General features: G+C 54.1%; 100 protein-coding genes and 10 pseudogenes (1 of these 110 running past the window's edge). 56 read left to right on the plus strand and 54 right to left on the minus strand.

The features are described from left to right. Positions 1-199: 199 nt before the first annotated feature. The 3 genes and pseudogenes from ACLHDD_RS18610 to ACLHDD_RS18620 all read right to left on the minus strand — a co-directional run bounded on the left by ACLHDD_RS18610 (position 200) and on the right by ACLHDD_RS18620 (position 3,442). Positions 200-1,290, minus strand: a pseudogene (locus ACLHDD_RS18610) (IS3 family transposase). Between the two features lie 407 nt (positions 1,291-1,697). Continuing rightward, complete coding sequence (locus ACLHDD_RS18615; protein ID WP_427105330.1) at positions 1,698-2,873, minus strand: MFS transporter; 1,176 nt, start codon at positions 2,871-2,873, stop codon at positions 1,698-1,700. 41 nt (positions 2,874-2,914) lie between these two features. Beyond that, entirely contained in the window at positions 2,915-3,442 is a 528-nt protein-coding gene (locus ACLHDD_RS18620) for an N-acetyltransferase family protein (RefSeq protein WP_427105331.1), read from the minus strand. A 98-nt stretch (positions 3,443-3,540) separates the two neighbouring features. Here ACLHDD_RS18620 and ACLHDD_RS18625 point away from each other — a divergent pair, with 98 nt between their 5' ends. Continuing rightward, positions 3,541-4,446, plus strand: coding sequence for a LysR family transcriptional regulator (locus tag ACLHDD_RS18625; protein ID WP_427105332.1), 906 nt, complete (start codon positions 3,541-3,543; stop codon positions 4,444-4,446). Positions 4,447-5,618: 1,172 nt separating this feature from the next. On the opposite strand, the gene ACLHDD_RS18630 is transcribed toward ACLHDD_RS18625, so the two are convergent. The 4 genes from ACLHDD_RS18630 to ACLHDD_RS18645 are packed head-to-tail and all read right to left on the minus strand — an operon-like array spanning position 5,619 to position 9,004. Next, the gene (locus ACLHDD_RS18630) at positions 5,619-6,458 is read right to left on the minus strand and encodes a metal ABC transporter permease (protein WP_427105333.1); all 840 of its coding nucleotides are present in this window, start codon (positions 6,456-6,458) and stop codon (positions 5,619-5,621) included. Continuing rightward, positions 6,445-7,317 carry an iron/manganese ABC transporter permease subunit SitC gene (gene sitC, locus ACLHDD_RS18635; RefSeq protein WP_427105645.1) on the minus strand — a complete coding sequence of 291 codons (873 nt, stop codon included), beginning with the start codon at positions 7,315-7,317 and terminating at the stop codon, positions 6,445-6,447. The genes ACLHDD_RS18630 and sitC overlap by 14 nt, the downstream gene beginning before the upstream one ends. Next, positions 7,317-8,123 carry a manganese/iron ABC transporter ATP-binding protein gene (locus ACLHDD_RS18640; RefSeq protein ID WP_427105334.1) on the minus strand — a complete coding sequence of 269 codons (807 nt, stop codon included), beginning with the start codon at positions 8,121-8,123 and terminating at the stop codon, positions 7,317-7,319. The genes sitC and ACLHDD_RS18640 overlap by 1 nt, the downstream gene beginning before the upstream one ends. After that, positions 8,120-9,004 (minus strand): metal ABC transporter substrate-binding protein, encoded by an 885-nt coding sequence (locus ACLHDD_RS18645; protein ID WP_427105646.1) that lies wholly within the window; start codon positions 9,002-9,004, stop codon positions 8,120-8,122. The genes ACLHDD_RS18640 and ACLHDD_RS18645 overlap by 4 nt, the downstream gene beginning before the upstream one ends. A gap of 443 nt (positions 9,005-9,447) precedes the next feature. On the opposite strand from ACLHDD_RS18645, the gene ACLHDD_RS18650 reads away from it, so the two are divergent. The 4 genes from ACLHDD_RS18650 (at position 9,448) to ACLHDD_RS18665 (ending at position 11,190) form a co-directional block, all read left to right on the plus strand. Continuing rightward, positions 9,448-9,786, plus strand: a complete 339-nt coding sequence (locus ACLHDD_RS18650) for a hypothetical protein (RefSeq protein WP_427105335.1) — start codon at positions 9,448-9,450, stop codon at positions 9,784-9,786. 267 nt (positions 9,787-10,053) lie between these two features. Next, positions 10,054-10,299 carry a regulatory protein YcgZ gene (ycgZ, locus tag ACLHDD_RS18655; RefSeq protein WP_427105336.1) on the plus strand — a complete coding sequence of 82 codons (246 nt, stop codon included), beginning with the start codon at positions 10,054-10,056 and terminating at the stop codon, positions 10,297-10,299. Between the two features lie 171 nt (positions 10,300-10,470). Continuing rightward, positions 10,471-10,764 (plus strand): hypothetical protein, encoded by a 294-nt coding sequence (locus ACLHDD_RS18660; RefSeq protein ID WP_427105337.1) that lies wholly within the window; start codon positions 10,471-10,473, stop codon positions 10,762-10,764. Between the two features lie 171 nt (positions 10,765-10,935). Next, positions 10,936-11,190 carry a biofilm/acid-resistance regulator YmgB/AriR gene (locus tag ACLHDD_RS18665; RefSeq protein ID WP_427105338.1) on the plus strand — a complete coding sequence of 85 codons (255 nt, stop codon included), beginning with the start codon at positions 10,936-10,938 and terminating at the stop codon, positions 11,188-11,190. Between the two features lie 399 nt (positions 11,191-11,589). Here the strand turns inward: ACLHDD_RS18665 and ACLHDD_RS18670 are convergent, their stop codons facing one another. Beyond that, positions 11,590-11,784 (minus strand): hypothetical protein, encoded by a 195-nt coding sequence (locus ACLHDD_RS18670; protein ID WP_427105339.1) that lies wholly within the window; start codon positions 11,782-11,784, stop codon positions 11,590-11,592. Between the two features lie 406 nt (positions 11,785-12,190). Here ACLHDD_RS18670 and ACLHDD_RS18675 point away from each other — a divergent pair, with 406 nt between their 5' ends. Further along, complete coding sequence (locus ACLHDD_RS18675; RefSeq protein ID WP_427105340.1) at positions 12,191-13,207, plus strand: substrate-binding domain-containing protein; 1,017 nt, start codon at positions 12,191-12,193, stop codon at positions 13,205-13,207. A gap of 109 nt (positions 13,208-13,316) precedes the next feature. Next, positions 13,317-13,687, plus strand: a pseudogene (locus ACLHDD_RS18680) ((R)-mandelonitrile lyase). A 43-nt stretch (positions 13,688-13,730) separates the two neighbouring features. Here the strand turns inward: ACLHDD_RS18680 and ACLHDD_RS18685 are convergent. Next, positions 13,731-14,618, minus strand: a complete 888-nt coding sequence (locus ACLHDD_RS18685) for a LysR family transcriptional regulator (RefSeq protein WP_427105341.1) — start codon at positions 14,616-14,618, stop codon at positions 13,731-13,733. Between the two features lie 99 nt (positions 14,619-14,717). Here ACLHDD_RS18685 and ACLHDD_RS18690 point away from each other — a divergent pair, with 99 nt between their 5' ends. Continuing rightward, positions 14,718-15,440 carry an SDR family oxidoreductase gene (locus ACLHDD_RS18690; protein ID WP_427105342.1) on the plus strand — a complete coding sequence of 241 codons (723 nt, stop codon included), beginning with the start codon at positions 14,718-14,720 and terminating at the stop codon, positions 15,438-15,440. 40 nt (positions 15,441-15,480) lie between these two features. On the opposite strand, the gene ACLHDD_RS18695 is transcribed toward ACLHDD_RS18690, so the two are convergent. The 3 genes from ACLHDD_RS18695 to ACLHDD_RS18705 all read right to left on the minus strand — a co-directional run bounded on the left by ACLHDD_RS18695 (position 15,481) and on the right by ACLHDD_RS18705 (position 17,487). Continuing rightward, complete coding sequence (locus tag ACLHDD_RS18695) at positions 15,481-16,221, minus strand: YoaK family protein (protein WP_427105343.1); 741 nt, start codon at positions 16,219-16,221, stop codon at positions 15,481-15,483. 210 nt (positions 16,222-16,431) lie between these two features. Continuing rightward, positions 16,432-16,761 (minus strand): DHCW motif cupin fold protein, encoded by a 330-nt coding sequence (locus ACLHDD_RS18700; RefSeq protein WP_427105344.1) that lies wholly within the window; start codon positions 16,759-16,761, stop codon positions 16,432-16,434. 33 nt (positions 16,762-16,794) lie between these two features. After that, the gene (locus tag ACLHDD_RS18705) at positions 16,795-17,487 is read right to left on the minus strand and encodes an aspartate/glutamate racemase family protein (protein ID WP_427105345.1); all 693 of its coding nucleotides are present in this window, start codon (positions 17,485-17,487) and stop codon (positions 16,795-16,797) included. Between the two features lie 360 nt (positions 17,488-17,847). Here ACLHDD_RS18705 and ACLHDD_RS18710 point away from each other — a divergent pair, with 360 nt between their 5' ends. Together ACLHDD_RS18710 and ACLHDD_RS18715 are read left to right on the plus strand one after the other, a co-directional pair. Further along, positions 17,848-18,168 carry a hypothetical protein gene (locus ACLHDD_RS18710; RefSeq protein ID WP_427105346.1) on the plus strand — a complete coding sequence of 107 codons (321 nt, stop codon included), beginning with the start codon at positions 17,848-17,850 and terminating at the stop codon, positions 18,166-18,168. Between the two features lie 212 nt (positions 18,169-18,380). Beyond that, a complete protein-coding gene (locus tag ACLHDD_RS18715; protein ID WP_427105347.1) occupies positions 18,381-19,268 on the plus strand; it encodes a benzoate transporter in 888 nt (295 codons plus the stop codon). 90 nt (positions 19,269-19,358) lie between these two features. Here ACLHDD_RS18715 and ACLHDD_RS18720 read toward each other — a convergent pair whose 3' ends face one another. Genes ACLHDD_RS18720 through ACLHDD_RS18730 form a run of 3 tightly spaced genes read right to left on the minus strand, consistent with a single transcriptional unit; the run spans position 19,359 to position 20,574 of the window. After that, on the minus strand, positions 19,359-19,886 hold the full coding sequence (locus ACLHDD_RS18720; RefSeq protein WP_427105348.1) for a DUF4865 family protein: 528 nt from the start codon (positions 19,884-19,886) through the stop codon (positions 19,359-19,361). After that, positions 19,883-20,272, minus strand: a complete 390-nt coding sequence (locus tag ACLHDD_RS18725; RefSeq protein ID WP_427105349.1) for a tautomerase family protein — start codon at positions 20,270-20,272, stop codon at positions 19,883-19,885. Before ACLHDD_RS18725 ends, ACLHDD_RS18720 begins: the two co-directional genes overlap by 4 nt. Continuing rightward, positions 20,254-20,574, minus strand: coding sequence for a carboxymuconolactone decarboxylase family protein (locus ACLHDD_RS18730; RefSeq protein ID WP_427105350.1), 321 nt, complete (start codon positions 20,572-20,574; stop codon positions 20,254-20,256). The genes ACLHDD_RS18725 and ACLHDD_RS18730 overlap by 19 nt, the downstream gene beginning before the upstream one ends. Before the next feature lie 96 nt (positions 20,575-20,670). Between ACLHDD_RS18730 and ACLHDD_RS18735 the strand changes: the two genes are divergently transcribed. Further along, positions 20,671-21,552 carry a LysR substrate-binding domain-containing protein gene (locus ACLHDD_RS18735; protein ID WP_427105351.1) on the plus strand — a complete coding sequence of 294 codons (882 nt, stop codon included), beginning with the start codon at positions 20,671-20,673 and terminating at the stop codon, positions 21,550-21,552. 7 nt (positions 21,553-21,559) lie between these two features. On the opposite strand, the gene ACLHDD_RS18740 is transcribed toward ACLHDD_RS18735, so the two are convergent. Together ACLHDD_RS18740 and ACLHDD_RS18745 are read right to left on the minus strand one after the other, a co-directional pair. Then, positions 21,560-22,105, minus strand: a complete 546-nt coding sequence (locus ACLHDD_RS18740) for a TetR/AcrR family transcriptional regulator (protein ID WP_427105352.1) — start codon at positions 22,103-22,105, stop codon at positions 21,560-21,562. 135 nt (positions 22,106-22,240) lie between these two features. Then, positions 22,241-22,828 (minus strand): GNAT family N-acetyltransferase, encoded by a 588-nt coding sequence (locus ACLHDD_RS18745; protein WP_427105647.1) that lies wholly within the window; start codon positions 22,826-22,828, stop codon positions 22,241-22,243. A 300-nt stretch (positions 22,829-23,128) separates the two neighbouring features. Here ACLHDD_RS18745 and ACLHDD_RS18750 point away from each other — a divergent pair, with 300 nt between their 5' ends. After that, entirely contained in the window at positions 23,129-23,746 is a 618-nt protein-coding gene (locus tag ACLHDD_RS18750; protein ID WP_427105353.1) for a pyridoxamine 5'-phosphate oxidase family protein, read from the plus strand. A 114-nt stretch (positions 23,747-23,860) separates the two neighbouring features. Here ACLHDD_RS18750 and ACLHDD_RS18755 read toward each other — a convergent pair whose 3' ends face one another. Continuing rightward, the gene (locus tag ACLHDD_RS18755) at positions 23,861-24,253 is read right to left on the minus strand and encodes a VOC family protein (protein WP_427105354.1); all 393 of its coding nucleotides are present in this window, start codon (positions 24,251-24,253) and stop codon (positions 23,861-23,863) included. A 456-nt stretch (positions 24,254-24,709) separates the two neighbouring features. On the opposite strand from ACLHDD_RS18755, the gene ACLHDD_RS18760 reads away from it, so the two are divergent. The 3 genes from ACLHDD_RS18760 to ACLHDD_RS18770 all read left to right on the plus strand — a co-directional run bounded on the left by ACLHDD_RS18760 (position 24,710) and on the right by ACLHDD_RS18770 (position 31,583). After that, positions 24,710-25,903 carry an MFS transporter gene (locus ACLHDD_RS18760; RefSeq protein ID WP_427105355.1) on the plus strand — a complete coding sequence of 398 codons (1,194 nt, stop codon included), beginning with the start codon at positions 24,710-24,712 and terminating at the stop codon, positions 25,901-25,903. 108 nt (positions 25,904-26,011) lie between these two features. Further along, positions 26,012-30,541 (plus strand): ATP-dependent helicase, encoded by a 4,530-nt coding sequence (locus ACLHDD_RS18765; RefSeq protein WP_427105356.1) that lies wholly within the window; start codon positions 26,012-26,014, stop codon positions 30,539-30,541. 187 nt (positions 30,542-30,728) lie between these two features. After that, positions 30,729-31,583 (plus strand): oxidoreductase, encoded by an 855-nt coding sequence (locus tag ACLHDD_RS18770; RefSeq protein WP_427105357.1) that lies wholly within the window; start codon positions 30,729-30,731, stop codon positions 31,581-31,583. 339 nt (positions 31,584-31,922) lie between these two features. Here the strand turns inward: ACLHDD_RS18770 and ACLHDD_RS18775 are convergent, their stop codons facing one another. Together ACLHDD_RS18775 and ACLHDD_RS18780 are read right to left on the minus strand one after the other, a co-directional pair. Then, the gene (locus ACLHDD_RS18775) at positions 31,923-33,374 is read right to left on the minus strand and encodes a sugar porter family MFS transporter (protein ID WP_427105358.1); all 1,452 of its coding nucleotides are present in this window, start codon (positions 33,372-33,374) and stop codon (positions 31,923-31,925) included. A gap of 193 nt (positions 33,375-33,567) precedes the next feature. Next, positions 33,568-34,470: a LysR substrate-binding domain-containing protein gene (locus tag ACLHDD_RS18780; protein ID WP_427105359.1), complete on the minus strand. Its 903-nt coding sequence runs from the start codon at positions 34,468-34,470 to the stop codon at positions 33,568-33,570. A 197-nt stretch (positions 34,471-34,667) separates the two neighbouring features. On the opposite strand from ACLHDD_RS18780, the pseudogene ACLHDD_RS18785 reads away from it, so the two are divergent. From ACLHDD_RS18785 to ACLHDD_RS18800, 4 genes and pseudogenes are all read left to right on the plus strand, one after another. Then, a pseudogene (locus ACLHDD_RS18785) lies at positions 34,668-35,416 on the plus strand (SDR family NAD(P)-dependent oxidoreductase). Between the two features lie 54 nt (positions 35,417-35,470). Continuing rightward, complete coding sequence (locus tag ACLHDD_RS18790; protein ID WP_427105360.1) at positions 35,471-36,769, plus strand: MFS transporter; 1,299 nt, start codon at positions 35,471-35,473, stop codon at positions 36,767-36,769. Between the two features lie 12 nt (positions 36,770-36,781). Further along, positions 36,782-37,624 carry a transketolase gene (locus ACLHDD_RS18795; RefSeq protein ID WP_427105361.1) on the plus strand — a complete coding sequence of 281 codons (843 nt, stop codon included), beginning with the start codon at positions 36,782-36,784 and terminating at the stop codon, positions 37,622-37,624. A gap of 1 nt (position 37,625) precedes the next feature. Further along, complete coding sequence (locus ACLHDD_RS18800) at positions 37,626-38,636, plus strand: transketolase family protein (protein ID WP_427105362.1); 1,011 nt, start codon at positions 37,626-37,628, stop codon at positions 38,634-38,636. 1,078 nt (positions 38,637-39,714) lie between these two features. On the opposite strand, the gene ACLHDD_RS18805 is transcribed toward ACLHDD_RS18800, so the two are convergent. The 3 genes from ACLHDD_RS18805 to ACLHDD_RS18815 all read right to left on the minus strand — a co-directional run bounded on the left by ACLHDD_RS18805 (position 39,715) and on the right by ACLHDD_RS18815 (position 44,391). Continuing rightward, positions 39,715-40,686, minus strand: coding sequence for a ParB family protein (locus ACLHDD_RS18805; protein WP_427105363.1), 972 nt, complete (start codon positions 40,684-40,686; stop codon positions 39,715-39,717). 7 nt (positions 40,687-40,693) lie between these two features. Further along, the gene (locus ACLHDD_RS18810; RefSeq protein WP_427105364.1) at positions 40,694-41,893 is read right to left on the minus strand and encodes an AAA family ATPase; all 1,200 of its coding nucleotides are present in this window, start codon (positions 41,891-41,893) and stop codon (positions 40,694-40,696) included. Between the two features lie 1,568 nt (positions 41,894-43,461). Further along, a complete protein-coding gene (locus ACLHDD_RS18815; RefSeq protein WP_010246820.1) occupies positions 43,462-44,391 on the minus strand; it encodes a RepB family plasmid replication initiator protein in 930 nt (309 codons plus the stop codon). A 457-nt stretch (positions 44,392-44,848) separates the two neighbouring features. Here ACLHDD_RS18815 and ACLHDD_RS18820 point away from each other — a divergent pair, with 457 nt between their 5' ends. Then, positions 44,849-46,219, plus strand: coding sequence for an aldehyde dehydrogenase family protein (locus ACLHDD_RS18820; RefSeq protein WP_427105365.1), 1,371 nt, complete (start codon positions 44,849-44,851; stop codon positions 46,217-46,219). Positions 46,220-46,221: 2 nt separating this feature from the next. On the opposite strand, the gene ACLHDD_RS18825 is transcribed toward ACLHDD_RS18820, so the two are convergent. Together ACLHDD_RS18825 and zigA are read right to left on the minus strand one after the other, a co-directional pair. After that, entirely contained in the window at positions 46,222-47,400 is a 1,179-nt protein-coding gene (locus ACLHDD_RS18825; RefSeq protein ID WP_427105366.1) for an NAD(P)/FAD-dependent oxidoreductase, read from the minus strand. A gap of 93 nt (positions 47,401-47,493) precedes the next feature. Further along, the gene (gene zigA / locus ACLHDD_RS18830) at positions 47,494-48,723 is read right to left on the minus strand and encodes a zinc metallochaperone GTPase ZigA (protein ID WP_427105367.1); all 1,230 of its coding nucleotides are present in this window, start codon (positions 48,721-48,723) and stop codon (positions 47,494-47,496) included. 114 nt (positions 48,724-48,837) lie between these two features. On the opposite strand from zigA, the gene ACLHDD_RS18835 reads away from it, so the two are divergent. Further along, a complete protein-coding gene (locus ACLHDD_RS18835) occupies positions 48,838-49,176 on the plus strand; it encodes an ASCH domain-containing protein (protein ID WP_427105368.1) in 339 nt (112 codons plus the stop codon). Here the strand turns inward: ACLHDD_RS18835 and ACLHDD_RS18840 are convergent, their stop codons facing one another. Then, a complete protein-coding gene (locus ACLHDD_RS18840; protein ID WP_427105369.1) occupies positions 49,177-49,725 on the minus strand; it encodes a helix-turn-helix domain-containing protein in 549 nt (182 codons plus the stop codon). 111 nt (positions 49,726-49,836) lie between these two features. Between ACLHDD_RS18840 and ACLHDD_RS18845 the strand changes: the two genes are divergently transcribed. From ACLHDD_RS18845 to ACLHDD_RS18900, 12 genes and pseudogenes are all read left to right on the plus strand, one after another. Further along, complete coding sequence (locus tag ACLHDD_RS18845) at positions 49,837-50,505, plus strand: AzlC family ABC transporter permease (protein ID WP_427105648.1); 669 nt, start codon at positions 49,837-49,839, stop codon at positions 50,503-50,505. After that, positions 50,502-50,825 carry an AzlD domain-containing protein gene (locus tag ACLHDD_RS18850; protein WP_427105370.1) on the plus strand — a complete coding sequence of 108 codons (324 nt, stop codon included), beginning with the start codon at positions 50,502-50,504 and terminating at the stop codon, positions 50,823-50,825. Before ACLHDD_RS18845 ends, ACLHDD_RS18850 begins: the two co-directional genes overlap by 4 nt. A gap of 363 nt (positions 50,826-51,188) precedes the next feature. Beyond that, positions 51,189-51,416 (plus strand): alpha/beta fold hydrolase, encoded by a 228-nt coding sequence (locus ACLHDD_RS18855; RefSeq protein WP_427105371.1) that lies wholly within the window; start codon positions 51,189-51,191, stop codon positions 51,414-51,416. A 105-nt stretch (positions 51,417-51,521) separates the two neighbouring features. Continuing rightward, positions 51,522-52,242: pseudogene (locus ACLHDD_RS18860) on the plus strand (DJ-1/PfpI family protein). Between the two features lie 381 nt (positions 52,243-52,623). Continuing rightward, on the plus strand, positions 52,624-53,811 hold the full coding sequence (locus tag ACLHDD_RS18865) for a M20 metallopeptidase family protein (RefSeq protein WP_427105372.1): 1,188 nt from the start codon (positions 52,624-52,626) through the stop codon (positions 53,809-53,811). A gap of 19 nt (positions 53,812-53,830) precedes the next feature. Next, positions 53,831-54,679, plus strand: a complete 849-nt coding sequence (locus ACLHDD_RS18870; protein WP_427105373.1) for a transporter substrate-binding domain-containing protein — start codon at positions 53,831-53,833, stop codon at positions 54,677-54,679. A gap of 6 nt (positions 54,680-54,685) precedes the next feature. Continuing rightward, the gene (locus ACLHDD_RS18875; protein WP_427105374.1) at positions 54,686-55,411 is read left to right on the plus strand and encodes an ABC transporter permease; all 726 of its coding nucleotides are present in this window, start codon (positions 54,686-54,688) and stop codon (positions 55,409-55,411) included. A 9-nt stretch (positions 55,412-55,420) separates the two neighbouring features. Further along, positions 55,421-56,107, plus strand: coding sequence for an ABC transporter permease (locus ACLHDD_RS18880; RefSeq protein ID WP_427105375.1), 687 nt, complete (start codon positions 55,421-55,423; stop codon positions 56,105-56,107). Further along, complete coding sequence (locus ACLHDD_RS18885) at positions 56,104-56,883, plus strand: ATP-binding cassette domain-containing protein (protein WP_427105376.1); 780 nt, start codon at positions 56,104-56,106, stop codon at positions 56,881-56,883. The genes ACLHDD_RS18880 and ACLHDD_RS18885 overlap by 4 nt, the downstream gene beginning before the upstream one ends. A gap of 257 nt (positions 56,884-57,140) precedes the next feature. Further along, positions 57,141-57,701, plus strand: a complete 561-nt coding sequence (locus ACLHDD_RS18890) for a fasciclin domain-containing protein (RefSeq protein ID WP_199559976.1) — start codon at positions 57,141-57,143, stop codon at positions 57,699-57,701. 60 nt (positions 57,702-57,761) lie between these two features. Continuing rightward, positions 57,762-58,310, plus strand: coding sequence for a sigma-70 family RNA polymerase sigma factor (locus ACLHDD_RS18895; RefSeq protein WP_427105377.1), 549 nt, complete (start codon positions 57,762-57,764; stop codon positions 58,308-58,310). Next, positions 58,307-58,984: an anti-sigma factor gene (locus ACLHDD_RS18900; protein WP_427105378.1), complete on the plus strand. Its 678-nt coding sequence runs from the start codon at positions 58,307-58,309 to the stop codon at positions 58,982-58,984. The genes ACLHDD_RS18895 and ACLHDD_RS18900 overlap by 4 nt, the downstream gene beginning before the upstream one ends. A 65-nt stretch (positions 58,985-59,049) precedes the next feature. Here the strand turns inward: ACLHDD_RS18900 and eptA are convergent, their stop codons facing one another. The 3 genes from eptA to ACLHDD_RS18915 all read right to left on the minus strand — a co-directional run bounded on the left by eptA (position 59,050) and on the right by ACLHDD_RS18915 (position 62,996). After that, positions 59,050-60,690 (minus strand): phosphoethanolamine transferase EptA, encoded by a 1,641-nt coding sequence (gene eptA / locus ACLHDD_RS18905; RefSeq protein ID WP_427105379.1) that lies wholly within the window; start codon positions 60,688-60,690, stop codon positions 59,050-59,052. A 591-nt stretch (positions 60,691-61,281) separates the two neighbouring features. After that, a complete protein-coding gene (locus ACLHDD_RS18910; RefSeq protein WP_427105649.1) occupies positions 61,282-61,890 on the minus strand; it encodes a dTMP kinase in 609 nt (202 codons plus the stop codon). A gap of 332 nt (positions 61,891-62,222) precedes the next feature. Next, positions 62,223-62,996 carry a hypothetical protein gene (locus ACLHDD_RS18915; RefSeq protein WP_427105380.1) on the minus strand — a complete coding sequence of 258 codons (774 nt, stop codon included), beginning with the start codon at positions 62,994-62,996 and terminating at the stop codon, positions 62,223-62,225. Between the two features lie 720 nt (positions 62,997-63,716). Here ACLHDD_RS18915 and ACLHDD_RS18920 point away from each other — a divergent pair. Further along, entirely contained in the window at positions 63,717-64,976 is a 1,260-nt protein-coding gene (locus ACLHDD_RS18920) for a diguanylate cyclase domain-containing protein (RefSeq protein ID WP_427105381.1), read from the plus strand. 273 nt (positions 64,977-65,249) lie between these two features. Here the strand turns inward: ACLHDD_RS18920 and ACLHDD_RS18925 are convergent, their stop codons facing one another. Further along, complete coding sequence (locus ACLHDD_RS18925) at positions 65,250-65,630, minus strand: winged helix-turn-helix transcriptional regulator (RefSeq protein ID WP_427105382.1); 381 nt, start codon at positions 65,628-65,630, stop codon at positions 65,250-65,252. A gap of 98 nt (positions 65,631-65,728) precedes the next feature. On the opposite strand from ACLHDD_RS18925, the gene ACLHDD_RS18930 reads away from it, so the two are divergent. Continuing rightward, a complete protein-coding gene (locus ACLHDD_RS18930) occupies positions 65,729-66,457 on the plus strand; it encodes an SDR family NAD(P)-dependent oxidoreductase (protein WP_427105383.1) in 729 nt (242 codons plus the stop codon). Between the two features lie 214 nt (positions 66,458-66,671). Here the strand turns inward: ACLHDD_RS18930 and ACLHDD_RS18935 are convergent. Further along, positions 66,672-67,354: pseudogene (locus ACLHDD_RS18935) on the minus strand (hypothetical protein). A 126-nt stretch (positions 67,355-67,480) separates the two neighbouring features. Next, positions 67,481-68,614: an MFS transporter gene (locus tag ACLHDD_RS18940; RefSeq protein WP_427105384.1), complete on the minus strand. Its 1,134-nt coding sequence runs from the start codon at positions 68,612-68,614 to the stop codon at positions 67,481-67,483. An 824-nt stretch (positions 68,615-69,438) separates the two neighbouring features. Between ACLHDD_RS18940 and ACLHDD_RS18945 the strand changes: the two genes are divergently transcribed. Together ACLHDD_RS18945 and ACLHDD_RS18950 are read left to right on the plus strand one after the other, a co-directional pair. Then, positions 69,439-69,885, plus strand: a complete 447-nt coding sequence (locus ACLHDD_RS18945) for a GNAT family N-acetyltransferase (protein ID WP_427105385.1) — start codon at positions 69,439-69,441, stop codon at positions 69,883-69,885. Between the two features lie 492 nt (positions 69,886-70,377). After that, positions 70,378-71,601, plus strand: a complete 1,224-nt coding sequence (locus ACLHDD_RS18950) for a cupin domain-containing protein (RefSeq protein ID WP_427105650.1) — start codon at positions 70,378-70,380, stop codon at positions 71,599-71,601. A 164-nt stretch (positions 71,602-71,765) separates the two neighbouring features. On the opposite strand, the gene ACLHDD_RS18955 is transcribed toward ACLHDD_RS18950, so the two are convergent. Then, entirely contained in the window at positions 71,766-72,674 is a 909-nt protein-coding gene (locus ACLHDD_RS18955; RefSeq protein ID WP_427105386.1) for a LysR family transcriptional regulator, read from the minus strand. Positions 72,675-72,774: 100 nt separating this feature from the next. On the opposite strand from ACLHDD_RS18955, the gene ACLHDD_RS18960 reads away from it, so the two are divergent. The 4 genes and pseudogenes from ACLHDD_RS18960 to ACLHDD_RS18975 all read left to right on the plus strand — a co-directional run bounded on the left by ACLHDD_RS18960 (position 72,775) and on the right by ACLHDD_RS18975 (position 77,141). Further along, positions 72,775-73,890, plus strand: a complete 1,116-nt coding sequence (locus tag ACLHDD_RS18960; protein ID WP_427105387.1) for an FAD-dependent monooxygenase — start codon at positions 72,775-72,777, stop codon at positions 73,888-73,890. Positions 73,891-74,359: 469 nt separating this feature from the next. Then, a complete protein-coding gene (locus ACLHDD_RS18965; RefSeq protein ID WP_427105388.1) occupies positions 74,360-74,650 on the plus strand; it encodes a Bor/Iss family lipoprotein in 291 nt (96 codons plus the stop codon). Between the two features lie 284 nt (positions 74,651-74,934). Continuing rightward, positions 74,935-75,545 (plus strand): annotated as a pseudogene (locus tag ACLHDD_RS18970) (LysE family translocator). Positions 75,546-75,770: 225 nt separating this feature from the next. Next, positions 75,771-77,141: an EAL domain-containing protein gene (locus ACLHDD_RS18975; RefSeq protein ID WP_427105389.1), complete on the plus strand. Its 1,371-nt coding sequence runs from the start codon at positions 75,771-75,773 to the stop codon at positions 77,139-77,141. A gap of 406 nt (positions 77,142-77,547) precedes the next feature. Here ACLHDD_RS18975 and ACLHDD_RS18980 read toward each other — a convergent pair whose 3' ends face one another. The 5 genes and pseudogenes from ACLHDD_RS18980 to ACLHDD_RS19000 all read right to left on the minus strand — a co-directional run bounded on the left by ACLHDD_RS18980 (position 77,548) and on the right by ACLHDD_RS19000 (position 80,922). Then, positions 77,548-78,225: an O-methyltransferase gene (locus ACLHDD_RS18980; RefSeq protein WP_427105390.1), complete on the minus strand. Its 678-nt coding sequence runs from the start codon at positions 78,223-78,225 to the stop codon at positions 77,548-77,550. Between the two features lie 169 nt (positions 78,226-78,394). Next, complete coding sequence (locus ACLHDD_RS18985; protein ID WP_427105391.1) at positions 78,395-78,802, minus strand: GFA family protein; 408 nt, start codon at positions 78,800-78,802, stop codon at positions 78,395-78,397. Positions 78,803-79,514: 712 nt separating this feature from the next. Continuing rightward, positions 79,515-80,216, minus strand: coding sequence for an ArsR/SmtB family transcription factor (locus tag ACLHDD_RS18990; RefSeq protein ID WP_427105392.1), 702 nt, complete (start codon positions 80,214-80,216; stop codon positions 79,515-79,517). After that, positions 80,213-80,605: an amino acid-binding protein gene (locus ACLHDD_RS18995; protein WP_427105393.1), complete on the minus strand. Its 393-nt coding sequence runs from the start codon at positions 80,603-80,605 to the stop codon at positions 80,213-80,215. The genes ACLHDD_RS18990 and ACLHDD_RS18995 overlap by 4 nt, the downstream gene beginning before the upstream one ends. Next, positions 80,598-80,922, minus strand: a pseudogene (locus ACLHDD_RS19000) (antibiotic biosynthesis monooxygenase family protein). The gene ACLHDD_RS18995 and the pseudogene ACLHDD_RS19000 overlap by 8 nt, the downstream one beginning before the upstream one ends. Positions 80,923-81,393: 471 nt before the next feature. On the opposite strand from ACLHDD_RS19000, the pseudogene ACLHDD_RS19005 reads away from it, so the two are divergent. Next, a pseudogene (locus tag ACLHDD_RS19005) lies at positions 81,394-82,536 on the plus strand (IS3 family transposase); the annotation flags it as partial. Positions 82,537-82,836: 300 nt separating this feature from the next. Here ACLHDD_RS19005 and ACLHDD_RS19010 read toward each other — a convergent pair. Both ACLHDD_RS19010 and ACLHDD_RS19015 read right to left on the minus strand, forming a co-directional pair. Continuing rightward, on the minus strand, positions 82,837-84,219 hold the full coding sequence (locus ACLHDD_RS19010) for a sensor histidine kinase (protein ID WP_427105394.1): 1,383 nt from the start codon (positions 84,217-84,219) through the stop codon (positions 82,837-82,839). Then, positions 84,216-84,890: a response regulator transcription factor gene (locus ACLHDD_RS19015; RefSeq protein ID WP_427105395.1), complete on the minus strand. Its 675-nt coding sequence runs from the start codon at positions 84,888-84,890 to the stop codon at positions 84,216-84,218. The genes ACLHDD_RS19010 and ACLHDD_RS19015 overlap by 4 nt, the downstream gene beginning before the upstream one ends. Before the next feature lie 181 nt (positions 84,891-85,071). Here ACLHDD_RS19015 and ACLHDD_RS19020 point away from each other — a divergent pair, with 181 nt between their 5' ends. Beyond that, positions 85,072-85,398, plus strand: coding sequence for a hypothetical protein (locus ACLHDD_RS19020; RefSeq protein WP_248199614.1), 327 nt, complete (start codon positions 85,072-85,074; stop codon positions 85,396-85,398). Positions 85,399-85,627: 229 nt separating this feature from the next. On the opposite strand, the gene ACLHDD_RS19025 is transcribed toward ACLHDD_RS19020, so the two are convergent. Beyond that, a complete protein-coding gene (locus tag ACLHDD_RS19025) occupies positions 85,628-85,921 on the minus strand; it encodes a DUF1330 domain-containing protein (protein WP_427105396.1) in 294 nt (97 codons plus the stop codon). Positions 85,922-86,370: 449 nt separating this feature from the next. On the opposite strand from ACLHDD_RS19025, the gene ACLHDD_RS19030 reads away from it, so the two are divergent. From ACLHDD_RS19030 to ACLHDD_RS19040, 3 genes are all read left to right on the plus strand, one after another. Continuing rightward, positions 86,371-87,276: a LysR substrate-binding domain-containing protein gene (locus tag ACLHDD_RS19030; RefSeq protein WP_427105397.1), complete on the plus strand. Its 906-nt coding sequence runs from the start codon at positions 86,371-86,373 to the stop codon at positions 87,274-87,276. A 118-nt stretch (positions 87,277-87,394) separates the two neighbouring features. Beyond that, on the plus strand, positions 87,395-87,763 hold the full coding sequence (locus tag ACLHDD_RS19035) for a hypothetical protein (protein WP_427105398.1): 369 nt from the start codon (positions 87,395-87,397) through the stop codon (positions 87,761-87,763). 806 nt (positions 87,764-88,569) lie between these two features. Beyond that, positions 88,570-89,241 carry a winged helix-turn-helix domain-containing protein gene (locus ACLHDD_RS19040; RefSeq protein ID WP_427105399.1) on the plus strand — a complete coding sequence of 224 codons (672 nt, stop codon included), beginning with the start codon at positions 88,570-88,572 and terminating at the stop codon, positions 89,239-89,241. Positions 89,242-89,657: 416 nt separating this feature from the next. Here ACLHDD_RS19040 and ACLHDD_RS19045 read toward each other — a convergent pair whose 3' ends face one another. Continuing rightward, complete coding sequence (locus ACLHDD_RS19045; RefSeq protein ID WP_427105400.1) at positions 89,658-91,136, minus strand: SulP family inorganic anion transporter; 1,479 nt, start codon at positions 91,134-91,136, stop codon at positions 89,658-89,660. 637 nt (positions 91,137-91,773) lie between these two features. Between ACLHDD_RS19045 and ACLHDD_RS19050 the strand changes: the two genes are divergently transcribed. Together ACLHDD_RS19050 and ACLHDD_RS19055 are read left to right on the plus strand one after the other, a co-directional pair. Then, entirely contained in the window at positions 91,774-93,048 is a 1,275-nt protein-coding gene (locus ACLHDD_RS19050) for a DUF2254 domain-containing protein (RefSeq protein WP_427105401.1), read from the plus strand. 82 nt (positions 93,049-93,130) lie between these two features. Further along, positions 93,131-95,125 (plus strand): BCCT family transporter, encoded by a 1,995-nt coding sequence (locus tag ACLHDD_RS19055; protein ID WP_427105402.1) that lies wholly within the window; start codon positions 93,131-93,133, stop codon positions 95,123-95,125. A gap of 331 nt (positions 95,126-95,456) precedes the next feature. Here ACLHDD_RS19055 and ACLHDD_RS19060 read toward each other — a convergent pair whose 3' ends face one another. After that, the gene (locus ACLHDD_RS19060; RefSeq protein WP_427105403.1) at positions 95,457-96,077 is read right to left on the minus strand and encodes a protein phosphatase CheZ; all 621 of its coding nucleotides are present in this window, start codon (positions 96,075-96,077) and stop codon (positions 95,457-95,459) included. A 301-nt stretch (positions 96,078-96,378) separates the two neighbouring features. Between ACLHDD_RS19060 and ACLHDD_RS19065 the strand changes: the two genes are divergently transcribed. Further along, on the plus strand, positions 96,379-97,299 hold the full coding sequence (locus ACLHDD_RS19065; RefSeq protein WP_427105651.1) for a LysR family transcriptional regulator: 921 nt from the start codon (positions 96,379-96,381) through the stop codon (positions 97,297-97,299). A gap of 129 nt (positions 97,300-97,428) precedes the next feature. Then, the gene (locus ACLHDD_RS19070) at positions 97,429-97,938 is read left to right on the plus strand and encodes an SRPBCC domain-containing protein (protein WP_427105404.1); all 510 of its coding nucleotides are present in this window, start codon (positions 97,429-97,431) and stop codon (positions 97,936-97,938) included. A 75-nt stretch (positions 97,939-98,013) separates the two neighbouring features. Here ACLHDD_RS19070 and ACLHDD_RS19075 read toward each other — a convergent pair whose 3' ends face one another. The 3 genes from ACLHDD_RS19075 to ACLHDD_RS19085 all read right to left on the minus strand — a co-directional run bounded on the left by ACLHDD_RS19075 (position 98,014) and on the right by ACLHDD_RS19085 (position 101,207). After that, positions 98,014-99,258, minus strand: coding sequence for an aromatic amino acid transporter (locus ACLHDD_RS19075; RefSeq protein WP_427105405.1), 1,245 nt, complete (start codon positions 99,256-99,258; stop codon positions 98,014-98,016). 156 nt (positions 99,259-99,414) lie between these two features. Then, entirely contained in the window at positions 99,415-99,831 is a 417-nt protein-coding gene (locus ACLHDD_RS19080; RefSeq protein WP_427105406.1) for a DUF4440 domain-containing protein, read from the minus strand. Continuing rightward, positions 99,828-101,207 (minus strand): MFS transporter, encoded by a 1,380-nt coding sequence (locus ACLHDD_RS19085; RefSeq protein ID WP_427105407.1) that lies wholly within the window; start codon positions 101,205-101,207, stop codon positions 99,828-99,830. Before ACLHDD_RS19085 ends, ACLHDD_RS19080 begins: the two co-directional genes overlap by 4 nt. 124 nt (positions 101,208-101,331) lie before the next feature. Between ACLHDD_RS19085 and ACLHDD_RS19090 the strand changes: the two genes are divergently transcribed. Then, complete coding sequence (locus tag ACLHDD_RS19090; protein ID WP_427105408.1) at positions 101,332-102,243, plus strand: LysR substrate-binding domain-containing protein; 912 nt, start codon at positions 101,332-101,334, stop codon at positions 102,241-102,243. A 33-nt stretch (positions 102,244-102,276) separates the two neighbouring features. Here the strand turns inward: ACLHDD_RS19090 and ACLHDD_RS19095 are convergent, their stop codons facing one another. From ACLHDD_RS19095 to ACLHDD_RS19105, 3 genes are all read right to left on the minus strand, one after another. Beyond that, positions 102,277-102,753 carry a glutathione peroxidase gene (locus tag ACLHDD_RS19095; RefSeq protein ID WP_427105409.1) on the minus strand — a complete coding sequence of 159 codons (477 nt, stop codon included), beginning with the start codon at positions 102,751-102,753 and terminating at the stop codon, positions 102,277-102,279. A gap of 170 nt (positions 102,754-102,923) precedes the next feature. Further along, positions 102,924-103,724: an SDR family oxidoreductase gene (locus ACLHDD_RS19100; protein ID WP_427105410.1), complete on the minus strand. Its 801-nt coding sequence runs from the start codon at positions 103,722-103,724 to the stop codon at positions 102,924-102,926. 504 nt (positions 103,725-104,228) lie between these two features. Further along, entirely contained in the window at positions 104,229-104,945 is a 717-nt protein-coding gene (locus tag ACLHDD_RS19105; RefSeq protein WP_427105411.1) for a helix-turn-helix transcriptional regulator, read from the minus strand. A gap of 87 nt (positions 104,946-105,032) precedes the next feature. Here ACLHDD_RS19105 and ACLHDD_RS19110 point away from each other — a divergent pair, with 87 nt between their 5' ends. Beyond that, positions 105,033-105,368 (plus strand): VOC family protein, encoded by a 336-nt coding sequence (locus ACLHDD_RS19110; protein WP_427105412.1) that lies wholly within the window; start codon positions 105,033-105,035, stop codon positions 105,366-105,368. Positions 105,369-105,543: 175 nt separating this feature from the next. Here ACLHDD_RS19110 and ACLHDD_RS19115 read toward each other — a convergent pair. Beyond that, positions 105,544-105,690: pseudogene (locus tag ACLHDD_RS19115) on the minus strand (SDR family oxidoreductase); the annotation flags it as partial. 492 nt (positions 105,691-106,182) lie between these two features. Between ACLHDD_RS19115 and ACLHDD_RS19120 the strand changes: the two are divergent. Next, on the plus strand, positions 106,183-107,523 hold the full coding sequence (locus ACLHDD_RS19120; protein WP_427105413.1) for an MFS transporter: 1,341 nt from the start codon (positions 106,183-106,185) through the stop codon (positions 107,521-107,523). 162 nt (positions 107,524-107,685) lie between these two features. On the opposite strand, the gene ACLHDD_RS19125 is transcribed toward ACLHDD_RS19120, so the two are convergent. Next, the gene (locus ACLHDD_RS19125; protein ID WP_427105414.1) at positions 107,686-108,606 is read right to left on the minus strand and encodes an AraC family transcriptional regulator N-terminal domain-containing protein; all 921 of its coding nucleotides are present in this window, start codon (positions 108,604-108,606) and stop codon (positions 107,686-107,688) included. A gap of 102 nt (positions 108,607-108,708) precedes the next feature. Between ACLHDD_RS19125 and ACLHDD_RS19130 the strand changes: the two genes are divergently transcribed. Next, complete coding sequence (locus tag ACLHDD_RS19130) at positions 108,709-109,542, plus strand: oxidoreductase (RefSeq protein ID WP_427105415.1); 834 nt, start codon at positions 108,709-108,711, stop codon at positions 109,540-109,542. Positions 109,543-109,631: 89 nt separating this feature from the next. On the opposite strand, the gene ACLHDD_RS19135 is transcribed toward ACLHDD_RS19130, so the two are convergent. Continuing rightward, entirely contained in the window at positions 109,632-110,582 is a 951-nt protein-coding gene (locus ACLHDD_RS19135) for a hydroxyacid dehydrogenase (RefSeq protein WP_427105416.1), read from the minus strand. Further along, positions 110,582-111,274 carry an RraA family protein gene (locus ACLHDD_RS19140; protein ID WP_427105417.1) on the minus strand — a complete coding sequence of 231 codons (693 nt, stop codon included), beginning with the start codon at positions 111,272-111,274 and terminating at the stop codon, positions 110,582-110,584. Before ACLHDD_RS19140 ends, ACLHDD_RS19135 begins: the two co-directional genes overlap by 1 nt. A gap of 172 nt (positions 111,275-111,446) precedes the next feature. Here ACLHDD_RS19140 and ACLHDD_RS19145 point away from each other — a divergent pair, with 172 nt between their 5' ends. Further along, positions 111,447-112,157 (plus strand): IclR family transcriptional regulator, encoded by a 711-nt coding sequence (locus ACLHDD_RS19145; RefSeq protein ID WP_427105418.1) that lies wholly within the window; start codon positions 111,447-111,449, stop codon positions 112,155-112,157. Positions 112,158-112,757: 600 nt separating this feature from the next. Continuing rightward, a pseudogene (locus ACLHDD_RS19150) lies at positions 112,758-113,111 on the plus strand (transposase); the annotation flags it as partial. A gap of 454 nt (positions 113,112-113,565) precedes the next feature. Here ACLHDD_RS19150 and ACLHDD_RS19155 read toward each other — a convergent pair. Next, on the minus strand, positions 113,566-114,218 hold the 3' portion of the coding sequence (locus tag ACLHDD_RS19155; RefSeq protein ID WP_427105419.1) for a GntR family transcriptional regulator. It continues 58 nt past the right edge of the window; 653 of the gene's 711 nt are visible here — the last part of the coding sequence; the start codon falls outside the window, past its right edge; the stop codon is at positions 113,566-113,568.

Genomic DNA, 114,218 nt, shown 5'->3' on the forward strand with positions numbered 1-114,218 from the left:
AGTTTGTACAAAATTGCATCACATCTGCGAAATATCTGATTTTGTACTTTCTGATAAAGACGAAAAGCATGACGTGACTTAGCAGGTTAAAAATTGAAGACACTTCAGTTTTCCATAATTTTTTTATTTTTTTTCTGAATGCGGGATGTTTTTTTTCATCTGAAGAAAGGAAATGTCACGACCAGCCTTTACACTTGCTTCAATACCCGCTGGTTGAATGGTTAGCAAAACCGGCTACCACGTTAGAGTTTCTCTGGCATCGGTTTTAACGATTCTTTGAGTGGTAATGCACCATTATATTCATGCAGTCTGAATGCGCTGTAATATCAAGGGTTATAGTTTGTTGTGATGTGAGCTGCATCGCTGAGATTTACGTAACCCATTACTGACACACAGTTATTTTTCAGAGTCCGTAAGAAGCGCTCCGTTGGATTGCTATCCCGGCAGTTTCCACGCTGACTCATACTCTGTTTAATCCGGGATCGCTATAGTAACTGCCGGAACTGCCTGCTTGTATAATGACTGTCCTGAGCAAAATGGCATATCACTCTGGCGGCCTTATCACGCGTTTTCCATACATTTCAGCGCCTTCATAGTGAGTATGCTGTCCGGTAAGAACGACATTATCCAGCTCACTGGTTCAGCCAATAAGTTGAGAGCAATGGCAAGGTACGCCCGGCGTCTCCCTGTGCAGATATAGGCCACATGACTACCTTGCATAGCTCTGTTATTGTGAACTCCCGCTCAGAAGAGTTTGGGATAACGATATGCTTATATCCCCACGCTAATACCGATTTGTGGGATGCTGACAACAGGCCAAACCCAACTCTTTTATCAGCGCTTAATCTGGTGGCCTCTCTGAATTGCCTTTGTGGCGATGCTTCTGGCTCCGGGCGAGTCCTGTATGATGTCATCTGGCTCAAATAACTGACTGCGTAATACTGCTTTCTTCCGACTGATTTTTTCAGTCTTTATAGCGGTTTCGACGAACCCCGAACACGTGGCAGAGAGTGACCACAGGATCACGCGCTCTTAGCCTGGCGATTATTGAAAACCTTGCAGGTGGCTGACTAAAGAGACGCATTAGCCTCCTAAAATTTCTTAGAGCACTTCAATAGCTTGTAGCTTTTCTTCCGCTGATGCATTTCATTTTTTGGAGAGGCAGGGAAGGCCTTTGATGTTTTGCCCTGTCGTTCATCAGGCAGTTGTCTGACCGATATTATCATCGTGGAAAGGCCAGCATTAATAGCGTTAGCTGCATAAGGGGAGGTAATTCTGGTCGGCAATCAACTGAACTCATACGCGTTAAAACTCAGGACTAAATTTTCTTATTTCATTCGTGCATCTGTATTGTTCTGAGACGAGAACATATCCTCTTTTCAGGTGGCTAAATTCAGTGAGCCACTACATCAGAACACGGTGAAATACCTGAGAAATATTACAGCGCCGCAGTCACCTTTATCATACGCTGGAAAGATTTTATACGAAGGCAGTCCGTTATGTTGAAGCGAGACGAATTTATCATCGCTTGCAGTAAATCTTTGGGATTTCAGTTTATTGCCTGTTATGAATGGAAAGCTTATATAGGGTGCGTTCAGATTAATTTAATCCGTCTGCTTTATCTGTGCGGACATACCGTGAACAAATTGTCGCATGATAAGCCATTATCAGATGAAAGAGATGTTTTCGCGTCAGATTTATTTCGCCGGAATGGACGGCACATTGTTATTCCGGCTCTGTCCAGCAGGCGAGGAATGGCGACGCCAGATCACAAAGGAAGTCGCCGTAATGAACAGGGTAAGGATGGCAGATAAAAGCAGTGTGCCGGGTATGCCGTATTGCTCCAGCAGTACGGCATAAACTGACGGCGCGAGCGCCGCGAGCAAAAAAGCGGGTGACAGCAGTAAGCCTGTTTTACGGGCATAGTGCTGTCGATCAAACAGCACAAGAGGCAGGACGGCCTTAATGACCGTACTCAGTCCGTTTACAGCCCCATAACTCAGAATAAAGATGGCTGTAGCCACCGGGGTAACATTCCCTGCAAGGCCAACCAGAAAGCATAATGGCAGCATAATGCCGGTAAACAGGCTCAGACGGATCGCTGAAGTACGTGCACCGGAAGCCACGTCCAGCAGTCTGGCGCTCACCTGTCCCACCCCCCACAACATACCCGCTACGGCGGGCATACCATAAGCAGCCAGTATCTCAGGGAAATGAGCAGACACGCCGGTGGAAACAAAGCTTATCAGCGCTATCAGCGTGGCGTACCACAGGCCGCTGATGAAGGCTTTCCGGTCTTCTGCTGGTCCAGTCGCCGAAAGAGCGGTCTGCCCGGTAACGGAAGGTTGACGCCGATAACCTGCCGGAACGGTGGTCAAAAAAAGCAGGCTGACAATGCCCGCACAGCCGTAAACGATAATGGCATGCCGCCAGTCGGTTAAGTGCAGTAGCGCAGCACCAGCAGGCCAGAACGCGACTGACGCGAGACCACCCAGCAGTGTAACCAGGGTAATTGCCCGGCGGGCCTCTGCGCCTGCGGTTTCTACAAGCAGCGCAAATGCGGCATCATACAGGGCAAGTCTCATGCCAGCACCCATCAGGAGCCAGACGGCAACCCATGATGCTGTTGAATAAGTAAAAGCCATCAGAAAACAGCCGATGATGATGGCGCAGGTTCCCGTCATCATCATCGTACGTCCGCCGGTCCGGGCTATAAGGGCACCCGCAAGCGGCGAAAAAAAGCCCATCACAAGCATGGCAATAGTCAGGCCGGAGAATGTCACAACCGGCGACCAGCCGGTATCCATCATGATGGCGCTCCCGAAAACGCCCGGCATGTAGAATGTGATACCCCAGTTGATAAACTGCGTCATACCAACGCAGAAAATTGTGCGGCCTGTCAGACATCCGTCAGTCAACCTGAACCCTCCGGCAATGTGTTATCGCCCTGCCCGAGCGTACGCTGCATGATGACCGTATCAAGCCAGCGTCCATGCTTGAAGCCCACAGATTTGAGCGTTCCTGTCACGCTGAAGCCTGCCGCACTGTGCAGGGCAATGGAGGCGGTGTTTTCACTATTACCTACTACTGCCACGAGCTGACGAAAGCCATGGGCCTCTGCCCATGCGACCGCACTTAATAACAGATTTTTCCCGATCCCCTGCCCCTGAGCATCGGGAGCAATATAAATAGAGTCCTCCAGAGTGAATCTGTAGGCATACCGTTCCCGGTAAAGTGACAGATAGCTGTATCCGCGAACAGTGCCGTCCTCAACCGCCACAAACCACGGCAGTCCTGCTGCCCGCAACTTTTTGAGACGGGCCGTCATTTCAGCCGGATCAGGCGGTTCAGTTTCAAAAGTAGCGGTGCCGTGCAATACGTGATAAGCATAAATCTGCTGAATGGCAGGTATATGTCGTTCATCTGCTTCGGTTATTTCCATCTGTACGGCTCCTGCTGCGATTAGAAGCAAAGACTAACCCGTATGAAAAATTTCAGACAGGCAGCAGGACTTATCAGCGGCATAAGGAAAATTTTGGGATGGCAAACCTGAATCTCGATCATCTGGCTACTTTAAGACTGGTTATCAGCCGGGGCAGTTTCTCCGGCGCGGCTGAAGCACGGGGTCTGTCGCAGCCGGCAGTGAGTCTGCAGATAAGACAACTTGAGCAGGCGCTACAGGTCCGCCTCATCGAGCGAACCAGCCGGGGAGTCCGACCCACGCCAGCCGGGCTGACCCTGGCTGAGCACAGCCTGAAAATTGATACCGTGGTCAGTACAGCGGTTGAATCGGTATGCCGGCATTCCGATGAGATAACCGGTACGGTTACTGTCGGCACAGGCGCAACGGCCTGTATTCATCTGCTGCCCCCTTTACTGCAACAATTGCGACAGGCACATCCCCTGCTCAAGGTGGATGTACGCACAGGCAACACTTCCGATATTGTGCGAGGCGTGGAGGAAAATCGTATCGATATCGGGCTGGTGACTCTGCCAGCCGAAGGTAAAAACCTGAGCGTTACCCCGCTGGGTACGGATGAGTTTGTCGCCATCATGGAAAAGGACACATCAGAGCAGAGCGCGAAAATATGGACGCCGGACGCTTTGCTGCCGCTGCCTCTGATTATCTTCGAACCGGGAAGCGGGACACGCGCCCTGATCGACCAGTGGTTCCGGGAAACGGGCCATACTGCCTGCCCGGTCATGGAGCTGGGCAGTATTGAGGCTATTAAAAGAATGGTCCGGGCAGGCCTTGGCTACAGTATTGTTCCCCGGATGTCCGTTGCATGCATTGAGGAAAGATCGGGGCTCAATCTTTATTCTGTAACACCCCCTCTTCACCGGACGCTTGGGGCGGTTATGCGGGAGGACCGGATTATAAGCAGAGCAATGAATGAAGTGCTGAAAAGCCTTCACAACAGTTTTGCTAAAAACGAAAACAGATAGTTATTCGATGTCAGAACCAGACAGGTACAGCCTGCTCTGCCCGGGAAAGCGCAAAAACAGCGTTTACCCGCGATCCCTGTCCGTTTCTGGCACAGAGCGGACAAACTGACTGAGCTGAAGGGCCGCTTTAAGCGAAAAGCGAAAAGCGAAAAGCGAAAAGCGAAAAGCGAAATTATATTTATGAAAGAATTTTTATTGCCAGGGAAATTATTATTTTCCGTTTATTTCTGGTTAATCACGAACAGCATCATAATCATTTAGTATCTGCATCAACAGTATTCCTGGTGTGTCTTTTGTGAATATCCTGAAGCCGGTGCTAAGAAGCGAGGCAATCATAGCGGAAGTAACTTTATTGTCTTCGTAGGCGATGGTCACCTGCTTTCCGATGTTCTTTCGGGTCATTTCAGACAATCTTTTGCTACATTCATTGTAAAATCAAAAGGTTAAATTCTCTGCACCTATCTCATCTTTCTCTCTATAATCGATTGATTTTACACATTCAGAGGCAAAAGAAGTTTTCTCATTACCGACCGAAAAAAACAAAGTCCCTTATGCTGCAGTCGAAGTCAGTGGTACAAGCACTGCAAGTAACAATACCTCAAACATGATTTGCATTTTCTTCTCCTTTTGTTCGTTGACCTGCTCCTCATAAATTAACATATCTCAACGTTGCCGACGTCCGCTTCTGGCACAAAACAAACTGCGTATCCGTCAAATGTTTGCTATTAGCAGAGCGCAGATGACACCAACGACCGAAAATTTATGAATAAGAAGAATTTTTTTGGCAGAGCCAAATGCATAGCTGGATTCGCTGTTACAACAGGTAAATATCGGTGGCTCCCGGCATCTTGCAATGAAAGCAGGTGATCATAATTTTATTGCCTTTTCTGCCGTCTCACCTGCATCTGACGATCCGGCGTGCTCTCTGACCGGAAAGTTATGCGTGATGACAAATCCATCAGCGCAGAAACGCAGGGACAGAAAATCTCAAATCTCTCCCCGCTGTTAATACCTCGCTGATCAGGCTGGAAACCCGCTGTGTTAGAGAGCCGTCTGATCCAGGTACTCAACGAAGAGTGTGACACATATCCACTGCTAATTTGGCCGCCGATAGTACATCCGTGCCTTTGCGCTGAGGACTGAGGCAAAATGCTGTCGTGCTGTGATGACGATTAGCGGACCTCTGTTGTCTGAGTCGCAGGCTGACGAGCCTGACGTCCGGCTATGACCATAGCCACGATAAACACCAGCGCGAACAGCACGACGATGGTCGGTGCGGGTGCGCTGTCGATAAAGAATGAGAGATATACCCCGCTCAGTGATACCAGCACGGAAACAATGACGGCCACCAGCAACGCGTGGGAGAATCGGCGGGTGAGCAGCACCGCAATTGCGCCAGGCGCGATAAGCAGGGAGACCGACAGGATAATTCCGACCGCTTTCAGAGTTGCAACAATGGTCAGTGAAACCATGCAGAGCAGCCCGTAATGCAGCCAGCGCGTGGATAACCCTGAAACCTGCGCCTGCTGCGCATCAAAGCTAAACAGCATAAAGTCACGCCACTTCAGCGCCATCACAGTGACGATAATGACGGCAATGATCGCGGTCTGAATCATGTCCGCGCCGGAAATGCCCAGCATATTACCAAACAGGATGTGATCGAGATGGACATCTGGTTTAACCGCAATATAGAGGATCAGCCCTGCCGCAAACATGCCTGAAAAGAGGATACCGAGCACCGTATCCTGCTTGATGCGGCTGTTATCCTGCAAAAATCCACTCGCAACCGCGCAGAATAGACCCGCGACAAATGCGCCTGCCGCCAGCGGCAGCCCTGCCATCCAGGCGATCACAATGCCCGGGAATACCGCATGGCTCATGGCATCCCCCATCAGCGCCCAGCCTTTCAGCACCAGAAACACTGACAGGATCGCACAGGGGATCGCCACCATCAGCGCCGTCAGTAACGCGCTGTTCATAAACGCAAACCGGAAAGGTTCAAGGATCCACATGAGCCTGCTCCTTTTCATTCTGATAGCGGCCACGACGGCGCTGAGCCAGCAGGCCCTGTCGGGGTGCAAAGACAAACGCCAGCAGGAACAGTAACGTTTGCGCCATCACGATAATGCCGCCCGTTGCACCATCCAGGTAGTAGCTTGCCCAGGCCCCCAGAAAACTGGTTATGCTGCCGATAGCCACCGCAATGACCAGCAGACGCGGAAAGCGGTCGGTGAGCAGCCAGGCCGTAGCGCCTGGCGTGACCACCAGAGAGATCACCAGAAACGCCCCGACGGTCTGCAGTGCCGCTACCGTCGAAGCCGCCAGCAGCGTAAAGAACAGAATCTTCAGCCGCTCAGGGTGCAGCCCGACGGCGCGTGCATGATTCTCGTCAAAGAAGGTGACCATCAGATCTTTCCACTTAACCAGCAGAATCAGGGCCGACAGCCCGCCAATCAGGCCCAGCTGAAGAATGTCAGCGGGGTCGATAGCCAGAATATTGCCCAACACAATGGTCTGAATGTTCACCGCCATTGGATTAAGCGACACCATAAACAGGCCAAGACCAAAGAAGGAGGAGAAGATCAGGCCGATAATCACATCTTCCTTAAGACGGGTACGCTGGTTTAATAACAGCATGCTGCCCGCCGCCAGGCCACCAGAAAGAAAAGCGCCCAACGCAAAGGGCAGTCCCAGCATGTAAGCGCCTGCAACGCCAGGCACGATAGAGTGTGAAAGCGCATCTCCGATCAGCGACCAGCCTTTCAGCATCAGATAACATGAGAGAAAGGCGCAGAGTGCGCCCACCATCGCGGAAACCCACATCGCATTGAGCATGTAGTGATAACTAAAGGGTTCCAGAAGCCACGCCATCATCTGACCTCCCCCGCCTGCGAAGGCCTGGAAAAAGGCTGTCCGTCTGCGGCAGGCTTCACCCGTTCATTTCCCTGCGCATAACGCAGCGTTCCGCCGAAGGCGCGTTCAAGGTTGGCTGGCGTAAAGGTGGTCTGTGTCGGGCCACTGGCAAGAATCGTGCCTTTTACCATCACAGTGTAATCGCAGAATTGGGTCACTGAGTCCAGATTGTGTGTGGAAACCAGCAGGGTTTTACCTTCTTCGCGCAGCTCGCCCAGCAAGGTGATAATCCGCGCCTCGGTCTGTACGTCTACGCCGGTAAAGGGCTCGTCCAGCAAAATGACGCTGCCCTGCTGGGCGATGGCACGCGCCAGAAAAACTCTTTTCTTCTGCCCGCCAGAAAGTTCGCCGATCTGACGATGCCGGTAATCCAGCATATCGACCCGCGCCAGTGCCTCACTGACAATCTGGCGGTCGTTCGCTGTCGGTCGGCGCAGCAACCCCATGTGGCCATAACGTCCCATCATCACCACATCTTGCACCAGAACCGGAAAAGACCAGTCCACCTCCTCCGACTGTGGCACATAAGCGATCAAACTTTGACGCAGCGCCTGACGGGTCGGCATCTCCAGAACAGAGATTGTGCCGCTGGCGAGCCGCACAAACCCCATAAGTGCTTTGAACAGCGTCGATTTACCGGAACCATTAACGCCGACCAGTGCTGCAATCGATCCGCCCGGCACGCTGAAGCTGGCATCACACAGTGCAATATGGCCGTTGCGATAAATCACTGTGACGCCTGAAACCACAATAGCCTCACTCATTCTGGTTTTTCTCCTGCCATGACGCCGTCGACGAGCGTGCGGGTGGTGACATAGAGCAGATCGAGATAGGCTGGCACAGCGCCATCGGGCGTGGTTAAGGAGTCGACATAGAGCACACCACCATAATGCGCACCGGTTTCCCGCGCGACCTGACGGGCAGGTTTGTCAGAGACGGTACTTTCACTGAATACAGCCGGAATCTTCTGTTTTCTGATCAGGTCGATGACTTTTCTCACCTGCTGCGGTGTGCCCTGCTGATCGGCGTTGACTGGCCAGAGATAAAGTTCCTTCATGCCCAAATCGCGAGCAAGATAAGAGAACGCGCCTTCACTGGTTACTATCCAGCGTTTATTCTCCGGAATGCGGGCAATCTGCTGACGAAGCGGCGCCAGCGTCGCTGTGATTTTTTGTTTATAGTTCGCCGCGTTCTGGCGATAAATTTCGGCATGGGCCGGATCATACCGTATCAGCGCATTCCGGATGTTATCGACATAAATCAACGCATTGTCGGGTGACATCCAGGCATGAGGATTGGGCTTCCCGTTATAAGGACCCTCATTAATGCTAATCGGCTGAATGCCATCGGAAACCACCACTTCCGGCACGCCGTCAAGGTGTTGATAGAAACGTTCAAACCAGCGTTCAAGATTGAGCCCGTTTGCCATGATTAATTGTGCACCCTGAGCCCGCTTAATATCACCCGGCGTTAGCTGGTAGTCGTGTATCTCCGCGCCAGGTCGGGTAATGGAAACAACCTCTGCCGACTCCCCCGCTACATTCCTGACCATGTCAGCGACGACAGTAAATGTGGTCACGACCTTAAATTTTTCTGTTGCATAGCTGCTGGTGCTCATCAGCGCAGTCAGCAGCATGCCTGACATATACAGGGCGAGCTTTTTTGACAGGACCATAAGGCAACCTCCGGCAGTGATGAAATATCAGACAAAATTAGCCTGTGCTATTTTTTATAGCACAGACTATAAAAACCTGATAGCGCTGGAATGTGAAGTTTTTTAAGCGTAAGAGGATGAACGTGAAGATTTGTCAGAAAATCATATAAACCAATGATTATTAATGAATTTAAACATGCGACTTACTACGTGCAGATTGAATTTTCCGGCAGCGCTGGCCGGTTTCTATCTCCATACTCGTAGTGCTGTACAGCTGAACGTCTTATCGTTCCTATACCGGCATAGCAGGCGCAGAAGATCCGACCTTCATGCAGTCGTTTGTCAGCAGACATTTTGTTCACATCAAGCACAAAAAGCGGACAATTAAAATAATCTTATTGATAGGCTGAATTGATTAAATCTGGTAAATTTTTTTGCTACAGTTAAAGTTACTTACCGCAATCACCCAGGAGGATATTTTGTTTTTTTCCAGCGATGAAAAAGCGAATGTCATCATTGGCGAAGCCGCAATGAACCTGTTTAATGCTGGTCAGGAAGTGAACGTTGAACTGCTGATTAAAGAGTTGCTGATTATGGCAAACTCAGAAGTAAACGAGTACCGCCTTGAGCAGTTACAGGATGCACGTCAATGGTTATCAGGCTTTAAAACGATTGGTTCACGCCGTTCTGGTCCGGCAAACTGGCTGTCTACAAATTCTTCAGCAGAGTCTGCTGTTTCCGAATCTGCCGATGATATCTATTTCAGGTACTGACTTTTTGTACCTGAATTTCTCCCGACCTGTACAATAAATTTGAGCAGGCCGGGATTGAACCGATACAACTTCATGGTACAACTACCCTTCTGAAAAGCCCTCTCAACCTCCTGTTTTAAAAGAATAAGCACTTTTTGCACAAAATTACCCATTCCGAATACTCAAAATATTGTACAAGTTTTTATGAAATCGTATAACTTACGCGCTGAGTGATGTATAACTTGTATATCTCCCGTGCGATTGTTTTAAATCACCTGAGGAAAAAAAATGCGTCAGAACGGACAAGCCCAGGAAACACTCAGTGACATTGCCCGTTATTTCAATCAGGCCAGTTCTCCTTCTCAGCAGGAAACACTGGGCTCTGTCGTGGTTGAGATTTTGCGCGCCGGCAACAGCCTCAGCCGGAAAGCGATCTGTAGCAAGCTTCTGCGTCGCCTCGAACAGGCTTCTACGTCAGAAGAAGAGCAGCACCTGCACGAATTGATTTCGATGCTTTTCCGCCGCGAAGATTGATCGCCTTTACGGCAGCGTACATTATTCAGGATGCCCGTTTTCAGCCAGTCCAGGATGGTTAACGTAATAAAAAGCCCAGTACTGCTTTCCCGTATCAGGTGCGTCCGATCGCACCTGCTAACACATACGGACCCGCAGCATGGCCATTGATTCGTAATCAGAGAAGCCAGTATGTACAGAAGTGAAGATGAGAAACTGACAGATGTAATGATCGGCGAAGCCGTTCTTACATTACTGAAGTCAGACAAACCGGTATCCAGTAACGCCCTGATCGCGCAACTCGAACTGATGGCAGCTAACGCAGATAATGATGCAAAGGTGTCAGTTATCCGCAGAGCCATAACTGAGGTGCGTAATGGTATGGTTGCTGCTCGCAAGCGTGTTCAGAACGAGGGCGCGGAGCGCGACAAAACGGCCCATCGCATGTCCAGTGACGGGCCACCTGAGGGTTCGAAAAAGCACTGATTGAAGGTAGCGCTTACCTGTTGCGGGCGGCTGATGATAAGCGAAGCGGCAAAGCAGCAAAGCAGCAAAGAGATGTTTTTATGCAGGCTGGGCAAAACGAAAACAACGTCTACATTCGTTTTGGCTGTAACCATTGCGTCTGACCAATTTTCTTCAGAGAACGAAAAAATCATGCAACACTCTTCATCAGATTCTTCCATCATTGACTATTTTCGTGGCGAAGGCGATCTGCTGGCTCAGGAAACCGAACTGCTCGGCGCGCTGATCCGTGACATTGTGGCCGATCAGGGTAGCGTCACTAATAAAGCCATTATTCTTTATCTGATTGCAGAGCTGGAATGCACGTCGGATGTTGTGCGACTGGATGTACTGCGCAAAACGCTGGAAATAGTGGTCGGCCGCACGCCCGACGATACCGGTATCTGATTTTCTCTTCTGCGCTGTCTGCGGCAGCGCAGTTTCTCATCCCGTTGCAATCTCTATACATCACCCTTTTTCGGGTTGAACAAACCTGCTGCCTTGAGAAAAATCCTATATAACATTCTGAAATGACTGCGCTCACAAGCGTTTTGTCATGAATTACTTTCATAAGAAATTATTACTGGAATAGTTAATTTTTCTGGACAGCAACAGAAATAGCCCCGGTTAATCGGCTAATATCTGTGCAGAAAACGGCGATACGCTAAAAAACAGAGCCGTCCTCCGGATAATAAACCTTGTGATGCCGGGCATCTGATTATTGTGATTTATTATCGGCCCGGAAAAAAGCAAAAGGAGTTTGAGGAGGGTGTCTCAGAATGGTGCCTGTCGTTGACGCCACCGGCCTCAGTGCATCTTGCGGCTAAAAAAGCTTATCGCTTCCTGGCACAATGCCTTTAGCCTGCTGTCACGCGTCTCTTCGCCAAGGCGAAACAGCGCGTCCGTAATGTCGTGAAAATGAACGGGCTCTCCTGCCTTGATCAAGTCACTGACCACCGCGCCGACAAGCGCACGGATTTCATTATCATTATCGTACTTCACACGACCTCCCGACGGTGTATGAATATCCAGTTTAACATCAGCAGAAACTAAAACCAAAAAAGGCAGCACAGCTGGAATATAAGCGAAGCGGCAAATCGGTCATTATTTAACCACCCCTTGGTTATTATTCGACATTATTTATGCCTGTTTAACCTGTAGCTGATTAATACATAGAAGAGGGTTGGACTTCTCGCCAGATTAATTTTCTGTTTAAAAATGTTAACTGTCTGGATTTTAACCGTACGGATAAGACGCGAAGCCGTCATTTCATACAAGCCACTGCGCCTTTTTATTTATATGAGCGTGTGCAGCCAGCCATATTCTGGATAAAGTTCTTACTCCATCAGTAAAATCAGACCCGAGTTATGATAGAAAGGAGCATGTATTCCGCTACCCTGAGCAGCCAATGGCCCGATTCACCCACAAACAGATTTCAGCGCAGTCGGGACTCAGCCTGGCCACGATTGATCGTGCTCTGCATCAGCGAGGCAATGTTCATCCACGTACCCAGCATCGCATTCAGCAGGCGATAGCGGACCTGGAGCTGATGCAGAAAGCCGGACTGGCCAGGGGCAGAACTCTCTACTTTGACGTGATCATGCACATTCCGGATCGTTTTCAGCCGCTGATCCGTGAGGCGTTTACCCGTCAGATTGCCAGCTTTGCTGCTTTCAGGCTCCAGCTACGCTTCCACTTCAATGCACATCTCACGGCAGAGGCCATCAACCAGCTGCTGAACAGAAAAGCCTTTCACAGTCACGGCATTATCCTGAAAGCAGCCTGCTCGGACGAGTTAAACCCTACGCTTGAATCTCTTCTCCGTCAGCGCGTGCCGGTGGTCACCATGATGAGCGATCTGCCCGGCAGTGCGCGTTTGCGCTATATCGGCATGGATAACGTTGATGCCGGAAAGGTGGCAGCGTTTCTGATGTCGCGGTGGCTGCGCGTCAGCCGCTCACATATCATTGCGGTAACCGGCAGCCGCGATTTTATTGGCGAACAGGAACGAATCCAGGGGTTTCAGCGTGAGATGCGGCAGTTTGCGCCTCAGCATCAGGTCAGCGTGGTTGCAGGCGGTTATGGTATTGATGCACAGATGCATCAGTCGGTTACGCAGTTCCTGCGGCAGCATCCGGATGTGGATGCCGTCTATACGGTCGGCGGCGGCAATCCGGGCATACTGCGCGCCTTTGCGGAAGAGAAGCGTCAGATCAATGCCTTTATCGGGCACGACCTCGATCAGGAAAACTGCGCACTGCTGCAGGCAGGTAAAATTGATGCGCTGATCGAGCATAATTTACAGCTTGATGCGCTACACGCTTTCAGAACACTGCTTGAGTTTCATGCCTTCCTGCCAGCAACGGCCCCGGTAGCGCCCTACTCTAAAATTAATATTATTACCCGCTACAATATGACGGCCTGACTTACCGGACCCTCCATGAGCGCAGCGCATCATCGTTTACTGAATGGACAGTCGAATGGCTCTGCGGCCAGTTAATGATTCCATGCATTAACCTCCACAACAGGCGCGAATGACGAAAATAACGACCAGTGGTTCGCTGCCTCCCGAAACAGTCCTGCCGACTACTTTCCTGGCAGAGTACGGATTGATGCCCCCTTACGGGCGACTGAACCTGCCCGTGTGAGCGGCGCGACGGTGATTTTCGCACCGGGTGCGCGCACGGCATACTCATCCCCCCACCAGACCCTGAACGTCACGCACGGCCAGGGCTGGATTCAGCGTGAGGGAAAAGCCATTGAGGTTATAAACTGCGCATAAACCGTCCGGATACCGGAGAATGTGACGCACTGGCATGGTGCCACGCCGGATAACGCCATGACCCCTGGTGCCATGACCCCTGGTGCCATGACTCAGTCCCTGAAGGGTTTATCAGTGACGTAACCGGAGCAGGTCAGCGAGGTGCACTATCATCGCTGACCGCCGCTCACGCTATCCTGACGTGATCGATCAAAGCCCGCATCTTGGGAGCCAGGTTCTTGCGGCTGGGAAAGTAGAGATAGAAGCCGTCGAATGTGGGCAGCCACTCGTTGAGCAGTGTTATTAGTTCACCGCGCATAATCCAGGGCTGAAACGTTTCTTCCATGCCAAAGCTGATGCCGCCGCCTGCGCAGGCCGTGCGGATCATAATTCCCATATCGTTGGTGGTGAGTTGTGGATTGACGGCGACATCAAATTCACGCCCCTGCTCAGCAAACTCCCAGCGATAGGGCGCCAGCCCCGGCCCTTTTCGCCAGCCTATGCAGCGATGATGAACCAGATCCTGAGGGTGTGACGGCGTTCCCGCGCGCGCCAGATAGTCAGGTGAGGCGACCGCCACCTGTCGCTGCGGCCGCGATACCGGCACCGCGATCATATCCTGTGCTATTACCTCCCCCAGCCTCACTCCCGCGTCATAGCCCTGCCCGACAATGTCAAACTCCTCATCGGTGACAGTAATATCCAGCTCAATGCGCGGATAAGCCGTAATGAAGCCTGCCAGCAGTTCGCCTCCCAGCATTCGCTCTGCAATTGAGGAGATGGCCAGCCGCAACTGACCGCGTGGCTCAGCCGCCAGTTCAGCAATGTCTGTCACGGCGCGATTGAGCTGGTCAATCGCTGGTGCGACCTCGGCATAGAGTCGCTGCCCGGCTTCTGTCAGCCTGACCGAACGTGTGGTGCGCTGCATCAGGGTGATGTTAAGCCGATCTTCCAGTCGACGCAGACTCTGGCTGATCGCCGGGCGCGTGACGCCAAGCTGTTCTGCCGCCAGCCGGAAATTCTGTGTCTGCGCCACTCTCACAAAAATCTCTAAAGCATTTTTATCCGTCGTCATTGGTTAGCCTGAGTTACCGGTGTAGGAAGTAATAGGCGGATTATCTTTATAATCCAGCCGCCGTATGATCGCCAGTGTCAACTCAACGGGAGAATCACCATGTCTAAGAAAGTCATTTTAATCACTGGCGCCTCAAGCGGCATCGGCGCAGGCATTGCGCGTGAACTGGCCAAAACTCAGGTTATTCTGCTGCTGGGCGCACGACGGGAAGATCGTCTGGCGGCGCTGGCTGAAGAGCTGCGATTTAATGGAGCGGAGGTCGCAATCAAGGCAGTGGACGTTTCACGCCGTGATGAGGTGACACAGTTCGTAAATTTTGCGCTGGAAAAATGGGGGCGGGTCGATGTGATAATCAACAATGCGGGCATTATGCCACTTTCGCCGATGGCAGCGCTGCGGGTAGAAGAGTGGGAACAGATGATCGACGTCAATATTAAAGGCGTACTCTATGGTGTCGCAGCTGTTCTGCCCACTATGCTGGCCCGCCAGCGTGGGCACATCATTAATATTGCCTCGATAGGCGCGCTGGCTGTGTCGCCAACAGCGGCAGTCTACTGTGCGACCAAGTTTGCAGTACGCGCCATTTCCGACGGACTGCGACAGGAGAACAGCCAGCTGCGGGTGACCTGTGTGCATCCGGGCGTGGTCGAGAGCGAACTGGCATCCACCATCACCGATCCGACAGCCGCTGAGGCAATGCGGCATTACCGCGCCATTGCGTTGCAGCCGGACGCCATTGGCCGCGCCGTGCGATACGCTATCGAACAGCCCGATGAGGTCGATGTAAACGAAATCGTGGTGCGGCCAACCCGAACTCAATAGTAAAAAAACGGCCCGATGTGCAGTGCATCGGGCCGGGTGGTCAGTAAAGGATTTTTCGGGTTCGCTGTACGGTAATGGCAATCGCCGTCAGCGCCACCAGCATCAGGAAGATTCCCAGCCCCACCATCGCGTTAAAGCCATAAGCCCTGAACAGCAGCAATCCGGCAATACAGCCGCTCAGGAACGAAAATACCGTGGTCAGATGTGTATGTAACACCTTCTGAAAGAAGCGACGGTCGTCGGTTTCAAGATGCACGGCGTGTGACGTATGCGCAAAGATCCACGACCCCAGCGCGATACCGGCATCGGTCAGCGTGCCCGTGATATGCGTGGATCTGACGCGTCCGTTTGAGAGCTGCGTCGACGTGGCATTGTGGATCCCCATTAAGAAACCGAGTATCACCAGTACTTCGCCATTAAAGCTTGGCCGGTAGAACATCAGTTCGAAGATCGAAGCCGCCGTCAGCGCTGCCCCCTCTGCCAGAATAATCAGACAAAAGATGGTGCGTAGCTTGTATTTATGGCCCACTACCACTGCCAGCCGCGCAACCGTACACCCCATAACAAAAGCACCGATCAGCGCCATCAGAAACAGCATGGTATGAACATCGCTGGTGGTCACTTCCTCTGAGATCTGCGAGGTATTACCGCTCATGTGCGATGGAAAAAATCCAAAAGCACCCAGCGCCATGGCGTTAAGAATACCGGCCGTGGTGGCCAGCACCAGCGCCAGCAAACGGTCTTCAGTATGCGAACGAACTTTCTTCTTTTTTATCAGCACAGGTTTTCCCCATCAGATGAATGCATTACGTTCCTTAAAAACTTTAAGCATACAATCTGGTAGCGATAATTCCTGTCAGAACCAGAATACTCTGACGAAATAAGCCATTAATTTTGCTGATTTTTATAAAGCAGTTTCAGTTTACTTTTAATAATGTCAACGACGTGATGTTTCACTTACATAAGCGCAGCGGTCAGACGGGTTCTGACCTCAGTCAACCACAAAGAGGGTCGCGCCGGTGGCAGTCGATGAGCGATGCGGTTCGGCATTATCCGCCACCTGATAACTGACGCCCGGCGTCAGCACAAACTGCCGGCCATCAGCCAGTTCAGTGTGTAGTTCGCCCGCCATGCAGAGCAGAATATGGCCTTTAGTGCACCAGTGATCGGCGACATAGCCGGGTGAATAGTCGACCATCCGCACCCGGATATGATTAAACATGACCGTTCGCCAGGTCGCCTGCCCCTGATCGCCGGGATGAATGGTTACTTCAACCTGATCCCAGTGCGTCAGGCCAAAGGGCAGATTTTCAATTTTCATACTATGTCTCCGAAATAAGCGACAGAAAATCCGTTATGCCAGCGCCTGAATCACCGCATCTTCCGCGTGAATCAGAGTGGTATCAAACAGCGGTACCCTGGCATCCGTGGCATCCACCAGCAGGGTGATTTCAGTGCAGCCAAGGATGATAGCTTCAGCGCCCTGCGCCTCCAGCTTCTGCATGATCGCCCGGTAGCGCAGACGCGATTCAGGCTTGATCTCGCCCAGACAGAGCTCGTGATAGATCACCTCATGGACGAACTTTCGATCCGCTTCATCCGGGGTAATGACCTCAATTTCAAACTGGTCTTTGAGCCGCCCGCGATAAAATTCCTGCTCCATGGTAAATCGCGTTGCCAGCAACCCGACCTTACGCACGCCGGCCTGCCGGATACGGCGTCCGGTAGCGTCAGCGATATGCAACAGCGGAATCGTCGTTGCGGCACTGATTTGCCCGGCCACTTTGTGCATGGTGTTAGTACAGAGCACGATAAACTGCGCGCCCGCCCGTTCAAGATTGCGTGCCGCCTCCGCCAGGATTTCACCTGCCTGCAGCCATTCACCTGCAGCCTGAAGCTGTTCGATGCGCTGAAAATCCACGCTGTAGAGCACCAGCTCCGCCGAATGAAGACCGCCCAGTTGCTGTTTCACCTGCTGATTCAGAATGCGGTAATAGAGGGCGGTAGATTCCCATGACATACCACCTAACAGACCAATGACTTTCACATCTCACTCCGGATCAAGAGGTTTGAATCTCAGCATGCCAGATTGTCCTGAATCGGCAATGCCTTTATTCATTACGCTTTCCTGATTAGAGGCCGTGCATTACCTTGCGCCCAGCGCTCGCCTGCCGGGCTGGAAGCTTCAGCTGGCGAGAGCTCTGCATCAGGACAGATGCGAATGTCAGGCTGCCCTGAACGCACTGACGGATGCGTCATTCCATGGAATACCGATCGGAAGTGATCAATTGAACGTTGCCTCAACAGTGGCCATACGGTGTTAACGGCAGGCAGATTCTGTGGCAGGATATGCGCCCTGCGTCTGGCCAAACCCGGCTGACTTAATGACTGATAACCGGTGACTCAAATGGCTAAACTTAAAATCATCCTTCCTCTGCTACTGATCCTTGTCCTGGCCGCCTGGTCGTTTTTCCCCCATGACAGCGAAGAAGATAAGGCCTATTACGTGGCGGTGTTCTGCGCGGTTGATCATCATGATAACCAGACAGCTGACCAGCAGATGCGCAATGTCATTGAGGGCGGCAATTCCGACTATGCCCTGCAGAAAATTCATTACAAATCGTCGCTGGGTCGCCGCATCATTAGCCGCTGGCAGGATCTCACACCGGATGAGCAGCAGCGCGCCATGCAGGATAATTCAGCCTGCAGGCAGTTAATGAATCGCTAATCCGTGAGGCAGAGAGCGTCGTCAACAGGCATGCCGTAATCCTACAGATATAACAAGTGGGGCTTATGACTCGTCGACGCTTTTATTATCGTTGTTAGAGGAGATTTCCGGGTCTGGCTGTCCAACCATAAGGAAACTGTAAAACCGGGCTTACGTATGGGGTACAATTCCGGCATATCGATTTATATAATGCCAGGAAGGTATTCCCTCTGATGATTTACGATTGTTTCCTCTATTACGACGAAGACATGCTGTTAGAACTTCGCCTGAATACGCTTTATGAACACGTTGACCGGTTTGTTGTCGTGGAATCCCTGTATACCTTTACCGGCAGGCGCCGTGACAGACTTCACTTCGATATCGAAAAATTTGCCGCTTTTCGTGACAAGATTATTTATGTGGTCAATGACGCTGTGCCGACTATTTATCAGCATACGTTCGTGTCTGGCAGCTCCGTCGTAAAAGCGGGTGAAACTGATCCATGGGAAAACGAGACAATCGCCCGTAACGCGATTATGCGTGGCCTGAACTTCGCCCAGGATGACGACATCATTCTGGTTTCAGACGTTGACGAAATCCCCCGTCCGGAAGCCCTGAAACAGTTTAGCCCGCGCTACCTTTGCACAACGCTCTATCAGAATTTTTATAACTTTAAATTTAATGTTCAGGTGCTCAACGAGGATGGCTCCGCACGTCTGTGCCGTCTGCCAAAGATGACCACGATGAAGCACCTGAAGCACTTCTTCCGCAGCCAGCCAGAGCTGCTGCGAAATGTAAAACGTAAGGGGACGCCCATCAGGGATAGCTGGTGGCGCTGGAAACTGCTCAAGGTTCGCACCCGCACGATAAAGGATGCTGGCTGGCACTTTTCATGGGTCATGACTGATGCCCGAATCAGCGAGAAAATGGCGACAATTTCCCACACGGAAAACAATCTTCCGGAGTTTAATAATCCGGACCATATCCGTCGCTGTGTTGAGCAGAATGTTGATATCTGGAACCGGCCCCGGAAAATGGTGATCAGGCCAGTCACGCCGGAATATATGCCTGCCTGGCTGGTCGCTAATCAGGCCCGGTTTAATGACTTCATCAAACGTTAAGCACATTGTTTCAGCCCGCACTCAGCGGGCTGTTCTCTCCGGACCTGCGCATTGAGATTGAGGCCATACTTGCCCTCTGAGCGACGAGCGTCAGAGCTGCAGTGCTGACGCGGCCGCGCCGCGCGCCAGGTAGCCAATGCGATAAGCTTCCTGAAAACCGGCAGAACGCTGAGAGGACGCATGGAGAGTTATACCCTGCCAGCGGGTAACATCCCAGGCGCAGAAGCCGGATCTCTCCGGCAGCGCCATAAGATCGGTATGAGGCGGTATCGTCCAGCGATTGAGCATCATAAAGCAGGCTTCGGCCAAATCCGGGATGGGGGACTGATCCTCAGAAGCCAGCCAGCATTCAGGCGTCGGCCAGCCAAAATCGCGGACCAGCGCGGCGAAGCCGGGCGACTGCAGGAAACGCTGCATCGCCCCTGCCTCCTGCCAGAAATAGATCGGTGCATAACGATTTTCCTCAGGGCCCCCCTCCTCACGGCAGGCATAAAGATATGCCTTGGCTATCAGCCCAGGAAAGCCATCCAGCCTTGCGCCATTCTCTCTGATCCGATGTTCGATGATGCCCATGTCATAGTCGGCAGGCAAAGTAAAACGGTAGTGCATTACAATCATAACGCCTCCTGAGCCAGCATCCGGCCGCCGCTGAAGCTCCACTCTTCGGTGCTGTTAAACTGAATAACGATCATCACATCATCGGGATCGATTCCCATCTCCCTCTGCAGCGCGGAGCAGAGTGAATGGTAAAACTGCTGCTTCTGCCGTCGGGAGCGTGGCTTGCCTGCCGTGATCTGAAACAGCACAAAGTCGTCACTGCGGCCGCCGCTGAGATAGTTAGGGTCGAATACCCGCTGAACGGCAGGCAGCATCTCAATCATCTGAAAGCAGTCCTGCCCGGGAACATCAAATTCCGCCACCAGCGTCTGCTGCAGCAGCCGGGAGAGCTGACGCAGTGCCGCATCGCTGTAGCCCTGACGCAGGGTTATTCGGCTGATGGGCATACGTTGTCCTCCAGATAATTCAGCGCGGTAACCGCGGCAGGCCAGCCCGCATAAAACGCCAGATGCGTGAAACTTTCTACCAGCTCATCATGGGTCAGCCCGTTCTGGTGGGCAAAACGGATATGCCAGGGAATCTGCTCAACGCGTCCCAGCGCTGTCAGGGTTGCCAGCGTCAGCAGGCTGCGTTCACGCGCTGACAGCTGATCACGCTGCCAGATATCGTCAAACAGCACCTGCCGGGTCAGTTCAGCCAGTTTCGGCGCCCTGATCGCCAGTGTTTCTTTGTTCAGTGACTTTTTCATTGCACACTCCTCCGTGGTCAGACAGAGTGTCTCCCGGGATAACCATCCTGAAAATCAAATTAATCAGCACTCACCCTTCACTTTTGCAGGACGATGATGAACAGGCTACCTGAATCGCTGGATATGGATGCGTTGCGCAGTTTTGTCGCGGGAATGGATGCAGGCAGCTTCGCCCTGGCCGCACAGCGTCTCTGCCGATCCGCCTCCGCCGTCAGTGCGCAGCTGAAAAAGCTTGAACAGCAATGCGGCTCGGCGCTGGTGATGAAAAAAGGGCGGCATCTGCAACTGACCCGCAGCGGCGAACAACTGATGAGCTATGCCAGACGCCTGCTGGCGCTGAACGATGAGACACTGCGGGCGGTAAAAGGCGAAGCGCTACAGGGGGAAATCCGCATCGGCATGCAGGAGGATTTTGGCGAAGCCCTGATGCCCGACATTCTCGGTGCTTTTAACCGCCAGCATCCGGATGTCATGCTGACGGCTCGGGTTGACCGCAATCAGGCGCTGCTCACGGCGCTGGCGCGTAATGAACTGGACCTGGCGTTGCTCTGGCAGACTGAACGACAGCGTGGTACCCAGCTGATCGGTCACTGTCCGTTAGCCTGGATACAGCATCCGGCATTTGACCTGGCGGGCTATTTGCAGCGCGGGGAGCCGCTGCCGCTGGTGGTTTTCGATGCGCCCTGTGTAATGCGATCCCGCGCCACCGAGGCACTGGATCGGGCCGCTATTCCATGGCGTGTAGTGTTTACCAGCCACAGCCTGAGCGGCATCTGGGCTGCACTCCAGGCCGGGCTGGGGATGACGCTTCGCACCCGCGCCGGATTGCCGGAGACGCTTGTGGTGGAATCCCGGCATCTGCCTGCGCCCGGCTCGCTGGATATTGCGCTGGCCTGCACCGACCAGGAAAACGATCCGGCACGTGCACTGTTGCAGCATCTGATTGCAGACGCCGCCCTGCCCTTTGTGGCAGGCTGACGGCGATTCACAAAGCCCGCTGGATCAGCGACGAGCAATATTCCGCAGAGAGATCGCGGTCGCCGAAAAGGATATGAAACATAACGGGCGCGACGACGCCATCGACCACGCGATCAACGTTAAATCCCGTTTCTCCCCGCGCCAGCGCACGATTGTTAAGCGTTTCAAGATGCTGATAGGTGAAGCCACAGCATCGCTGGCTGGCCTGTTCTGCGTGACTGCCGATTATATCGGCCAGCATTTCACGGCCGACCTTTGACGACATCTCCTCCACATATTGCTGGATAAAGACGTTCAGATCGCCCGTCGTCGAGCCGGTATCCTCCGGTTCAGCGATCGGCCGCATTCGCGCCAGGGCTACATCTGCCAGCAGCTGGGCCAGATCGCCCCAGCGGCGATAAATCGTAGAGGGCGTGACACCAGCCTGTTCTGCAATCATCGGCACCGTAATGGCTGAACGATCGTGCGTTTCCAGCAACCGGTTTACCGTCGCGTGCACCTCAGCCTGGATACGTGCGCTGCGTCCACCCTGACGAATCATCTCCTTCGCCATCTCTTTCTCCTGCTTTAGCCATCCGGATCATTTTAAAGCAACGAAGTTGCATTAACAGATAGCGGCAGTGTACCGCATCTCAGGCTGAGCAGGCTGTAAAGAGTGCTAAACGGTGTCTGACGCAAAAATAACTTGTTACTGGCTCCGTCCAGGTTTTGCGGACAGAAATTGGTCTGACGTCGCTCTATCCTTGTTCGTCAACAGCCAGTCACGACGGCTCAGGGTATACATCAGGCTCGGCGGCAGGTCTTTAAGATCGTTTACCTTCTTCAGAAAAGTTAAGCCTGCTTTTTCCAGCACCCGGCGCGATGCCAGATGGTTTTCCCGCACGACTCCCGTAATGTTGCTCAGACCGGCCTCTTCAAATCCGTATCGAATGGCTCTGAGCGAAAGCTCGGTCGCGTAGCCTTTGCCCCAGGCTTCCGGTTCAAACCGGTAACCGAGATTATTGGTCGGATGACCCTCAAACCGGCTTCTGAACACGCCGCCAAAGCCAATGATTTTCTCCGGGCGTGCTTTCTCAAAAATGGTCCAGTCGCCGAATCCATCATCCTGGTAGCTCTGTAACCTCAGCGCCATTGAGTGAACGGCGTGAGACTTGTCAGTCCACGGCCCCATCGGGTTAAATCTGTGCGTCTCAGGGTCGCCAAAAATTCTGAAGAGATCGTCCAGATCGTCACGAAGGGTAAAACGGTAAAGCAAACGCTCTGACTCCCAATACATCGACTGCTCCTTGCGGGTACTGAAATTCATGCTGTCTCAGCGACCTTTTCTGCCGCCCGTCTGTGTAAAGTGGCCCATCAGTGAAGCGTGCGTCGGGCAACCGGTAAAACGGTCAATCCGGTAGTGGGCTGTTTGGAAGGGTTTTTGCCAGCCCCATACTGAACGACGATCACAAACCACAGTGCCACAGTTCCGGCGGTGATGCCATTAGTGTTAATGTTATGTTAAAGCCAGATGCCGCTTCTTCGTCTGTCATCTCTGGCGGCCCGAAGCATGGAATAATCAGCAGAGAGGATTCGAATGACTGAAGATAACAGCATCATCACTGAACTGACGGAACTCGAAAGTCTTTATGGCAGCGTCGCCCGCCCTTCTGTTGCAAAGGTCACCCCTTATATTCATCCCGCCTATCGCCCGTTCATTGAAGCTTCACCTTTTGTGGCGCTGGCGACCTCAGGGCCGGAAGGACTGGATGTTTCCCCGCGTGGCGATCCGGCCGGGTTCATTGAAATCCAGGATGAGAATACGCTGCTGTTACCCGATCGGCGGGGAAATAACCGTATCGACAGCCTGCGCAATATTCTGCATGACAATCGGGTTGCGCTGCTGTTTCTTATCCCCGGTATTGGTGAGACGTTGCGGGTAAACGGCACGGCGTCGATCAGCACCGATCCGGCACTGCTGGAGCGGTTTGCCGTCAACAATCAGCAGCCCGGAACTGTTCTGCGCATCAGCGTGGAGAGCGTGTTCTTCCAGTGCAGTCGCGCCATTATTCGCGCCGGACTCTGGAAGGCCGACACTCAGATAGCCCGCCAGGCCCTGCCCAGCACAGGTTCGATTCTGAAACAGATTGCAGAGATCGATGGGGATGCTTATGACAAAGCCCTGCCGGAAAGGCTGAAGAACTCTTTGTACTGAGTATCGTTCTGGTCTGGTAATCTCACGAGCGGCGAAGGTCTGGGGCTGACGTGGCGAGATGCCGGCACAAACCTGACGGGCAGCCAGGAAGGCGCCAATAGTTAGAATGGGGTTTTAAACGAAACTCACAAGCCGTTGCTTCGCATTAATGTAATCGTAGGTGGTGACTTCAATTTTGTTATCGCTGAGATCGCGGAAATAAACTGAGACTGAAACCTCATGATCACTGACGCTGAAGGGAATGTTATGCTGCCTCAGGGCCGGAATCAGTTCGCTTATAGACCGGGCCGCCACCCTGAAAGCCACCGTATGGCCCGGATGCTGAGATTTTCTGAGGAAAAGGGAGAGGGATGCCCCGTGATTACGGATCACCCGCGGCCCGCCCTGTTCAAACCAGAAAAAGAGGGACTCATCGCGAGAAAAACCCAGGATAGCCTTGTACCACTGTTCGGCCAGCTCAATGTTTTCAACATACACATGGATATGGTCAATCTTATCGATTTTCATTTTGCCGCACCCTGATTGTTTTAAATCATATTCGCCAGATTTTCCCTGCTTAACAACCCGATGCGCACACGACACCACAAAATTTTTCCTCATTACCCCGGCACAGGGAAAGGATTCTGCGGGTTTAATGTTTCATCAGCGCCCTGTCTGACACGTTTTCCTGGAAACCTCTTTCCGTTTTGCCATGAGAATGAGCAGCACATGTCGAAAGACTGAGTGGCCTTCATCATTAGCTTGCATGCGCTGCGTATAGATTCTTTCATCCGGCTTTCTGCATCTCTGCGATCGCAACACGCCTGACGCTGAACCAACCTGGTGCCCGGCCACATTGCGTATCATTTTTAGGATCTTCCATAACGTTATTTCCACAGCAGGATTTGTTAAAGCAAAGATATTGCATTAAGACACGGTTAGCCGTATACCTTAAAGCTAATATTTTGCATTAAGGTGATCGTTATGAACCCTGCCCTGACGCCTGCAGCCGCCACCCGCACCACACTTTTCAGCTTTACCGGCGCAGTACTGATTTCAGCGACCAGCAGTGCACCCACGCCGCTTTATCCGCTCTACCGCACGCTGTTCCATCTGTCGCCGCCCATGCTGACGCTGGTCTTTGGCGCCTACGCTTTTGCCCTGCTGGCTGCGCTGCTGACGATAGGGAAAGTATCGGACTTCACCGGGCGGCGACCACTGATGCTGCTGGCCCTGGCGATGAATGCGCTTGCGCTGGTAGTTTTCATGCTGGCCAGCTCGGCGACGACGCTGATTACTGCCCGGCTGGTGCAGGGTTTTGCGACCGGCATTGCCCTGCCAACCTTTGGTGCCAGCCTGATTGACGCCAGCAAAACCCGCGGGCCACTGCTGAACTCCTTTACAGCCTTTCTGGGAATGACGCTGGGCACGCTGGCAGGGGGATTTCTGGTGAGCTTCGCTCCCTATCCTACCGTGACGCTCTATGCGCTCTTACTGTTGACGATGCTGGCAGCCATGGCGCTCATCCCTCTGATACCGGAAACCATCACGCCTCAGCCGGGTGTTCTGGCCGCGCTGCGTCCTCAGGTCAGCATACCGCGCCGTGCGCTGGGCCCGCTGTTGAAGGTGACCCCGGTGAATATCGCCACCTGGATGCTGGGCGGCTTCTATCTTTCTCTGATGCCTGGCATGGTCGCCAGTGCCACCGGGCTGACCTCACCGCTTATCGGCGGATCGGTTGTCGCCACGCTGATGCTGAGCGCAACGGCTGCGGTGTTACTCTTCCGTCTGCTTCCGCCCGCACGCGCACTGGTTATCGGGACGCTGATGCTGATAACCGGCGTCACGGTTACCCTGAGCGGCCTCTCTCTGCACAGCGTGGCCTGGCTCTACGTCGGCACGGCGATTGCGGGCCAGGGATTCGGATCAATTTTTTCCAGCGTGCTGAAAATCATTTTGCCGCTGGCTGAAGGGCATGAGCGCGCCGGTCTGTTCGCGGCCTTTTTAGTGAAAAGTTATCTCGCCTTTGCCCTACCCGCTATTGCCGCCGGTATCGCTGCGCCCCATATCGGACTGAACCAGACCGCCTGGTATTACGGCATGACGCTGATTGTACTGGCACTGATGTCGCTGCTGGCCATCAGAGGGCGTGCATTCGCGGGCGCGCCTGGTTCCTGACATCGCCTGACAGATCCAATTACGGGGGCAGCGCCCCTGAAGCGGAATTTTCACATACACTCAACGGATTGATTTCAGGCGCAGTGGATGCACAATGCCATGAGTGTGATGCCAACATCCCGGTCAGAGGCGATCTTAGCCCGTTTTTCAGTTGCCACGCGGCAGTGGTTTTCTGCCGCCTTTGCCACCCCGACGCCGGTGCAGCTGGCGGCCTGGGAGGCCATCGCCCGCGGCGAACATGCTCTGGTCATCGCCCCTACCGGCTCCGGGAAAACGCTGGCGGCCTTTCTGACCGCCATTGACACCCTGTTCAGGGTCAGAACGGAAGATCCCGCTCCCGCGCGTGAAAAGACCACCCGAATTCTCTATATTTCACCGGTAAAGGCGCTGGCGGCTGACGTGCAGCGTAACCTGACGCTGCCACTGGCCGGGGTCAGCGCCCGTCGTGCAGCAATGAATGAGTCCGCCATTACCCTGAACGTCGGCATGCGTTCTGGTGATACACCCGGCGCAGAGCGTGCCAGGCTGCTGCGTCGCCCGCCCGATATTCTTATCACCACCCCGGAGTCGCTGTTTCTGATGCTGACCTCAAAAGCCCGGACAACGCTACAGGGGGTGACGACAATAATCATTGATGAGGTGCATGCGGTGGCGGGGTCAAAACGGGGATCGCAGCTGGCGCTGAGTCTGGAGCGGCTGGATGCGTTGCTACCTCAGCCCGCCCAGCGCATCGGGCTTTCCGCCACCGTGCAGCCGATTGAACGGGTCGCGGCCTTTCTGGGCGGTAATCAGCCTGTTCAGGTTGTCAATCCGGCCGCCAGCCGTACGCTGCAGCTGACGATCGAGGTGCCTGTCGACGATATGACCGACATCGCGGATGCGGAAGATCCAGTCGCTAAATCCGCCGCGTCTGGCGGTTCGATCTGGCCACACATCGAGACGCGCATCCTGCAGCAGGTCATGGCGCATCGCGCCACGCTTGTCTTTGTCAATTCGCGGGGGCTGGCGGAGAAACTGACAGCGCGGCTGAACGCTCGCTACCTTGCCAGGCGCGGGCCGTCTGACGATAGTGACAGCGATCACGACGCGAACGACATCCTGATCGCCCGCTCGCATCACGGATCCGTTTCCAGAGAGCAGCGAAGCGAAATTGAAGCTACGCTGAAACAGGGCAGCGTGCGCTGTGTGGTGGCGACCTCAAGCCTGGAGCTGGGCATTGATATGGGCCCGGTAGATCTGGTGATTCAGGTTGGCGCGCCACTGTCAGTCACCAGCGCGCTACAGCGGGTGGGACGGGCCGGGCATCAGGTTGGCGGTGTATCGGCCGGGATCCTGCTTCCCCGCACCCGACGCGATCTGCTGGATGCGGCCGTCACGCTCGAGCTGATGCAGACCGGTCAGCTGGAGGCGCTGACTCCACCACGTAATCCGCTGGATATTCTGGCACAGCAGACGCTGGCGGCGGTGGCCATGGACAGCCTGCAGGCCGACAGCTGGTTTGCACGGGTGCGCCAGGCCGATCCATTTCGCACGCTGCCACGCCGGTTGTTTGATGCGACGCTTGATATGCTGGCTGGAAAATTTCCGTCAGATGCGTTTGCTCAGCTCAGGCCGCAGCTGGTGTGGGATCGCGAAAGCGGTCTGCTGACACCACGTCCTGGTGCGCAGAAACTGGCTGTAACCAGCGGTGGCACCATTCCCGATCGGGGCACATTCAGTGTCATCCTGCCGGAAGGTGAAGAGCAGGCGGGTTCACGGCGCGTGGGCGAGCTGGATGAGGAAATGGTTTATGAGTCGCGAGTCAATGATGTCGTCACTCTGGGCGCAACATCCTGGCGGATTCAGCAGATCACCCATGATCAGGTGGTGGTGGTGCCTGCACCGGGCCGTCCCGCCCGCCTGCCGTTCTGGCGCGGTGAAGGAGCGGGCCGCAGCGCCGACTCGGGCGCCCGCTTCGGCATGTTTCTGCGTCAGCTGAACCGGCGGCCGCCTGAGGAGGCCGCAGCCCGGCTCAGCGCGCTGGGGCTGAACCCACAGGCCGTTAGTAATCTGCTGGCGCTGGTCGCCGAACAGCGTGCCGCTACCGGCGTCGTGCCGGATGATCAGACGCTGCTGATTGAACGCTGCCGGGACGACATCGGCGACTGGCGAGTGATCCTGCATTCACCGTGGGGAAAACGGGTCAATGCGCCCTGGGCGCTGGCGATCGGCGCCCGCATCCGGCAACGCTGGGGTGTCGATGCCTCTGTTGCCGCCAGCGATGACGGCATCGTCGCCCACTTTCCCGCCAGTGAACGCGATTTGCCTGGCGCTGACCTGTTTATCTTTGACGCGGATACGCTCTTGCGCTATGTGACGGAAAGCGTCGGCCAGTCGGCGCTGTTTGCCGCCCGTTTTCGGGAATGCGCCACAAGGGCGCTGCTGCTGCCGGGGCGTAATCCAGGTAAGCGGTCGCCGCTCTGGCAGCAGCGACTGCGTGCCGGTCAGCTGCTGGCCGTTGCTCAGCAGCATGACGATTTCCCCATTCTGATCGAAACCGCCCGCGAATGTCTGCAGGATGTCTATGACCTGCCTGCGCTGCATGCGCTAATGAACCAGGTGGCAGAGGAGCGCGTCAGCATGGTTGAGGTGATGACCACTCACCCCTCCCCTTTCGCCGCACCACTTTTATTTGGCTACGTCTCGGAGTTCATCTACGCCAGCGATGCCCCACAGGCGGAACGGCAGGCCTCATTGCTGACGCTCGACAATAGCCTGCTGGGTGAGCTGCTCGGCCAGACACCGAAACGCGACCTGCTCAACGCGGAGGCCGTTAAACAGGCGGAACAGGAACTGCAACGCCGCGATCCCCGCTATCAGGCCTCGCATACGGAAGGCATCATCGATCTGCTGCGCGACCTGGGCCCGCTCTCCGCTGCAGATATCGCGGCCCGCTTTTCCGGCAACCCTGAAGCGATGACCCCGGCCATCAAGCAGCTTGCGGCTGCCCGGCGGATTATTCCGGTCACTGTCGCCGGAGAAGCACGCTGGGCGGTGATCGAAGATGCCGGTCGCCTGCGCGATGCGCTGGCCTGCGCGCTGCCGGATGATCTGCCTGAAACCTTTCTGACATCGGTGGCCGATCCCCTGGGCGATCTGATCAACCGCTACGCCCGCACGCATGCGCTGTTCTCAACCCGACAGCTTGCGACACACTTCGGGCTGGGCACCGCCGTGGCAGACGAACGGCTGCGCGCCCTGCATTCACAGGGCCATCTGATGAATATCGGTGCGGCAGCAGAGGCGGCAGAAACAGAGTGGGTCACAGCGGAGAACTTCAGACGCCTCCGCTTACGTTCACTGCAATCAGCTCGCGAGGCAACCCGGCCAGTGCCGCCTTCCGCCTGGGTTCGCCTGCTGCTGGCGCAGCACGGTTTACATGACCAGCAGCGTGAAGAAAACCAGGGTGCCAGCGGGCTGCTGCGGGTGATCGAACAGCTGGCTGGCGTGCCGCTTCCGGCCTCGCTGTGGGAGTCGCAGATCCTGCCAGCCCGGATCGCCGACTACCAGCCGGCGATGCTCGACGAACTGTTAGCCCGTGGCGAGGTGATCTGGTACGGACATAAAGCGCTGGGCCACAATGATGGGCTGATCTCTTTTCACCTCTCTGAGTTTGCTGCAGAAACGCTGCCGCTGCAGGCTGTCCCGTCTCATCTGTCCCCGCTACAGCAGGCCCTTTCCGACGCACTCAGCCAGGGAGGTGCATGGTTTGCTCATGAGCTGATGGCGAAAATGGAAGCACGTGCGCCGGCACCTGCGGATATCAATGACGCACTATGGCAACTGGTCTGGCAGGGTTACGTCACCGCCGACAGCTGGATTGCCGTGCGCGGCCGTCTGAGCACACCAGGCGTGACACGTTCACGTCCGACGCGGACGCTGCGCAGCCGTTCTGGTCACCGCTTTACGGCAGGCGCACTACCCGCACGGCGGCCAATGATCAGCACGCTGCCCGGACGCTGGTCGCGGATAGTGCGACAGGCGGTTGCGCCTGCCCGGCAGGCCCTGTCGCTGGCGGAGAATCTGCTGGACCGCTATGGGGTCATCACCCGCGGCTGTGTCGTTTCAGAACAGGTCCCCGGCGGCTTTCCGGCCCTGCAGCCAGTATTGCGCGGCATGGAAGATGCCGGGCGGCTGCTGCGGGGCCGGTTTGTCGCCGGAGCAGGCGGCGCTCAGTTTGCCGATCATCAGACCATCGATCGGCTGCGGCAGCTGGCAGAAGAATACGGGGCTGCGACGGAGGCCGTCGTGCTGGCGGCCTCTGATCCGGCGAATCCGTTTGGTGCGATGCTCGGCTGGCCGTCACACGCCAGCGCTACCCGGCCTGCCCGCCGTCCGGGAGCGCGGGTGGTCATTGCGGACGGTGCGCTGATACTCTATCTGACGCCAGGCGGCAAAGAGTTACTGACGTTCAGTGACGATGTCACACAGCTGGAAGCCGCGGTTGCCGCGCTGGGCGCGTCGCTGAAACGGGAAAAACCTGCGAGCTTTACGCTGGAAACGGTGGCGGGTTATCCGGTATCACACTCGCCCCTGTTTAATGCGCTGCGCCACGCTGGTTTTTCCCGGGTGCCGCAAGGGTTCAGCTGGTACCGCTAGCGCAGATTACGGTATATCGGCGAACGCCTGCGCGGTCATCCAGGATCGGCCCGCAGGCTGAACGCTTCCGCCTCATGCACGATCTTTCACTCAAAAAACTCCGATTATTTCGCTCTCCTGACGACACCAGATAGTTGCCCTGCTGAATCACCATTACACTTGATCTACACCCACGCAGGAGGTTCTCATGTCAAACAGCACCATGACTTTTCAGTTAGGCGATCGTGACGTTAACCGTATTGGCTTTGGCGCAATGCAGCTCGCCGGACCGGGCGTGTTCGGGCCGGTAAAAGATGAAGCCCGTGCCATGCAGGTTCTGCGCGACGCGATTGAAGCAGGGGTCAATCATATCGATACCAGCGATTTTTATGGCCCGCACGAAACGAACCTGTTAATCAAGAAGAGCCTCTATCCCTATCCGCAGGATTTGTGCATTGTAACCAAAGTTGGCGCCCGGCGTGATGCCAAAGGGGGCTGGCATGCGGCCATGGAGCCGGAGGCGCTGACGCAGGCCGTAGAAGATAATCTGCGTCACCTGGGGCTGGACGTGATTGAAGTAGTGAATCTGCGCAGCATGCTTCATCCGGCCAGACCCAAAGAGGGCTCGCTTGCCCCGCAGCTGGAAGCGCTGCTGGCCTTAAAGGATCGGGGACTCATCCGGCACATTGGCCTGAGTAACGTCACGGCTACCCAGATCGCTGAAGCCCAAGCGATAACGCCCATTGTCTGCGTGCAGAATATGTATAACCTCGCACACCGTCAGGATGATGAACTGGTGGACAGCCTGGCACAGCAGGGTATTGCCTGGGTGCCATTTTTCCCGCTGGGCGGCTTTGCGCCGCTTAAGCTGGCACAGCTTAATGACGTTGCAGCCTCACTGGATGCCACGCCGATGCAGGTCGCGCTGGCGTGGCTGCTGCGCCGCTCACCCAACATCCTGCTGATTCCCGGCACCTCTTCACCGGAACATCTGCGCGAGAACCTGGCCAGCAGTGAACTGACGCTGTCGGATGAGGTGATGACGACGTTGAATGCTCTGTAATCTGTCATGGGGAAAGGTAACAAGGACGTGATGCCGTCACATCCCGAGCTGAAAGACAGCGGCCCTTTTCAGTTGGCAAACGTCTGGCGAAAGAAAATGGATTTCGCTGGGAGACTGGTGGAGAAGATGCCCGTTTCACGGGCCTTTCCAGGTGTAATCAGCCGCGATTTTACTGCCCGGCGCTGGCGATTTCAGCCTGAAATCGCCAGCGTTGAGCGCGCCCTGATCTGCCCTTTACAGTGAACATTGAAGGTTTGCAGGATGACAGAATGAAGGCAGGTGCGTCGGAGAGAGCCGATAAAAAACCGGATTCAGCGTTGGGCTAAATCCGGTAAGGGATTAAACGGCTTCAGCCTCTTTCGGTTTTTCACCAAACTTCTCTTTCATGTGCGTTTCAATCTCTTCCAGACTCTTGCCCCGCGTTTCAGGGACCATCGCCATGACAAAGATTAGTGAACCCACATTGATAGCGGCAAAGATAAAGAAGGTTGTGCTGCCGGCATATTCCATAACCGGTGGGAAGCCAAAGGCGACCACCGCATTAAATATCCACTGCAGCGAAACTGCTCCACCGGTCAGCACACCGCGCAGCTGCATCGGGAACAGCTCCGACATCATCAGCCAGTAGACTGGTGAAATACACATCTGCATGCAGAACAGGAACAGCAGAATACAGGCCAGAGCCAGATAGCTCTGCATCAGGCTGGAACTCATAAAAGTCAGTACACCACCCAGCAGAATCTGCGCGGTGATCACCAGACACAGGCCGGTAATCAGCATCGTACGACGCGGAAAGCGGCTGATGGCCCAGATACCAACAAAGGTCGCCAGCACGGACACCACCCCGTTGCCGATAGTGGCGGCAATCGAGGCGCTGGTGCCCAGACCAGTGGACTTAAGAATGATCGGCGTATAATACATAAAGCCATTAACCCCGGTGAACTGCGCGACAAAGCCCAGACCGACACCAATGATCATCAGACGAATCACCCATTTCTCACAGATCAGGGTTTTTGCATCCGGACCGCGTTCTGCTGCCCTGGCCTGCTTCTTCATCTGTGCCATTTCATGACGGACTTCGCGCGGCGTTTCACGTAGATATTTCAGGATTTTTTTCGCCTCGCGCAGACGCCCTTCCGCCACCAGCCAGTGCGGCGAAGCCGGTACGAAGAAGGTGCCGATAAACAGCAGCAGACCCGGCACCATTGCAATCGCCAGCATGTAACGCCACAGATGTTCATCGTGCAGCAGATAGCTTAGCAGCGTACTGGCGACATAGGCCACCAGCTGGCCGGTCACGATCATCAGTTCGTTGCGGCTGACCAGCGGCGCCCGCAGTCGCGGTCCGGCGATTTCAGCGATAAACACGGGCACGGTTGACGAGCCACCGCCCACTGCGATACCTAGCAGGAAGCGCATCGCCACCATAACGTTGACAGAGGGTGCCAGCGCCGTGCCCAGCGAACCCAGCACAAAGATCACCGCCAGGCTGCGCAGCGTAATACGGCGGCCAAAACGGTCAGAGAAGAAACCACTCAGGAAGGAGCCAATGGCGGCTCCGAACACCAGCGAAGAGGCGACGAGTCCTTCCGTAAAGGCGTTAAGTCCCAGCCCGCCCTGATCCGGCGGTGAGGTCATATAGGGCAGTGCGCCCGAAATAATCCCGGTGTCATAACCAAAGGCCAGCGCCCCCATTGTCGCCACCAGCACCACTAAGAAAATACGCTGGCGTACCGTATCCGCAGGCGCGTGATCACCTGCATCACCAGAATCTGGTGTATTTGCACTCATAATATCCCTGCCATTAATAAGTTAAACATCAGGATGGTTAAATTTCATACGGAATAGAAATGGAACATATTTGCCGATTGGGTAAAGAAGTGTAGACGCTATTTTTAAACTGGCATGAGCAATACGCAGTTAATATCCGGCAGGAAAAAAAGAAGAAATAAACCATAAAAACAGTAACTGAATGAAATTTATTTCAGGGCATCGCTTTCAGCTCATCCTGAATCCAGTCAAGAAAATAGGCAATGCGGGGAAACCGGGCAAATCCGCGCGGAAAAACCAGATGATGGGCGCTGACGGGCTGGCTCTCTTTTTCAGGAAATACCCTGACCAGCTTTCCGCTGCGCAGATACGCTTCTGCCAGCAGTTCACTCTCAAAAATCAGACCGTGGCCCAGCATTGCCGCTTCAAGGCTCATATAGGAGCGGTCAAAGCGAAACAACCACTCCTTATCCGGCTGAGGTAACTGCTGGGAGGCAAACCACTGCGGCCACTGAATCAGCGGCGATTCCGATAAGATCAGCGCATGGTGACGCAGATCTGACGGCTGCTGAACCGGATGCTGTGCCAGATAGGCCGGTGACGCCAGAACCGACATGCGCTCATGGCGAATCGTTTTGATCTCAAAAGCTTTCCAGTCCGGGAAACCGTGGCGTATCGCCAGGTCAATATTATCACGGCTGAAGGAGAGGTTTTCGTAAGAGCAGGAGAGGGTAAGCTGAAACTCCGGATAGCTCGCCTGGAACTTATGAATACGCGGCAACAGCCACAGGAGCCCGAAGCTGGGCGCACAGTGTATCCGCAGATTGCTACGGGCGCTCTCGTGGCTGATACGTGCCGTCGCCTGCGCCAGCCCCAGCAAAAGTGGACCGATCTCCCGCAGATAATGCTCACCCGAGAGCGTCAGCGTCACCCCTTTGGCCGAGCGATTAAACAGAATACAGCCCAGTTCCCGTTCCAGTTTAGCCAGCTGATGACTGGCCGCTGAGGGTGTAATATTGAGTTCCTCAGCCGCACGCGCCACATTACCGAAATGAGCAACCTGCTCAAAAACCTGCAGCGCTTTTATTGAAGGTAAGTGATCAGACTGCTTTTCCATCTGCCTCTCCACTCCGGAACTTTGTGACAGGTGCCTGTTTCTTTATTGCAAAACTGTTAACTGCATCAAACCAGCAAATTTATTCAGCATCAAATGAATTTTTTTGCATTGCCAATTTTCACCACGTTATCAATTCTGATTATGACCCTACCGGTAGCGATACCGAACCACTAATAATTATTCTTCTGGAGTGGATCATGTTACTTGAAAATAAAGTTGCGATTATTACCGGAGCCGCCTCCGAACGCGGTATTGGCCGGGCGACGGCGGCCTGCTTTGCTCAGCATGGTGCGCGTGTTGTGGTGCTTGATTTAGATCTGCAGGCCGCGCAGGCCAGCGCCCTGTTGTGCGGAGAGGGACATCTCGGTCTGGCGGCCGATGTGACCGACCCCCTCTCATCCGGCAGGCCGTTGATCAGATCCTTGCGCATTACGGGCGCATTGATGTGCTGGTCAACAACGCAGGCATCACGCAGCCGGTGAAGACGCTGGAGATTGGCCTGAGCGACTACAACCGGATCCTTGACGTAAATCTGCGTGGCACGCTGCTGATGTCCCAGGCGGTAATCCCAACCATGCAGCAGCAGCAAAACGGCAGCATTATCTGCCTTTCGTCCGTGTCGGCTCAGCGCGGCGGCGGAATTTTCGGTGGCCCGCACTACAGTGCAGCGAAGGCGGGCGTGCTCGGTCTGACCAAAGCGATGGCGCGCGAGTTTGGTCCGGACCAGATCCGCATCAACGCCCTGACGCCCGGTCTGATCCAGACGGACATTACGGGCGGCTTACTTCAGGATGAACGCCGACATGCCATCATCGACAGCATACCGCTTGGCCGTCTGGGTACGGCCAGCGACGTTGCCAGCGCGGCGCTGTTTCTTGCCAGCGATCTCTCAGTCTATCTCACCGGCATCACGCTGGATGTGAACGGCGGCATGCTAATTCATTAAGCAACGCCCTTCCCTGCCCGCACATCCGGTGGGCGCTCTTCGGGAGTGAACATCATGACCACGCTTAATCTGAGCGCAGCCTCGGCTGCGCGCGATATTACCTATCGCAAAATTGCCTGGCGGCTGATGCCCTGGCTGATGCTCTGTTATCTCTGTGCCTATCTCGACCGTGTCAATGTGGGTTTTGCGAAGCTGCAGATGATGGACGATCTGTCGCTGAGCGAAACAGTTTACGGACTGGGAGCCGGCATCTTTTTTATCGGCTACTTCTTCTTTGAAGTGCCCAGCAACCTGATCCTGCACCGGGTCGGCGCGCGTCGCTGGATTGCCCGCATCATGATTAGCTGGGGCCTGATCTCGGCGCTGTTCGCCTTTGTGGAAACGGCCTGGCAGTTCTACCTGCTGCGTTTTCTGCTGGGCGTTGCCGAGGCTGGTCTGGCGCCCGGCTTGCTGCTCTACCTTACCTACTGGTTTCCCGCGCATCGTCGCGCGCGTATGACGGTGCTCTGGTTTGTTGCCATTCCGCTTTCCGGAATGCTGGGCGGCCCGCTTTCCGGTTGGATAATGGCCACCTTTGCCGGCTTTCACGGCTGGGCGGGCTGGCAGTGGATGTTTTTGCTGGAAGCCATACCCACCATAGTAATGGGCTTAGTCGTGCTGCTGGTGCTTAAGGATCGTGTTGAGCAGGCGGAATGGCTGGACGACGACGAGAAGCGCCGGGTACGTGCCGACCTGGATGAGGATAATCAGCAAAAAGCCTGCCACGGCACGGTGAGGGCGTTCATCACCGACCGGCGTCTGTGGCTGCTGGCCCTGATCTATTTCTGTGTCGTGATGGGTCAGTATGCCCTGACGTTCTGGTTGCCGACACTGGTGAGGAACTCAGGCGTGAGCGAGCCGCTGCATATAGGTCTGCTGACCAGTCTGCCCTACCTCTGTGCCATCGTTTTTATGTTGCTCGCCGGTCGCAGCGGCGACCGCTGCCGTGAACGCCGCTGGCATCTCATCGTGCCGATGGTGACTGGTCTGATCGGTCTGACGCTGGCGACGCTGCTGAGTCACAGCACTGCCTTCTCTCTGCTCTGCCTCTGTCTCGCTGCGGCAGGCATTCTTTCCGCCTCATCACTGTTCTGGATGCTGCCGACCAATCTGTTGGGCGGCGTCTCTGCGGCTGCGGGCATCGCCGCAGTGAACTGTTTTGCCAATCTCGCCGGTTTTTTTTCGCCGTGGCTAATCGGTGCCATCACCACGGCAACCGGCACGCCCTCATCCGGCATGTACTTTATTGCTGCGGTCCTGCTGAGTGGTGCGCTCTGCGTGCTGCGCATCCGGGCGGCGGACGTTAATCGTTAATCAGGAGGTCACATGACAGATCCTCAAAGCAGAGCCGACGCGCTCTCCTTACAGCAACGCGCCACCCGCATCCGTCGCCATGCCTTACTGATGGGCCAGGTACAGGGCCAGGGATATATCGGGCAGGCATTAGGGGCAGCCGACCTTCTCGCGGTCAGCTATTTTCATGCCCTGAACTACCGGCCCGGTGAACCTGGATGGGAAGGGCGTGACCGCTTTTATCTTTCGATCGGCCACTATGCAATCGCGCTGTATGCCGCTCTGCTGGAAGCAGGCGTCATTCCCGAAGCGGAGCGGGAAACCTACGGCACCGATGAGAGCCGGTTGCCGATGTCCGGCATGGCGGCTTACACCCCCGGCATGGAGATCACCGGCGGTTCGCTGGGCCACGGGCTGGGGATCGCGGTAGGTGCCTGTCTGGGGCTGAAGCAGAAAGGCTCAACGGCGCGGGTCTATAACCTGCTTTCAGATGGGGAACTGAATGAGGGCTCAACCTGGGAAGCCGTGATGTCTGCGTCTCACTGGCAACTCAATAATCTGATCGCCATCGTGGACGTCAATAATCAGCAGGCTGACGGCCACAGCAGCGAGATTCTGGCTTTTGAGCCTATCGTGGAACGCTGGCAGGCATTTGGCTGGTTTACCCAGCGGGTCGACGGCAACGATATACCTGCGCTGCAGGCCGCGTTTGACGCCGCACGCAACCGGGAGGGGCCGCAACCGCGCGTCATTATCTGCGACACCCGGATGGGCAAAGGCGTGCCGTTTCTGGAAAGCCGTGAAAAGACCCACTTTATCCGCGTCGACGCCGATGAGTGGGACAAAGCACTGACCGCACTGGAGCAGGGAGTCTGAGATGAATAACCAACCGCAGAAAAAACGGCTGACCACCTCAGCCATGATTGCGTCTATCGCCGCAGAAGGCCAGCCTACAGTGTCAGCCCCCTTTGGTCATGCTCTGGTTTTGCTGGCGCAGCAGCGTTCTGATGTGGTCGGACTGACGGCGGATCTGAGCAAATACACCGATCTGCATCTGTTCGCAGAAGCCTTTCCTGCGCGCTTTTATCAGATGGGCATGGCGGAGCAGTTACTGATGAGTGCCGCAGCGGGCATGGCGCGGGAAGGATTTATGCCCTTTGTCACCACCTATGCCGTATTTGCTTCCCGTCGCGCCTATGACTTTATCTGCATGGCAATCGCCGAAGAGAACCTGAATGTCAGAATTGCCTGCGCGCTACCCGGTCTGACGACCGGTTACGGGCCGAGTCATCAGGCCACGGATGATCTTGCCATCTTCAGAGGAATGCCCAACCTGACCATTATCGATCCCTGCGATGCGCTTGAAATCAGTCAGGTCGTTCCGGCTATTGCCGAACATCAGGGGCCGGTATACCTTCGGCTGCTGCGTGGCAAGGTGCCGCTGGTGCTGGACAAATATGACTATCGCTATCAGCACGGAAAGGCTCAGCGCCTGCGCAGCGGTAAGCATGCCGTCATTATCAGCAGCGGGCTGATGACCATGCGTGCTCTGGAGGCGGCTGATGTGCTGGAAAAGCAGGGCATTCAGATTGGCGTCGTACATTCTCCCATGATCAAACCGCTGGATGAGGAGACGATCCTGCGTGAAGCCGGGGAAGCGCTGCACCACAACCAACTGGTAATTACCGCAGAAAACCATTCGATTACTGGCGGGCTGGGCGAAGCGATTGCGGGGCTGTTGATGCGACATTGCGTCACGCCACGCTTCAGACAGATCGCATTACCAGATGCATTTCTGGCTGCTGGCGCGTTACCCACGCTGCATGACCGCTATGGCCTTTCTACCGAAGCAGTAGTGAAGCAAATTACTGCCTGGCTGGAAGGCTAAGACTGACTTAACCGGGTCACCGGCCCGGTTTTTACCCTCCACGTCGCGCACAATTCAGGCGTCTGCTATCACTATTTCCCGCCCAGGTTTACTGATTGCAGTGGACAACGCATTACGCTGCCCTGACCCGGCCACCGAAGCCTGAAACCGGGGCAGGCGACCGGCTACAAAACCCGAAAACACCAGCCGATGCCGATTCACTGTAAACAGTTCGCTTCTCTACTGTCTTAAACAGACGGCAGGATATCTGGCGCCTGAGCGGTTCAGAAAATTCCCGATACGCTTCGCAGCCGATGCATAGCCACGGCGCAGGTCGATGCTGAAGAGAGTTTTATCTCAGAAGCTGTTCTATTTTTCAGTCAGCAGAGGTGTCATTCACAGGCCGCGAAAAAAATTTTAACCCATGGAAAAAGTTATCCACTTTTTCTGTGGATAACTGAGGGATATTTTCTGAGTATCTTTTTTCACGCCGGAATCAGGCGTTTGCTGTCAACCTGTGACACTGTTTTTAAGACGTTCTTTTTCAGGCTTACGGATAACAGACTTGACGCTTTCGCCAGCTCTTATGGCGATTTCAGCCTGAAATTTCTCTTTATTTATCTGTATAAACAGCAGGTTAATTGCGATTTTGTGCTGGCGGAAGGTTTCGCTGTGAAAGGGTTTTCCAGAGGACGAACCTGTCTCCGGAGGCAGTCAGATGTTCAGTACACTAAGGGGAAAGTGGTTGGTCACAAATGAATCAGCGCAGGGAATTCTTCTCTTGCATTATCGTAATGAACCGGCCTGCGCTCAGAGCGTGAAAGCCTGCCAGCCGACACCCTGGTGCAGATTCATAATGTGCTTTGATTAATTACGCTAAGATACAGAGCAGAATCTGACCTCACCTGAAAATACACAAAAGCATGGCGATTTCTGGCTGGCGATAAATAAAAAATAAGATTTATTTCAGTAAGTTAGCGATGGATAACACTGGTAAAGGGTGGCGATTTCAGCCTGAAATTGGCTTCATCTCAGATAAAACGGTGATGAGCAGGCAAAAAAACCGGCGCAGCGCACCGGTTTATTCAGGCTGAAACAATTATCGGTTCAGATATTTCTTCAGCGTCTCTGCGATCACTTTATCCAGCTCTTCCTGTAGCTCTTTCGACTGACGATTAAACTCATAGCTGAACATTCGTCCACGCACTTTTTTACGGGCGAAGCGATCTTTGTCCGCGAACGACCAGAGCGTTGTCGCCTGCATTTTATCTTTTTCCGGCTCTTTCACCAGCGTCTGGCTGCCATGACGGATCAAACGCAGAATATGGTTCTTCAGTTCATCCTCAGCCAGACCTTCGCGGGCACGGACAACATCAACCTCCCGCGAGATGGCATCGATCAACGTGTCAATGCTTTGCCCGGATTCGCTTAACCTGTCCGTGGCCTGCAGCAGCGCCTTGTAGTCAGGATACGTTAACTCGGCATGATTCGGAAAAAGCGTAATGAGATCGGCTGGCACGCTGGCTGCCTGCAGGGCCCGGGTAACTTTCGCCTGTGAGAGTCCCTGATTTTCAGCAATTTCTTTCTGCGACAGGCCGCCATCTTTCAGCGTCAGCAGACGCATACCCACTTCCCGCAGATTGTGTTCACGTGCTGTCTGAATATCCTGCGCAAGCCTGCGTGCTTCATCTGCGGTAATGGCGGCATCCGTAACCAGCACGTCGAGGCCTGTTTTACAATGCAGCGCGGCGGCACGGCGGCGCGAACCGTCGAGGATTTCGATACGGTCGTCTCGCATAACGCCAATGGCCGGGAAGAACTGCTGCAGCTTAATCGTGCGGATGATGTCACGCAGTGAATCGGGCGTCAGACCCGCCTGGTCGCGTCCGTTAGTTTCCATCGTCACAAAGGTTTTGCTCTCAACCTCTGCAGCGGCAACACGTTCAAAGCGAAACAGCGCGCGCTTGCCCGTGGCCAGCACGAAAGTCTGATTATGCTGGCTGTCAGGCGTCTCATTTTCCAGGGGAGTCTGGCTGAAGGTTCTGCCAATCGTAATTCTCTTTGCGCTCATACAAACCTCAGTTCAGGCGAATAAATTCGATACGGTCAAACACGGCTTTTGCAAAATCCTCAGCGGCTGAGCGCGCATTTTTCAGCGCTTCGCTGCTGCCAACGTAGGTGGAAGGATTAGCGGAAATGACTGTATCAAACGACTCTCCGCAGCGTTCGAAGCCATCCAGGCGCGGAAGGGCGGCATCAAGCATGTCGCCACCAAAAATCTCTTTTGCAAGGCTATGACAAAGCTTGTGATCGGCTTTATTGGACAGTTTGGACATAAAGCCGATATTGCCCTGCAGGCGACAAGTTGCACCCGAATCTTCGATAATCGCAATCAGCTCCGGCAGACGTGTCAGATATTTCAATGTCGAGTGGAAATCAACCTGAGCAGGCGGAACGGGTGTCATCAGCAGATCGGAAGCCGCAATCGCATTTTTCAAAAACGCATCCAGATGCGGACCACTGTCGATAAATATAAAGTCATAGTCTTTTTTAAGCCTGGCGACGACATTGTCGTACAGCACAGCATGAATGTTCTGCTGAGGCAGATGTTCCGCGCACAGCTCATCCCAGCGCGAGGCGATAAAAGCGTCATCAATTGACGCAGGCAGCACATCTACACCCGGAATGATTGACGGCACGATAAATTCGTTAATCAGTTCATCACGGGAAACGTTTTGCAGCATCGCCTGCGCGGCCGTCGCTTCTACCAGTCCGACTGAACGCTCATGATTCAGAAACATCGTTGCAGAGGATTGTGGATCGAGGTCAATGACCAGTATCCGCAGATCTTCATATAACAGGTGAGGATGAGCGCGCAGCGCATGCGCCAGGGAAACGGTGGATACCGTTTTAGAAACCCCCCCCTTCAGGTTGCCCACAAACAGGGTGTAGGCCTCATGGTGGCGATCCCGGTACTTCGGCACGCCACGATGATGGTAGATATCGATAATGTTCTGAATCGACATGGCATATTTAACGGAAGATCCGGCTGCACGTTTATCAAACTGATAGCCGCTCTCTTCCATCTCGTTGACAGCATAATCCACACTGGCCCGGGTCAGTTTAGGCAACTTCGCCAGTGCCGCTTTGGCATAGACCTGATAATAAGTGTTTTCGTGCAGTTCCTGCTTCTGTGCCTGGATTTGTTCAGTGAGACTCAGCAGCATGCGTTCTGAACGCTGTGCGACCTTCATCACCTGCTTATCATCATTAGCCATGGTTGCTCCAGATATGTAGGATTTACGACTTTATACATAAATCCTGCACATGAGGCAATAATTTATCTTCTCAACATCATCTGCGATTGTATGCAACTGCACGGGTTCTGGTGAGGTTCATCACACTATTGCAACTGCCCTGTCAGAATAACCGCGCCACCGGCCTGGAAGGATTCACTGTAATCAGTAAAACATTCACTGTATTCAGTCAGGGAGGGGGGCAATTATCGGGCAGGATAAAAAAACGGACAGTCTGTTGATTGAAAAGCGTTCAGAAAAAGTGAATGTTCACTGTAATCAGTAAAAGTAACCCGAAGCACTGAAAGGGCGGTTCATGCTGGGTGTCCTGATCTGTATGCAGAAAAAAGCAGACGTAGCGCATCAGACATTCACTGTAATCAGTGTTCCACTGCTTCTGATTTTTCTTTCTGACATACATTCACTGTAATCAGCAGTGCTACTGTTCAGTCAACGCACTCCTTTCTGCCAGACGTTCACTGTAATCAGTAGACCTTTAAAGTCTGTATCACTAACGGTGTAAAAACCGTCAGAAGTGGCGAGAAAATATTCAGAATTAACTGTGATCTTTATCGCAAAAATGAGCATTGCCTGATGTTCACTATAATCAGTAACCGCAGAACAGCAAAACGTTGACTATAGTCAATAAAGAATCAGGCCTGTGACAGAACATTCACTGTAATCAGTAAGGCGGAAATTTTTGCAGAGAAATGCAGGCGCATGCCTGAAAACATGATTAAACCTCGCAATAACCGCTAATGCATGAACTTGTACGGTCAGCTGCTGATATTGAACAGAGCCAAAGCGCCATACATCAGCATGAAGAGTCAGGGCTGGCAGAAGACACTGTTATGGCTTACATCAGGTTATGCGCTATCAGGCTTTGTGATTCGTCGTTCACTGTAATCAGTAAACAGTACAGCGGGATCAACCCTGATTTCTGAGGACATTCACTGTAATCAGTAAGTGTTCACTGTAATAAGTAGAAACGCAGTGATTCCCGGACTGACGCATATCAAATGCGGAGAATCGCCCCAGCTGTTAACGTTCACTGTAATCAGTAAGCAAACCCGGAACGCATTAACACAGGCTGTTTTTCTGCGGGTATTCACTGTAATCAGTAACAGTGTCACCCGTCCATCTCAGAAGGCTATCCAGCAGGCCGCCCGGCCTTAACTACAGCCTTAACAGCAGGGCGGGGCGCAATCATTCACTGTAATCAGTAACATTCACTGTAATCAGTAGCCTTGTTCAGTGGGCATCAGAGCATTCACTGTAATCAGCAGAGAACCAGTGAGATACCGCTTATATAAAGTATGTAAGTACACACTTACAGTCGAGGTCTTATGGAGTGGTGTGAGAAGAAAAAAGGAATAGCAGATATGCCTGCATCTGAGACGCTGAATACTGATTATAGTGAACGATGCTGATTACAGTGAACAGGGGATAAGAACTGATTACAGTGAATACTGAGTAGCTGACCTGTCATCATCGAAAGCCGAGAACGTGACACTGCCACAGGGTTAACTGTTTACAGTGAATGTACGCGCTCAGTCATCAAACTCAATTTCATCCAGCGAATCAATACTCTCCAGATTACTGATGCCATCGAGCTTGGGCGTGCGGCTGTGGATGATAAAGAAGACAGAGCGCCCGCGTTTTACTTCTGAGTAATCGAGATAGCCGATCTCTTTGAGCTGCTCCATGGCGCGCCGCACCACATGATTCTGCGTTGTGGTCTTGGAACCCAGGTTCAGGCGCATCCGCAGACGCGCAAGCGATATTGGCGCGGGATTGGTTGGCAGGCTCTCCAGGAAAGTGTAAAGCGCCTGAGCTGACTCTTTGCGTTTAAGACGGGAAATGGCACGAAGCTGAAGCAACACCTTATGGTCGAAATTATAGAGTTCAAACAGCTTGGGATCAGCCTGAATACGCACGATATCTTTTTCGCGATCGTAATACGCAGACTGAACGAGGTGAGTATGATACGCCTTTCCGTTACCTTCAAAGGAGAGGGTATTGGTCGCTATCCGGCGCAGAGAGGCATCCAGACGCTTTCGCAGCGCAGCGGAGGAGTTAGCCGAAGGAATACCACACATCTTCACAAAGTCGATGAACGGCAGCGTCACCGTATCGCCTTTAGTCGGATAGCGCGAGAAAGACTGAATAATACCAGCCCAGGTTTTGAAATCATTATCCATGTCCAGACGCGCGCCAGTAATGGTAATCTTTTCGTAGCCTTCGGCTTTCACCAGCGTCAAATTCTTCAGCTCTTTGGTGGCATCTGTCGAAGCCATCGCCCCGGATTTACCGCGCGCCGTCGATTTCAGCGTCGGCACAAACAGTCCAAGACGCATTAACGCCACCGGCTGGACCGTATTATTTTTGTTGGGATGAAGCTGAATAACTTCACCACTGTTTTTTGTCACTGACAGAAAAGGTTCAAGTAACGCTTTGTTTTCGTTGTCTTTATCTGCCATGGCTTAAGATCTTCATTCTGTGGATGAAAGGGATCGTTTTCTGACTACAGTGAACATTAGCACTGTTTATAGTGAACATTCTACCTGGTACAGTGAATAAAGTACTGATTACAGTGAACACTTTACTGATTACAGTGAACACGATCACCCTTTCAGCCCTTGGCAGGCGCGGCCTGCGGCGATCGGGGATCTCTTAGGATCTCTTTATGATCTGTTAAGGATCATTTTTTAGGATCTAATCACTGTATAAGTGGAAAACATCAGAATTCGTCGAACTTCAGCTGCCGGTTCGGGTAGCTAAAATAATTGCATCTGAAGGATCCTGCACAGTAACAGAGCGGACAGAACGCTGTTCGTTCATTTTTAGTAAACAACTTCCTCACTATTATTCATTTTTCATCACTAACCAAAGCGCGTATCGTTTTTTCATCACCGACAGAATGAGGAAAACGGCATCATGACTGACCATGTCCTATCACGTAACCCTGCAACGGGTGAAATTCTGGCACGCTGGCCTTTACAGTCTGCATCAGATCTGGAGCAGGCACTGACAGAGAGCGCTGCCGCGTACGCCCGATGGCAGCAGAGCGATATGGCGGACAGAGTGCGTGTATTACGCCAGCTGGGTGAACAGCTGCGTCAGCGCGAACCGGAATTGTCCCGCATGATCACACTGGAGATGGGAAAACCCATTGCACAGGCCCGCGCTGAAGTCCTGAAATGCGCGAATTTATGCGACTGGTATGCTGAACATGGCCCGGCAATGCTTGCCGACCAGCCGACTCAGGTTGCGGACGCATGGCAGCGATTTCGCCCAATTGGCGTCATTCTGGCCGTCATGCCGTGGAATTTCCCCCTGTGGCAAGTTCTGCGAGGCGCTGTCAGCATGCTGCTGGCAGGTAACACCTATCTGCTGAAACACGCACCTAACGTCATGGGAAGCGCCACATTGATGGCTGAGCTGTTCAGGGCAACCGATTTGCCCGCAGGCGGTTTTAATCTCATTAACGTCGATAACGACGGTGTTTCCATCGCGATTAAAGATGACCGGATCGCCGCAGTCGCCGTTACCGGCAGCGTCCGCGCAGGAGCCGCCATTGCTGCGCAGGCGGGTGCTGCCCTGAAAAAAACCGTGCTGGAACTGGGCGGATCGGATCCTTTCATCGTGCTGGCTGATGCCGATCTCGATGAAGCTGTTAAATCTGCCGTTATTGGACGCTTCCAGAACACCGGGCAGGTCTGTATGGCCGCCAAACGCTTTATTGTAGAAGCGCCAATCGCCGACGAGTTTGAAAAACGCTTTACAGCAGCTGTTCAGGCACTAACTATGGGCGATCCGCTGGACGAGCAGACATTTCTGGGCCCGATGGCGCGCGCCGATCTGCGTGACGAGCTCGACGGCCAGGTCAAGGCCACGCTGGCAGAAGGGGCACGTCTGGTACTGGGCGGCGAAAAGGTCGCCGGGCAGGGTAACTACTACGCACCAACGATCCTTGCGGATGTCACCAGCCGCATGACGGCGTTTCGTCAGGAGCTGTTTGGCCCGGTTGCCGCGATTGCGGTCGCACGGGATCCCCAGCATGCGCTTGAGATCGCCAACGACAGTGAGTTTGGCCTCAGCGCCACGGTCTGGAGTGGCAACGAAGAGACTGCCGATCGGCTGGCACTGCAGCTGGAAGTCGGAGCCGTATTTGTGAACGGTAACGGCGCTTCCGATCCGCGCGTCACCATTGGTGGTGTCAAGAAGAGCGGTTATGGTCGTGAACTGTCGCACTTTGGTGTGCACGAATTCTGTAACGTGCAGACCGTGTGGAAAAATCGCCGCTGATTTTACTGTGCTGCAGGCAGATAGGCGGGTGCGCTCTTTATACCCACACTGAGCGGAGCCAGTAGCCGATGCGGTGCAAAATCGCTCAGCATCGGTGAGGCAGCACCGCTCAGCATCTCCTCCGCCACCAGCCTGCCCAGCAGCGGAGCAAGAGTCATGCCGCTATGGGTGACCATCAGATAAATCTTCGACGATTCACTGAGATATCCCACCGCTGGCAGTCCGTCAGCCGGGCGCGACCGCTGCCCGGTTTCAATCTTCTCAATTATTGCTCCCTCACTGTGCATGAACAGCCGCTGCAGCCGTCGCAGCATCTCTTTGCCAATCAGCCCATCCGGTGATACCGGGCGGGCCGGATCGGCATGCTGATCCAGATCGAGCGCCTGCAGCATAAGGCGGCCTCCGCCTTCCGGCCGTACGTTAAGTTCCGGCGTGATCAGATTGCAGTTAAGCGGGATTGGCAGCGGCTGGGTGTAGGCCAGAAAACTGCAGGCGACCGGATCGGCGCGATTCGCATCGGTCATCGCCAGTTCGAGTCCGCACTGGCTGAGCAGTTCAGGTGCCCAGCGGCCGGTGGCCAGAACCAGCTGATCGCCGCGCCATTCTTCGCCGCTGGCCAGCGTCAGATGCACATTCCGGCCTGATTCCGCCAGCGTGATGACTTCACTTTGTGAAACGAGCTGACCCCCGCTGGCATGCAGATCGGCCAGCAGAGAGGCTATATAAAGGCTGGGAAAGAGCAGGCATTCCGAGGAAAAAAACCACGCCTGCTGAACGCGGGGATCAAGCCGGAGACCGGGCAGGGCGCTGAGCAGCGCATCCCGGTCGCGTGTTTCACAGGGATAACCCAGCGCCGTGAGTTTCGCGGCACGCCGGGTCAGCTGCTGATGGATAGCGGGATCTCCTGCCCATTCCAGCGTACCGGTTTCCATCAGCCAGCGGGGCGATGCCGGATGGCTGGCCTGCCAGCGCCGGTGCTCCTCTGTCGCACGCGCATTGAGTTCGTGATAGCTGGCGGGATCCTTGCCGTTGGCATTTACCCAGGCATAACTGATCTGGCTGGTACCGCCGCCAGGGTAGCCTTTGTCGAAAACGGTGACCTGCGCGCCCTGACGGGAAAGGGACTGTGCCACGGCTAAACCCAGCACACCTGCACCAATAACGGCAATACGTTGCGGCATCTGCGGCGACTCCTGAAAAAGGATCGGCGGGCGATCGTCGCCCGCGCGGTTATTTCACTATTACGGCGCCTGGCCATGCCGTCAACCGTTGCGTCAGGCCGTTACCTCATCGAACCAGGCGGGAACCGGATCCGCAAGCGTAACCCACTGTTCAGGGCCCGCCGCCATCTCCTGCGCTGTCAGCAGCGCGCTTTCCAGCGCCGCACGGATGCGCGGCTCATCCATCCCGATACCGATAAAGACCAGCTCCTGACGCGCATCCCCGGTGCCTTCCTGCCACTGCTCGGCGATGAAGTTAAGGGACTCTGCATCCTGCGGCCAGTCAGATCGCGGAACGCTGGCCCACCAGCGACCGGCATACCCCTGACGCGCCACCGCGCCCGCCTGCGACCAGAGTCCGGCATAGTCGGGGCGGCTGGCCAGCCAGAAGTAGCCTTTGGAACGAACGATCCCGTCAAACTCATGGTTCACCACCTGCCAGAAACGCTGCGGATGAAACGGCCGACGGGCGCGATAGACAAAGCTCCGGATGCCATACTCCTCCGATTCCGGCTGATGCTCTCCGCGCAGCGTCTGCAGCCAGCCGGGTGCCTGAGCCGCCCGATCAAAATCGAACCGGCCGGTATTCAGGAGCGCGTCCAGCGGTACCTGACCAAATTCGCTCTCCACAATACGGGCGTGCGGGTTGAGCGCGTGGAGCATGCCCTGCAGTTCGTGGCGTTCCGCCGGGCTGAGCAGATCTGTTTTGTTGAGTATAAGCAGATCGCAGAATTCAATCTGATCCACCAGCAGATCCACCACAGAGCGCTCATCCTGTTCGCCCAGCGACTCACCACGCGACCGAAGATCGTCGACCGAGCGGTAATCCCGCAGGAAGTTGAGGCCATCCACGACCGTGATCATGCTGTCCAGCCGGGCGTACGCCGACAGACTTTCCCCTTCTTCATCTTCGAAGGTAAACGTTTCCGCCACCGGCAGGGGTTCGGAAATGCCGGTGGATTCAATCACCAGGTGGTCGAACCGACCGGCCTGCGCCAGACGTTTCACCTCCAGCAGCAGGTCTTCACGCAGCGTGCAGCAGATGCAGCCGTTGCTCATCTCGACCAGTTTTTCATCGGTACGGGAGAGTTCTGCGCCGCCGTTGCGCACCAGTGCCGCATCGATATTGATCTCAGACATATCATTGACGATGACCGCGATCCGCCTCCCTTCGCGGTTGTTCAGGATATGGTTAAGCAGGGTGGTTTTGCCTGCGCCAAGAAAGCCGGAGAGCACCGCTACCGGCAGGCGGGGATCGAGGGGAGTGACTGAGGAGAGGGTCATAGCATTACCTTAATGTGCACATTAATTATTATGTTATAACATAACACTAAGGGTTTTGTTTTCAACCAGAATTTGTGTTCAGTTATCCGGATACATTGATGAGCAGGAGACAAAATGCAGCAACTCTCACTCGTTCCGCGCCTGATGCCGGCCGTCAGGCGCGGCGAAAAAACCTCGACGATACGCTGGCAGGAGGGAACGATCGTCCCTGGCCTGCTGAGACTGGAAAATCGGCACGATGCAGCCGACGCGGTCACTGTGTGGGTGACGCACGTTGAGACCCTGCGTTTAAGTGAGGTGGCTGCGCGGCTGGGAAAAGCGGCGGAATGGCCGGATGCGTGGCTCCTGGCGGGGATGCGCGAACACTATCCGGCTATCTGCCTGAGCAGCGAGGTGCAGCTCATCCATCACCTCACCCCCGCGCAGACAGAGGCGAAGCTCGCTATGCGATGATCAGGTGTGTTCGATCACCAGTAGCGCCAGCGTATCGGGTTCAAGCGCCCGGAACATGTGCAGCTCATCGCCCGGATAGGTGATGTAATCTCCCACGTCCAGATCGACCGCACTGTCGACCGGTCCCACCCGCGCACGCCCCCTGGCGATAATGATGTGCTCGATGGTATTGGGAATATGGGGCTGTGAAACGCGCTCGCTGCCGGGCTGAACCTCCAGCAGATAGATGTCACGCCGCGCACCGGGCGGGCAGGAGGCCAGCAGAACGGCCTGATAATCCGCCAGGTCAGCCGTCACCGTCAGGCCTTCCCCGCGCCGGATCACCTGCAGACGGCGGGCATCCGGCTCCAGCAGCCGCGAAAACGGAATATTCAGCGTTACGCAGAGCGACCACAGGGTTTCGATGCCCGGATTGCCGTTCCCTGCCTCCAGCTGGGAAAGCGTGGATTTTGCAATGCCAGCGCGCCGCGCCACTTCAGCCAGTGACAACCCTGATCGCTGACGTTCCCGGACGAGGGCATGGGCAATAATGCTGATAGGGGTATTCAAACGCACTCCTGATAACCTGAATGTTTTTTATATCGAACAATACGTTCATCTTGTAAAACGACGTCCGTCTGTTCATTATATCGGATTATACGTTCATTATGAGATGAGATGATGATTTTTCCGCAGTTGCAGTTACTGGATAAAGGGGTAATAAAGGCTATTTTCCTGGTCTGCCTGGCGGATGGAATTGTTGGCCTTTCTTACGGTTCGCTGGCCTCCGCCGACGGCTTTCCGCTCTGGGTGCCGCTGGCCTTATCAACACTGGTGCTGGCAGGGGCCTCGGAGTTCCTGTTTATCGGCATCGTAGCAGGCGGGGGGAGTCCGTTTACCGCTGCCGCTGCCGGTCTGCTGGTCAATGCGCGTCACCTGCCGTTTGGTATTGCGGTAAAGGATCTTGTGGGCAGGGGCCCGTCAGGCTGGTTTGGCTGTCACATCATGAACGATGAAAGCGTGGTGTTTGGCATCTCTCAGCCGCAACTGGCTCAGCGACGCAGCGCCTACTGGCTGTGCGGGATTGGGATTGGCCTGATCTGGCCGGTCAGCGTAATGACCGGCGCGGCAATAGGGCAGTTCATCCCGGATGTCTCCATGATTGGCCTGGATGCCGTCTTCCCGGCCATTCTGATCGCCCTGATCTTCCCGGCGCTGCGTCAGCGTCGCACCCGGATACCCGCTACCGTTGGCGCACTCCTCTCACTGCTGGCGACGCCACTGGTTCCGGCGGGCATGCCGGTGCTGTTTTCGTTACTGGGACTGCTGACATGGAGATCGCGTAAATGACGCATCCGGGATTGATCATCGCTGGCATCGCCCTGCTGGCTGCCGGAACCTATCTGATGCGCTTTGCAGGCGTCCGGCTGGGAAACCGGCTTCCCATCAGTGAGCGTACGCAGCAGATGCTCTCTGACGCGGCCACAATACTGCTGCTGGCAGTTGCAGCAACCACCACCCTGTTCGAAGGCCAGCATTTTGCCGGAGTGGCGCGGGTGGCAGGCGTAGGTTTTGCGCTGTTGCTGGCCTGGCGGCGGGCACCACTGATCATGATCATTCTGGGGGCCGCGATGATGACAGCGCTGCTGCGTTTTCTCGGCGTGGCCTGACGCTCTTCTTCCGCGCGTTCAGCCGGGCGGCCCGGTACAGCGAAAAAATCAGCCGCGTGGCGCTGCTGGATGCGGGTATCCCAGACATTACGCTTCCGGAGACGCTGCCGCTGGTGGGGGACGCGCCAGGAAGATCTGGCACTTTGCGTTTCACTGTGTGCACGACCTGCCGGAAGCCCTGATCGCAGGCAGAGAAGACCAGTACCTCGACTGGTTTTTTTAATCAGAAAGCCGCCAGCCCGCATCGCATCGATCCGGCGGCGCGCCGTTAATATCTGCGTGTCTTTCGCCAGCCAGGCGCACTGCGAGCCGGACTTGCGTTCTACCGCGCGGTTGAGCAGTCCGCAGTGCAGAATCGCCAGCGTGCGCGGCAGGGGAAAACTCTCTCTGCCGCTGCTGGCGGTGAGTGCCGACCGGGGCTCGATTCCTGATATGGCTGTGCCGTTACGTGCCGTTGCGCAGCAGGTCTATGGTGAAACAATTACTGACTGTGGCCACTTTATTCCGGATGAGCAACCCGAAAAGCTGGCGGATATTCTGACCCGTTTTTTTACCCGGCAGCGTGAGGCAATCGCAGAGGCACTGCCGTAATGCGCTGCGGCGCTCAGGAAATCCGCTCCCGGCCGCGGTGTGCGCATTGCTATCTGAACAGCGATACGGGCATGATGGACGCCACTGTATTCCCGAAATTAATGCATGAACCCTCTGATGAAGATAGGACTGTTGCTGTTTCCTGATGTCACCCAGCTCGATTTAACCGGCCCCTGGGAGGTATTCGCACGCACGCCGGGCGTCGAATGCTTCCTGATCTGGAAAGATTGTCATCCGGTGCGTTCCGATCGTGGCCTGTCGATTGTGCCGACCATGACGTTTGCGAACTGTCCACCGCTGGATGTGATCTGTGTACCCGGTGGGCCGGGGCAGATCGCCCTGATGTCAGATACGGTCACGCTGGATTTTTTGCGGCAGCAGGCAGAACGGGTGCAGTGGGTGACGTCCGTCTGTACGGGATCGCTGGTGCTGGGGGCGGCCGGACTGCTGCAGGGATATCGTGCCACCTGCCATTGGGGTTCCCTCGATCAGCTGGCTCTGCTGGGCGCTGAACCCGTCAGCCAGCGCGTGGTGCGCGACCGCAACCGTATCACCGGCGCGGGCGTGACCTCTGGCATCGATTTTGCGCTGACGCTGGTAGCGGAAATCGCGGACGAAGAAACCGCCAGAGCGGTGCAGTTGCAGATGGAATATGACCCTGCCCCTCCTTTCAGCAGTGGTTCACCCCGCTCCGCCACAGGAGGTGGCACAGGCGCAGGCTCAGATGGCACCCTTTATCGCCACACGTCGTGCGGCAACGGAAAAAGCCGCAGCCCGGCTGCAGGCTCAGCCGCGTGACCCCGGAGCCGGGACCGGAACAGGCTGACCTCATCCGGAAGCCAGGTCAGGTTGCGCCGTTTCGCCCGACGGTTTTCAATTCTTTATTCCGGATGCATACGCCGTAATGTCAGCAAAAATAGCGCTGACTTATTTTTGATGGCGGGATAAAAACAATTATCCCGTCGGGAAAGTAGGGAAAGTAATGTCACGAGGAAGATTATTAATATTATTGCTGATCCGCTGCTATCTCATACGACTTTCCAATAATTTATTCTATCTTATTGATTTATATTGATAGATTGCCGCTTATTCCGCGTTGCTTTCTGCAACGTGCTGTGAATAAATAAATGGTCATCATCATCCGCCATCAGGGTGAATAAAAAGAAGGTCGGCCTGAACGTGTCGATCGCATATTGCCGGGGCTGCTATGAATCAGGAAAAAGCACGACTGGCCGGGGAAATAAAAGCCAGAGTTAATGAACTCGAATCGCAGTTAGTCGCGATTCGACGGGATATCCACGCCCATCCGGAATTAGGTTTTGATACGGTGCGAACAGCCGCTCTGGTGACCGACTACCTGCAGGCGCTGGGGCTTCATCCCCGCAGTGGCGTTGGCCGCACCGGGGTTGTGGTCGATATCGAGGGCGCAGAGCCGGGTAAAACGCTGCTGCTGCGCGCCGATATGGACGCGCTGCCTATCCATGAGCAGACCGGTTTACCCTTTGCCAGCTGCTATCCCGGAAAAATGCATGCCTGCGGGCATGACATTCATACGGCAACCCTGCTGGGTGTGGCGACGATCCTGCCGCACTACCGTCAGCAGCTCAAAGGCCGGGTCCGTCTGATATTCCAGCCTGCGGAAGAGACGCCTGAAAGCGGCGCGGCCGCCATGATTGCGGATGGCGTTGCAGACGGCATCGACTGGGCCGTCACCCTGCATAACAAACCTGAGCTGACTGCGGGTGAGATCGCCCTGACGCGCGGAGCCAGCACAGCCTCCAGCGACGAATTTGATGTAACGGTGCACGGCGTCTCAACCCATGCGGCCCGCCCGCACATGGGCACCGACCCGATTATCGCTACCGTTCATCTTATCAGCCAGTTGCAGACCCTGATCTCGCGCGAACGCGATCCGGCACACTCCGCCGTATTGACGATTGGACACATCCAGGGCGGAACTACCCACAATATCATTCCTGACAGTTGCCTGTTTCAGGGCACGATTCGGACGAAATCGCCTGAGGTCCGCGCGGCCATGGAAGCCTCATTCAAACGGATGTGTGAAGGGGTCGCCCTGGCGCAGAATGTGCGCATCGACGTCAACTTCCAGCGTGGCGTGCCACCGCTGATGAACGACGATCGCCTGATCGATGCGCTGGAAACCATTCTGTCGCATCAGTTTGACCAGACGATCGTCGCACAGCCCAGCGCGAGCTTTGGAGCCGAAGATTTTTCACTGTTTACGGAACGCGCACCCGGCTGCCAGATCCATATTGGTTCTGCCACACCGGGCCGTGATGACCACCTGCATAACTCCGACTATCAGCCGGATGAACGCAGCATTGCCGCCGGGACGCAGGCGCTGACGCGCCTTGCAGTTGATTTACTCTCTTAATTATAACAATGAGGTTTTTATGATGATGCGTAATCGCCTGTTCATGGCGTCACTGACTGTGGCGCTGCTTGCCACCTCCGCGTTCAGCCAGGCGAAAGATTTTGGCACCCTGAAATTTGCGACCGAAGCGGCCTATCCTCCGTTTAATCAGATGACGCCAGGCGGCAAAATCGTCGGCTATGAGCCGGATATGGTGGCGGAGCTGGCGAAGCGTGCGGGCTTTAAATATGAAATCATCGCGCAGAAGTGGTCAGGCATGATCCCGGGACTGATCGACGGTAAATATGATGCCGTGGTCGATGCGGTGACCGTAACGCCAAAACGCGCCGAAGCGATTGACTTTACGCATCAGTACACCGTCAGCGTCTCCAGCTTTGTGACCGCGAAAAAAAGTCCGCTGGCGACCCTGCCGGGCAGCGGCACGGTCGTCGCCGCAGATGACGAAGCCGGAATGAAAAAAGCGATCGACGATCTGAAAACGACCTTCAAAGGGAAAACCATTGCGGTGCAGGTCGCCACCATCCAGGCAGATTTCCTGCAGAAGTACCTGGGCGATGTCGCTACGATCCGCACCTATCAGGCCGGTCCGGAAACCTACGCCGATCTGCTGAATGGCCGCGTTGATGCAGTGATGGCGTCACGCACCAACCTCAACGCCTTTGTGAAAAAACAGAGCGATGCGATCAGCAGCAGCGGCTATGGCTTCACCGGTGGCGTGCTGGGTGCCGGCTCGGCAATTGGCCTGCGCAAGGGTAACAGCGAACTGCAACAGGCGCTGAATCAGGCGCTGGAGTCGATGATCAAAGACGGAACGCTGAGCAAACTGTCGATCAAATGGTTCGGCGAAGATGTCGCGCCGAAAGCGTAGCGCCGGATGCTGATGAATATTGACTGGCAGATACTGGGCTTCGGGGATGAGGGATGGGGCGGCGTACTGCTTAACGCCGCCGCCGTCACCGTCAGTGTGTCACTCTGCGCCTGGCTGCTGGGAGCGGTGCTGGGCAGCGTGCTCAGCTGGATGCAGATTGCCGGTTCGCGCTGGCAGCAGCGGCTGGCGGCTGGCTATATCACGCTGTTCCGCGGCGTGCCGGAGTTGCTGGTTATCTATCTCTTCTATTTCGGCGGACGGCAGGTCGTCTCCGCCGTCGGCACCGCGCTGGGCTTTCAGGGGCCGTTTGATGTCAACGGCTTTGTGGCCGGCGCGATTGCTATCGGGCTGATCTCAGGGGCTTATCAGAGCGGCGTGTTCCGTGGCGCCTTCTATGCTATTCCGGGCGGCACGCTGGAAGCGGCCACCGTAACCGGCATGGGCCGGCTGATGATGTTTCGTCGCATTATTGTGCCACAGGCGTTAAGGACTGCCCTGCCGGGCATGGGCAATCAGTGGCAGTCGGTGATTAAAGAGTCGGCGCTGGTTTCCGTGACCGGGCTGGTGGAAACCATGAACCAGGTCTCCACCGCCGCAAACTCGACCCAGATGTCCTTTTTCTTCTACAGCGTCGGGGCGGTGATCTACCTGATTATCACCACCTGTTCCGATATGGTTTTCCGCTACGTGGAAAAGTTTTCAATGCGCGGTCAACAGCGCGTAAAGGGATAAGGAGTCCACGTGGATATCATGTTTTTACAGCAGACGCTGCTGGCACTGCTGAAAGGATTACCGCTGACGGTAAACCTGGCGCTGCTTTCCCTGCTGGGCGGCGGCGCGCTGGCGCTGCTGCTGAATCTGCTGCGCATGACGCGCGTCGGCAGCCTGTTCTGCCGGTTCTACGTCTGGCTGTTTCGCGGCACGCCGCTGCTAATCCAGATCTTCATGGTCTACTATGGGCTGGGCAGTTTACCGGCGGTGCGGGAGAGCCTCTTCTGGCCACTGCTGCGCGATCCTTACTGGTGCGGCTTGCTGGCACTCATCCTTAACGATGCGGCCTACACCTCGGAAATTCTGCGCGGCGGGCTGCGCGCTGTCAGTCAGCAGTCGCTGGAGGCGGCGAAAGTGTCGGGTATGTCATCGTATAAGATCTTCACCCGCATCACCTTACCGATTGCGGTCCGCCAGGCGTTACCCGCCTACAGCAATGAAATCATTTCCATGATCAAAGCGACATCTCTGGTCAGCACCATCAGCCTGATGGAGATGACCGGCATTGCCGACTCCATCGTCTCGTCTACGTTCCGGGCGCTGGAGGTGTTCCTGAGCGCGGCGTTGATCTACCTGCTACTGACCATCCTGGTCAGTAAAGGGGTATCTATGCTGGAACGACGCTTATCACCTTACTATTTCGGAGCACGCTCATGACCGCACCTACCATCATGCTGAGCCACCTCAGAAAGAGTTATGCGGGACACGAAGTGCTGCATGACATCAGTCTGACTGCGCAGGACGGCGACGTCATCTCACTGATCGGAGCCAGCGGGTCGGGAAAAAGTACGCTGTTACGCTGCATCCCGTTTCTGGAGGTGCCACAGGCGGGGGAGATCGCCGTCGGCGACGTCAGCGTCACGCTGGATAATGCCGATGAGAAACTGAGCCGCGAGCAGCGTCGTCGCATCAAGCTGATGCGGATGCAGCTCGGCTTTGTGTTTCAGAGCTTCAACCTGTGGCCGCATAAAACGGTGATGCAGAACATCATTGAAGCACCCGTCCATGTGCAGAAGCGTCCTCACAAAGAGGCACTCGAGGAAGCCGAAGCCTTGCTGCAGAAGGTGGGGCTCTATGCAAAACGGGATGCCTGGCCGTCACAGCTCTCAGGCGGACAGCAGCAGCGCGTGGCGATTGCCCGGGCGCTGGCGCAGCAGCCGAAAGCGATACTCTTTGATGAACCGACTTCTGCGCTGGATCCGGAGCTGGTGGGGGAGGTGTTGCGGGTTATTCGCGGCCTGGCGGAGGAGGGGCGCACTATGATCATCGTGACGCATGAGATGGGCTTTGCACGCGACGTGTCGAACAAGGCAGTATTTTTGCATCAGGGTATGATCGAAGAGTCCGGCTCACCGGAACAGGTGTTTCTGGATCCCATCTCCCCGCGCTGTCGCGCCTTTGTGAACAGCCATTTTGAGCGTAACGCAGGCTGACGCTGCAAAGCCTGAATTGCCCTGTGGTTCAGCCGCAGTGCTATGCCGTGCCATTCCGTCACCCGGATGACGCGGCTGGTTTCGTTTCTGCCCGCCACCGTTCGCGCAGATAAATCTTTTAAGAATCAGAATATTGATTGTTATCCGATCATTTCTCAAAAAAAATTAAAATTTTTTGCATCCGTTTTCCCTGCTCATTCGTATTAACAGATAAGGGCACATCGGCCCTGTCCGTAAACTCAATGAGGAAAGTGAAAATGAAACCATTCATGCCAGCTCTGCTTTTTTCTGCTTTAGTTTTCAGCGGTGCCTCTTATGCAGCGACCATGGACAGCGACACGGTGATGGTCGGTGGGGCAGCGATGTACCCGTCGAAAAATATTGTACAGAACGCCATTAACTCCAAAGATCACACCACGCTGGTGGCGGCCGTTAAAGCGGCGGGTCTGGTGCCGACGCTGGAAGGCAAAGGGCCGTTTACCGTTTTCGCGCCGACTAATGCCGCGTTCGAAAAACTGCCACAGGGTACCGTCGACTCCCTGCTGAAACCCGAAAACAAACAGAAACTCACCAGCGTGCTGACCTATCATGTCGTGGCCGGGAAACTGGATATGAAAGCGCTGCAGAAAAAAATTAAAGCGGGTGGCGGTAAAGCCGAACTGAAAACGGTGCAGGGTGGCGCGCTGTGGGTGATGGCGAACGGCCCGCACAACATCCAGCTGAAAGATGCCCAGGGCAACATTGCCAATATCACCACCTATGATGTGAACCAGAGTAATGGCGTCATTGACGTTATCGATACCGTGCTGATGCCATAAAAAGTGTCATCTATACTGTGTGTAGCCACTGATGTGGCTACACCTTTAACAGGGAAGACGATGACAAAAAACGTGCCTCACATTCAGGCTGAGTTAATGAATCAGATTGCCTGCGGCGACAAAGCCGCGCTGGCGCAGCTGTATCACAGCCTCTCTCCGAAGCTGTTCGGCATTATCCTGCGTATGGTCCGGCGCCGTGACTGGGCAGAAGAGATCCTCCACGACACCTTCCTTCAGATCTGGCAATCGGCAACCTATTACGACGACAGGCGCAGCGAACCGCAGATATGGCTCTGTCACATTGCCCGCAATCGGGCGATCGATTTTCTGCGAAAACATGAGAACCGGTGCTGTTCCATGGAGGAGATCACCGAAGCGGAAGCGGGCTTTGATACCCCGCTCTCTGCCGATGGCGGACATGCAGAGGCGCGCCGTCTTCAGCACTGTATGGCGCATCTGCCGCCAGAACAGCGTCAGACGCTTTCGCTCGCCTATTATCGTGGCCTGTCGCAGAGTGAAATTGCCCTCTCCCTGAGCCAGCCGGAAGGCACCATAAAAAGCTGGATCCGTCGCGCGTTAACCCATCTGCGGGAGTGCATAGGCCTATGAGTGCTCAGGAAAACGAAGACCTTGTCGCCGCGGAATATGTGCTTGGGCTGACCGATGACGCCACCCGTCAGTCGCTGGATAAACGGCTTAATGAGGACGTGGCTTTTGCTGCCGAGGTGCTGCACTGGCAGAAAGCCTTTAGCGGACTCGATCGCATCACTCCGGCGGTCGCGCCTGCGCCCGGCGTCTGGCAGCGGATTGAGCGGGATCTCAGCCGCGCCGCACCCGCAGCCTCTGCACCCCGCACATCCGTTCATCCCGGATTCTGGCTCGGCTGGGGGCTGGCGGCGGCGCTGGCGGGCTTCCTGATCGTCAGTTACGTGACCAGGCCCGATGTCACCCCTGCTCTGCAGCCGGTGGCGGTGCTCAGCGGGGCGCAGCCTGATGCGCAGTTTGTGGTGAGTCTGGATAAGTCCGCTTCGCTGATTGAGGTATCTGCCCTGAACATCACGCTACCTGCGGATAAAAACTTTGAACTATGGCTGATCAAAGGCAGTGCCGCACCACAGTCGCTGGGTCTGATCGCGCGTCGCGAGGGTAACGCCTTTAAACTGCCTGCCGGCGCGCTGGACAACCAGACGGTGCTGGCGGTCAGTCTTGAACCGCTGGGCGGCTCTAAACAGGCCGGGCCATCGGGGCCGGTCGTTTTCCAGGGCAGGGTCACACTGCTCTGATTGGGCCGCAGACCCGCGCTGTTAATCATCCGGCCCGCCAGCAGGCTGTGCTGCCGGGCCGGGACTCAGGGCTGACGTCTGCAGCTCGCCAGAATATCGTCAGCGGCGACATATTCCCGGGTCTGCACGCCCGTCATCCCCAGCAGCGTGGAAAAAAGATTGTCGTGGGAATATTTCTGCGTCGCGGCGTGCTGGTCCAGACAGTGGTAGTCCACGCCGTAACGCTGCTGGTAGTCAGGCGACAGCCAGATCAGCAGCGGAACGTGGGTCTGGACGTCGGGCGCAATCGCGTAGGGCAGACCATGCAGATAAACACCGTTCTCGCCCAGAGACTCACCATGGTCTGAGAGATAGATCAGGCTGGTAGTGAATCTATCCTGATGGGCTTTGAGTAACGTGATCGCTTTATCAACGATGTAGTCCGCATAGAGGATCGTATTGTCATAAGTGTTGATCAGCTGCGCCTGGGAGCACTCCTGAATCTGTTTCGTTTCACAGGTGGGTGTAAATCTGCGGAACGCCGGGGGATAGCGGTGGTTGTAGGTGGGCCCGTGACTGCCAATGGTGTGCAGCACGATAATGCCATTGCCCTGCAACTGGCTGATGTACGCCTCCAGCCCGTGAAAAAGCACATCGTCATAGCATTCGCCGTTGATGCACATCTCCGGCAGATTAAGATCGGTCATCTCCTGATTCGGCACCCGTTCGCACGCACCCTTGCAGCCGCCATCGTTCTCATTCCATAACACGCTCAGCCCGGCGCGCTGCAGGATGTCCAGCAGGCCCTCCTGATGGCTGGCCAGTGCATCGTCATAATGGCGACGCGGCATATTTGAGAACATGCAGGGAACGGAGACGGCGGTGGAGGTGCCGCAGGAAGAGGTCGCCGGAAAGTAGATGACGTCCTGTTTTGCGAGCAACGGATTGGTTTCCCGGTCATAACCGCCCAGAGAGAAATTGGCGGCGCGTGAGGTTTCACCTACTACCAGGATCGTCAGGTTCTTTTTCGGGCCGTTCAGCATCTGCGGCTGCTGACGGGCATCCTCACCTATTTTCACCAGCGGAAGGTTGGCCCGCTCGCGATGGCTGTAGTAAGAGAGTGAGGCGGCGATGAAATTCGAGGGGCTGAGTGACTTTAGCAGCGAGTGGTTGTTGCGAATCAGCGAGGCGTAATCTTTATAAAACAGCAGGGCAATCAGGGCGATGATAACAAGAGAGATCGCCAGACTGATGCCGCGCTGTACAATACCTTTCCACACCGGAACGGCATGTTTAAACCTGGGCCAGAAAGCCAGCGCCGCGACCAACACTCCGCTCGCCAGAATGACGAGGATCATCTGAGGCGTCAGCAGCGCCAGGCTTTCAGCGGGCGTCGTATCCACCATATTGGTGATCATCGAACGATCAAGGACGATGCCGTAGTGCTGAATAAAATACTGCGCGGTGGCGGCAATCATGACAAATAACGCAATGGTGATTCTGTCGAGCCACAAAAAGGAGGCGAGCGTCACCACTACATTAATGGCGCTGAACGCCACCACCGGCATAGAAAGGAAAAAGAATATGTTACCCGCACCGTTTAGCGGAATGAGTGAACTGGCCTGGCGGTAAAAAGGAAGGTTAAGGAAAACCGAAATATAGAGTGAGAATAAAATAATGAACGTCACGCGGTGTAACACGGGCTGACTGAATCTGATTCGTGGCATGAAGGTATTCCGTAACCCTGAGGTAAACTAAGCAAATGAAAAGTAATTTCTGAATGGGTTTACAGGAATCAATCAGAATTATTCGTCGTGCAAAGCGAATAAATGCAGTCCGAGGCTGTGCGTTATTAATGAGATGTCACGTTAAACCTTTACCAGAGGAACAGGGGAAAGGGTTAAAACCTCTGCCGGGCCGATACTGTTAAGCAGCGATGAAATTTTTACTACAGTTGATGATGTTTTAATTGAAATTATGTGATTAAGATCACTCTAATTCATTTAAGACTATTCATTTTGTTAAGCAGGGCCAGCAGTAATAGCAAACAGAATGAGTGGAGGTGTGGTTCATCAGGTTCATATCCGGGCCGGAGTGGGCAGACATCGGATGTTTTAAGAGGCGAGGGGGTCGGTTATCACGGCGTGGGTTCAGACCAGAGCTTACAAATCGTTAACCCGCTTTTCTGACCGGATAAGACACGCTATGCAGCGAGAACGGCATTTCACCCTCAGACCTTTGCAATACACATTTTCGATTCCCATTGCGCAGGCTGGCAGCAAAGGACAAAGCGGGTATGAGTCATGCCAGCTGACAGATCAACGCAATGCGTTAATCGCCTCCATGACCTGCTGCGTTGCCTCATCCAGGCTTCCCTCATTACGGCATAACAACCAGCCGTTACGCGCGACCTCCAGCTCAAACGCACGGGTGCAGGCAGTGTGCTCATCCAGCCGCTGGATCACCGTGCTGCCCAGACCCCGCGACCGCGCCGCGGCTCTTGCCCATGATACCTCCGGAGCGGTTACCACGCCGACGTGCAGGTCCGGAACACGCACGTTGTGCTCTCTGTTAAGCTGTAAGATCTCCGCAAAGGGGATCATCCGGCGAAACGCGGCATCTGAGGGATACCAGCGGTCCATCAGAATAAGGCTGTCGGCTGGCTGTCTGGTCAGAACCTGCTGTGAAATCCATGCCCGGCTCAGCGCAAAGCGTTGGCAAATCTCCCGTTCCAGCTCAACAGAGGGGTTTCTGGCAAGCCGGTTTACGAGCAACATGGTTTCCGCTCTGAAAGGATCGCTTTTCTTTTCGCAAAGCCGGACGACCTTGCGCTTCTCTGCCCTCAGACTCCGAGCGATCGCCTCCAGCAGGGTAGTTTTTCCGGCGCCTTTGGGGCCATCCAGCGTGACAAACAGTGGACGGCTCACCATCGGACTGATGGGCCGCAGGCGTTAAGGTGACAACGGGGATCTGACATAAGCATTCTCTGTTCCGGGCTGAGCACGTTTCTGATCGTTTATTGCGGGGCTGCAGGGTCATTCCGGGTAGGGAACCGGGACGCTGAGCGTCCTGGTATTCTGATGTATAGGTGACCCGTGGGGCAGTGTAATGTAAGCACATCGGGCTGGAAACGAAAAGTATCGCGGTCTGAACAGTGAAATGGCGGTTGCGGTAATCTGCGCATCGCCGCTGCGCGTAAAAAGCCGCCCTGACGGGCGGCTCTGATCACAGCGATGAAGAGGGGAGGGAGCGGGTCGTCTCAGCCTGCCGTGACACGCCGGGTGGCAGGGCGCTGAGGCAGCAGAACCAGAAAAGTGATAATCATCAGCGCCAGGGCCAGCGAGGCACCGTAGCGGCTCAGCGCCAGCCCGCCTGCGGCAAAGGGTTTATCCAGGAAGTCTCCGACAACCGCACCCAGCGGGCGGGTCAGAATAAAGGCGGCCCAGAAAAGCGCGGTGCGCGACAGCGAGGTGAAGCGGCTGGCCGCCCAGATGATAGCCAGCGCGCCGACAAACAGCAGGATCCCGCCATCGTAGCCCAGCCCTTCACTGTCTGCCGTCCAGTCACCCAGTGCGGTGCCCAGCGTCTGCGAGAACATGATGGTGACCCAGTAAAACGTCTCGGTCACGCCGTTGCTGACCGAGCTGACCGCTACCGTTCCGCAGGTCACTTTCCAGAGGAAAAGCGAGAGAACCAGCAGGATGCTCAGCAGCACGGTGCCGCCCAGATAACCGATACCCAGCGAGCGGTCAGCGAAATCCGCCAGCGTGGTTCCGACGGTGGTGGTCGCAACCACGGTGAACCAGTAGATCCATTTGTTGAAGCTGTGGCGATTGATCTGCACCACCACCGCCACCAGGAAGATGATGGCGAAAATCAGGGTGCCGGTCAGATAACCGAGGTTCATCGACATTGTCACCGCGTCACCACCGGTTTCACCCAGTGTGGTCGCCGCGATTTTAGTCAGCCAGAACGCCGCAGTTATGGCCGGTACTTTACTCAAGGAGAGAGAGGCTGTGTGATTATTTTGCATAGGGTAACACTCCGGAAAAGCCCAACATGGGCTAATAAAGCGGAGAGGTTATAAAAGTAATCTTAAGTGAATATTAAGCGAACAGCGGAAGGCGAGGTTAATGAGCAAACAAACCCGGCTCACAAAAGCAGCCAGAGCGGCACGGCGGGTCATGATGGCTGATTTGACTTAGCGGCCCGTCAGCCTGGCCTCTGCACTGCATCTCAGCATCTGATAGCAGACGATTAGCCGGGGCCGGTGGTCAGATAAACTGGCAACACGTTCTTTGCGACGCCGGATTATTTAAGAAAAAAAACTGAACAGTTTCGCCGCCGCTGCTGATAGCGTCTGCATCGGTTCGGCCGCGCCATCAGCCTGCCAGGCGGATAACACGAAACGGCGCCGGGGCGTCAGGCCCTACCACGTTGTTCACCGCAGTCGGAGCGGGAAAAGGGATGCCAGGATTAAAGATTTCTGGCGTATCAGCCGATATACACAGGCTGATACTTTACCACCGCATCCGGTTATAAATTTGCGCAGAGCCACAGGGAGAAGGGCACCTCAGAAAAGCAACCGGACAGGTTCGGGTTGCAGCCATCGTTCAGGGCGGAGAATCTCGCAGGAATGAACCTCAGCCCGCCTCCTTCATCCGTGCCGGGCGGGTTTTTAAGGTTATAATCAGGTCTGTGCGACGAGTATTGAGCTTGTTTAATATCGTCAGTCACACCGGAGCCGACCGCCATGTACACAATGATCAAACCCTCCTTTACCGCCGTCTGGTCTACAGATGCGCAGGGTATCTGCATCGCCAGTCAGGAAAGTCCTGCCGGCGTGATACCCGAACTCAGGGGCGTGACGCTGAGTTCATGGCTGAGGCTGGCGCAGGCTGAGGACGATGCAAAGGTCGCATTGCAGTTGACGGCAGCGCTTGAAGGGCTGACGCCTTTTCACATTGAGGTGCCGATTCACTGTCTGGATGGCAAAACGCGGCGCGTCCTTGTTTCCGGCCTGCCCGATTCACAGCCGGGTACCTCTCCTCTGCAGTACAACGGCTTTATCCTTGATGTCACCGGACAGCGTAAAGCACTGGAGGATGCGCTGCGCACGGCGGCTGAGTATCGGCTGTTGATCGAAAACAGCACCGATCTGATCGCCCACTGCGATGCAGAGGGCCGGTACGTTTCCGTCTCCCCCTCTTATTGCGAACTGATTGGCTGGACAGCCGAAGAGATGATCGGCCGCCGGGTAGTGGATTTGCTGCACCCTGACGATCGCCAGCCTGCGACTGACGCGCTGGCCACGCTCTTCAGCGGCGGCGTGCTGCCGGATGTGGTTGAGGTGCGCAAACTGCATCGCGACGGTCATTACATGCTGATGGGCACCAAAGCCTGTGGCGTGATCAATCCTTCCACAGGCAAAAATATTGGCGCCGTGCTGGTGTCGCGTGATATCACGCGCGAAAAAGAAAAATTACGCGATCTTGAAAAGCTGGCCACCCTGGACACGCTGACCGGACTGCATAATCGCGCCTGGATCAACGATAAGGTTGAACAGATGCTGGCCCGTACCGATGAACAGGCTTATACCACGGTGATGTTCATCGATCTAAATGGATTCAAGGCGGTAAACGATCTGATGGGCCATGCTACGGGCGATGCGTTGCTGCAGGAGGTGAGTAAGCGGCTCCAGCGTTGTATGCGTCCAGGTGACTCCGTGGCAAGACTGGGCGGCGATGAATTTGTCGTGGCAGCCCGCTGCACGGACAGTGAAGCGGCATCGTCTATTGCCCTGCGTATCACCAGCAGCCTGCAAAAGCCCTTTACCATCAATAATGTGGAGGTGCGCATCAGCGCCGCCATCGGTATCAGCCTTGCCCGTTTCGGCAACATCTCCGCTAAAATGTTATTTGAGAATGCGGATAAAGCGATGTATCAGGCCAAAGCGCGCCGTGATGGTACCTTTCAGTTTTTTGACTTTCCTTCACAGCCAGCAGAAGAGTAAGCGGAGGCTGATGCATTCATTACTGCACGCTTTTGTGACGCGCTGCGTCCGACGCTGCAGCCTTATAAACACCTCGTTATGCAACAGAACAGAGCTCTTATCACTGCCAGAGCAGGTGCCAGGCCTGTCTCTGTGCGACGCTCACTCCTTCAGCGGAACCCGTTTCACGTCTGACCAGCAGCGACAGACCGGCGTGACGGCAGTACCTTTCTGTACATGCGCGTTTACAGGTTGATTGTCAGAAACCCGTATTCATTGTTAATGCGAATCTGCTTATTCTGTCCTGTTCTCATCTTCGGCGTCATAGGCCGTCTGCGCCTGTTTCAGCGTCTCTCCATGTTGCTTTGCCCAGCCGACCAGCGCGACGAAAGGGGTCTGCAGGGTCTGACCCAGCGGCGTGATTGCATACTCCACTGCCACAGGCGATGAAGCGATCACTTTGCGGCTGACTAATCCGTTACGTTCCAGCCGTCGCAGGGCTTCCGTCAGAGATTTGTGGGTAATCGGGTCCAGCCTGCGCTTAATAGCGTTAAATCGGGCAGGCTGAACGCACAGCACTGTCAGGATCAGAACCGACCATTTGTTCGCGACCTGTTCAAGGATAGGGCGGGTACTGTTGATCTCGGCCAGCAGCGTAGTGATATCAGGGGACATTCGGTTTCCTTGGGGATATCTGGTATACATCAGGTGCGTAATTGACACTAAATATACAAAATATATCATTGGATGTCTAAGGTCTGTCTGGAGTCACAATGATGAAACTAAGTGGAAAAGTCGCTCTGGTTACCGGCGGCAGCAGCGGTATCGGCCTCGCTATTGCCCATCGATTTGCCCGGGAAGGCGCCCGGGTCTTTATCACCGGCCGCCGTGAAACGCAGCTGGCTGAGGCTGCTGCACTGATTAGGGGCCAGATTGAAACAGTTGCCGGTGATCTTACGCACCCCGATGATCTCGCACGTCTGTTCGGGACGCTGCAGGCCAAAGCTGGCCGCCTCGATATCCTCGTCAGTTCTTCGGGCGTGGCAGAACCGGCATCCCTGGACGAGACCACGGAAGCGCACTTTGACCGCGCCTTTAATCTGAATGTGCGGGCCATGGTGCTGGCGGTGCAACGTTCGGTACAGCTTATGGGCGAGGGCAGCGCTATCGTGCTGGTCGGTTCGATTGCAGGCAGTATGGCGAATCCGGGTTATGGCACCTATTCCGCCAGTAAGGCTGCGGTGCGATCCTATGCCCGCACCTGGAGTCATGAACTGGCACCGCGCGGCATCCGGGTTAATACTCTGAGTCCCGGCCCGATCGATACGCCGATGTTTGACCAGGCGAGCGATGAAGTCAGGGAGGCACTGAGTGCGCAGATACCGGCAAAACGGCTGGGGCATCCTGATGAAGTCGCGGCAGCAGCGCTGTTCCTGGCCTCCGATGAGAGCCGGTATGTCAGCGGCACTGAGCTGGTTATCGATGGCGGCATGTCTGCATAGCGAAGCCATCCGCTGCTGCTGCCCGTGAGCCGGACAGGTCAAAGGCAGAAAAGGGTAACGGTCTGAACGCCAGCCTGAATCACGCACACGGGAGCGTCACACACCCGCGCACAACGTTGCTGCCGCTGTTTCCGGGCTCTCAGGATGCGCTGCGGGTGGCGCCTCTTCTCCGGCAGCAATGACTGTCACGCAGTGACATCCGGTCAGCCAGGTGTCACTGCGGCAAGGGATAACAGGTTGTCCAGTTATAGTTAACTCTGGCCAGAGTCAGCTCGCCGCTAACCTCGCCATAGTGACAGTTCTGCCGTTCAGCAAAATAGTGGCGCAGATTGTCGGGCAGAAAATCTGCGTGGTAGCGCAGGATCGTACTGTGCCAGAAAGGGGCGGGCAGTGCCTTGCCAGAATGACGCAACAGTACCTCCTCTTTCCAGTCAGACTGCATCACCTGTTCGCAGAAGCTCTGGCGCAGGTCGCCTGCCGGGCTTTCAGGGATACCTGCCAGCAGCAACTGATTTGGCAATGCCACCAGGCGCAGATGCCGGATAACCACTTTTTTTGCGTCAAATGCTGACCATATCGCCGCGAGTTGCGTCATTTTCTCCGGCAACAATTCGTGTGCGTCGTAGAGCGGTAAAGTCAGGGGTATAAAGGTGAAGTGAAATCCCCGGGCGGGCAACAGATCGGCCAGAGGATCGTGCCGGGAGATCAGCTGTAACTCACTGAGGAGCTGTGAGACAGCCGCAGATAAAGGCGGCTGAATGCTGTTGCGAGCGCAAGTTTCACCGGGTCATAGTCACTTCCCTCTTTAACCTTCCCTGTCCCTGGGTTTTTCGCCCATGTCGCGACCGTTTTCGTACTGGCAGAGCGGTATATCTCTTCCAGCGTGGCTGATTTCATGACAGATACCGGGACGATTGCATTGTCATATACCTTATGCAGTTAACGAAGATACGATAGCGTTGTGATGAATCGCTATGCTGTTGTGCCGTCCGCCGGCCGGGGCCTGAACGCCTGAAGCATTTCTCACAGAGTATTCCGCAAACGCACCAGTATTCTGCGTCTGTATGCCAGGATAATGGCGCACAGCAGGAGGCTGAGCAACGCCGTGCAGATAAACACTCCCGCACCGGTCCACGCCAGCATGACGCCACCGATTAACGGTCCGGCCGCAATGCCCAGGGTCGTCAGCATAGACGCGCCAAGATAGGCACCCCGATGCGCTGGCGGAGCGAGCTGGTCGAGCAGAATGTTCAGATTCGGCATCAGGATCGCCTCACCCATGCTGAACACACAGGTCACCGTGAGCCATATCCAGGCATCCGGTGAACGCACCGAAAAAAAGCAGAGTTGCGACAAGGCAAAAATCAATCCACCCAGCAGAATACGTTCCGGCAGCGTATAGCCTGCCAGAAACCGCATGATAAATGTCTGAAACATCAGTACGGTACATGCATTGGTCACCAGAATCAGAGTAATCAGCTTAATGGCCTTCTCGCCGTTCAGTAAAAGGAGATACTGAGGCAGAACCGCTTCATAATGAATAAACACCACACTGCATAAAATGCTGCACAGCAGCGCTGCAATAAAGACTCTGTCCCTGATAATAATGCCGGTGACCTGATGCAGTCTGAGTTTTGTTTCGCTTTCTTTCTGTTCCCCGGCCAGCAATGCCCCGGCCGGAATAAACAGCAGCACGTACACAAAAAAAGGCAGGTAAGACAATCCGGTGATCAGGAATGTGCCTTTCTGCGAGGTCAGCCCGAACGCGATGCCGACCAGAGGACCAAATACAGCCGCGACGTTGATCAGGTAATAACGCATCTGCAGCGCAATCGCCCGGCGACGTCGGTCACCCAGTAAATCGCTCATCAACGCGCGCAATGGCGGATCAACCCAGGCAAAGGAAACGCCGATGATCATCAGACCGGTAATAAACAGTCCCAATCCTGCCGCCTTTGCAAGAATAATGTAGCCCAGAGCCGAAAAGGCGCAGCCGAGTAAAAGAATGAGGCGTCGGCCAAGCCTGTCCGAGATCTGCCCTCCGTACATGCCGAGCACTACGGAAATTAAGGCGCTGCTGGTCATGGCGACGCCAATGGCGACTGGGGTCATGTGATAATTCTGCGTCATGATTACGGCGATAAACGGCCATGCCATAAAATAACTGAACCGGATGACTAATGTGAAAAAGAGCAGGGCGTGGACCGTCCCGGAAAAGTTCGCAAGGTCCGGAATAATCCCGGTGTGTGACACTCCCCGGCGGCAGGTTCAGATTTCATAAAATAGCCTTATATGAGAATGATTAACAAATTTGTGGGCATGCAGTTATAAGTTACTGAATAGTAATAAATTTATTCACACGCCATCGCAACTGAATTGTTAACGAATAGATGATTTCACGCGGTTATCAGGTAAAGGTTGTTAACTGAAGAGGAATGTAAGGGAAACAGGGATGCCGGGAATCAAAACGCCGACGTAAGTGCTGAATTACGGGGCGCAGGCAGATGCTGAGCGGTAAGGCACAGTAAAAGACGATCATAGTCAGGACGGGGCCTGCATCAACCGGACTGCTGTATCTGTTTATGCCTGTCCGGGCTGCGAGGTGATGGATTCGGGCGGTGAAGCGATTACAGCTTATGTGTTACTCCCATGCTCATTCGTCTCTTTAATGACCGCGAGCGCTGTTTGAGGGTGACAGGGTCAGGTTTTGGGTGAACAGCGGTCGTATACTTCCAGAAGAAGAAAAAGCGTTGCTAAGGAAACCGGAAGAGTCGTCATTAACGGGTGGACTCTTCTCTCAGCCCTTTCACCCTGAACGGCGACAAGATGGTTAATTAAACAGCATAAGATATCGTGAATTAAGCTGAACCAGCCCTCTGGATGAACATGAATGGGGCGCAGGGAAAAGGCAGTACCCTCCTTATTCCGGACGCTCAGGTAATCCTGTTAATTTATGAAACCTGTAAAAAGGAGGGCCAGTTATGAACATCCACTATGCGAAAGTTATCCCATGCAGCCCGGGGTTTGAGGCACTGAAATCGCAGAGTATGGCCGAGGGATTCAATATGCTGCGTCGGCTGGAAGAAAACTGGCTCAGTGGAGATAACCGTTTTAACAGACCTGGCGAAAGCCTGATAAGCGCGTATGCTGATGGCCTTATGGTCGGCGTATGCGGGCTTAATATTGACCCTTTTGAATCAGAAACAGGCATCGGGCGGCTGCGACATTTCTATATAAGCAGGGAATGGAGAAACAGGCGGATAGGCAGCGGCCTGCTCAGTGAAATACTCAGGGATGCAGACAGCTGGTTTTATGCGATTAATACCAATGCGCCTTCATCAGCATTCGCTTTTTATGAACGGGCAGGTTTTATTTTATCGGACAGAGATAACGTTACCCATCAGTTCTGCCTCAGAAACCCGGCATGACCGCACCGTGACCTTTTGAACTCACAGCCAGTATCCTTTTAGGCTGCAGAAAACCGCCAGAACACGTTCAGAACCTCAGAATAGCTAACTGGCCGGATTGAGCATGAATCGCATCCGGTACGTTTTTCTTTTTCATCTGTAAAAAATCTTATTTAAAAGCCGTGGGTTCTCAGATATTCAGGGTCTGTTAATCCACGCAATTGGTAAAAATTTTTATCAGTTGTAACGGGTAAACGGCTGTGCGGAAATAAAAAATTGTCGTATTGATTGACGATAAGTGCGCTTATTTTACGGTTAAAACCTTCACAACTACACAGCGATTAAACAGTATTAATTTTTCTGAATACATTCATCGGCCTTGACTGTTGGAAGCGATCTTTCACTGTCTCTGCAGTGTTACAAAATTTTGTCCGTCTTCATTTTCAGTGCGTCTATAACGTTAGGGCGTTAGCAAAATAAGACCAAAGATAATTATTCTGAGGATGGATGGCGATGAAAACATTAACAAGAAGACACTTTATGGCTTTTGCGGCAGGTGGAACGGTCGCGCTTGCAGCAGGTCAGGCGATGGCTCACGACAACAGTGTAAAGACGTTTTCTGCTGGCACTGGCGGCGGAGGACGGGATCCCGGCCCTCATGATCCCGTCCGTGAAGCAGAAAACCCGGACATCGTAAATCCGCCTGCGACAGACAGTGGAACACTGCCGAATCTCCGTTTTTCTTTCAGTGACGCACATGTTCGCAAGGGAAGCGGTGGCTGGACGCGGCAGGTGACGCAGCGGGAGCTGGGCATCTCCACGACGATCGCGGGCGTCGATATGCGTCTTAATGCCGGAGGTATCCGCGAGCTGCACTGGCACAAGGAGGGCGAGTGGGCTTATATGACTTACGGCACTGCGCGGGTAACTGCGTTTGACACCAGTGGCGGATGGTTCGTCGATGATATTGCAGCGGGTGATCTTTGGTACTTTCCGCCGGGTATTCCCCATTCGATTCAGGGGCTCGGTCCTGACGGGTGTGAGTTTTTACTGGCTTTTGACGACGGTAATTTTGATGAGGACAGCACTTTTCTGCTGTCAGACTGGTTCAGACATATTCCACCAGAAATTCTGGCTAAGAACTTCAAGGTACCGGTCTCTTCATTTGCCCATCTTCCTTCACCTGATGATGAATACATCTTTGCCGGTAACGTTCCGGGCAGCCTGGAATCGGACAGCATAAAAGGAACTGCGAAATCGAAAATTCGCTTTACTCACAGGATGCTGGCTCAGGAACCGGTGCGCGCGCCGGGTGGCACCGTCAGGATCACCGATTCATCTAATTTCCCGGTTTCAAAAACCATCTCTGCCGCGCTGGTGGAAATTGAGCCGGGCGGCCTTCGCGAACTGCACTGGCACCCTAATAATGATGAGTGGCAATATTATCTTGAAGGCGAGGGGCGGATGGGGGTCTTTGCCTCATCAGGTCAGGCAAGAACGTTTGACTATCGCGCCGGAGATGTTGGCTATGTGCCTTTTGCAATGGGTCACTACATCGAAAATACCGGTAAAGGGCCGCTGCGTTTTCTTGAACTGTTTAAAAGCGATTACTATGCCGATATTTCGCTTAACCAGTGGCTGGCGAGCACTCCGCCTGAACTTGTCCGGCAGCATCTGCACCTGGATGATGAGTTTATGAATATGCTTTCACTTCAGAAGAATCCGGTAGTGAAATAATCAGTAAGGGTCTGTGGCTGAATGACCCGTACAGACGCGGGTCTGCTAAATCATAAACTAATAGAGTCCGCTGCTGGCGAGCGGACTGACACTCCGGTCCATGTCCGCTTTATGCGAAAAGCGGACCTCTAGCCTCGGTCCAGGATACCGGATTGTTTAGTCAGTTATATGCCTTCCTTGCTGTCTAACTTTGAATCGGCAATAGATAATTGCAAATGTTCCAGAAACGCCTTCACTTTGACAGGTAGATATTTTCTGCCGGAATACAGCGCGTAGAGCACCAGATCTTCAGGTTCGCGATTACAGTTAATTTTTATAAGGGAGCCGTTGTCGATTTCGGATTCACACGCATGGAGAGGCAAAATGGCGAAGCCAAGTCCTTTTATTGCAGCGGCTCTGGCCATCTGTCCGCTGTTCACCTTGTAACTGGAATGCACCCGAACAGTTTGGTTTTGTTTAAATCTCCAGGGCGTTCCCTGGAGTACCGACATACTGGTAATGCAAGGGATGTTGGCTAATTCATCTGGCGATCGTGGCAAGGGGTAACGTTTCAGAAGTTCTGGTGCGGCCACCACACAGCTTGGCCAGCGCAGAATTTCCCTGGCAACCCAGCTGGAATCTTCCAGTGGTCCACGCCCAAAGCGTAATACCAGATCAAATCCGTCCAGTAGTCCTTCTGTTGGGTCCAGCTGAGTGTCACAACTGAGCTGGATTTGTGGATGCCTGATGCAGAAGTCAGCAAGGACATCGGCCATGAAGGGAAGATCTGGGGTAATGATCTTCAGATGGCCTGAAAGTGAATCACCGAACAGGGATACTTCTTCCAGGGCATGGTCCAAAGCGCGCGTGAGCGGTGTGATGGATTGATATAGTTGTTTACCGGCTGCGGTCGGAATTATCTTGCGGGTTGTGCGCTCCAGCAGCCGCACGCGAAGTTGTTGTTCAAGTAAAGCGACATGACGGCTGACATTAGATGATGGCAGTTGAAGCTGATCTGCTGCGAGCTTAAAGCTCAACTTTTCATAGACAGCCTGAAAGCAGATCAGCCACTGCATCTCAAATTTCTCAATCATAAATTATCCCAGTAAATGAGATTAATAAAACTATATTGCCATATTTATCAGTAATAAGGTGGTTATTACAATTTCTATTACGTTGCGTAACAGGAAGAAGATGATGACCAGACCTAAGAAAATTGCCATCGTAGGAGCCGGGATTGCTGGAATGGCGCTGGCAATACTTGCAACCAGACAGGGCCATCAGGTCAGCATATTTGAACGTGGCAGCACCGTATCCACTTCAGGAGCGGGTGTGACGTTGTGGCCCAATGCCATGTTCGTCATGCAGAAGATGGGACTGGACAAAAAGGTAATTCATGTGGGTGGTACGCCCTGCATGATGCGCCAGTTTGACCGATGTGGTCTTCTTCAGACTGAGTTCGATATTTCAGCAGTAAATTCACTTTGCGGTTTTCCCAGCGTGACAGTCTTACGACGTGAGCTGCTCAGCTTACTGACCGGTGCGCTGGATAGTCTGGATTGCAAGATCAAATTCCGTTGTGCAATCACTACGGCAGATGTAATGAAGTTGAGCCAGGAGTTTAATCTGGTTGTAGGAGCTGACGGGCGTATGAATTCAGTCGTCCGCCAGGCCTTGTATGCGGAGAGAATACCTCCTCGTTATCATGGCTTTGTGAACGTAATAGGCGTAGGCAGACAACGAGAGGGCAGCCTGAGCAATGCTATCGATGATTTTCGAGGCCGGGGAGAGCGTTTTGGCATCGTGCCGGTGAATAACGAGTGGTGCTATTGGGCAGGTGCATGGAACGCTCCTGTTAACGATGAACGCCTTCGAGCGCATTATTTCGATGAGTTGCATCAGCGTTTTCAGGACTGGCCTGATCCTGTGCAGAATATATTGCAGTCATGTGATAAAGCATCGGTTAAGTGCATTTTTGTTCATGACATTGATCCTCTTACTTTCTGGCATCGGGACAATATTTTACTGATTGGAGACGCGGCTCATGCTTCCTTACCGACTTCCGGGCAGGGAGCATGCCAGGCGCTGGAAGATGCATGGCATTTGGCTCGCTTACTGAGTGAGATTGACGATATAGAGATTGTTCCGGAAAGCTTTTACCAGCTAAGACATAGCAAGACCTCAGCAGCCCAGCTGACTGGAAGACAAGTCGCGGATAAGATTTTTTCTGCACAACCTGAACCACTGTTGCCTGCCACTAATATTACCACTGCTGAACTCAGTCGGTTTTGGATGCAGGGTTTGACGTAGTAGTTATTTAAAACCCAGTTATGGTGAGTGAAGTTTTCTGTATGTCAGCTGGACACAGAATTAACCAGCGCGCCGATGGTTATCTTAGCCCGGACCTGGCAGGGTCCGCTTCTGGCACGAAGCGGACCAACGGCAGGCCATGGTCCGCTACGAGCGAGAAGCATAAGTCGCTACTGCGTGAGCTGGAATAGACCTTTGGTGGTGCGGCGGGCGCGAAGAATAGTCCGCATACATCAGCTTTCCCGGTGGCGTCAAAAAGTTCTTCTGCGATTTGACTCGCTAAGGGAAAACGCTTAACCCCCCCTACCAGGCAGGGAGGGGTATATTTCTGCATTCTTCAGCAAAACCCATCCGTCACGCGTTCTTAACAATATTTCTAATGTTTCCGCTTTCGTTGCCGATAACCTGATGGCTGGCTGAGTGATGAATTCACTCAGCATTTTTTTCATTTCAGGCGATAAGGATATTTATGAACAAGCTTTTTGTTGCGGCGGTACTGGCTCTGAGTTTAACCGGCTGTGCACAGCAGACTTTCGTAATGAAACAGAATCAGGTTGCCGCGGCGACGAAAACCACCAGCCAGCCGTTCTTTGTTTCAGGTATCGGTCAGCGTAAGAGCATTGATGCGGCGCAGGTGTGCGGCGGACAGGAGAAAGTTAATCGGGTTGAGGTGCAGCAGACTTTTGTTAATGGCTTACTGAGCGTGGTAACGTTTGGTATCTACACGCCACGTGAAGCGCGCGTTTATTGCGCCATCTGATAATACCTCAGGCCGGTTCGCCGGCCTAATCCTGCACCTTTTATTCAATCGCATTACTCTATTGTCCCTATCGAATTCAGCTGTCGCACTGCAGCGAGGCTTTACTGCTGACGATGTTAACCGAAACGCGTTCAGACAACGTCGTCCGGTCAGGTAATAGCAGTGGTAGGCTTCAGAGGCATGTCGGTCCGCTCTGAGCGAACAGCGGACATTTAAAAACTAAAATTTGTCAGATTGATTACAGAAAATTAAATGCTTAGCATCTGCTCTTTCAGACAAAGAAAATGACGGTTAACGATTCTCTCTTCGCATTCTCTCTCGCAGCGCTGTTACTTACTCTGACTCCCGGCCTTGATACGGCACTGATTCTGCGCACCGCTTGTGCGGAGGGCGGCAAAAAGGCTTTTCCCGCTGCGATTGGCATTGATGCAGGCTGTTTTCTATGGGGGACGCTGGTCGCATTAGGCCTTGGTGCTCTTCTGGCGGTATCAGAAATGGCTTATACTGTGCTTAAAGTTTGTGGCGCGTTCTACCTGAGCTGGCTGGGTTTACAACTGCTGATACGTCCCCGAACATCTTTCCGTGATGACAATGGTTTTCAGGGGAACGGGTTTATCAGAGGAATGTTGGGGAATCTACTCAACCCTAAAATGGGCATTTTTTATGTCTCCTTTTGCCACAGTTTATACCTGTCGGTCACTCACCTTTGATATGGACTTTTGTCCTGGTCAGCATCCACGTGGCGATTGGAACTATTTGGTCAGTCACACTCATTTTATCCACGCATTTTGCGTCAGCCATATTGAAGAAAAATCACGTTGTCCAGATGATGGACAGAGCAACAGGGGGATTATTTTTATGCTTCGCAGCTAAACTTGTTATGAGCACGAGATAGCCCCCTTGCCAGGCTGAATACGTTCACTTCTGGCACGAAGCGGACTCATCTGAAGCCATGTCGGCTATGAGTAAAAAAGGAAGTAAAGTGTCCGTCTCGAAAAAAGCGTTGTGATTACAGGCATAAGCGTACGTTAATCAATCAGAGCAGATCAGTGCTATTGAAAACGAAATGCAGGTATGATCGTAAAATGAATAAATCAAGTATTTCGTTAAGGAAATTTGTATGCAGGAAAAAATGCAACGTGTGATATCTTTTGTGGAATCATATATCCATCAACTTCCACGCGAGAATCACAAAAGACGTCAATGTTTCCTGCTTTTTCTTACCGGTATAATTTGCTGCACGGGCGGGGTGGGTTGGTCTGGCGCTTATATTTATAGTGATAAACCCTATCTGGCCGCAATGTGCTCATCCGTTGTCACACTAGGCGTTTATTCATTGTATACAGCATTTAAAGGACTCAGGAAAAGGGATGTCTCTGTATTTTCCCATCTTATTCTTTTTATCTGTATAATAATCTCCCTGACTGATTATCCAATTACTAACATCCCTCGCTCATCTCACACCTATTTACTGGTTTATTCCATAGGTGGGATGTTATTCCTCAGGAATGAATCCAATTATTTTAAAAACTACATTCCCCTGTTTAGTCTGTTGCTATATTTTATTCTTTCTGTCTCTGACATTAGCTTTACCTCAGAAGATTTTCATCCTCCCGTACCGATAATGAATAATGGCGTATATGTTAACTATGCTATCTGCCTGCTTCTGATGTTTGGTATTCTTGTTATATATCGCAGCGATTATACCAATGAGAAATATATCGAATGCGCATTAACTAAGGCAATGATAAAGAACGAATTGTTTATATGCTATCAGCCACAAATAGATAATAACGGACATGTTCGATCAGCAGAAGCGCTTTTGAGATGGAAGCACCCAACTAAAGGTTTTATATCTCCTGATAGTTTCATCCCCGTAGCGGAAGCCTCAGGTTTGATCATACCTTTAGGGTATTGGGTTTTAGAACAGGTCTGCAGAGATATGAGAATAATGAATAGTCATAACATAAATGTTAAGGTGTCTGTTAATTTAAGTCCCTTACAATTAATGGAGCCAGGTTTTACTTATAACGCTCAGGCTATACTTGATAAAGAATCAATATCATTCAATAGAATAACTTTGGAAGTAACCGAAAGTACTTTTTATTATGATAAGAAAAAAATAGCCATGATGATGAATGATCTCTCAGAAAAAGGCGTGTCATGGTCTCTTGATGATCTTGGTTCTGGTTATGCGTCGCTCAATGTCCTGAACGAAATGCCATTCGATGAAGTTAAAATAGACAGATCGCTTTTGAAAAATGGCGTGAATGACGTAAAAAACCTTGTAATTATAGAGAATATAATTGAAATGGCAAAAAAAACTGGAATGAGCGTGGTCGTAGAGGGGGTTGAAACAGAGAAGATGGCGCAGATCTTATTTAACATGGGTAATGTTATCCTGCAGGGCTTTCATTACTCCAGACCATTACCTCTTGACGAATTTGTTGCCTTCATGAAGAGAGATCATTCATTCAGCGGTTGCAATTAATCTGACATATCTGCGATAAACGATAGCTGTGATTTTTGAGTGGCGATTCAGAGCGTGCTCGTTGTACCCTGCTTAAAAAGCTTAAATGCCGGTTTTCTTAACTTCATTTTCAAAAATAGCTGACATCGCTTTTATAGTGATGTACTGGTTAAGGCATCACGCTGACATCACACCAGTTGATCTGCTTCCCACAGATTAGCCCATATCAATGATCGCTTTCAGTATAAAATGAATTAACATCAGGTCGCCGGCCATAAGCAGATAGCGGGCGACCTGATTATTCAGATCATGTCCGCTGGGTTTGAAATGCGCATCCGCCAATCTTATCAGGGCTTTGCTCCATAAACTGTATAGCGATAGCACAATCGTGATGTTAAATAGCGTCTCCAGATGTCGTGGTCATCGATCATTTAATAATAGCAACAACGAAACCATCCCATCCTTTTTCACCCACAGTCTGTACGGCTGTCGCTTCAAGGCGTTCATCCTCAGAGATCATGTCGACAAATTTCCGCAGGCCTGTAACATTGGGATCGTTACTGTCGGCATCGATAATATGGCCGCCGCGCACGGTATTATCTCCAATGATGACCGTACCGGGTTTTGACAGTCTGATAGCCCATTCAAGATAAAGGGGGTTATTTACTTTATCGGCATCGATAAAAATCAGATCAAAAGGCGCATCAAGCATGGGTAATATATCAATCGCAGCGCCTCTGTGTAATGTGACGCGCTCAGCCAGCCCCGCTTTTTCAATATTCTGGCTGGCTACTTCTGCATGATGCGTGTTGAATTCAATTGTCGTTATGCTTCCATGCGGCGGGAGTGCCCTGGCCATCCATATCGTGCTATACCCCCCTAATGTGCCTATTTCAAGCACCCGGACGGCTCGTGACATTTGAATAAAAATAGACAGCATTTTTCCCTGTAAAGCGGAAACGTCGTGCGCGGGCAATCCCTGTCCGGCGTTATTGGCGAGAGCAGACTGCAAAGCTGTCTCTTCAGGAGCAAGTCTTTCAGAAAACCAGGCATCCACCTGAGCCCATTTATCAGAATCCTGTGAAGGATAATCAGGAGTGCGCATACAGAACTTAATCCCCTTTCAATCGATGGAAGTTTAGTCGTATCGGTTACTCATGTTGCCTACAACAGGTTAGTCTCAGATCTGTAATCAGCAACGTTCGCATCTGAAATCAGGCGATTCCCTTTGCTGTCTGTTATGAGCAAACAGGAGCCTCGCTATTAATTTTCTCTCATTTATGACCAGCAGATTTCTGCCATTCCTCATAATAAGGCGTATCCTGGTTTTCACTAAGCCACGGGACGTCATGAGAGCACCAGATATGTGAAATAACAGCAGAGGAGGGGGGTTCATCCAGGGTTGCCACACGTACGATAACATGGCCCTGATGCGGCCTTTCTGCCATCAGGTGTGAGCCACAAAGTGAACAGAAATGACGAAGTTTATCCGGGGAAGAGGCATAAGATCCGAGGTGCTCACTTCCTTCCAGCCATCTGAAATGTTCGCGTTTAACGCCCGCTGTTGGTGCGAAGGGGGCGGCGTGTGCTTTTCTGCAGGTATGGCAGTGACAGTTCACTATTTCCCCTTCCAGTACATCACATTCATATCGGATTTTCTGACACAAACAGCTTCCTTTCATAACTCATCCTGACAGTGGCTGGATAGTTTTAAACCCCATACATAGCACAGGCCTGACTGCATTAACAATATTCTGATACCCATTTCAGAATGCCAGCGTTTTGCGGACTAAGCGTTTTTTACTGCCTCGCGTGAGATTATCTTTTTGAGCTGAAGGTCGGCAATAAGCGTCAGGCAGGCATTAGTCAATGTCAGGTTTTTTTGGTAACAGAAAAGCTGCGATTGCTGTCATTATACCTATCAACGGCATGGTACCCGCCCCTGCTAAAAAGTTACGCTGATCTATTCTGTTATCTTTACGAATGTCATAAAGACGCGAGATTGCACTTTTTTTCGTCGTAGCACTAATTTCTTCACCCTGCTTTTATTAACCCTGAGCAATCAATTTATCAGCCTGATTGTTTTCCGAACGTTCTAACGCAACGATCTGCTTACCTTTTTGATAGAAGTCGTAGTCAGGCATATATGCGTCCTTAGAGTGAGTATTGATGAAGTGATTCAGTCCTCAGGTTTAGCTATCTAAACGTAAACCCTTTTTTTGCAGATTAACATAAAATTTTAATCTTACTGTCCGCGTCGGTCACAGATTGCACTAGCTGAATATCAGATTCGCTTTGATCGGGAAGTGAGCCTTTTGCTTAAAATGAAAGAGACGGGTAAAAACACTTTGAGTCACCCGTTGAATTAACCGATATGGCTCAGGTGCAGGTAATTTACAGCTTAAACAGTCGATGTAGTGCAACCCGGCCTGAATCGGTCACGTTCACTTCACGGTATCCCTGTGTACGCGCTCCCCATTCTTTTTGCAGAAAAAGTGTAAACAGGGCTGAGCCAGCGTCACCGCCGAGATGAAAACGTCTTTCACTCCAGTCCAGGCAGCCGCAGCAGGGCTTGCGTCGTGTGCGAGAGTTAAGCAAAACGCCCATTTTCTCAAAGTGCATTTTGCCGACTGATGTCAGTTCCGAACCCTCTGCGCTGAGCCATTTTTCCTGCAGCATAAATTCATAAATTTTGACAGCGAGCTCGCCTGCCAGATGGTCATAGCAGGTGCGTGCGTAACGCAGACAGAACGGTGTACTGGAAACGGGGGCTTTGGCAGTCCCCATGGAAACCCCCATCAGGTTCTCCAGCAGTCCGGCGATATGATGGCCCGCAAGGCTGTAATAGCGATGACGCCCCTGCGTCAGGCAAATGACCAGACCGTTGCTGAGAAGCCGGTTCAGATGCCCGCTGGCTGTGGAGGCCGCTATGCCAGCCACGACGCTAAGTTCAGTCGCTGTCCATGCGCGCCCGTCCATCAGGGCGTACAGAATACTGACTCTCGACGGATCAGACAGCGCAGCAGCCACCTTTGCCATGGCTAATTCAAGGACATCATCTGGCTCACTGTCGCGTGTTGTTTTAACGAGATTCATTCATAGAGTATTGCCCATGTTCGGGTTACTTCGGCGGCCCGCGCATCATCATCCGTAATGAGAATGAGCCGGTTATTGTGATCACTGTACTGTACCAGAATATTGATGCCGCTTCGGGCAATAGTGTCAGCTATTTCTTCCAGCTCTCCGGGCCGTTCCTGAGGCAATTTTCTTATCAGGGGACGACACACGTTGCAGACGTTAAAACCGGCCTCAGTCAACACCTGGCGGGCTTTATAGCCGTCCTCAACCAGGAAATGTGCATGTCCGCCATCAGGTCCTGTAAATACGCCACCGCCTTCAAGACCCACTCCATTTTCACCCAGTACTCTACCCAGAGAACCCAGTGATCCCAGGCTGTTTTTGAGAATAACGTGAATGTCATACATGCTGACTTGTTCTCTTATCAGAAGCGTAATCACGGAATACGCTGGCTACCCGTATTCTGTAGAATGAAAAAATGGACTGATTACCTTCTTTCTGAGCAGCCTGGTGCATCACATTTTGCTTCCACCCGGCTACAGACTCCTCATCTTCCCGCCACGACAGAGAAAGAATCTTTCCGGGCGTAGTCAGGCTCTGGAAACGCTCAATTGAAATAAAGCCGGGTGTGTCGGAGTAAGAGAGGTTTCAGTTCAGAAGCGAGCTGAAGATATCTTTCCTGAGCCTCTGGCAGAGCATCTGCCTCAAAAAGTACTGCAATCATGGTCCGCTCAGTTGTTAATTTACGGACAGATTAATGATAACGAAGGGGTGCTGCTTCGGTCGGCACCGAAGTGTGCCTGTGCGTGATACAGCAGCCCCTTATTTTTCGTTCATCATCGGGTGACCTGCGGTTAACCCCTGATAATCTCCGGCTGAGGGACGAGAGGATCTTAGGGAACATAGGGAGGCGACTTATTAACCCGAAGAGCGGGTGAGTCTTTTAGTTTTTTCCGGTCAATCACACTGTGCAACAGACAGACCCTGTATTTCCTCCGGATGAGGGTTTTACCTCATTGAACCGATAACGATTCTGCTTACACCCTCCCTATAGTGCTCTCAGACTGACCTGAAAGGAGGAGTATCCTGATGACTTCACGTATTCGATCAGGTGTAAGCCCGCTGAGCTGGACGAATCGCCACAGATTTAACAGAAACCTCAGAGTCATTTAAGATGAGTTAAATAGAGGTGCCTATGATCGGTAAGAGCTATCCAGAAGAATATAAAATTCAGGCAGTCAAACAGGTTGTTGATCGTGATCATTTTGTTTCCAGCGTTGCAACACGTCTCGATATCACCACCTACAGCCTTTACGCCTGGATAAAGAAGTACGGTCCGGATTTTTCCACTAAAAATGCACAGCCGAATGCTCAGGCCGGGATCCGCCGTCTCCAGAAAGAACTGAAGCGGGTTACCGACGGTCGGGACATATTAAAAAAAGCCGCTGCGTAATTCGCAAAGCTATCTGACTGAGGTACGCCTTTATCCGCGACAACAGCCGTTGCTGGCCTGTTCTTCTGCTCTGTCGGGTTCTGAATGTACATCCGGGTGGATTTTATTTCTGGCTTCAGCAGCCAAATCCACAGCGTCACCATGCAGACCAGATGCTGACCGGGCAGATTTAACAGTTCTGGCTTGAGTCTGGCTGCGCCTATGGTTATCACAGGATCCATCTCGATCTGCGTGATACCGGGCAGCAGTGCGGAGTTAACCGGGTCTTGCGGCTGATGAAGCGTGCTGGAATAAAAGATCAGGTTGGGTCCTGGCCCACGGGCATGTATAGGCGAAGCCGGTATCGTGTCGCCTGACAGGCTCCGGCGGCAGTTCAATCCGGATGCTCCGGATAAGCGTCAGGTAACGTACATAACCTACATCAGGACCCAGAAAGGATGGCTGTATCTGGCCGTGGTTGTTGACCTGTTCTCACGCAAGGTTATTGGCTGGTCAATGTAACCCCGCATGATAAAAGAGATTGTCCTGAACGCATTATTTATGGCGGTATTGAGGCTTAATTCACAAAAACAGGTATTGGTTCATTCGGATCAGGGCAGTCAGTACACAAGCCATGAGTGGCAGTCGTTCCTGAAATCACACGGCCTGGAGGGCAGCATGAGCCGTCGCGGTAACTGCCACGGTAATGCGGTTGCAGAAAGCTTCTTCCGGTTGCTGAAACGCGAACGGATAAAGAAAAAGATCTACGGAACGAGGGAAGAAGCCCGCAGCGATATTTTTGATTACATCGAAATGTTTTATAACAGTAAGCGTCGGCATGGTTCGAGCGATCAGATGTCACCGACAGAATATGAAATCCAGTATTATCAACGGTTCAGAAGTGTCCAGATTATCCGTGGCGTTTCACCTCTACGGCGGCAGAAACCCATCGTCATGGTGAGCTGTAAGCGGTCGCGCTGAAATTCTGCGTTTCTCTATCGCAGCGAACATGAAATCAACCCATTAATTTAATTCTGGCCGCATGATGGCAGGCTGATCTTTGATTAGTCTGTCATTGCGATAAGCGCCCACTTTTTTTGCAGACAGCATGAGGTTTTACTGGCGGGAGCCTGTCAGGAGCAGGAAGTAAAGGGTGTGTGCACCGACTGAACAGGATTTAAGTGTCTGCAGGTGCACAGGGAGAAATTAATTTATCTCCACATAACTGAACCGGAGTCTGAAGTGGGCGCCATAGGAATGATTTTCGCCATAAACAAGCTCGGCTGCGCCACTGTGTAATTCCATGATTTTCCTGACCAGATCAAGGCCAAGACCGGTTCCCTTGCCGTCGTGAATCAGTCTGTGAAAGGGCTCAAACACTCTTTCACGCTCAGAGACGGGAATCCCTTTTCCTTCGTCAAGTACGTCAATAGTGCCTTCGGCCCCAACCGATACCGATATCAGACCTGACTGGCCGCCATATTTGATGGCATTCTGAATGAGGTTTGTTACCGCCCGCTCAATCGCCAGGGCATCAGCCATTGTCCAGACTTCTTTTGCTTCTGCATTGAACGCGATGTCATAACCTGCGCCGATTGCGAGCGGCGCGTTGTCAGCGACGACCCGCTCTGCCAGCTTAATCAAGTCCACCTTCTCGGGCTTCAGGTTATTTTCCTGAATCCGGTGCACATCGAGCAGCTGACCTGTCAGCATGGTAAGACGGGCTGTGTCCGCCAAGAGGCGGTTTTTGAGTGTGCCCGGCGGAAGCGTTGACAGCCTCGTATTGAGAATGGTTATAGGCGTCCGCAGCTCATGGGCGGCGTCTGCAAGGAAACGCTTCTGAGATTCCAGACCTTTATCAAGTCTGTCGAAGGCACTGTTCACTGTATCCACAAAAGGGGCTATCTCTGAAGGAACCTCACTGCTTTTCAGCCGGATACCCGCTTTCGTGTAATCAATTTTTCTGGCATCAGCGGCCGCCCGGTTAATTCCTGTCAGTGCGCGTCTGACGACCCATGGCATGACTATCAGCATGGCGATGACAATAACAACGGAAAGGAAAATAACTATTACGATATTTTTGACACCTGAAAGCCTGATGGCCTGCAGAAATGTAATAGGAATATTCGGTGTGGTCATTATTTTGATAATGCCCGCAGGTGAATTCGCCCACTGTATCGTGCCCTGAGGGGCATTTTCTTTGTTGATTTTCTGCCCGAGATCAGCATAAGCGACGGCGTCCATAGCAGGTATGGCAGAAACGATACTGGCGGGAATTTGACCGTACCGAAGCTGCTGGCCGCTGCTGTCTCTGACTACATACCAGAACCCGGGAATGTTTTTCATGTAAGCTCTGAGCTTTGGACTGGCATTAATTTTCAGTTTTCCTTCGCGGTCCCGGAATGTTGACTCAGCAACGGCATTTGCCGCCGCCCACGGGTTTGAGCCGTTATTAATTTTACCCACAGAAATAAAGTAAGCCTCTGCGAAGAGTTGCAGTACTGCCAGAAAGATAAGGACAAGTATCTGGGCAGCTATAATTCTGAACGTAAGATGCCAGCGCAGAGAGCGCGGTTTGAACAGCCTCATGATTCCTCGTTCATAAAATAGCCAACCCCGCGGACCACATTAATTCTGAGGCCACTGCCGGCCTCGGCCAGCTTTTGCCTGAGCCGGGAGATGTGTAAATCAAGGGCGTTTGGCTGAACATCATCGTGGAATGAGAAGACTGAGGACATCAGCGTTTCCCGGGACACTACCCGGCCAAAACGACGCACCATCGAATCAAGCAAAAGGGTTTCCCTTCGGGTGAGACGAATAACAGCGCCGTTTACGCTGGCTTCACCATTAATGTGGTCGAATGTCAGTGAACCCACGGTAACAATATCATCCTGCAAAGCTGATGGCCTTCTGATCAATGCCCGGATACGGGCCAGAAGTTCGGAAAAATCAAAGGGCTTGGCCAGGTAGTCGTCAGCACCTTCATCCAGCCCCAAAATTTTATCGGTGATATCCCCCCGGGCAGACAGAACGAGCACAGGATACATCTTACCTGCCGCTCTCATGCGCCCGACCAGTTCAAGACCATCGCCACCCGGAAGCTGCCGGTCCAGAATCACCAAGTCATAACTGTATTGAGCAATGGCTTCAGATGCTTCAGCCAGCGTGGCTGCATGGTCTGTAAGAAAATGGTGATGTCCCAGTGCTTCGGCAAGCACTTCAGCCATTTCTGGCTCATCTTCCACAAGCAGAATTTTCATTTTTTATTGCTAGTCAGAATCACGATTTGGATATTTTATCAACTAAATCATAGAGTTCAAAATTATAAAAATTTCTATCCAGACAGACTAATGACAGGTTCAGACACTATTATTGCCAGCGTGTTTGAGGTTGATTCATTCACCCGGACGAAAATTATCTATTCTGGCAAGGAGATTTACAGTGAAAACAATCAAACTGGCTTTGGCCGCTGCCGCAGCATTAACCATTGCAGGCTGCTCTATGGCATCAATCAAAGACGAATATAAATTTTACCTTGCTGGTCCAGGCAGCGACTTTTCTCAGCCGGTGGGTACGCTGGACCGGGCCGGAAGGCTGAACATCACTTACAAAAACGAGACCTATACGGGGCAGAACGCGAACAACGTAATTGAGGCCAAGGGAAGCAATGGAGGAAAAATGCGCTGTGCCTATAAAATGCCGGGTGAGGTCGCGACCGGGACCTGTACAACATCCAATGGTACTGTTCTGAATATGAAATTTGATTAATTGACGAAGTTAGGTTTCTTCCAGCGAAACCTCCGTTATTAATATATCAATATCATAAGCCCCGTTACGTTTGCGGGGCTTTTTTCATTTCCGCTGACTTAATATTGCACCTGACCCACACCCATTGAACTGACATACCATGATGCAAGCAATGTCCGCTTCTGGCACAAAGCGGAGTGTACGCAAGCCAGTATCCGCTCAGTGCCAACAGGGGATGTGTTGGTTAAAGTCAGAAACCCGCGCCTTCAACCAGAACAAATGTGCCCGTCGCCGCGCCTGCCCGGATTGATTTTGCTAGTTGATACGCTGGGCTTTGATAAAAACGCCTGGCTTCGTCATAAGAATCAAATTCAAAAATAACATGCCGTTCGTGAGCTTCTCCCTCAAGATTTTCATATTGTCCGGACCAGGCAATGATTTTTGGCGCAAACGCGCTCATCGCTTCCCCGGCGGCCTGGGCATATTCAGCATAAGCTGCAGAGTCTGAAACTGTTACATGCGCGATTAAATAGCCTTTATTCATTTCATATCCTCGTTAAGAGCAGAAGACCTGCATTGGCTGATAAACAGCTGTGATATATGCGGGCGTGTGTAAAACCGTTAAATTTGATGCTGTTTCATTAATAAAAGGCAGCGTGAATTGCCTTTGGGCGTGGTGCAGTGGCAGCCTGTGTATCGCTCAGGAGAACGCAGCGCCTCCATGGTCAGGTCAGGAGGTGGCGCGGATGCTCAGTAAACCAGGCGCGCCGATAAGGATGGCGCGGAAACACGCAGCCACAGCAATTGCCATCCGTTGCCTTTACCTCTGACCAGAGTGGCAGATCACCACCCCACAAATGATTTTTCCAGAATTCAGTCATGCAACGTCCTTTAAAAGTTTTGCGAGAGAGATAACGTGCAATCACTTTATTAACGATTCAGATTGCAATAAACGCCTGCTAAAGTGACGCACTGTTATTTAGAGAATGAACAATGAAGAATCTCGATGTACTGGCTATTTTTGCGCGTGTGGCAGAAATGAGAAGCTTTACTCAGGCTGCCGAAAGCCTTGGTATTCAGAAAGGCCGTGTTTCAACGGTGGTCCGCGGCCTGGAAAAGGAGGTGGGTGCGACACTTCTGCATCGGACAACACGAACTGTACAGCTGACAGAGGAAGGACGACTTTTTTATTCGCGCGCCTGCGATTTGTTATCGGAAAAAGAAGAACTTCAGTCCATGTTCAGGGATGTAAGTACGCCATTACGTGGACGGTTGCGCGTGGATATGCCAGCTGTGCTGGCGCAAAGCGTAGTGATACCGGCACTGCCTGCGCTACTCGATGCGCACCCCGAATTGCAGCTGGAGCTTTCAAGTAGTGACCGCTATGTCGATCTGGTCCTGGAAGGAATTGACTGTGTTGTCCGGCTTGGGCCCATCCTGGACGAAACGCTGATCGCCCGGCCTCTGGGGCATCTGCGCATCATTAATGCAGCAAGTCCGGCCTATCTTCAACGCTTTGGCGTGCCTGCGTCGCTCGACGAACTCATTACGCAGGGACATCGGATGGTTCATTACAAGCGGAATTTTGGTTCCAGGCATGAAGGCTGGCAATATCCTGCAGCCGATGGTTTTCAGTCGCTGATGTTACCCGGTGCAATAGTCGTCAATAGCGTAGCGGCTTATCATGATGCAGGACTGGCGGGGCTGGGCTTGATACAGGGCGGTTATTCTTCTCTGCTGCCCTATATTAAACGTGGCGAACTGGTGGAGATTCTTCCTCATCTTCGTCCACAGCCGCTGACGGCTTCTTTTGTCGTCGCACACCGGCGCAGCTTATCAAAGCGTGTCAGAGCTTTTATGGACTGGACGGAAGAAACCTTAAGACCTTATTTTGACTGACGTTAGCATTGATGGAGAGTGAGTTGAACTGAAAGGCTCATGCCCGCTTTACGCAATTAGCGAACCCGTCCTGATCACAGCGTCGCTGAAAACTACAGGCTATGCAGGCCGGGGCATAATGACGCTACGTCGCTCAGAAAAGCCTGTGTCTTTTAAACCGGGTCAATCAGACAACATAATTTCGTATGCTGACATGACCCACGACGATGGAGTACGGTTGATGAAAATAACATTCAGCAAAGAAGATGGAACGACTGAAACGCAGGATATTTCTTCTTTAACTGTCACTCTGAACAATGGTGAAACGCTTGAAATTAGCGAAGACAGTGAGGGCCGCCCACCGCATCTTTCTGATGGCGTAACCCTGTGGGGAGGAAAAATGCCACAGGAGAATGCGACCCTGGATGAGCTTAAGTCTTCAACACGCGTATTAGGTATTTATCCGCTGGCTGCCAATGTGATCCACGTTTTTCCTGTCCTCAAGTAACTGCTTAGTCAGCAGGTGGTAAATGTTCAACAGGCTGAGTTAATCCTGCTATTAAGTTCAGTCTCTTTTCCTGGGCAGGACGGCAATCTGAAAAAGCTGTCAGTGCCCGATTCAGGCCTTTCTGATGACGTTCCCCATCGTTCTGAAAAAGAAACGTGGTGGCTTTACTTTCTCACAAAGCCCAGGCCTTCCAGCAATTGCGCTTTTTAGGGGTTGTACAAAAAACAGGACCGAAGATTTAGCCGCGCCTGCACTGACACTCCTTCTGGCGCGCAACCCAACCGCTTTCAGCACACCTTCATCCGCGTTAAGGTTTTTTTAATCTTCGACAGTGAGAATGAAGATTGCTCTTTTTCTGAACAAAACGGCTATCTCGAGGGATTTTCTCTGGCTTCTGGCCTGACGAGTTTTGCTACCGTGACAGAGCGCCAGGCACCGCTGCCAGAAAATCCCGGGAGCCGCGCCTGCTCTGTTTTGGCATGGTGCGGGAACAGGAGGCGTTCAGTAAAAATCCCGGTACATAACGGATTTTCCGGGGGCTGTCAGGATCACTATACAGTGTGATTTATATTAACCTGATTTAACAATAGGAAGCGCAAGGCCGGGCGCTGAGATGACAGTGAAATGGCTGTCAGTATTTCTTTCAATGTAGCGATGACGCCTTTTTCCGGACTTTTCGGAAACGAACAGTGAGGCATGGTTTCCGGTGACTGAAAAATCGGGCATTCAGTAAGTTGACATTTTGTGCCTTTAAGATGATTTTAGTTTAATTTTACTTAACGCTAATCAGGCTGGCGGAGTCATTAATGCGCATTCTGATCTATGACAAAAATAAGGCTTCTTCCCGCTTCGCTCCAGCGTTTATGAGCCGACTGGGGTTTGTGACGGATACCTTTTCAGATACGGATAACGCCCTGCGTTCGCTAAAAAAGTTCCGTCCTGATGTCTTTATCATCAGCACTCATCTGCTCTGTGAACAGCACTGCGCGCTAATCAGGCGTTATCGCAAAAGAGGATTTACCACACCTGTTATCGTCACCGCGACAGAAAGCACGCAGGCTATCAGGATTGCTGCCTATGAAGCCGGCGCGGATGACATTATTTCTGATGGCATCGAGCCTGAAGAGTTTGTTGCGCGTATCAGCGCCATTGACCGTCGCAGCCGGGGAATTACCTCAAGCCGGATAACGCTGCCGCCTTACGAACTCGACTTAACAGGTAAGCAGGTATTAAAAAATGGTACTCAGATCGATCTGACCAACTTCGAGTATCTGGTGGCCGAGTTCCTGATGAAGCGAAATGGCAAAGTTGTGACGCGGGATGAGCTGATGGGCCAGCTTTACTCTGACGCCGACCTGCGCAATCAGGATGTCGTTAACGTTCTGATCTGTCGGCTGAAGAAAAAACTCTGCCGGGACTCCGGATTTCAGATTCAGAGTATCCGCGGGCTTGGCTATGTCTTCCGGCAGCAGCTATAGCTGCCCGAATCTGAGCCGCTTCGTGTCCTGCAACGCGAGCAATTGTTCAGGGCAGGGCCGGAGTGCTACGCCGGACGCTCTGCGTGAAAGGGCTGGAGCAGTCGGCTGAAATCCCAGACAGACGAGATCTCAGACGCTGTTAAAATCGTAAAGCGGTGATGCCGGTTTCAGCTGAGGCAGACGCATGATGCCGCAGCAAAAGAGGCCTGCGGCGCAGGCCCCCGGAAATTACCGCAGCGTCATTAGCTTCTGAACGTTACCACCGGAAAGCGTGACCGTTCGCCGACGGCAGAAACAGCCCTGTTTTCGGCACCTGTATCAATGCCATTCCCAGTCCTTCCGGGACGTATACGCACAGACCCGACAGGCTGAGAATGCGCCGGTCACCCGATGATCCAGGATGCAACGTCTGTGAATCAATGACCGCTCATCAGTTTTTCCGCCTCTTCGGGTTTTTCATGCACGCCGAAACGATCAACGAGCGTCCGTGTCGCGTCATTCATCCCTCTGATCTCCACCACGGCGCCTTCCAGCCGAAACTTAATCACAATACGATCCAGCGCGCTCACCGACGTGATGTCCCAGAAATGGGCGTGCGTCACGTCAATGATTACGCGCTTCAGCGGCTCGCGAAAGTCGAAATTGTGGGCGAAGCGATCGGCCGAGGCAAAGAAAACCTGCCCGGTCACTGTATAGGTGCGGGTCCCGTCTTTCCGCTCAGAGGTGACCGCCATAAAGCGGGCGACCTTAGTAGCGAAGTTCAGCGACGCAATCAGTACACCGGTCAGCACGCCAAACGCCAGGTTGTGGGTTGCCACTACCACAGCAACGGTCGCCAGCATGACCACGCTGGTTGAAACCGGATGCGTGCGCAGGTTCGCAATCGAACGCCATGAGAAGGTGCCGATGGAAACCATAATCATCACCGCCACCAGCGCGGCCATAGGGATCTGCGACACCCAGTCGCGCAGGAACACCACCATCAGCAGCAGCACCACGCCCGCCGTCAGCGTGGAGAGCCGCCCGCGACCGCCCGATTTTACGTTAATCACCGACTGACCAATCATCGCACAGCCCGCCATCCCGCCGATAAACGAGGTACAGATATTGGCAATGCCCTGCGCCTTACACTCGCGGTTCTTATCGCTCGGGGTGTCAGTCATATCGTCCACGATGGTGGCGGTCATCATGGACTCCAGCAGTCCGACCACGGCGAGTCCCGCCGAATAGGGCAGGATGACCAACAGGGTATTGAGGTTAAGCGGGATGTCCGGAATGAGAAACACCGGCAGGCTATCCGGCAGTTTGCCCATATCGCCCACCGTGCGCACATCCAGATGCAGCCACATGGAAATTGCGGTCAGCACAACGATGCAGACCAGCGGGGAGGGAAGGGTTTTATTCAGGAGGGGAAAGAGATAAATAATCGCCAGACCGGCAGCCGTGAGCGCGTAGACGTGCCAGGTCACGTGGGTCAGCTCCGGCAGCTGCGCCATGAATATCAGTATGGCCAGCGCATTAACGAATCCGGTCACGACCGAACGGGAGACATAGCGCATCAGACTGCCTAGCTTCAGATATCCGGCCATCAGCTGGATGACGCCGGTCAGCACGGAGGCAGCCAGCAGATACTGCAGCCCGTGATCTTTCACCAGCGTGACCATCAGCAGCGCCATTGCGCCGGTGGAGGAGGAGATCATCGCCGGGCGACCGCCCAGAAAGGCCATGACGAGGGGGATGCAGAAGGCGGAATAGAGCCCGACCTGCGGATCGACGCCAGCAATGATAGAAAAGGCGATCGCTTCAGGAATAAGCGCGAGCGCAACCACAATACCGGCAAGGACGTCACCACGGACGTTACCCAGCCAGTCCTTACGCGTTGAGGACAGCAGCATAGTCATTTCTCAGATTTTAGATACGGTCAGCCCTTGAGGGCAGAAAATTCAGGTACGAAAAAGCACATCCGCAGACGGGATGTTATTGAGTGCGCGACTGAGATGCCTCAGTGCAGCAGGGAAAGGGGACGACTCAGGGTGGCGTAAGACGCATGATGTCTGAAATCTCCTTTACGGCAACAGCGTGCCTTCAGGATGGATGTAAACCAGGCTCCGGTGACGGGCGCTGGCGGCGAAGCCCGATCGGCACATCAGGCCGATCGGGACAGGCTGAATACTATAAACGATAACAGGATAAGGTCAATCTCTGCTCAAAACGCAGGGCGAGGGCAAAAGCAGTACACGGCAGATGACGCGCGGGGGAATCCGGTCCGGCGGGATCGCATCAGGACAGACGGAGGTAAATCGTGCACCCCCGGCTATGCTTACTCTGAAGCCGGACCCTTCCCGCAACGGCAGAGAAACAGATGTGCGCCGCGCCAGTCATAACGGACGCGGCGCGTTTGGGTGCCGATGCCAGACCGTGACAGACTGCCGTTCATCGCGCCGCTGTTGCAGCAGAACGGGCAGCACAAAGGCCGCGCGACCGGATGCACAAACTGTTCAGCCTTAACTGAAATTGATAACAGGTGACATGATGTCTAAAACGCAGTGGATTATTCACCGGCTGACCCGCCAGCTCTGGTTTCGCAGTTCACTCTTCGCCGTGCTGGCGGTGATTACGGCTCTGGTCGCGATCGCGATTAAACCCTTCATTCCCATCTCTATGTCGGGCATCGTAGGAAGTGATGCGGTGGATAAGATACTGACTATCCTCGCCTCCAGCATGCTGGCCGTGACGACCTTTTCGCTTAACATCATGGTGACGGCGTACAATTCTGCCAGCAGCAGCGTCACGCCGCGCGCGACGGTTCTGCTGCTCGAAGACAGCACCACCCAGACCATGCTGGCAACCTTTATCGGCTCTTTCCTGTACAGCCTGGTGGGGATTATCGCGCTTGGCATGGGGGCTTATGGCATGCAGGGACGCGTTATTCTGTTTTTTGTCACCCTGGCCGTGATTGCCATGATCGTGATCACACTGCTGCGCTGGATACAGCATCTGGCGCAGTTTGGCTGCCTGTCTGATACGTCGCATCGCGTTGAGGAGGCCACGACGGCGGCCCTTCACCACCGCCTCCGGTCGCCCTGTATGGGCTGCGCCTTCTGGGACGGCATCCTGCCGGAAACGATCCCGCTGCACCGTGTTTATCCGCCGCAGGCGGGCTATCTTCAGCATCTGGACCTGCAGGAACTCGCCGGCTTCGCAGAGGAAAAAGCGTGCCATCTTTATCTCACCGCGCAGCCGGGCAGTTTTGTTCACGGCGCAGCTCCGCTGCTCTGGTGCGATCGGCCGCTTGCAGATGAAGACCTTCAGCAACTGCTCAGCGCCTTTACGCTGGGTGAACAGCGCTCGTTTGAGCAGGATCCCCGTTTCGGACTCTGCGTGCTGTCTGAAATTGCCTCACGCGCACTCTCTCCGGCGGTCAACGATCCCGGCACGGCAATCGATATCATCGGGCGGGCGGTCCGGCTGTTCAGCCCGAACGGACCGCAGGAGTCAGATACGCCGCATTATCCCCGGCTCTTTATGCAGCCGACCGGGATCGGCGATATGTTCGACGATATTTTTACCGGCATCGCGCGCGATGGCGCCGCGCTGGTGGAGGTGCAGTTGCGCCTGCAGAAGGCGCTACAGGCGTTAGCCATGATCGCACCGCATCGCTATGGCGTGGATGCAAAGCGTCATGCGCAGCTTGCGCTGGTGCGCGCAAACCTCGCCATGACCTGTGAAGCGGACAAAGTGGCAGTGGAACAGGTTGCCCGCTGGCAGACACAGGCAGATGTCATCTTCTCCGGTCACGCTGGATAATTGACCAAACGGCACCGTTTCGCTTTTACTCTTTTATACTGATTGTTACATTTGGTCTTCATTCATCTTGATAAGGATATTCATGTCTTCATCAGAAACTGAAACGCAACACAAGCGAAGCCACATAAATCCACCCGTTTTTTTCACCTCTGCCGCACTGATTTTTATTCTGGTTGCCTTTGCTGCGCTCTTCCCTGAACAGGCTGATGTGCAGCTGGGCGCACTGCAAAACGCCCTGTTTGCCAACGCCAGCTGGTTCTATATTCTGGCCGTCGCGCTGATTTTGCTGACGGTCGCCTATCTGGGGTTCTCCCGCTATGGCGATATCAAGCTCGGCCCGGATCATGCGGAACCCGATTTCAGCTACCACTCCTGGTTTGCCATGCTCTTTTCAGCAGGCATGGGCATCGGACTGATGTTCTTCGGCGTGGCGGAACCCGTGATGCACTACATGGCTCCGCCCACGGGCCAGCCGGAAACGGTAGAGGCCGCCCGGGAAGCCCTGCGCATCACCTTCTTCCACTGGGGCCTGCACGCCTGGGCCATTTATGCCATTGTGGCGCTGATTCTGGCGTTCTTCAGCTACCGGCACGGATTACCGCTGACGCTGCGCTCGGCGCTCTATCCGATTATCGGTGATCGAATCTATGGCTGGATGGGCCATGCTGTTGATATTTTTGCCGTAATTGGTACGGTCCTCGGCGTGGCGACTTCGCTGGGTTACGGCGTGCTGCAGGTCAATGCCGGACTGAATCACCTGTTTGGTCTGCCGGTTAACCAGACCATGCAGGTCATTCTGATTGTCGGCATTACGGCACTGGCAACCCTCTCCGTGGTTTCGGGGCTGGATAAAGGCATCCGCATCCTGTCTGAGATTAACCTGACGCTGGCCGTGCTGCTGCTGATTATGGTGGGCGCACTGGGCCCGACCGTGCTGCTGCTGAAATCCTTTGTCGAGAACACCGGCGGCTATCTCTCCGAGCTGGTCACCAAAACCTTCAACCTCTACGCCTACGAGCCTAAATCGGGTAAGTGGCTTGGCGGCTGGACGCTGTTCTACTGGGGCTGGTGGCTGGCCTGGTCGCCGTTTGTCGGGATGTTTATTGCCCGTGTTTCACGCGGCCGCACCATCCGCGAGTTCGTGACCGGCGTCCTTTTCGTGCCCGCCGGTTTCACGCTGCTCTGGATGACGTTCTTCGGCAACAGCGCAATCTGGCTGATTATGCAGGAGGGGGCCACCGATCTGGCGCAGACGGTGATGAGCGACCAGACTCTGGCGTTGTTCAACTTCCTGGAGCACTTCCCCTTCAGCGCGGTGCTCTCCTTCATCGCCATGGCGATGGTCGTCGTGTTCTTTGTCACCTCCGCCGACTCCGGCGCGATGGTGGTGGATACGCTGGCGGCGGGCGGAAACGACAATACACCGGTCTGGCAGCGCATCTTCTGGGCCGGACTGATGGGTGTCGTCGCGGTCACGCTGCTGCTGGCGGGCGGGATGAAGGCCCTGCAGACCGTGACCATCGCCAGCGCTCTGCCCTTTGCGGTGATTCTGCTGATGTCGATCTATGGCCTGCTGAAGGCGCTGCGCATTGACGCCTGGAAACGTGACAGTAAGCAGATTGCCACCATTGCCCCAACCGCGGCGCGTAATCCGATTCCGTGGCAGCGGCGGTTACGGAATATCGCGTACTTCCCGAAACGTTCACAGGTGAAGCGGTTCATGGCTGAGGTCATCTATCCGGCCATGGAGATGGTAGAGCAGGAGCTGGCAAAGCAGAATACCGTGTCGCATACCTCGAACGATGTCGAAGATCGGGTGCGCTTCGAAGTGGATTTGGGCAATGAGCTTAATTTTGTTTATGAAGTGCGCGCGCGCGCCTATCTGCAACCGGCCTTTGCCCTGGCAGGCATGGCGGGCAGCGATAAAACCGAAGAGCAGAAATATTATCGTGCCGACGTTTATCTCAAAGAGGGCGGTCAGGATTATGATGTGATGGGCTGGAATCAGGAGCAGATCATCAATGATATTCTCGATCAGTATGAGAAGCATCTGCACTTCCTGCACATCGTACGCTGATGCAGCGCTGAGTTGAAAAAGAGGAGCCTGGCTCCTCTTTTTTTATCCTGGCGCGCTTTCTGTGCCCGCGACGGCGGGTCATCTCTCTCCGGTTGCGCATGGCGCTGAGCCCGGTCCCGCCGTCACTCTCAACGGCAGTCGGGCACGGCAGGCTGGCGCAGTCCGCGCTGCGTTCTTCCGGATCTTCTTTTTTAGCCCGCCTGCTGCTGTGTGACATTATTCGACAGGGCGCACGTCCGCGTCTGCCGGGTATGCTGAGCTGAATCGCGAGTCAGCGCGGCACTCCGTGCCAGGGCGACCGGCGAAGCCTGCGTCATGCTGCCTGTGACGGTCAGATCCCCAGGCTGGCGAGCAAATCATCCACATCATCCTGACTGGACGCCTGTTCAGCGGGCGCAGGTGACTGAGGCGGCGCGGCACGTTCGCTGGAGGCCGCAGAAGCGGATTTATCGCGGATGATCTGAATCAGCTGCTGTTCGCACTGATTCAGAACCGCCATCATGCGCTGCACAATCTGTCCGGTCAGATCCTGAAACCCCTGCGCCATCATGATGGCGTGAAGCTGCTGCTGGGTCAGGCCGGTGATACGCGGCACGTCATCCAGCCAGGCCCGCGTGTCCGCCGCCAGCGTCTGCGCCTGGTCGTCGGTAAACGGACGTTCGGCGTTCGCTTCCCAGCGTTGCGTGAGTTGCTCTGCGTGATCGGCCAGCAGCGTCTGCATCGGCTGGGTAATTTCGACGCTGTTAATGACGCCATCTGCGGCTTCCCGCGTCAGCGTGACGACGTAGCCGAGCCGTTCACGCGCGTCCGGGATGCTGCCCGCCACCTCGGCAATGGTTTTATCAAGCCCCAGCTGTTGCAGACTGTCGTGCAGCGTCCGCAGGATAGCGCCAGTCCGCGCGGTGATCTCGCTGATTTGCTGTTGCTCACTGTGGGTATCGGGTAATGGCATGAATGTTATCTCCTGTGTACAAAATGTCGCTACCAGTGGTTATCGGCAGTTCGCCACGGTTTTTGAATCTCCTGAAAATCTTTCATGCCAGAGAGACGAACAACAGTAGAAGGCGTCACAGGCCAGGCATGCCCGAAGCACGCAGGCCTTTGCCCTGAACGGCGCTTCCGTCACCGGCGTGCACCCGTCAGGTCAGTGATGGCGGGGCGGCCAGCGGGCCAGCCCGGTAAAGCGGATAGACAAGCCCTGCCAGAGTCCGTAGCCTTGATAAAAAAGGTTATTGCTCCCTAAAGAGTTCATGATGAAAAGTGATATCAGAGGGTTGGATCTCAATCTTCTCAAAGCCCTGGATGCGCTGCTCGATGAAGGCAGCGTGACGCGCGCCGCCCGGCGTCTCTCGCTGACGCAGCCTGCCGTCAGCGGTATGCTGACCCGTTTACGAGACTATTTTGACGACCCGCTTTTTGTTCGCAGCAGTCACGGTATTGTGCCGACAAGGCGAGCCACCGAGCTGGCGGGGCCGGTAAAAAAAATCCTTACGGATATCGCCGTTCTGGTGAAATCGCCTGACTTTGACCCTGAAACCGCAGAGATGATCTATTCGATTGCCGCCACCGATTATGCTCTCAGCGCGGTGGTCGTTCCCCTGATCGCCCGGCTGAAAAAGCAGGCGCCCCTTATCCGGATTGCCGTAAGGCCCGTTGATGACGAGCGCATGCATCAGCAGTTGTCCCGTGGCGAACTTGACCTGGCACTGGTAACGCCGCAGACCACGCCCGGCGATCTGCATGCAAGAGCGCTTTTTGAGGAGGAGTATGTCTGTGTCGCGGGCCGTCACCATCCTCTGGCTGCCGCTACGGCAAAAATGACGCTTGAACAGTTCTGCGAACAGGAGCACATCCTGGTTTCAACGGAAGGGCGCTTTGCGGGCGTCACCGACGAGGTGCTGGCGCAGCGGGGTCGCGAAAGGCGGGTGGGCGTGTCGGTAAACAGTTTTCTGGTCGTTCCCGATATTTTGCGCGTGACGGAGATGATGGCGGTAGTACCCGGCCGTCTGGTGCCGATGGACAGCAACCTGGCTGTGATCCCTCTGCCTGTTGCGATTCCGGGTTTTACCAAAAGCATGGCGTGGCATGAACGCACCCATCGCGATCCGGCACATCAATGGATCCGCGCCCTGTGCCTTGAAACAGTCCGTAATCCCCTTCCTGATATAAGTTAACTTATAGAGTTAATCACTAATCGCGATTCGTTTTATTACGCTGGCGGCGGAATAATGGCGGCTGTCGCGTCAGATAGCCTTTACTGATGGCACTGACGCTGCAGAAGATAACCACCGCTGGAGAAAACGATGAATGCGATTTACTGGCCGGAAGGCTATGCGCCTGGCTTCACCGATAACTTTGTATCAAATGAAATCATTATCGCGGGGCTGGCGGTTGAAACGTTCTGGCCTTTACTGAGTCAGCCCTTTCTGTGGCCGGACTACTATAAAAACGCCGCCGATGTCCGCTTTTATGACAGTAAAGGTCCGGAGCTGGAGGACGGGGTGCGTTTCTTTTTCAGCACCTTTGGGTTTCCGGTTGAGGCACAGGTGATGGAATGTGTGCCGCCCTCAGGGGGGCAGCCTGCGCGCCTGGCATGGCACGGCTGGTCCGGTGAAGAGAACACGCCTGAGCGTCTGGATCTGCATCATGCCTGGCTGCTGGAGGAGCTTCCCGGCAACCGGGTTCGTATCCTGACGCAGGAAACGCAGAAGGGCGCGCCGGCAAAGGCGCTGGCCATCACCCGCCCGAATCCCATGCTGAATGGCCATCAGGAATGGCTCGACGGACTGACTGAAGCGGCAATGAAAAAATGACCGCTTTCCGGAGACGGTGTTAACCGGGGCGACGGGCCGTTCAGCGTGCCAGTATGCTGGCACGTTTTTATGAGATTAAAACACCGGCAGCAGATGAAACTCGCTGAGCGTCCACGAGAGGATATTCAACACCGCAAAGGTCATGATAATGCCCAGCTGCAACGGATCCCACTTGCTGCTCTGATAGCCTGAAGCGGGGCGCGCCTTCATCTTCAGATGAAGCATTCCCGGAATAATGACGGCCCAGAGCGTCGCGAGCAGTCCTGCATAGCCGATGGCGGTGACGAATCCATCGGGGTAAAGCAGCGACAGACTCAACGGCGGCAGGAAGGTGATTGCCGTGGCTTTAAGGCGGCCCAGCCGGGTGGTGGGGATGCTGAAGCGATCGCTGATGTAGTCCACCAGGCCGGCGGTCACCCCCACGAAGGAGCAGATAACCGCAAAATGTGAAAACACAGAGAAGAGCAGCGAGAGCCGGGTGGTCACCCCGTCGGGATTAAACGCCCGCATCAGGGCGGCAATGTCGCCGCCCTCTCTGGCGATCTCCGGGAACGCGGAACGGGGCAGGTTACCCATAGTGCAGAGGATCCAGAACAGATAGATAACCAGCGCCATTGCCGTGCCGGTGCACAGACACTGTTTTACCCGGCGGGCATCGCCATCGTAATAGGCGATCAGGCCGGTGATATTGCCGTGATAGCCGAACGAGGCGAGGCAAAAGGGCACGATACCGAGCATATAGGGCCAGTAGGTTCCCGCCGGGTTATCGCTATCCAAGAGGTAATCGCTGTTTACCGTCGTCAGTAACCCGCCAAACAACGCCAGCAGCAGCACAATTTTGGCAATGAGCAGAACAGACATGATCCGGCCTATGCTACTGGTTCCCAGCCAGACGATAGCGGCAACCGTTACACCCAGAATGATTTTCGCGTCTGAGGATGAAACGTTGAGGCCAGTCAGGGCGCTCAGTGAATGCTCGTAAACCGGCCCGGTTGCGGAAATATAGGCATAAGTCAGAATGCCCAGCACGAACATCAGGCTCAGGCCATTGATTTCCGCCCAGCCGCGGCCTGACAGGTCACGGACGATTTTGTCATAGCCGGTTTCCAGCGGGTAGTGCTGGCTGACGCGCTGAAACAGCAGGCCGCTGATTAACATACTGATCCAGCTAAAGGCCAGTATCAGCAACGACCAGCCAAACCAGGCTCCTGCCATCACAACCGGCAGAATAAACATGCCTGCACCAACCACTGTGCCGCAAATGATGGTCGCTCCCCAGAATACCGAAGGGGAACGCCCTGAAATTGCACTCTCTGACATGTGGGTTTCCTGAAGCGTCAAATTGAGCGCAGAAGAATAGCGTCATTCGCAGGGTTCTGGCTATTCAACCTGCGATCTTCTTCCGGTTATCTGTTCAGAAACAGCTCAACCGCGCCGTTCACAGGTCAGTGTGCGGGAGATCATGTTACTCAGTGTCTATAAGCTACCCGGAACACCAGACGGGTGCGGGAGGAATGTCTCGTGCAGGTGGCGCCAGAGAAGTCCGCCCTCTTTTTTTACTTCGAACACCACCGTTGAGAAGCGCAGTGTCGGAGGCTGGCCCGGCAGCTGCTGTAATTCTTTATAGACAACCGTTGCGCCATTTTCGCCCTCAGCAATTATTCTCATATCGCTGATTTCAATCTCCAGACCGGCGCGGACGCCGCGCTGGGTAAGGAAGAATGAGGTTAAGGTCGTGATGTCCAGCAGACCGCCGCCGGGCGTCACCATGGAAAAGGCGGGGCTGAAACGCGCCAGAAGCTGGTCGCAGATTTCATCCTTTGCCGCTGTATTGCCCAGCCATGCCCTGATTAAGTCATGGGCATCCAGGATTTCCTGAAAATAGCGATTCATTGCGACTCCCTGTTAAGTATGAGTATTACTCTGTGATTGGTGATGCGCAGGGCGAACAGCAGCGGGATTATCGCGCTGCAGGCCGCGATCGCGAAGCAGAGATGATAAGCGTGTTGCGGGACCATCCCCGCGTTCGCCAGAAGATTGAACAGCAGGCTGACCAGCGTGACGCCGAAACAGAAACTGAGCTGGCGATTGATGTTCCACAGGGCGCTGGCATCGGCCAGATCGCGGTCGGCGATCTGTATAAACGCCGCACTCTGTGCTGTGCTGCTGCACAGGCTGCCACCGAACCCCATCAACGCAAAAGCCAGCAGGAAGATGAGGGTGTCCGCTGCCTGTCCCGTCAGTGCCAGCAGGCCCATCCCCGCCGCCTGTGCCAGACATCCGGCGATCAACAGCGGACGCGGCCCCCAGCGGTTAAACTTCCTGCCCGTCAGGCTGATAGCGGCAAAAGAGGCCAGAGACCACGGCAGCATCAGCGTACCCGCGACACTGGCGGGCATGCTCAGTTGATTCTGCAGATAGAGCATGGTGATGACACTCACACCAGTGAACACGCCAGGGATGAACTGATAGATCAGCATCGCGGTGTGGAATAGCGGGTCCTTCACCAGTTGCAGGTTAAGCAGAGGACGGCGCTTCCTGCGCGCGTTTCTGACATAGCTGTTCAGCACGACCAGACCGGCCAGCAGCATTAATGCGCCTTCACCATACCGCGCCGCCTCACCCAGCGCGGTCAGCCCGAAAAGAATCAGCGTGAGCGCGGCACTTCCGCTGACGAGCCCTGTGAGGTCCAGCGAATCAGCTTTCGCCGCCGGGCGATCCGCTTTCAGCCACCATGCCGCCAGCACAAAGGCTGCCCCCGCAAGGGGCAGGCTGACAAGAAAGACTCCACGCCAGCTAAGCTGCTCGACCACCAGCCCACCCAGAGCGGGTGAGAGTGCCGGTGCCAGCAGGGCAACCAGCATCACCACCGATGAGAGCCTGGCGCGTTCATGGTTCTGGTAAAGGGCATAGGTTAGCGTCTGACCAACAGGGATCAGGAGTCCGCCGCCGATCCCCTGGAGCCAGCGCCAGGCGATAAGCTGTGAAATTGATGCAGCAGCACTTACCCCGCAGGTACTCACAATAAAAATGAGCAGTGAGAGCATAATAAGCCGCCGGGCACCCAGGCGGCTGGCCAGCCAGCGGCTCAGAGGCATCACCAGGGTCAGCCCCAGAATGTAGCCGTTGCTGATCCACGCCAGCTGGCTGACCGGGGCATCAAAGTGTCGGCCAATCTCCGGATAAGCCACGCTGGCGATAAACATGTTTACCAAATCAATGAAAAATCCCAGCAGATAAACGCTGGCGACACGGACGCGATAGGTCATTTTTATTCCGGTGACAGGGCATGTGGCGTGCAGTATAGGCGTGAGGGCGATCGGGATAAATTCGCTTCCGGTTGTTACACTGTCAAAATTATTTTGACAATCAGTCCCCGGGAAGGAGCGGATGATGATCAATATGCAACGGCTGGGAATATTTGTCGCAGTGGCCGAAGCGGGCAGTTTTACCGGTGCGGCGCAGACGCTGGGGCTGACCAAAGCGGTGGTCAGTTTTAACGTCAGGCAGCTTGAGCAGGAACTGGGTGTTTCACTGCTTATCAGGAGTACCCGCCGTGTTTCAACCACTGATACCGGCGAACGGTTTTATCATCGCTGCCTTCAGCTGCTGCAGGAGGCGGAAAGCGTGCTGGAGGATGTGCGTGGCGATCACGCAGGATTAAGCGGACTGCTCAGGATCACAACGACGCCGGAGTATGGTGCCCGCGTGGTTGTTCCGGCGCTGGCCGCCTTTGCCGCAATCCATCCGCAGTTGCGCATCCAGCATGTTTCTTCATCACAGAATGACGATCTGATTGCTGGTCGCTTTGATGTTGCGATCCGGCTCGGTCAGCTGGCCGATTCAAATCATCACGCCCGCCTTATCGGGCAGTTTGCGATTCTGGCGGTGGCGGCCCCGGTTTACCTCAACACGCTGGAAGGGGCTGCTATAAGGAATCTGACACAACTCGCATCGGCAAACTGGATTGCGCACAGCCGCTTAGCATCGCCGCTTAACTGGCAGGTGATTACGCCTGGCGGAGAAAGTGTGCTTTTCAGTGCCCGCCACCCCGCCATGATTACGGCAGACAGTGCCTCCTCGCTGCTGGCTTTTGCTTTAGCGGGGGCGGGCGTGGCTGTTCTGCCCGCCTGGCTGGTGCAGGAGGAGATAGAAAACGGCAGGCTGACGCATGTGCTGCCCGATCATCGCTTTCCGCGTCAGGGAATCTACGCGCTCTATCCCAATACCCGCCATGTGCCGGAGAAGGTGCGCACCTTCATCGATTTTCTGAGCAACCGTTCAGGCGCAGCAGACAGGGCCTGATCAGGCGGCGGCGAACCGCGCGGCCTGTGGGTATTAAAGGGCCGCCTGAATCGCCGTTTCCATCTTTTCCGGCGTGGTAACTGGCGCGAAGCGTCTGAGTGGCTGACCATCGCGACCGATCAAAAACTTCGTAAAGTTCCACTTAATCCGGCCGCCCAGCACGCCAGGTAACGCCGTTTTCAGATAGCGAAATAACGGATGCGCTGACGCGCCATTGACCTCAACTTTGGCGAACATCGGAAAGCTGACCCCGTAATTGATGTGGCAGGTCTGCGCGATCTCGTCGACCCCTCCAGGCTCCTGCTTACCAAACTGATTGCAGGGAAACCCCAGGATCACCAGACCCTGGTCGGCATATTTCTTATAGAGGGTTTCAAGGCCCGCATACTGTGGCGTGAATCCACATTTGCTGGCGGTGTTCACCACCAGCACCAGCTTATCCGCATAGTCGGCCATCGTGACAGGCTGGCCATCCAGGCGGGTGGCGGTGAATTGATAAAAGGGCGACATACCATCATCCTCAGAGCAGAATCCGTTTTACGTCAACCTTAACACAGTGAGCGCAACTGCTGTTCAGCTGAACGCCTCTGCTGGCGCAGCTTTCCTGCGGCCGGGTATCCGGGCGGAAAGGGGTTCTCTCCGCCCGAATCAACGCGGCCAAAGGCACCGGTTCAGGGGGATTAGCCGTTGTCGCGGAAGCCGGGATAGAGGCTCATTCCGCCATCAATAAACAGCGTGGTGCCATGTACGTAGTCTGACAGGTCACTGGCCAGCCACACGACCGCATTGGCGACATCTTCCGCTTCGCCGATGCGACCATAGGGGATCAGTTTCAGCAGTGCTTTGCCTGCCTCGCCCTGGGTAGTCTCTTCGTTAATCGCAGTAGCGATTGCGCCCGGTGCGATGCCATTAACGCGGATACGCAGTTCACCCACCTCCTGCGCCAGGGTCTGCATCAGCAGATCCACCCCGCCTTTAGAGGCGGCATAGTTGACGTGGCCCGCCCATGGAATGCGCTGATGGACTGAGCTCATGTGAATGATTTTGCCTGCCGCGCGGCTGATCTGCGTGTCGTGGTTCTGTTTGCGAAACTGACGCAGCGCGGCGCGTGCGCAGAGAAACTGGCCGGTCAGATTCACGTCAATGACGGTGTTCCAGTCTTCCAGTGACATCTCAATGGAGGGCGCGTCTTTCTGAAGGCCGGAGTTGGCGACCAGAATATCCAGCCTGCCGAATTCCGCGATGGTCTGGCTGAAAAGGGCGTCGACGTCCGCCTCTTTCGACACGTCGCCCTGCACGGCGATGGCCTGGCCTCCCGCCGCACGGATTTTTTCAACCAGTTCCCGAGCCGGTTCTTCCTGACTGTGGTAGTTCACCACCACACTGGCTCCTGCCCTGGCGAGTCCTTCTGCACAGGCATAGCCGAGGCCAGAGCTGGCGCCAGTGACCAGTGCAACCTGGTTTTCGAGTGATAAGATCATGAGGCTTCCTTTATTAGCAGATGATGCGCGTCATTTACCCGGCAGGCATTGTCCAGGGACGGAACGTTGATGCTTCGCTGACACAATGTTCAGTCCCCCTGGCGCTGGATGAAGCGCGCCCCGGGGCTGAGTCACTGAATTATAGATGCGAAGTCGGCGGTTAGCCGTCATCCGTGCGTTGAGGTGACTCATCGCGCGACAGTAAGCGGCAGAAAGGCGCGACGGATATAAAGCCCGGGCGGGCAGCAATCAGAGAATGCAGTCTGAGAGACAAGGTCGCTTGCGCACCCGTAATCCCCTCGTATTGTGAAAAGCTCAGGAGCAGTCCGGCTGCACAAGGGCTCTTTCTGGCATAATAATCCGGGGAATAACTGTTCTGCCTTGCAAGTCATACGGCCTTAATTCAATGCGAAAAAGCCCGGGGCGTTAATATGGTGCTGACTTTTTTCCATGCGGCTAAATTGTGACAGGGTCAGCTCCGCTTCCTTACCCGATCCGGGCGTTTCACGGTAAGGGCTTAACGTGAATATCCCGCCCTGCCTGACGCCACATGCTAATCAGCTTGTTCCTGGGATGAGGATAGCAGTTCTGCAGAAAGTCCACCTCATCTAACCGGCTGATGTCAAAATGACGAAAATCATTCCGGAGCTCGCGCCAGGCTGCAAGAATAATTTCACCGGAGAAGTAGCCTATCGCAAAAGGCCAGATCACTCTTTTGCTCACGTGGCCCGAATGATCGGTATAAACCGCCCGGACTTTTAATCGTTGTCTTATAGCGCGTCGGATCAGGGGCGGAGCGGGCATTACCTTGCTGAAAGGTTCTGCTTTTCCTACCAGCAATGTCGAATTTCCGAAGAGTGTCTGTAATTCGGCGGGCAGACCCTGGCTGACCTTGCCTTTTACTTCGGAGGCAGCTTTCGCAATCCCGGCGTCACCAAACATCTGCACCCAGCGTAAGCCCAGCGCCAGAGCGTCTAACTGCTCCGGAGTGTACATCCGGGGAGGTAAAAGATAGCCTCGCGAAAGAACAAATCCGGTTCCTGCTTCACCCTGTATGTCAGCGCCCTGCCTCCGCAGGGCCGCGATGTCACGGTAAAGGGTGCGCAGGCTGACCGAAAGTTCCGCAGCTAGTTGGTGCCCGCTTATTGGGTAGCGATGCTGATAAAGAATTTCCATCAGCGTGAGTAAGCGCCCGGCTCGCTGAGGTCCTGATGCTGACATGTTTTGTCACTGCTCCCTGCCATAGTGTTCTCTCACCCATTTGAATGAGACATGCACAGAATGATACCGAATCTCTAGATACTGTACGTGGCAAATCCACTCGCCAGCAGTGAGTTTTATCAGCGCCTGTTCGATAAGGCGCCTGACATTGTACTTCCAACATGGGCGGCGTTTTCTTTCAACAACGGTCTTAATCTCGGATTATGGTCGACGTCCGCCGCAGATTTTATCTCCTGTGGACAAGGTAGCCGCACTGAACTGAGTTTTATGGTTGAGGATGCGCAGACCGTAGAGGCGTTATACCAGCGATGGACAGGTGCAGGCGTCAGGATGGAGCAGCAACCCGGCCAGGCTGTTTTCGGGTTAACTTTTGTCGCGCTCGACCCTGACGGGCACCGCATTCGTGTCTGCATACCGGACTAATGAGAGTCTGTCGCCTTCGCGCAGAACATTATGATGCGAAGGCGGTATCATCGCTGGCGCCAGCACCCGCTTATTGATTCTGTAAAAGAGTCTCAGTCAACGTGGATCGTTACCGGCGTTTTAAGCCCGGTTGATTCCGCACCCGATGAAGCGGAATCAACAACGTTTAGGGCAATCAGTAATGAACCAGTCCGCCATCGACGGCGTACTGATTACCAGTAACAAATGATGCCTCGTCTGAAAGAAGAAAAAGCGCCACAGTCGCGGCCTCTTCAGCCGTTCCGACCCGGCCGGGAGAAACCTGATTAACAACAAATTCCTCTTGCCCGCTGTACAGCACAGGTTCACACCCAATGTGAAACGTTCCGGGACGTGATCGCGAGAGGAAACCGGCTCATCAGGTCGCGGACTCCATCGTACAGGCCTTTGTTACGATTCTGCACTTTTCAGGCAGGCGTTGCGCGGATCCGCCTGCCATCCTGACTGCGCCGACGTCTGTGGCCTTTCCCTCTGAATCTGTTATCCGCACATAGCGGCACTGATATGCGATCTCACCTCAGAAACGAGCATGGGGTACGGCTGTCCCGCATCACTCCTTTACGGTCACACTGCTCTCTGTAACAACACGCCTGTCACATAAAATAAAACGGAGGTGTACTTTTTTGTGACAACTGACACAACCTGATTACATCGTCCGGCGGGGAAGCAGTTTTATCGTGATAATGGTTTTACTAAGTACATTGATGTTTTACAGAGTACAACAAGGCGTCCGGCGTTATACGTGCAGGGCGATGATAAAATTGTGAGGATCATCATGTCTGAAAAACAGCACATCACGACATTCTCTGCCGATATTGAGCAGCAGACCGTTAAAAAGGTGGTCTGGCGCATTTTGCCTTTTCTGATCGTCTGCTATCTGATTGCCATTATCGACCGCGGTAATATCGGCATGGCGTCACTGCAGATGAACGAAGATCTGGGCCTGTCTAAAGCGGTATTTGGCCTGGCGAGTAGCCTGTTTTTTGTCGGTTACTTTCTGTTTGAAGTGCCCAGCAACCTGGCCATGCAGAAGATCGGGGCAAAAATCTGGATCTCCCGCATTATGGTGTCGTGGGGCATCATCTCGGTCTGTACGGCCTTCGTGGAAAGCGCGAATACTCTCTATGTACTGCGCTTTTTACTGGGTGCGGCAGAGGCCGGATTCTTCCCAGGCGTAATTCTTTATCTGACCTACTGGATCCCCGGCAAATATCGTGCGCGTGTGATTGCCACCTTTATGGTCGCGATTCCGGCGGCAAACTTTATCGGCTCGCCGATTTCGGGTCTGATTCTGTCACTCGATGGCTGGTATGGCCTGCGCGGCTGGCACTGGTTGTTTATTCTGGAAGGGTTCCCGGCCGTGATTCTGGGCATTGCCGCCTTCTTCTTACTCAGCAATCGTCCCTCTAACGCCAGCTGGCTGAACGACGAGCAGAAAGCCTGGCTGAACGCGACGCTGGACGCTGAAAATGCGAAGAAAAAAGCGATTGGCCATATCTCACTGTGGCAGCTGCTGCGTCACAAACATATCTGGCTGATGGCGCTGATTTACGCGGGTGCGTCTGCGGCAGGGTCAACGCTGAGCGTCTGGTCACCGCAGCTGCTTAAATCCTATGGTCTGGATAACCTCACCACCGGATTAATGAATGCGATTCCTTATGGTCTGGCGTCAATTCTGATGATTGTCTGGGGCAGAAGTTCTGACCGCAGCGGTGAGCGTCGCTGGCATACCGCGTTAACCCTGTTCCTGATCGCAGGTGGTCTGCTGTCGGCCTTTATCACCAACAGCCTGACCGGCAGCGTCGTGATCCTGTCGCTGGTTCTGATTGGCGCTTATTCCATGAAAGGGCCGTTCTGGGCACTGGCATCTGGCTGGATGTCATCAACCACGGCGGCGGCAGGGCTGGCTGCGATTGGAGCAATGGCAAACCTGATCGGCGGCGGATTGATGGTTAACGTCTACGGCATCATCAATCAGGCGACCGGCAGCCATACGCTGGCGATGATGCCGCTGGCCGTTCTCTGTGCCATCGGTGGTATCGCGGTGCTGATTATGGGCCGAAAAAAAGAGCTGACCATTAATGTTGAAAATGGCGCTTCGCCGGTAAGTAAGTAACCTCACGCCCGGCAGACGCTTTTCAGTGCGTCTGCCGGGGCAATCTGACACGCAGCCCGCCACATAACAGAACAGGGTGAAAGGGGACAAAGCGTCAGCCCGTCATATTCCTTCAGCCACGCTTCACCAGCCCGTCGGATACACGCCGTTACCCGGCCTGTCCTAATGTGAAGAGATATAATCCGAGCCCGCTGGCGCAGCCGGAAAGGTGAAGTGACGCTGCATTCTTCGGATCTCCTCTGCCGGCGGCAGACCAAACAACCGTTTAAACTCACGACTGAACTGCGAGGGACTTTCATAGCCAACAGCGTAGCCTGCCGCTGCTGCGGTCAGCTGCTGACGAACCATCAGCATTCGTCCCTGATGGAGGCGGACGGATTTCACGTACTGCATCGGCGCCAGCTGGGTTACTGCCCTGAAATGGAGATGGAAAGTTGGCACGCTCATCCCCGTTTCCTTCGCCAGCTGCCCAAGCGTCAGCGGCTCTGCATAGTGCGCATGAATATGCTGCAGGGCTTTGCCAATCTTGCCGAAGTGACCCTGTAACGAAAGAGCGGCGCGCATTGCGTTTCCCTGCGCACCCGTTAACACACGGTAGTAGAGTTCGCGCAATCGGCCACGACCCAGGATGGCGGCTTCAGCCGGGTTATCCAGTACCTCAAGTAAACGCACTACCGCCGCTTTTACTTCCTCATTCATCTGGCTCGACATCATGCTTTGCGGAGCGTCATCAGCGTATGGCGCGCCAAGCTGGTCAATTTCGATCATCAGCTCAGCCGCCAGCCGGAGATCAAGATGGATATAAATAGCCAGTAAGGGATGCGCTTCAGAAGCATCGGTTTCCATTGTGAAGGGCACCGGGACGGAAACGGCCAGATAGTGCTGCTCATCATACAGATAGGTCTTCTGACCAAAGTAACCGCGTTTACTTCCCTGGCAGACAAACACAATTCCCGAATCATAGAGCACCGGCGTTTTTTCAAGTGGCCGATCGGCCCGTAAAATCCGGACATCGGGCAGCGTCGTCAGGTTGTAGCCCTCATGTTCAGCAAGCGCCTTTATCCGGGTAATCATGTCGCTCATCACAGCACCTCATAAGATCAGGCAAGGAAAGGAGACGATCAGGCCTGAAAACTCGTCATTTTTGAGAATAACATGCAATTTTTAACCGCATGGGGATGAATTATGATGTCTGCAAAAACGTTTTTGATTACCGGTGTCAGCAGTGGGTTTGGTCTTGCCCTGGCGAAGGAGGCGCTGCGCGCAGGCCATCGGGTGATTGGCACGGTACGCACCCCTGAGGCATTACAGACATTCAGGGCGCTGGATCCGCAACGGGTTTTGGGTTACCTGCTTGATGTCACCGACACCGATCGCATCGCTGGCGTGGTGGAAGAGGCGGAACGTGCCGCCGAACCGGTGGAGGTGCTGGTCAACAACGCGGGTTACGGACATGAGGGCATTCTTGAAGAGTCACCGCTGGCGGAGATGCGCCGTCAGTTTGAGGTGAACGTGTTTGGCGCGGTGGCAATGATCAAAGCGCTTCTGCCCGGCATGCGCGAGCGTCGTCGCGGGCACATCATCAATATTACCTCGATGGGCGGCTTCATTACTCTGCCGGGCATCAGCTATTACTGTGGCAGCAAATTTGCGCTGGAAGGAATATCTGAAACATTAAGTAAGGAACTCGCGCCGTTTAATATTCATGTGACTGCCGTCGCACCCGGATCTTTCCGCACTGACTGGGCAGGGCGATCGATGAGTCGCACGCCGCGCAGTATCCCGGACTATGACACGTTATTCGATCCTATCCGCCACGCCCGCCAGGCGAAAAGCGGGCATCAGCCGGGCGATCCTGTCAAAGCGGCTCGCGCCATGCTGACACTGATAGCGAGTCCAAACCCACCCTCGCATCTGTTGCTGGGCAGCGATGCGCTGAGCCTGGTGCGACAGAAAATGGCGGCGCTGAGCGAGGAAATAGCGCAGTGGGAAAAGGTTACGCTCTCCACCGGGGGATAAGTCATTCCGGCCGCGTTGAATACGCTGCGGTGAATGGACAGAACCCGACCCGTGCGCGCCGCCCGCACTCTGGTCGGGGGTCAGAACGATCAGGAAACCGGACTTTCTTTTTTCAGTGGCTCCGCCAGTACGTTCAGGATATTGCTGGCCGCCACGGTGCCCATCTTCACATAGGAGTTGTCGCTGACGCCGCCAATGTGTGGCGTCAGAATGACATTTTTAACCTGCTGCCAGATGTGCGTGGCGGCCAGCGGCTCGGTGGTGAAACTGTCCAGCGCGGCCCAGGCCAGTGAGCCATTATTCAGTGCCGCTAACAGCGCCTCATCATCGATCAGTCCTCCGCGCGCCGTGTTAACCAGAATGGCGCCTGGTTTAAACAGGGCCAGTTTCTCAGCATTGATCATCTGGCGAGTCTGTTCGGTTAGCGGGCAGTGCAGCGAAATCACATCGGCCTGTTGCAGCAGCGCGTCCAGCGAGGTGGATTCACATTCATCAGGAAAGGTTCTGGCAAAGGGATCATAGGCGATAACCTTCATCCCGAACGCCCGGCCAATGCGGGCCACGCGGCCGCCGATGGCCCCAAGGCCGACCAGACCCAGCGTTCTGCCTTCCAGCTCAACAGATTTATGCGTGGGTTTGTCCCAGTATCCCTGGCGCATCCGCTGGTCAAGCGTCAGCACGGATTTGGCGCAGGCTAAGATCAATGCCCACGCATGCTCCGCAACGGCTGCTGCGTTGGCACCGGGCGCGGACTCGACGCGGATACCACGCTCAGCCGCTGCTTTCTGATCGATCACGTCAATGCCGCTGCCGTGCTTAGAGATAACCCGCAGAGCCGGTGCAGCATCCATGATTCGGGCGTTGATTTTGCCGTAACGCACCAGAATCGCCACCGGATTGTGCTGCTGGCACAACTGAATCAGACTTTCTTCGCTGGGCTGCTGGCCAGCATAAACAATCGTATAATCACTGAGCAGGCTGACCGCCTGCGGTGCCAGGTCAGTGCCTGTCACCAGAATTACAGGGGGCGGAGTGGTCATCAGAGTGCCTCCCCATCGTTCAGCATGCCTGCGCTGCGCAGGGCTTTCTCTAACCAGGGCGCGCGCAGGTCGCCGTCACGGATCGCCGCGATACGGCCGGTTTCAAAATCCAGCTTTTTCTGTGCCAGCGCCAGCAGGGCCGGAACGGATTCACGCGGCAGGACCACCACGCCATCAATGTCACCAATGATCAGATCCCCGGGCTGAATAGCGGCACCCGCAACTGAAACTGGCTGATTGACCTGACCCGGGATCGATTTTGTCGGACCACAGGGGTTCAGACCCGCCGCGAACACCGGGAAGCCGTTTGCGCTCAGGGCATCGGCGTCACGCACCGCACCATCGATGATAATGCCTGCAATACCGGAGGCTTCCGCCTGAGTCGACATAATCTCGCCAATTAGCGCGCAGCTGATGTCGCCCTTGCCGTCGACGACAATCACATCGCCGGGCTGCGCAATCGCCAGCGCGGCATGGATAGCCAGGTTATCACCCGGTCTGACCTCAACGGTAATCGCAGGCCCGGCCACTTTCATGGTGGGCGAAACGGGTTTAACGCGTCCATGCAGCGTGCCGCGTCGTCCGGCGACATCGGCGAGTATCGCGGCCTGGAACTGAGCCGCCTGTTTTACGAGTGCCGGCGAGATACGGGTGATGTCGCGTTTGATGAAGGTATTATCTGCATGAGACATAGACGCTCCTCGTTTATTTCATCAGGTACAACTAAGTTGTACAATATAAAACTACTATAGCGATGTTAATTCCGAACGCACCAGTGTTAAGCGCCTATTTGTGATGTAAATACGATGTGAATCACAAATTGCGCGGTAAACTGCCTGCCGTCGCAAACAGGAGAACGTACTGATGGGAAATGAAGGCGTAATCGCCGTAGAAAAAGCGCTGGCGCTGCTGGACTGTTTTAAACCGGGCGAGGAGGCATTAACGCTGACCGCGCTCGCGCAGCTTTCGGGCTACCATAAAACGACGGTTTATCGTCTGATGAACTCACTGGAACGGATGAACTATGTCATCCGCCGCGACAATGGCGTTTATACCCTCGGGCCCAGACTGCTCTATCTGGGCAAGCTCTATGAGCAATCTTTCCACCTGGCGAGTGTGGTTCAGCCTGAACTGCATGCGCTGGCCGCCGCGACCGGCGAGAGTGCGACCTGGTATGTGATTGAAAACGGCGAGCGCCTCTGTCTGTTCAGAGCCGAGCCGTCCGAAGGGCTGCGGGAAACGCGCCTGCCCGGCACCTCTCTGCCGCTGGATAACTCCGCGATCGGGCAGGTCCTGCGTTACTGGGGACAGAATGAAGCGTTGTTTGACACCGTACCTGAATTACCTTTGTTTACCTCTGGCATTCGTGATCCTCATATCGCCTCGTTGTCATTACCTGTCTTTGGCGAAGGCGACAGGCTGCTTGCGGCGCTGGCGCTCACCGGGCCAGCCTCCCGACTGACGGCGTCGAAGCGGGAAAGCGGGCTGGGCCAGTTAATGCGGGAGGCTGCCTGCCGACTTTCACTGAAATCCGGTGCACGAAAAATGATGTGCGAGCAATTTTATCAGGTGTAACGGTCGCGCTTATCACTCACCCTATGTTACTCAGTCAATGGCGTGGTCAGGCTGTCGGGCGGGAACCTGTAGGTTTCCGCATTCGCATCATTTTGTATGTTTAAAGCAGAACCGGGATGGGACTAAACTTATCCTGTGTTTTTACTGATGCTGCAGCGCGATCGACATCCAGGGATTAACAAGCCCGCGGGTGAGCACTATGCGCAGCATCACTTTCAGCTATAGCCCGAACAATTGCCTGGTGCATCAAAAGCCCGTATCTGCAAGGCAGGGAGAACTGAAATGATCGATAAAACTACTGTTGGTATTGACGTATCAAAGTTCGCTTTAGATGTCTTTATTGATACCAGTGAGCGACTGATACATCTGGAGAATTCAGCCTCCGGCATCATGCAACTGCTGAAGGAGCTGGAAGGTCTTCATATATCGGGGGTTATCATGGAAGCTAGCAGGCTGCAGGAAAAAAACGGGACATATATTGAGACGGGGATTGCAGCGCACATCGCCTGGCTTAACTCACAGATTGATATTCTGGACAAGGAAATAAAATACCAGCTTAATCAAAACGCTGCGCTTTTTGCAAAACGAAAAATGCTTGAAAAAGTTAAAGGCGTTGGGCCAGTAACTCAGGCGGCTATCCTGAGCCAGCTTCCTGAGCTGGGCGCGCTGACGCGCAGGCAGATTTCGGCCCTGGTAGGTGTATGCCCGTATGATCGAGACAGCGGGCAGCTTCGCGGTAAAAGGGCTATCTGGGGAGGCAGGGCTGGCCTGCGGGCAACACTGTATATGGCGATGCTTTCAGCGATTCGATATAACCCTCAGATTAAAGACTTCTATACATCCCTCATTGCACGTGGAAAAGTAAAAAAATTCGCGATCACAGCCTGCATCAGAAAATTCATAACGATACTCAATGCTATGTTCAGGGACCAAAAGGATTGGATATACAGCTGAAGAGACAATTTTCGACTTTGGATGAAGCAGATGATACGTAACTCTGTTCAATCTGAACGAATAGAGGGTCCGCTTTGTGCCAAAATCGGACATTTATAAATGGATTTTGCTTCGGCAGGCAACAAACCCGTACAAGACTGAATCCTGTTCCCCTGTTAATCCATAAAAAAGGAAACAATGATTTCCATTATCTGTTGCAGAATCACCGTCTTCTGCAGATAGTAATAATAGTGGATGTAGTGAAGCCGGATATGCCAACACCAGAGCAGAACGCTCTGGTTTTCCCGCTGTACATTAATAATGCCATCTACCACGTTGAACAGGCGACTACCAGGCGGTTTTTTATGTTCTTTTCTGTTGTTCGGTGAAATGCCGCACTCTGCGGAAATGAAACGTTATCTCGTGCCTCCCTGTCGCTGAAGCGGCTTTGTACAAACTGAACATCAGGGTTGTTCTACAAAATTTTGTTGCGCTTCATGTGGTATTTCACCTGGTATTCACTGGGGTTCATGTACATGACCGAAAAATCAAGATATTCCCCTTCAGTCGAAAGCGCCAGAGACGTAAGCTGCAGCAGTAGCGCGCCCTCTTTGAGCTTCAAATGATACGCATATGGCTCTGTAGCCAGCGCAGGCGCAAAGGTTTCGATACAGTAGTTAATCACGATGCCGCACTGGTTCTCAATGTAGTCAAATTTTGAACCGCGCATGTAATGTAAAGAAAGCGTGGGATACAACCGAACTGGCATATAACTGTCTTCCACCATATACGGTTTGCCGTCTACATAGCGGATGCGCTGAAAAAAATACACCTGGTCGTTCGCCTTTATGCGAAGCTGGCGCGCGATGGCCGGTGGTGCCTGTCTGACGCAAAACTGCACGACTTCATTCCTCAGCTCTCTTTTAATTTCCTTCATATGCTCGGCAAAACTGTTTAGCGCGTAGGTATCGTGCTGCAAATCCTTTTGCACTATATAGGTTCCGCTGCCGTGCCTGCGTTCGAGCATGCCTTCTTCAACCAGAATAGTGATCGCTTTACGCAGCGTACTGCGCGAAACACCGGTTTCCTGCGCCAATACCTGCTCACCGGGCAGCGCATCGCCCTGCT

Source organism: Pantoea sp. NSTU24 (assembly GCF_050157905.1).
Classification (GTDB): Bacteria; Pseudomonadota; Gammaproteobacteria; order Enterobacterales; family Enterobacteriaceae; genus Pantoea.

Excerpts from the sequence above, each read along its gene's own strand:
- ACLHDD_RS18615 (WP_427105330.1), bottom strand. The coding sequence starts at position 2,873 with ATGACGCAGTTTATCAACTGGGGTATCACATTCTACATGCCGGGCGTT.
- ACLHDD_RS18915 (WP_427105380.1), bottom strand. The coding sequence starts at position 62,996 with ATGCAAAATAATCACACAGCCTCTCTCTCCTTGAGTAAAGTACCGGCC.
- ACLHDD_RS18920 (WP_427105381.1), top strand. The coding sequence starts at position 63,717 with ATGTACACAATGATCAAACCCTCCTTTACCGCCGTCTGGTCTACAGAT.
- ACLHDD_RS19045 (WP_427105400.1), bottom strand. The coding sequence starts at position 91,136 with ATGCTGCTGTCCTCAACGCGTAAGGACTGGCTGGGTAACGTCCGTGGT.
- ACLHDD_RS18980 (WP_427105390.1), bottom strand. The coding sequence starts at position 78,225 with ATGCGCACTCCTGATTATCCTTCACAGGATTCTGATAAATGGGCTCAG.
- ACLHDD_RS18755 (WP_427105354.1), bottom strand. The coding sequence starts at position 24,253 with ATGAAAATCGATAAGATTGACCATATCCATGTGTATGTTGAAAACATT.
- ACLHDD_RS19140 (WP_427105417.1), bottom strand. The coding sequence starts at position 111,274 with ATGTCTCATGCAGATAATACCTTCATCAAACGCGACATCACCCGTATC.
- ACLHDD_RS19145 (WP_427105418.1), top strand. The coding sequence starts at position 111,447 with ATGGGAAATGAAGGCGTAATCGCCGTAGAAAAAGCGCTGGCGCTGCTG.
- ACLHDD_RS18835 (WP_427105368.1), top strand. The coding sequence starts at position 48,838 with ATGCAGCAACTCTCACTCGTTCCGCGCCTGATGCCGGCCGTCAGGCGC.
- zigA (WP_427105367.1), bottom strand. The coding sequence starts at position 48,723 with ATGACCCTCTCCTCAGTCACTCCCCTCGATCCCCGCCTGCCGGTAGCG.
- ACLHDD_RS18665 (WP_427105338.1), top strand. The coding sequence starts at position 10,936 with ATGCAACACTCTTCATCAGATTCTTCCATCATTGACTATTTTCGTGGC.
- ACLHDD_RS18850 (WP_427105370.1), top strand. The coding sequence starts at position 50,502 with ATGACGCATCCGGGATTGATCATCGCTGGCATCGCCCTGCTGGCTGCC.
- ACLHDD_RS19095 (WP_427105409.1), bottom strand. The coding sequence starts at position 102,753 with ATGTCGCCCTTTTATCAATTCACCGCCACCCGCCTGGATGGCCAGCCT.
- ACLHDD_RS18985 (WP_427105391.1), bottom strand. The coding sequence starts at position 78,802 with ATGAAAGGAAGCTGTTTGTGTCAGAAAATCCGATATGAATGTGATGTA.
- ACLHDD_RS19060 (WP_427105403.1), bottom strand. The coding sequence starts at position 96,077 with ATGCCATTACCCGATACCCACAGTGAGCAACAGCAAATCAGCGAGATC.
- ACLHDD_RS18630 (WP_427105333.1), bottom strand. The coding sequence starts at position 6,458 with ATGTGGATCCTTGAACCTTTCCGGTTTGCGTTTATGAACAGCGCGTTA.
- ACLHDD_RS18895 (WP_427105377.1), top strand. The coding sequence starts at position 57,762 with ATGACAAAAAACGTGCCTCACATTCAGGCTGAGTTAATGAATCAGATT.
- ACLHDD_RS18660 (WP_427105337.1), top strand. The coding sequence starts at position 10,471 with ATGTACAGAAGTGAAGATGAGAAACTGACAGATGTAATGATCGGCGAA.
- ACLHDD_RS18760 (WP_427105355.1), top strand. The coding sequence starts at position 24,710 with ATGAACCCTGCCCTGACGCCTGCAGCCGCCACCCGCACCACACTTTTC.
- ACLHDD_RS18810 (WP_427105364.1), bottom strand. The coding sequence starts at position 41,893 with ATGGCTAATGATGATAAGCAGGTGATGAAGGTCGCACAGCGTTCAGAA.
- ACLHDD_RS18815 (WP_010246820.1), bottom strand. The coding sequence starts at position 44,391 with ATGGCAGATAAAGACAACGAAAACAAAGCGTTACTTGAACCTTTTCTG.
- ACLHDD_RS18865 (WP_427105372.1), top strand. The coding sequence starts at position 52,624 with ATGAATCAGGAAAAAGCACGACTGGCCGGGGAAATAAAAGCCAGAGTT.
- ACLHDD_RS18885 (WP_427105376.1), top strand. The coding sequence starts at position 56,104 with ATGACCGCACCTACCATCATGCTGAGCCACCTCAGAAAGAGTTATGCG.
- ACLHDD_RS18700 (WP_427105344.1), bottom strand. The coding sequence starts at position 16,761 with ATGAAAATTGAAAATCTGCCCTTTGGCCTGACGCACTGGGATCAGGTT.
- ACLHDD_RS18710 (WP_427105346.1), top strand. The coding sequence starts at position 17,848 with ATGGCTAAACTTAAAATCATCCTTCCTCTGCTACTGATCCTTGTCCTG.
- ACLHDD_RS18965 (WP_427105388.1), top strand. The coding sequence starts at position 74,360 with ATGAACAAGCTTTTTGTTGCGGCGGTACTGGCTCTGAGTTTAACCGGC.
- ACLHDD_RS18770 (WP_427105357.1), top strand. The coding sequence starts at position 30,729 with ATGTCAAACAGCACCATGACTTTTCAGTTAGGCGATCGTGACGTTAAC.
- ACLHDD_RS19055 (WP_427105402.1), top strand. The coding sequence starts at position 93,131 with ATGTCTTCATCAGAAACTGAAACGCAACACAAGCGAAGCCACATAAAT.
- ACLHDD_RS19050 (WP_427105401.1), top strand. The coding sequence starts at position 91,774 with ATGTCTAAAACGCAGTGGATTATTCACCGGCTGACCCGCCAGCTCTGG.
- ACLHDD_RS18735 (WP_427105351.1), top strand. The coding sequence starts at position 20,671 with ATGAACAGGCTACCTGAATCGCTGGATATGGATGCGTTGCGCAGTTTT.
- ACLHDD_RS18715 (WP_427105347.1), top strand. The coding sequence starts at position 18,381 with ATGATTTACGATTGTTTCCTCTATTACGACGAAGACATGCTGTTAGAA.
- ACLHDD_RS18825 (WP_427105366.1), bottom strand. The coding sequence starts at position 47,400 with ATGCCGCAACGTATTGCCGTTATTGGTGCAGGTGTGCTGGGTTTAGCC.
- ACLHDD_RS19080 (WP_427105406.1), bottom strand. The coding sequence starts at position 99,831 with ATGAATCGCTATTTTCAGGAAATCCTGGATGCCCATGACTTAATCAGG.
- ACLHDD_RS19100 (WP_427105410.1), bottom strand. The coding sequence starts at position 103,724 with ATGATCTTATCACTCGAAAACCAGGTTGCACTGGTCACTGGCGCCAGC.
- ACLHDD_RS19090 (WP_427105408.1), top strand. The coding sequence starts at position 101,332 with ATGATCAATATGCAACGGCTGGGAATATTTGTCGCAGTGGCCGAAGCG.
- ACLHDD_RS19085 (WP_427105407.1), bottom strand. The coding sequence starts at position 101,207 with ATGACCTATCGCGTCCGTGTCGCCAGCGTTTATCTGCTGGGATTTTTC.
- ACLHDD_RS19015 (WP_427105395.1), bottom strand. The coding sequence starts at position 84,890 with ATGAAAATTCTGCTTGTGGAAGATGAGCCAGAAATGGCTGAAGTGCTT.
- ACLHDD_RS18625 (WP_427105332.1), top strand. The coding sequence starts at position 3,541 with ATGGCAAACCTGAATCTCGATCATCTGGCTACTTTAAGACTGGTTATC.
- ACLHDD_RS18900 (WP_427105378.1), top strand. The coding sequence starts at position 58,307 with ATGAGTGCTCAGGAAAACGAAGACCTTGTCGCCGCGGAATATGTGCTT.
- ACLHDD_RS19010 (WP_427105394.1), bottom strand. The coding sequence starts at position 84,219 with ATGAGGCTGTTCAAACCGCGCTCTCTGCGCTGGCATCTTACGTTCAGA.
- ACLHDD_RS18730 (WP_427105350.1), bottom strand. The coding sequence starts at position 20,574 with ATGAAAAAGTCACTGAACAAAGAAACACTGGCGATCAGGGCGCCGAAA.
- ACLHDD_RS18955 (WP_427105386.1), bottom strand. The coding sequence starts at position 72,674 with ATGATTGAGAAATTTGAGATGCAGTGGCTGATCTGCTTTCAGGCTGTC.
- ACLHDD_RS19070 (WP_427105404.1), top strand. The coding sequence starts at position 97,429 with ATGAATGCGATTTACTGGCCGGAAGGCTATGCGCCTGGCTTCACCGAT.
- ACLHDD_RS18690 (WP_427105342.1), top strand. The coding sequence starts at position 14,718 with ATGTCTAAGAAAGTCATTTTAATCACTGGCGCCTCAAGCGGCATCGGC.
- ACLHDD_RS18640 (WP_427105334.1), bottom strand. The coding sequence starts at position 8,123 with ATGAGTGAGGCTATTGTGGTTTCAGGCGTCACAGTGATTTATCGCAAC.
- ACLHDD_RS19105 (WP_427105411.1), bottom strand. The coding sequence starts at position 104,945 with ATGTCAGCATCAGGACCTCAGCGAGCCGGGCGCTTACTCACGCTGATG.
- ACLHDD_RS18740 (WP_427105352.1), bottom strand. The coding sequence starts at position 22,105 with ATGGCGAAGGAGATGATTCGTCAGGGTGGACGCAGCGCACGTATCCAG.
- ACLHDD_RS18875 (WP_427105374.1), top strand. The coding sequence starts at position 54,686 with ATGCTGATGAATATTGACTGGCAGATACTGGGCTTCGGGGATGAGGGA.
- ACLHDD_RS18975 (WP_427105389.1), top strand. The coding sequence starts at position 75,771 with ATGCAGGAAAAAATGCAACGTGTGATATCTTTTGTGGAATCATATATC.
- ACLHDD_RS18945 (WP_427105385.1), top strand. The coding sequence starts at position 69,439 with ATGAACATCCACTATGCGAAAGTTATCCCATGCAGCCCGGGGTTTGAG.
- ACLHDD_RS18940 (WP_427105384.1), bottom strand. The coding sequence starts at position 68,614 with ATGGCATGGCCGTTTATCGCCGTAATCATGACGCAGAATTATCACATG.
- ACLHDD_RS18795 (WP_427105361.1), top strand. The coding sequence starts at position 36,782 with ATGACAGATCCTCAAAGCAGAGCCGACGCGCTCTCCTTACAGCAACGC.
- ACLHDD_RS18620 (WP_427105331.1), bottom strand. The coding sequence starts at position 3,442 with ATGGAAATAACCGAAGCAGATGAACGACATATACCTGCCATTCAGCAG.
- ACLHDD_RS18645 (WP_427105646.1), bottom strand. The coding sequence starts at position 9,004 with ATGTCAGGCATGCTGCTGACTGCGCTGATGAGCACCAGCAGCTATGCA.
- ACLHDD_RS18890 (WP_199559976.1), top strand. The coding sequence starts at position 57,141 with ATGAAACCATTCATGCCAGCTCTGCTTTTTTCTGCTTTAGTTTTCAGC.
- ACLHDD_RS18820 (WP_427105365.1), top strand. The coding sequence starts at position 44,849 with ATGACTGACCATGTCCTATCACGTAACCCTGCAACGGGTGAAATTCTG.
- ACLHDD_RS18790 (WP_427105360.1), top strand. The coding sequence starts at position 35,471 with ATGACCACGCTTAATCTGAGCGCAGCCTCGGCTGCGCGCGATATTACC.
- ACLHDD_RS18800 (WP_427105362.1), top strand. The coding sequence starts at position 37,626 with ATGAATAACCAACCGCAGAAAAAACGGCTGACCACCTCAGCCATGATT.
- ACLHDD_RS19065 (WP_427105651.1), top strand. The coding sequence starts at position 96,379 with ATGAAAAGTGATATCAGAGGGTTGGATCTCAATCTTCTCAAAGCCCTG.
- ACLHDD_RS19075 (WP_427105405.1), bottom strand. The coding sequence starts at position 99,258 with ATGTCAGAGAGTGCAATTTCAGGGCGTTCCCCTTCGGTATTCTGGGGA.
- ACLHDD_RS19025 (WP_427105396.1), bottom strand. The coding sequence starts at position 85,921 with ATGAATAAAGGCTATTTAATCGCGCATGTAACAGTTTCAGACTCTGCA.
- ACLHDD_RS18720 (WP_427105348.1), bottom strand. The coding sequence starts at position 19,886 with ATGATTGTAATGCACTACCGTTTTACTTTGCCTGCCGACTATGACATG.
- ACLHDD_RS19030 (WP_427105397.1), top strand. The coding sequence starts at position 86,371 with ATGAAGAATCTCGATGTACTGGCTATTTTTGCGCGTGTGGCAGAAATG.
- ACLHDD_RS19035 (WP_427105398.1), top strand. The coding sequence starts at position 87,395 with ATGACGCTACGTCGCTCAGAAAAGCCTGTGTCTTTTAAACCGGGTCAA.
- ACLHDD_RS18745 (WP_427105647.1), bottom strand. The coding sequence starts at position 22,828 with ATGTATTGGGAGTCAGAGCGTTTGCTTTACCGTTTTACCCTTCGTGAC.
- ACLHDD_RS19120 (WP_427105413.1), top strand. The coding sequence starts at position 106,183 with ATGTCTGAAAAACAGCACATCACGACATTCTCTGCCGATATTGAGCAG.
- ACLHDD_RS18995 (WP_427105393.1), bottom strand. The coding sequence starts at position 80,605 with ATGTATGACATTCACGTTATTCTCAAAAACAGCCTGGGATCACTGGGT.
- ACLHDD_RS18775 (WP_427105358.1), bottom strand. The coding sequence starts at position 33,374 with ATGAGTGCAAATACACCAGATTCTGGTGATGCAGGTGATCACGCGCCT.
- ACLHDD_RS19125 (WP_427105414.1), bottom strand. The coding sequence starts at position 108,606 with ATGAGCGACATGATTACCCGGATAAAGGCGCTTGCTGAACATGAGGGC.
- ACLHDD_RS18930 (WP_427105383.1), top strand. The coding sequence starts at position 65,729 with ATGATGAAACTAAGTGGAAAAGTCGCTCTGGTTACCGGCGGCAGCAGC.
- ycgZ (WP_427105336.1), top strand. The coding sequence starts at position 10,054 with ATGCGTCAGAACGGACAAGCCCAGGAAACACTCAGTGACATTGCCCGT.
- ACLHDD_RS18685 (WP_427105341.1), bottom strand. The coding sequence starts at position 14,618 with ATGACGACGGATAAAAATGCTTTAGAGATTTTTGTGAGAGTGGCGCAG.
- ACLHDD_RS18925 (WP_427105382.1), bottom strand. The coding sequence starts at position 65,630 with ATGTCCCCTGATATCACTACGCTGCTGGCCGAGATCAACAGTACCCGC.
- ACLHDD_RS18675 (WP_427105340.1), top strand. The coding sequence starts at position 12,191 with ATGGCCCGATTCACCCACAAACAGATTTCAGCGCAGTCGGGACTCAGC.
- ACLHDD_RS18845 (WP_427105648.1), top strand. The coding sequence starts at position 49,837 with ATGATTTTTCCGCAGTTGCAGTTACTGGATAAAGGGGTAATAAAGGCT.
- eptA (WP_427105379.1), bottom strand. The coding sequence starts at position 60,690 with ATGCCACGAATCAGATTCAGTCAGCCCGTGTTACACCGCGTGACGTTC.
- ACLHDD_RS18780 (WP_427105359.1), bottom strand. The coding sequence starts at position 34,470 with ATGGAAAAGCAGTCTGATCACTTACCTTCAATAAAAGCGCTGCAGGTT.
- ACLHDD_RS18960 (WP_427105387.1), top strand. The coding sequence starts at position 72,775 with ATGATGACCAGACCTAAGAAAATTGCCATCGTAGGAGCCGGGATTGCT.
- ACLHDD_RS19130 (WP_427105415.1), top strand. The coding sequence starts at position 108,709 with ATGATGTCTGCAAAAACGTTTTTGATTACCGGTGTCAGCAGTGGGTTT.
- ACLHDD_RS19040 (WP_427105399.1), top strand. The coding sequence starts at position 88,570 with ATGCGCATTCTGATCTATGACAAAAATAAGGCTTCTTCCCGCTTCGCT.
- sitC (WP_427105645.1), bottom strand. The coding sequence starts at position 7,317 with ATGGCGTGGCTTCTGGAACCCTTTAGTTATCACTACATGCTCAATGCG.
- ACLHDD_RS18870 (WP_427105373.1), top strand. The coding sequence starts at position 53,831 with ATGATGATGCGTAATCGCCTGTTCATGGCGTCACTGACTGTGGCGCTG.
- ACLHDD_RS18765 (WP_427105356.1), top strand. The coding sequence starts at position 26,012 with ATGCCAACATCCCGGTCAGAGGCGATCTTAGCCCGTTTTTCAGTTGCC.
- ACLHDD_RS18805 (WP_427105363.1), bottom strand. The coding sequence starts at position 40,686 with ATGAGCGCAAAGAGAATTACGATTGGCAGAACCTTCAGCCAGACTCCC.
- ACLHDD_RS18950 (WP_427105650.1), top strand. The coding sequence starts at position 70,378 with ATGAAAACATTAACAAGAAGACACTTTATGGCTTTTGCGGCAGGTGGA.
- ACLHDD_RS18990 (WP_427105392.1), bottom strand. The coding sequence starts at position 80,216 with ATGAATCTCGTTAAAACAACACGCGACAGTGAGCCAGATGATGTCCTT.
- ACLHDD_RS19135 (WP_427105416.1), bottom strand. The coding sequence starts at position 110,582 with ATGACCACTCCGCCCCCTGTAATTCTGGTGACAGGCACTGACCTGGCA.
- ACLHDD_RS18750 (WP_427105353.1), top strand. The coding sequence starts at position 23,129 with ATGACTGAAGATAACAGCATCATCACTGAACTGACGGAACTCGAAAGT.
- ACLHDD_RS18725 (WP_427105349.1), bottom strand. The coding sequence starts at position 20,272 with ATGCCCATCAGCCGAATAACCCTGCGTCAGGGCTACAGCGATGCGGCA.